Origin of the sequence: Bifidobacterium sp. W8104 (assembly GCF_016100735.1) — a bacterium.
Taxonomy (GTDB): domain Bacteria; phylum Actinomycetota; class Actinomycetes; order Actinomycetales; family Bifidobacteriaceae; genus Bombiscardovia; species Bombiscardovia choladohabitans.
In genome coordinates this window covers 865073-980415 of sequence record NZ_JACFRW010000001.1, presented here as the reverse complement: position 1 = coordinate 980415, position 115343 = coordinate 865073, and the positions used below count along the sequence as shown (strand labels likewise).

At 59.4% G+C, this 115343-nt stretch carries 74 protein-coding genes, 2 tRNA genes and 3 rRNA genes (2 of these 79 running past the window's edge); 38 read left to right on the top strand and 41 right to left on the bottom strand.

The annotated features are described in order from the left end of the window. On the bottom strand, positions 1-560 hold the beginning of the coding sequence (locus H3U89_RS03665) for a CCA tRNA nucleotidyltransferase (RefSeq protein WP_198178456.1). It extends 865 nt beyond the left edge of the window; 560 of the gene's 1425 nt are visible here — the first part of the coding sequence; the start codon lies at positions 558-560; its stop codon lies beyond the left edge, outside the window. 108 nt (positions 561-668) lie between these two features. On the opposite strand from H3U89_RS03665, the gene H3U89_RS03660 reads away from it, so the two are divergent. From H3U89_RS03660 to H3U89_RS03640, 5 genes are all read left to right on the top strand, one after another. Further along, a complete protein-coding gene (locus tag H3U89_RS03660; protein WP_415873541.1) occupies positions 669-1310 on the top strand; it encodes an NUDIX hydrolase in 642 nt (213 codons plus the stop codon). Further along, a complete protein-coding gene (locus H3U89_RS03655) occupies positions 1307-3520 on the top strand; it encodes a DUF6049 family protein (protein ID WP_198178458.1) in 2214 nt (737 codons plus the stop codon). Before H3U89_RS03660 ends, H3U89_RS03655 begins: the two co-directional genes overlap by 4 nt. Then, positions 3517-7764, top strand: a complete 4248-nt coding sequence (locus H3U89_RS03650; protein WP_198178459.1) for a murein biosynthesis integral membrane protein MurJ — start codon at positions 3517-3519, stop codon at positions 7762-7764. The genes H3U89_RS03655 and H3U89_RS03650 overlap by 4 nt, the downstream gene beginning before the upstream one ends. A gap of 243 nt (positions 7765-8007) precedes the next feature. Continuing rightward, on the top strand, positions 8008-9291 hold the full coding sequence (locus H3U89_RS03645; protein ID WP_198177090.1) for an aminotransferase-like domain-containing protein: 1284 nt from the start codon (positions 8008-8010) through the stop codon (positions 9289-9291). Between the two features lie 3 nt (positions 9292-9294). After that, the gene (locus H3U89_RS03640; protein ID WP_198178460.1) at positions 9295-10497 is read left to right on the top strand and encodes a D-alanine--D-alanine ligase family protein; all 1203 of its coding nucleotides are present in this window, start codon (positions 9295-9297) and stop codon (positions 10495-10497) included. A 1335-nt stretch (positions 10498-11832) separates the two neighbouring features. On the opposite strand, the gene H3U89_RS03635 is transcribed toward H3U89_RS03640, so the two are convergent. Beyond that, positions 11833-12183, bottom strand: a complete 351-nt coding sequence (locus tag H3U89_RS03635; protein WP_198178461.1) for a hypothetical protein — start codon at positions 12181-12183, stop codon at positions 11833-11835. Positions 12184-12291: 108 nt separating this feature from the next. Between H3U89_RS03635 and trxB the strand changes: the two genes are divergently transcribed. Next, positions 12292-13236 carry a thioredoxin-disulfide reductase gene (gene trxB / locus H3U89_RS03630; protein ID WP_198178462.1) on the top strand — a complete coding sequence of 315 codons (945 nt, stop codon included), beginning with the start codon at positions 12292-12294 and terminating at the stop codon, positions 13234-13236. 804 nt (positions 13237-14040) lie between these two features. Here trxB and H3U89_RS03625 read toward each other — a convergent pair. From H3U89_RS03625 to rpmH, 8 genes are all read right to left on the bottom strand, one after another. After that, the gene (locus H3U89_RS03625; protein ID WP_198178463.1) at positions 14041-15633 is read right to left on the bottom strand and encodes a ParB/RepB/Spo0J family partition protein; all 1593 of its coding nucleotides are present in this window, start codon (positions 15631-15633) and stop codon (positions 14041-14043) included. Between the two features lie 4 nt (positions 15634-15637). Next, the gene (locus H3U89_RS03620) at positions 15638-16585 is read right to left on the bottom strand and encodes a ParA family protein (RefSeq protein WP_198179403.1); all 948 of its coding nucleotides are present in this window, start codon (positions 16583-16585) and stop codon (positions 15638-15640) included. Between the two features lie 2031 nt (positions 16586-18616). After that, a complete protein-coding gene (locus H3U89_RS03615) occupies positions 18617-19501 on the bottom strand; it encodes a 16S rRNA (guanine(527)-N(7))-methyltransferase RsmG (protein ID WP_198178464.1) in 885 nt (294 codons plus the stop codon). 447 nt (positions 19502-19948) lie between these two features. After that, positions 19949-20590, bottom strand: a complete 642-nt coding sequence (locus H3U89_RS03610) for a Jag family protein (RefSeq protein WP_045935958.1) — start codon at positions 20588-20590, stop codon at positions 19949-19951. 190 nt (positions 20591-20780) lie between these two features. After that, entirely contained in the window at positions 20781-21803 is a 1023-nt protein-coding gene (gene yidC / locus H3U89_RS03605) for a membrane protein insertase YidC (protein ID WP_045935959.1), read from the bottom strand. Positions 21804-21805: 2 nt separating this feature from the next. After that, complete coding sequence (gene yidD, locus H3U89_RS03600) at positions 21806-22117, bottom strand: membrane protein insertion efficiency factor YidD (protein WP_198178465.1); 312 nt, start codon at positions 22115-22117, stop codon at positions 21806-21808. Continuing rightward, the gene (gene rnpA, locus H3U89_RS03595) at positions 22114-22620 is read right to left on the bottom strand and encodes a ribonuclease P protein component (RefSeq protein ID WP_198178466.1); all 507 of its coding nucleotides are present in this window, start codon (positions 22618-22620) and stop codon (positions 22114-22116) included. The genes yidD and rnpA overlap by 4 nt, the downstream gene beginning before the upstream one ends. A 26-nt stretch (positions 22621-22646) precedes the next feature. Continuing rightward, complete coding sequence (gene rpmH / locus H3U89_RS03590; protein WP_015022700.1) at positions 22647-22781, bottom strand: 50S ribosomal protein L34; 135 nt, start codon at positions 22779-22781, stop codon at positions 22647-22649. A 330-nt stretch (positions 22782-23111) separates the two neighbouring features. On the opposite strand from rpmH, the gene dnaA reads away from it, so the two are divergent. From dnaA to H3U89_RS03550, 8 genes are all read left to right on the top strand, one after another. Further along, positions 23112-24839 carry a chromosomal replication initiator protein DnaA gene (gene dnaA / locus H3U89_RS03585; protein WP_198178467.1) on the top strand — a complete coding sequence of 576 codons (1728 nt, stop codon included), beginning with the start codon at positions 23112-23114 and terminating at the stop codon, positions 24837-24839. A 414-nt stretch (positions 24840-25253) separates the two neighbouring features. After that, positions 25254-26378 carry a DNA polymerase III subunit beta gene (gene dnaN / locus H3U89_RS03580; RefSeq protein WP_045934804.1) on the top strand — a complete coding sequence of 375 codons (1125 nt, stop codon included), beginning with the start codon at positions 25254-25256 and terminating at the stop codon, positions 26376-26378. A 29-nt stretch (positions 26379-26407) separates the two neighbouring features. Next, positions 26408-27670 (top strand): DNA replication/repair protein RecF, encoded by a 1263-nt coding sequence (gene recF / locus H3U89_RS03575; protein ID WP_198178468.1) that lies wholly within the window; start codon positions 26408-26410, stop codon positions 27668-27670. Between the two features lie 8 nt (positions 27671-27678). Beyond that, complete coding sequence (locus H3U89_RS03570) at positions 27679-28164, top strand: DUF721 domain-containing protein (RefSeq protein WP_232345485.1); 486 nt, start codon at positions 27679-27681, stop codon at positions 28162-28164. Between the two features lie 292 nt (positions 28165-28456). Beyond that, positions 28457-30496 (top strand): DNA topoisomerase (ATP-hydrolyzing) subunit B, encoded by a 2040-nt coding sequence (gene gyrB, locus H3U89_RS03565; protein WP_232345729.1) that lies wholly within the window; start codon positions 28457-28459, stop codon positions 30494-30496. A 44-nt stretch (positions 30497-30540) separates the two neighbouring features. Further along, positions 30541-33258 carry a DNA gyrase subunit A gene (gene gyrA / locus H3U89_RS03560; RefSeq protein ID WP_198178470.1) on the top strand — a complete coding sequence of 906 codons (2718 nt, stop codon included), beginning with the start codon at positions 30541-30543 and terminating at the stop codon, positions 33256-33258. A gap of 104 nt (positions 33259-33362) precedes the next feature. Next, positions 33363-33989, top strand: a complete 627-nt coding sequence (locus tag H3U89_RS03555) for a DUF3566 domain-containing protein (RefSeq protein WP_198178471.1) — start codon at positions 33363-33365, stop codon at positions 33987-33989. Positions 33990-34047: 58 nt separating this feature from the next. After that, the gene (locus tag H3U89_RS03550; RefSeq protein WP_198178472.1) at positions 34048-35163 is read left to right on the top strand and encodes a VanZ family protein; all 1116 of its coding nucleotides are present in this window, start codon (positions 34048-34050) and stop codon (positions 35161-35163) included. Here H3U89_RS03550 and H3U89_RS03545 read toward each other — a convergent pair. Continuing rightward, positions 35109-36062, bottom strand: a complete 954-nt coding sequence (locus H3U89_RS03545) for a DMT family transporter (RefSeq protein ID WP_198178473.1) — start codon at positions 36060-36062, stop codon at positions 35109-35111. The two genes, H3U89_RS03550 and H3U89_RS03545, sit on opposite strands and share 55 nt — an antisense overlap. Before the next feature lie 173 nt (positions 36063-36235). Here H3U89_RS03545 and H3U89_RS03540 point away from each other — a divergent pair, with 173 nt between their 5' ends. Both H3U89_RS03540 and H3U89_RS03535 read left to right on the top strand, forming a co-directional pair. Further along, positions 36236-36946, top strand: a complete 711-nt coding sequence (locus H3U89_RS03540) for a LytR/AlgR family response regulator transcription factor (RefSeq protein ID WP_198178474.1) — start codon at positions 36236-36238, stop codon at positions 36944-36946. Continuing rightward, a complete protein-coding gene (locus tag H3U89_RS03535) occupies positions 36943-38310 on the top strand; it encodes a sensor histidine kinase (RefSeq protein WP_198178475.1) in 1368 nt (455 codons plus the stop codon). Before H3U89_RS03540 ends, H3U89_RS03535 begins: the two co-directional genes overlap by 4 nt. Here the strand turns inward: H3U89_RS03535 and H3U89_RS03530 are convergent. The 3 genes from H3U89_RS03530 to H3U89_RS03520 form a co-directional block, all read right to left on the bottom strand. Beyond that, a complete protein-coding gene (locus tag H3U89_RS03530) occupies positions 38274-39323 on the bottom strand; it encodes a glycosyltransferase family 2 protein (protein ID WP_198178476.1) in 1050 nt (349 codons plus the stop codon). The two genes, H3U89_RS03535 and H3U89_RS03530, sit on opposite strands and share 37 nt — an antisense overlap. 152 nt (positions 39324-39475) lie before the next feature. Further along, on the bottom strand, positions 39476-40147 hold the full coding sequence (locus tag H3U89_RS03525; protein ID WP_198178477.1) for a hypothetical protein: 672 nt from the start codon (positions 40145-40147) through the stop codon (positions 39476-39478). Further along, positions 40140-42569, bottom strand: coding sequence for a glycoside hydrolase family 3 C-terminal domain-containing protein (locus H3U89_RS03520; RefSeq protein ID WP_198178478.1), 2430 nt, complete (start codon positions 42567-42569; stop codon positions 40140-40142). The genes H3U89_RS03525 and H3U89_RS03520 overlap by 8 nt, the downstream gene beginning before the upstream one ends. A gap of 753 nt (positions 42570-43322) precedes the next feature. On the opposite strand from H3U89_RS03520, the gene H3U89_RS03515 reads away from it, so the two are divergent. The 7 genes from H3U89_RS03515 (at position 43323) to H3U89_RS03485 (ending at position 56272) form a co-directional block, all read left to right on the top strand. After that, positions 43323-46445, top strand: coding sequence for a glycoside hydrolase family 3 C-terminal domain-containing protein (locus H3U89_RS03515; RefSeq protein WP_198178479.1), 3123 nt, complete (start codon positions 43323-43325; stop codon positions 46443-46445). Between the two features lie 412 nt (positions 46446-46857). Next, the gene (locus H3U89_RS03510; protein WP_198178480.1) at positions 46858-47793 is read left to right on the top strand and encodes an alpha/beta fold hydrolase; all 936 of its coding nucleotides are present in this window, start codon (positions 46858-46860) and stop codon (positions 47791-47793) included. A 527-nt stretch (positions 47794-48320) separates the two neighbouring features. Continuing rightward, positions 48321-49845 (top strand): 16S ribosomal RNA (locus H3U89_RS03505). 403 nt (positions 49846-50248) lie between these two features. Further along, positions 50249-53318, top strand: a 23S ribosomal RNA gene (locus H3U89_RS03500). A 172-nt stretch (positions 53319-53490) separates the two neighbouring features. Continuing rightward, positions 53491-53607: ribosomal RNA gene (gene rrf / locus H3U89_RS03495) — 5S ribosomal RNA — on the top strand. Together the 16S, 23S and 5S rRNA genes form the textbook arrangement of a ribosomal RNA operon. Before the next feature lie 521 nt (positions 53608-54128). Next, complete coding sequence (gene uhpT, locus H3U89_RS03490) at positions 54129-55523, top strand: hexose-6-phosphate:phosphate antiporter (RefSeq protein WP_198178481.1); 1395 nt, start codon at positions 54129-54131, stop codon at positions 55521-55523. After that, a complete protein-coding gene (locus tag H3U89_RS03485) occupies positions 55520-56272 on the top strand; it encodes a tyrosine-protein phosphatase (protein WP_198178482.1) in 753 nt (250 codons plus the stop codon). The genes uhpT and H3U89_RS03485 overlap by 4 nt, the downstream gene beginning before the upstream one ends. Positions 56273-56839: 567 nt before the next feature. On the opposite strand, the gene H3U89_RS03480 is transcribed toward H3U89_RS03485, so the two are convergent. The 7 genes from H3U89_RS03480 to H3U89_RS03450 all read right to left on the bottom strand — a co-directional run bounded on the left by H3U89_RS03480 (position 56840) and on the right by H3U89_RS03450 (position 67783). Further along, a complete protein-coding gene (locus H3U89_RS03480; RefSeq protein ID WP_232339282.1) occupies positions 56840-57682 on the bottom strand; it encodes a formate/nitrite transporter family protein in 843 nt (280 codons plus the stop codon). 121 nt (positions 57683-57803) lie between these two features. After that, positions 57804-60629, bottom strand: coding sequence for an ABC transporter ATP-binding protein/permease (locus H3U89_RS03475; protein ID WP_198178484.1), 2826 nt, complete (start codon positions 60627-60629; stop codon positions 57804-57806). Between the two features lie 95 nt (positions 60630-60724). Then, entirely contained in the window at positions 60725-64183 is a 3459-nt protein-coding gene (locus tag H3U89_RS03470) for an FtsX-like permease family protein (RefSeq protein WP_198178485.1), read from the bottom strand. A gap of 2 nt (positions 64184-64185) precedes the next feature. Next, complete coding sequence (locus H3U89_RS03465; RefSeq protein WP_045923831.1) at positions 64186-64887, bottom strand: ABC transporter ATP-binding protein; 702 nt, start codon at positions 64885-64887, stop codon at positions 64186-64188. A 163-nt stretch (positions 64888-65050) separates the two neighbouring features. Continuing rightward, a complete protein-coding gene (locus H3U89_RS03460; RefSeq protein ID WP_198178486.1) occupies positions 65051-66502 on the bottom strand; it encodes an ABC transporter ATP-binding protein in 1452 nt (483 codons plus the stop codon). Then, entirely contained in the window at positions 66480-67178 is a 699-nt protein-coding gene (locus H3U89_RS03455; protein WP_044097939.1) for an energy-coupling factor transporter transmembrane component T, read from the bottom strand. The genes H3U89_RS03460 and H3U89_RS03455 overlap by 23 nt, the downstream gene beginning before the upstream one ends. After that, a complete protein-coding gene (locus H3U89_RS03450) occupies positions 67175-67783 on the bottom strand; it encodes an MptD family putative ECF transporter S component (protein ID WP_198178487.1) in 609 nt (202 codons plus the stop codon). The genes H3U89_RS03455 and H3U89_RS03450 overlap by 4 nt, the downstream gene beginning before the upstream one ends. Before the next feature lie 219 nt (positions 67784-68002). On the opposite strand from H3U89_RS03450, the gene H3U89_RS03445 reads away from it, so the two are divergent. Both H3U89_RS03445 and H3U89_RS03440 read left to right on the top strand, forming a co-directional pair. Further along, on the top strand, positions 68003-69883 hold the full coding sequence (locus H3U89_RS03445) for an ABC transporter ATP-binding protein/permease (protein ID WP_198178488.1): 1881 nt from the start codon (positions 68003-68005) through the stop codon (positions 69881-69883). Next, a complete protein-coding gene (locus H3U89_RS03440) occupies positions 69867-71615 on the top strand; it encodes an amino acid ABC transporter ATP-binding/permease protein (RefSeq protein ID WP_198178489.1) in 1749 nt (582 codons plus the stop codon). Before H3U89_RS03445 ends, H3U89_RS03440 begins: the two co-directional genes overlap by 17 nt. 664 nt (positions 71616-72279) lie before the next feature. On the opposite strand, the gene H3U89_RS03435 is transcribed toward H3U89_RS03440, so the two are convergent. Next, on the bottom strand, positions 72280-74754 hold the full coding sequence (locus tag H3U89_RS03435; RefSeq protein WP_198178490.1) for a DUF262 domain-containing protein: 2475 nt from the start codon (positions 74752-74754) through the stop codon (positions 72280-72282). Positions 74755-76322: 1568 nt separating this feature from the next. Between H3U89_RS03435 and H3U89_RS03430 the strand changes: the two genes are divergently transcribed. Then, positions 76323-77489, top strand: a complete 1167-nt coding sequence (locus H3U89_RS03430) for an MrcB family domain-containing protein (RefSeq protein ID WP_198178491.1) — start codon at positions 76323-76325, stop codon at positions 77487-77489. A gap of 660 nt (positions 77490-78149) precedes the next feature. On the opposite strand, the gene H3U89_RS03425 is transcribed toward H3U89_RS03430, so the two are convergent. Next, a tRNA-Ala gene (locus H3U89_RS03425) sits at positions 78150-78222 on the bottom strand. A gap of 38 nt (positions 78223-78260) precedes the next feature. Beyond that, a tRNA-Ile gene (locus H3U89_RS03420) sits at positions 78261-78334 on the bottom strand. A 104-nt stretch (positions 78335-78438) separates the two neighbouring features. On the opposite strand from H3U89_RS03420, the gene H3U89_RS03415 reads away from it, so the two are divergent. Together H3U89_RS03415 and H3U89_RS03410 are read left to right on the top strand one after the other, a co-directional pair. Beyond that, positions 78439-79047, top strand: a complete 609-nt coding sequence (locus H3U89_RS03415; RefSeq protein WP_198178492.1) for a M48 family metallopeptidase — start codon at positions 78439-78441, stop codon at positions 79045-79047. A 497-nt stretch (positions 79048-79544) separates the two neighbouring features. Continuing rightward, positions 79545-80312 carry an SDR family oxidoreductase gene (locus tag H3U89_RS03410; protein ID WP_198178493.1) on the top strand — a complete coding sequence of 256 codons (768 nt, stop codon included), beginning with the start codon at positions 79545-79547 and terminating at the stop codon, positions 80310-80312. A gap of 109 nt (positions 80313-80421) precedes the next feature. Here H3U89_RS03410 and H3U89_RS03405 read toward each other — a convergent pair whose 3' ends face one another. The 3 genes from H3U89_RS03405 to H3U89_RS03395 all read right to left on the bottom strand — a co-directional run bounded on the left by H3U89_RS03405 (position 80422) and on the right by H3U89_RS03395 (position 84415). After that, positions 80422-81798 carry a Na+/H+ antiporter NhaA gene (locus H3U89_RS03405; RefSeq protein ID WP_198178494.1) on the bottom strand — a complete coding sequence of 459 codons (1377 nt, stop codon included), beginning with the start codon at positions 81796-81798 and terminating at the stop codon, positions 80422-80424. 490 nt (positions 81799-82288) lie between these two features. Further along, entirely contained in the window at positions 82289-82768 is a 480-nt protein-coding gene (locus H3U89_RS03400) for a Dps family protein (protein ID WP_015021094.1), read from the bottom strand. Positions 82769-83029: 261 nt separating this feature from the next. Beyond that, complete coding sequence (locus H3U89_RS03395) at positions 83030-84415, bottom strand: hemolysin family protein (protein WP_232345477.1); 1386 nt, start codon at positions 84413-84415, stop codon at positions 83030-83032. 156 nt (positions 84416-84571) lie between these two features. Here H3U89_RS03395 and H3U89_RS03390 point away from each other — a divergent pair, with 156 nt between their 5' ends. From H3U89_RS03390 to H3U89_RS03375, 4 genes are all read left to right on the top strand, one after another. Then, on the top strand, positions 84572-85135 hold the full coding sequence (locus H3U89_RS03390; RefSeq protein ID WP_015021096.1) for a peroxiredoxin: 564 nt from the start codon (positions 84572-84574) through the stop codon (positions 85133-85135). 121 nt (positions 85136-85256) lie between these two features. Continuing rightward, entirely contained in the window at positions 85257-87008 is a 1752-nt protein-coding gene (locus H3U89_RS03385) for an FAD-dependent oxidoreductase (protein WP_198178496.1), read from the top strand. Between the two features lie 278 nt (positions 87009-87286). Further along, positions 87287-87568 (top strand): GH36 C-terminal domain-containing protein, encoded by a 282-nt coding sequence (locus H3U89_RS03380; protein ID WP_332460506.1) that lies wholly within the window; start codon positions 87287-87289, stop codon positions 87566-87568. 227 nt (positions 87569-87795) lie between these two features. Next, positions 87796-87972 (top strand): hypothetical protein, encoded by a 177-nt coding sequence (locus H3U89_RS03375; protein ID WP_198178497.1) that lies wholly within the window; start codon positions 87796-87798, stop codon positions 87970-87972. 379 nt (positions 87973-88351) lie between these two features. Here the strand turns inward: H3U89_RS03375 and H3U89_RS03370 are convergent, their stop codons facing one another. Next, a complete protein-coding gene (locus H3U89_RS03370) occupies positions 88352-91834 on the bottom strand; it encodes an RCC1 domain-containing protein (RefSeq protein WP_198178498.1) in 3483 nt (1160 codons plus the stop codon). Positions 91835-92142: 308 nt separating this feature from the next. After that, positions 92143-94902, bottom strand: a complete 2760-nt coding sequence (locus H3U89_RS03365; RefSeq protein WP_198178499.1) for a phosphoenolpyruvate carboxylase — start codon at positions 94900-94902, stop codon at positions 92143-92145. 306 nt (positions 94903-95208) lie between these two features. Here H3U89_RS03365 and H3U89_RS03360 point away from each other — a divergent pair, with 306 nt between their 5' ends. Continuing rightward, a complete protein-coding gene (locus tag H3U89_RS03360; protein WP_232345725.1) occupies positions 95209-96990 on the top strand; it encodes a threonine/serine ThrE exporter family protein in 1782 nt (593 codons plus the stop codon). Here H3U89_RS03360 and trpS read toward each other — a convergent pair. Further along, positions 96987-98072 (bottom strand): tryptophan--tRNA ligase, encoded by a 1086-nt coding sequence (trpS, locus tag H3U89_RS03355; RefSeq protein ID WP_198178501.1) that lies wholly within the window; start codon positions 98070-98072, stop codon positions 96987-96989. The genes H3U89_RS03360 and trpS overlap by 4 nt on opposite strands. A 153-nt stretch (positions 98073-98225) precedes the next feature. On the opposite strand from trpS, the gene H3U89_RS03350 reads away from it, so the two are divergent. After that, entirely contained in the window at positions 98226-98609 is a 384-nt protein-coding gene (locus H3U89_RS03350) for a DUF3073 domain-containing protein (protein WP_198178502.1), read from the top strand. Between the two features lie 6 nt (positions 98610-98615). On the opposite strand, the gene H3U89_RS03345 is transcribed toward H3U89_RS03350, so the two are convergent. Then, entirely contained in the window at positions 98616-99035 is a 420-nt protein-coding gene (locus H3U89_RS03345; RefSeq protein WP_198178503.1) for a sterol carrier family protein, read from the bottom strand. A gap of 133 nt (positions 99036-99168) precedes the next feature. Further along, the gene (locus H3U89_RS03340; RefSeq protein ID WP_015021110.1) at positions 99169-99399 is read right to left on the bottom strand and encodes a hypothetical protein; all 231 of its coding nucleotides are present in this window, start codon (positions 99397-99399) and stop codon (positions 99169-99171) included. Between the two features lie 153 nt (positions 99400-99552). Between H3U89_RS03340 and H3U89_RS03335 the strand changes: the two genes are divergently transcribed. Continuing rightward, positions 99553-100314: a rhomboid family intramembrane serine protease gene (locus H3U89_RS03335; RefSeq protein ID WP_198178504.1), complete on the top strand. Its 762-nt coding sequence runs from the start codon at positions 99553-99555 to the stop codon at positions 100312-100314. 340 nt (positions 100315-100654) lie between these two features. Here the strand turns inward: H3U89_RS03335 and crgA are convergent, their stop codons facing one another. Next, positions 100655-101074 (bottom strand): cell division protein CrgA, encoded by a 420-nt coding sequence (crgA, locus tag H3U89_RS03330; RefSeq protein WP_198177043.1) that lies wholly within the window; start codon positions 101072-101074, stop codon positions 100655-100657. Positions 101075-101164: 90 nt separating this feature from the next. On the opposite strand from crgA, the gene H3U89_RS03325 reads away from it, so the two are divergent. Both H3U89_RS03325 and H3U89_RS03320 read left to right on the top strand, forming a co-directional pair. After that, positions 101165-101920, top strand: a complete 756-nt coding sequence (locus H3U89_RS03325; RefSeq protein WP_198179407.1) for a DUF881 domain-containing protein — start codon at positions 101165-101167, stop codon at positions 101918-101920. After that, positions 101921-103036 carry a class E sortase gene (locus H3U89_RS03320; RefSeq protein WP_198178505.1) on the top strand — a complete coding sequence of 372 codons (1116 nt, stop codon included), beginning with the start codon at positions 101921-101923 and terminating at the stop codon, positions 103034-103036. A gap of 470 nt (positions 103037-103506) precedes the next feature. Here H3U89_RS03320 and pknB read toward each other — a convergent pair whose 3' ends face one another. The 8 genes from pknB to H3U89_RS03280 all read right to left on the bottom strand — a co-directional run bounded on the left by pknB (position 103507) and on the right by H3U89_RS03280 (position 113570). Further along, positions 103507-105669 (bottom strand): Stk1 family PASTA domain-containing Ser/Thr kinase, encoded by a 2163-nt coding sequence (gene pknB, locus H3U89_RS03315; RefSeq protein ID WP_198178506.1) that lies wholly within the window; start codon positions 105667-105669, stop codon positions 103507-103509. Beyond that, positions 105666-106658, bottom strand: coding sequence for a serine/threonine-protein kinase (locus H3U89_RS03310; RefSeq protein WP_045934838.1), 993 nt, complete (start codon positions 106656-106658; stop codon positions 105666-105668). Before H3U89_RS03310 ends, pknB begins: the two co-directional genes overlap by 4 nt. Continuing rightward, a complete protein-coding gene (locus tag H3U89_RS03305; protein WP_198178507.1) occupies positions 106655-108118 on the bottom strand; it encodes a peptidoglycan D,D-transpeptidase FtsI family protein in 1464 nt (487 codons plus the stop codon). The genes H3U89_RS03310 and H3U89_RS03305 overlap by 4 nt, the downstream gene beginning before the upstream one ends. Beyond that, positions 108115-109656 (bottom strand): FtsW/RodA/SpoVE family cell cycle protein, encoded by a 1542-nt coding sequence (locus tag H3U89_RS03300; protein ID WP_198178508.1) that lies wholly within the window; start codon positions 109654-109656, stop codon positions 108115-108117. Before H3U89_RS03300 ends, H3U89_RS03305 begins: the two co-directional genes overlap by 4 nt. Positions 109657-109658: 2 nt before the next feature. Then, positions 109659-111227 carry a BofC C-terminal domain-containing protein gene (locus tag H3U89_RS03295; RefSeq protein ID WP_198178509.1) on the bottom strand — a complete coding sequence of 523 codons (1569 nt, stop codon included), beginning with the start codon at positions 111225-111227 and terminating at the stop codon, positions 109659-109661. Positions 111228-111233: 6 nt separating this feature from the next. Then, positions 111234-111749: an FHA domain-containing protein FhaB/FipA gene (locus tag H3U89_RS03290; protein ID WP_373564724.1), complete on the bottom strand. Its 516-nt coding sequence runs from the start codon at positions 111747-111749 to the stop codon at positions 111234-111236. Between the two features lie 36 nt (positions 111750-111785). Beyond that, positions 111786-112490, bottom strand: a complete 705-nt coding sequence (locus H3U89_RS03285; RefSeq protein WP_015021121.1) for an FhaA domain-containing protein — start codon at positions 112488-112490, stop codon at positions 111786-111788. Positions 112491-112688: 198 nt separating this feature from the next. Beyond that, positions 112689-113570 (bottom strand): InlB B-repeat-containing protein, encoded by an 882-nt coding sequence (locus H3U89_RS03280; protein ID WP_198178510.1) that lies wholly within the window; start codon positions 113568-113570, stop codon positions 112689-112691. 348 nt (positions 113571-113918) lie between these two features. Here H3U89_RS03280 and H3U89_RS03275 point away from each other — a divergent pair, with 348 nt between their 5' ends. Then, positions 113919-115343: the 5' portion of a S9 family peptidase gene (locus tag H3U89_RS03275; RefSeq protein ID WP_198178511.1), read on the top strand. The gene runs 984 nt beyond the window's last position; only the first 1425 of its 2409 coding nucleotides appear in the window; its start codon is at positions 113919-113921; the stop codon falls past the right edge of the window.

The following is a 115343-nucleotide window of genomic DNA, read 5'->3' as shown; positions in this document are numbered from 1 at the left end:
GCGGTCTCCGGGGCGATGGTGAATCCCAGCTGGGCCACGAATCGCACGGCCCGCATCATCCGCAGGGGGTCGTCGTCGAAGGACTGGCGGGGATCCACCGGGGTCCGCAGCACCTGCTTGGCCAGGTCATTGGCCCCCCGGTAGGGGTCTACGAACACCAGGTCGGGCACCCGCAGGGCCATGGCATTGACAGTGAAGTCGCGCCGTGAAAGGTCGCCCTCAAGATTGTCCCCATAGTCCACCTCGGGCTTGCGGGAGTCCGGATCATAGGTGTCTCGCCGGTAGGTGGTCACCTCCACCTTGACCTCGGTGCCGTCAGGACGCCGCCGCAGCGCGCCCAGGGTGCCGAATTTGCGCCCCATGTCCCAGAAGCCCGACCCCCAGTGACGCAGGATGGGCTCGAACTGCTCGGGCCTGGCCGAGGTGCAGAAGTCCAGGTCGTGGGAGGGCCGGTGCAGGAGCAGATCGCGTACAGGACCCCCTACCAACGCCAGTTCAAATCCCTGCTCGGCGAAGAGGCGCCCGAGCTCGATGGCCTCCGGCCAGACTTGGAAATCCACGCTCACCCTTTCCTACGGAGTTGATGCGCCTACTAGCATACCGTTACCCCACCTGCACATTACCTTACGTAAAGTTGGAGTATGATTACGCCCGCGGACATGGCGCGCATGCTTGCACATAGCGCCGATTCTGCGGATACCCATGCCCGCGACCAGCAGAGTCGGGGCCACCTGGTGGAGACTGTAAGCGAACGTCTGGATCCGCAGATCCGCGAGCGCATACAGACCGAGGATGACGCTCCCACACCTGCCCTCATGCCCCGGCACAAGCATGCCTCGGGACCTTCGACCTTTGCCTCCCTGGATGCCCAGGAGCTGCCGGTGGTGCGCGAATATTCGGCGGGTGGGCTGATTTTTGACCGGTATGACCGGGTGGCCATCATCGCCCGGCACTCCCGCTCTGGCCACCTGGAATGGTGCCTGCCCAAGGGGCATATCGAGAAGGGGGAAACACCCGAGCAGACTGCGGTGCGCGAGGTCCACGAGGAGACGGGGATACTGGGTAGGGTGACCGACTCCATCGCCACCATCGACTACTGGTTCACCGGGACCAATCAGCGGGTCCACAAGCTGGTCCATCATTTCGTCCTGCGGATGATCGGCGGATCCCTGAGCGTGGAGGGCGACCCCGATCATGAGGCCGAAGATGCCATCTGGGTGGACTTCTCAGACCTGACCTCAGTGCTCAGTTACCCCAATGAACGTAAAATAGCCTGGCTCTACGCAAGGAAGTACAAAAAACAGCCATGATCCAGACCTCCCTGCGCCCGAGCGGGCGCACCAGCCAGCACATTCATGCCTTCAATCGGTGGACCCGGTGGACCCGAGTCCTGCTGGCGACCATCCTTCTGCTGGCCCTGGTGATGACTCCCTGGCATCCGACACCAGCCCTGGCTGCCACCAGTCATCAGAGCTCAGCCGAGGTAGCCCTGCGCTGGTCGACGCCAGTGGTGACCGACCAGTCCGGCTACGCCCTGCGCGCTGCGGTGACCAACACCGCGAACCAACCCATGGAGAATGCCCATCTGAGCGTGTCCACCAGCGCCCTCTACTCCTTCAGTTCACGGGCCGACATGCAGACCTGGTCCGAAGGCCACGCCCGCATTCCCACCCCGGATGTGCTGGGTACGCAGACAGTACCGACGATTCCGGCCGGGCAGAGCACCGAGGTCGCAGTCAACGTACCGGCTGATCAAGACGCGATCAAGAAGATGACCAGCTGGGGGCCCAAGCCCGTCCGGCTCTCCCTAAGCGACGATCAGGGCCGGATCCTGGGCGACGTATTCACCTTTCTTACGCGGACCTGGGATGGCCTGCCCACTGCAGGCACCCCCGCCCTGTCCCTGACCATGGTCCTGCCGCTGACCTCCTCGGACTGGAACATTGACGACAAGGCCATGACGGCGCTAATGACCCAGTCCAATGCCGAATCCGCGTCAGGCCCGGGCAACGATAAAAACCGGAGCGTGACACTGACCCGCCAGGGGACCCGCCGCCAGGAGGACCAGAGCCAGCTGCTGTCCAAACACGGGTCCCTGCAAGCCCTGGGCGACCCGGTCTACCTGTCCGCCTTCGCCAACCGTCCCCAGATACAAGGGCTGATTCAGCCGGCCGACTTCGACATCACCGGGTATGCATCCCAGAACCAGGACCGTTACGCCCAGGCTGGAGTCACCCCCGACTCCTGGAGCGCCCAGACCGCGGCCAAGCTCTATGCTGACACAGCGCCTGGCGCGTACGCCTGGCAGGGCCGACAGGAGTGGACCATGGAGTCCATCGCTGCGGCCCGCCGTGCCGGATATCAGACGGTCATCGCCCCCCAGGGCTTCGAGGTCGGCGCCGGCACCTCCGCCCACACCGGCAAGTACACCATCGAGACCAAGGCCGGAAAGGTAACCGTCCTGTCGGCCCAGCGCGAACTCAGCAACCTGGCCAGAGGTCACCCAAGCTCCACACGTGCCACCGGTGAGCAGACCCAGGCCGGGCAGACGGCCCGGTTCATAGCCCAGAGCGCCTTCTATCAGATGGAACAACCCTACGCCGAACGCTCCCTCCTGGTCTGCTTCGACGCCGATCAGGACACCCAACAGGCGGACCGGATCATGACCGAACTGGAGCATGCCCCATGGATCAACCTGGTCTCCATGGACAACCTGATGCAGGCGCCCGACTTCACCGGCGGATCTTCGGGTCTGCTCAAGGCCCTGGAGCTCGGCAACGCCAAGGGCAGCGCCAAACACGGCGATGGCCCGACAGGCACCCTGGACTCCCTGATCGCCAGCCGTGCTGACATCGACCGATTCGCCACCTCCATCCTGGCTGACGACAAGCAGGATTCCCAACCCACCGACAGCGCCTCAGCAGGCAAGACCGACAGCCAGGCCCTGGCCCGCCAGGATGCCGACACCACCGCCCGCCAGCCCAAGAATCCGCATCAGTGGCTGAACCAGCTGACCGCCGCCCACGACGATCTGGCTCTGAAATCCCTGGGCGGAACCGCAGCCGCCTCTGGTCTGGCCGATCAGGCCGAGGCCATATCCCACCGGCTCTTGGACGGCATCAGCATCACACCCAGCGAGTCTTTGAACGTCGTCAGCGAGACGGCCTCCATGCCCGTCACCGTCAGCAACAGCCACCCCTATCCCGTCCACGCCCGCATCAGCGCCCGAACCGATTCCATGGAGATCGTCACCTCCCGTATGGCGGAGGCGGTCATTCCCGCCCGGTCCGAGGCCCAGGTGACCTTCAAGGTCAGAGTGGCCGCAGCCGGCAGAGCCAACGTGGACATCGGCCTGCTGGACAGCCAGGGTCGTCCCTTCGGCCAGGTGCGCCGGGCTCAGATCACCAGCAATCTGCGATTGAGTGACATGAGCGGCCTGATCATCATTGTCATCGCCGTGCTCCTGGGACTCCTGGGGCTCTGGCGGCAGTTCCACCGTACGAAGGACCCGGACGAATGAGCTCCGTAGGGCGCAATTCCGCCATCATGGCCACGGGCACCGCGGCCTCCCGCGTGACCGGGCAGATCCGCACCATCCTGCTGGCAGCCGCCATAGGGACCACCGGAATCGCGGCCGACGCCTACCAGACCGGCGCCATGATTCCTCAGGTCATGTTCACCCTGATCTCGGGCGGCATCTTCAACGCCGTCCTGGTCCCGCAGATCGTGCGCACCCTCAAGGAGCGGGACGCAGCAGACCGGCTGAACAAGCTGATCACGGTCGCCATGGTCCTCCTGGCCCTGCTGACCCTGCTGCTGATGCTGGGCACTCCGGTGCTGACCACCATCTATCTGAACTCCAAGTGGAACCCGGCACAGCGGGCCCTGGCCAACTCCTTCACGCTCTGGTGCATGCCCCAGGTCTTCTTCTACGGGCTCTACACGGTCCTGGGGCAGATCCTGGCCGCCAAGGGCCGGTTCACCGCATACGCCTGGAGCTCGGTGGGTGCCAACGTTATCAGCTGCCTGGGCTTCCTGGCCTTCATCTTCCTGTTCGGCAACGCCCGCAATCAGCCGGTCGGCTTCTGGGACAACGGCAAGGTGGCCCTGACCGCCGGAGCCTGGACCCTGGGGGTGGCCTTCCAGGCGCTGGTCCTCTTTATCCCCTTGATCATGAGCGGCTTCCGCTATCGTCCTCGCTGGGGCCTGCGCGGAATCGGCCTGCGATCCATGGGCTCGGTGGCGGCCTGGAGCATGTGCGTGGTCGTCATCAACCAGCTGGCCAACGTAGTCAATGCCCGCGTCAACAACGGCGCCCCCCTGGAGGGCAACCCGTTTGACATCGCCGGCAACGGCTCCTATCAGAACGCCTACACCATCTTCATCCTGCCCTACTCGCTGGTGGCCGTCTCGGTCAGCACGGCCCTCTTCCCCAAGCTGTCCAAGGCGGTTTCCGACGGCCGCATCGGGGATGCCCGCAATGATCTGAGCCAGGCCCTGCGCAACGTCGGACTGGTCATGTTCTTCTTCGCCGCAGTCCTGTTGGCCATTCCAGTGCCCATCACCCGAGCCCTGCTGCCCTCGGTAAGCGTCCACGAGTCTGTCCTTATCTCAGGACCGCTGATAACGCTTTCCCTGGGGCTGGTTCCCACGAGCGCCTTCCTGCTCATTCAGCGCACCTTCTACGCCTTCGAGGATGGCCGGCATCCTTTCATCTTCGCGGCCGTCTCCAACACCATCCAGGTGGCAGTGCTTCTGGTATCCATACGCCTGTTGCCTCCCCGTTACTGGGCGGCGATGGTAGGACTGAGCCTGTCCCTGAGCAGCCTCCTCAGCTTCCCTGTCCTGGCTCACATGCTGCGCAGCCCCTTCCAGGGAAATCTGGACGAGCGGCGGATTCTTATCACCTACGCCAAGGCTTTCCTGGCTGCGGGATTGGCCCTGGCGGCCGCCCTGACGGTCAAAACCCCGGTGACCCATCTGGTCGGAGCCTGGATTCAGGGTCGGCAGGGTCACATGAGCTGGGTGCAGGCGCTCTTCATCTGCGTGGTCATCACCCTGTTGACGGCGGTCATCTATGTTGTGACCCTGGTAGCCCTGCGCACGGAGGAATTCATCCAGCTCCTGGTTGATCTGGCCCGCCGGCTGGGCAGGACAGCCCGGCACCCCGTCCGCAGCCTGGACGCACTGCAGGAGCGACCCTCCCGGCTGGCCGACCGCTCGGTCAGGGTGGTGCACTCCTCCTCCCCCGACTCCGCTCTGCCCGGCATGGACGCAGCGCTGGAGAACTTCGAAGAGGCCCGCGAGTCCGACGCTGATGGAGAATCCGCGATAGCCGGACCTCCACCGGCTCCCCCGACCCCGCAACCCGTTAGGATTGTACCTAGGAACAGCAAGGTCCACCACGGTGTCGCCGACTACAGGCGGCGCCCCACTTCTGATGAGAGCTCGGCAACTATGAACGCGCATATCGGAGACACCATCCTCGGCAGATACACCCTGGTCACCCTGCTCCGCCGCGCGAACGGTCTGAGCGCCTGGCGGGCCAAGGACAAGGTCCTGGACAGGGATTGCCAGCTCTTCATCGCGGGGGATTCCACCTGCATGGACCGGATCAACATCAACGCCTCAAGCCTGGCGCTGAGCAAGGATCGCCGTTTCACCCCGGTCTATCAGCTGCACACTCGTGACAAGGTCTCCCTAATCGTCACCGCTCCCGATGCCGGCATGTCCCTGAAGGACTACATGCACGGACCCGCCGGGGAAACGCTCAGCGACCGGGCCATCGGCACCATCATGGGAGAGGTCACGGAGGCCATGCGGACCCTGCATGCCGCAGGCATGGTCGACTATGCGGTCTCCACGAGCACCATCAGACTGGCCCCGGCCTCGATCACCCTGGCAGATGCACCCATATCGCCTATGCTCGAGCACCCGTCAGTCTCAACTGAGACGGGGTTGACGAACGAGGAGTATGCCATACGGGAGCTGGCCGGTGTGCTCTATGCCATGCTGACGCGCCGACCCGACCAGGACGGACGGCAGCCCAGTCTGCAGGAGCTGCCCAAGCAGGCCCCGGAAGAGTTCAAAATCATCTGCATGCGCGGGCTGGGCCTGGCGAATGAGCAGGGAACCGTGCCGGTTCCGCTGGTCACCCTGGCGGAGCTCTCGGCCCTGCTCAGCCCCTGGGTCCCGCCCGAGGAGCTGACCGACAGCGATCTGATCTGGCCCGGACTGGACGGCCGTGCCTCCATCGAGTCCGTCGCCCTGCGTCCAGTGGACCCCAAGAACGTACTCCCGCTTCCCGAGGGGCTGACCTCCTCGGCCCTGCCTGCCAGGCAGACCGTATCCCACCATGAGCCGCACTGGAAGACCAACCAACTGCTCTTCCCCGGCCGCAGCGAGATCGAAATGCTCAATCCGGAGGATACGGATACCGACCTCTTCTCGCTCTTTGACGAGCGCCAGCGGCTGCGTTCGCTGAACAGCTCCTCCCGCAAGACCGCAGCCATGGATGTGAGCGCACTCAGAGCTACGGCGGCCAGACCCGCAGCCGTGAATGAGGAAGAGTCCAAGGCTGTGACCGGACGGATGCCGACCGTCAAAGACGATCAGCGCAAACCGTCCGAGGCTCTCAGCGGCAACGGCGTGACTGCCAACAACCCCGTGGAGCGAGGCTTCTCCCAGTGGGACTTCCACAAGTCCAGCGGCCAGGAGAATGGTGCGGCGAACGGCAGCAGCCAGGCCGCCAAGGCAACATCCAACCTGAGCGCTCCACAAGGCAACATCGATTCGCGTGCGCGCCAAACAGGAGCTGAGGCCGCCGAACCTCTTGTCGGAGGCAGTGGAGAACCTGCAGCCCGGAATGAACACTCCTCTTCCGCCGCTGCTTCGGACAAGACCAAGGCGCCCGGCAAGGCACCTGACCAGACAGCCCGATCCTCCAAGAGCCCTGATTTCGACGAGGAGGAGCAGCAGACCACAGTCATGGAGCCGCTGCCCCCCAGCTTCACGCCTGAAATCCACTCCATGCCTGTGCCGGTGACTTACTCGGTACTTCCCGACGATGAGCAGGATAAGGATCTGGACGACGAGGCCGATATGGCTGACACCCGTCTGTTCGGCCGCTTCACGACTCGCTCGGTGGTCATCGCCATAGCGGCTGTAATCGTTGTGGTGGCCCTGGTCTGGGCCCTCTCGACCATTACCGGATCCCGATCCAAGGTCGGCAAAAGTGAGGGTGGCTGGCCGGTCATGTCCAACGTGCCCTTCCCCGGCAAGACCAATGGGGACGAGGAGGCATCCCCCTCCAGCAATGGCAATGGCGATGACAACGATCAGGCTCAGGCTGGCGCGGATGCTGATGCAGACAAGGTCAGCCACGCTGACAAGGAGGCCGGCAAGGTTCCCGATCCGCCCAAGCCCAAGAACACTACGGCCTACAAGACCAGCCGCCAGCTCTTCCTCAACAAGCCTGCCGGCCTGCAGGGCTATGGATGGTATATGCACCTGACCCAACCGGAAGAGGTCTCCCGCCTGACCATCGTCGCGCCTCAGAGCGGCGGTCATGCCCAGATCTATGCGAATTCCACGGCGGCTCAGCCCAACCAGGGGCAGCCTCTGGCCGACTTCAGCTTCGATGCCTCGGGCACCACCCAGGTCACCCTGCGCGAGGCGGTGACGACTCAGGACCTGGTCGTCTGGGTGCCCATGGACGGCATGCCGGGAAACAGCCTGCGCTTCACTTCAGTTCAGGCTTTCTGAGCATGACTGTGGGTCGACGGCAACAAAGGCGAATCATCCTGACATCGACCCATAGACCATCTGTCGGCCGCAAATTGCCTGCAAGCCCCATGGACCCCATCAGCAGACATGACCGCCCACCCATCCACATGCCGATACTATGGGTGTACCGAAATGGTAATGTGTTGGATTTTTCCTCCTATATAGCGCCTACAGGTAATACAGTTTCCTTAGACAACGGCGGCAGGAAGGCGGAAGTCAGTTATGGCGGATGATCCCAATATCGCGTCCAAGGTCATCAAGAACGATCCTTGGTACAGCTCCTATGCAACTCGAGCCGAGCAGATGCGCGCCTCCGAGATCCGTGCCCTCTTCGCCGTGGCCAACCGGCCCGAGGTGGTCTCCCTGGCGGGTGGCATGCCCTACCTGGGGCGGATGCCCTTCGACAAGTTGGCCGACCAGCTTGGCGACATGCTGCGGAGCAAGGGCCAGGTGGCCTGGCAGTATGGATCGGCACAGGGCGATCCCCACCTGCGCGAAGACGTGCTGCCCATTATGGAGCTGGAAGGCATCAAGGACGTCCAGCCGGATGATGTGGTCATCGTCAACGGTTCCCAATCGGGACTGGACCTGATTACCAGAATCATGTGCGACCCCGGCGATGTAGTGCTGGCTGAGGCGCCCAACTATGTAGGTGCCCTGGGCGTCTTCCAATCCTTCCAGGTCGATGTGGTCAACGTGGCCATGGACGGCGACGGGCTGATCCCCGAGGCTCTGGAGGAGACCATTCTGGAGCAGCGCCGCCAGGGCAAGGCGGTCAAGTTCCTCTACACCGTGCCTAACTTCCACAATCCTGCCGGCGCCACCATGAGCGTCGAGCGGAGGCCGCGAATCATCGAAATCGCCCGAAAGTACCATGTGCTCATTGTGGAGGACAATCCTTATGGACTGCTGGCCTTCGACGGCCAGACCTATCCGGCCCTGCGCTCTTACGACTCCGAGGGCATTGTCTACCTGAGTAGCTTCTCCAAGATCATCGCTCCGGGTATGCGCGTGGCCTGGATGGTTGCACCTCCTGGCATCCGACAGAAGCTGGTTCTGGCCAACGAGTCAGCCATCCTTTGTCCTTCCAACATGAGCCAGATGACTATCACCACCTATCTGGACAACTTCGACTGGAAGTCACAGATCAACGACTACCGGGGGATGTACAAGGAACGCTGCGATGCCATGGACGAGGCTTTGAAGGAATACCTGCCCTACTGTTCATGGCTCAAGCCCAAGGGTGGCTTCTATATCTGGCTGCAGATACCCCAGGGGCTCAACGCCAAGGACATGCTGCCCAGGGCGATCACCGCCAAGGTGGCTTACGTGTCAGGCACAGCCTTCTACGATAACGGGGAGGGTGCGGACCATATGCGCCTGTCCTTCTGTTACCCCACTCCCGATCGGATCCGAGAGGGAATACGCAGACTGTCCACGGTCATCGAGAACGAACTCGCCACCGTCCGGCTGTTCGAGCCCGACAGCGGCAAGGAAAGGGGCTGAATCATGGCGGCCAAGCACAGCAAGACACCACGGCAGCAGACCGGCGGCAAAACCCCGGCAACCGGCAAGGCCAAGACAACCGCGAGTGCGACGGCGACCACAGTCGCCGGCCCGGATACCACTGCGGCCGCAGCTGCTGGCGAAGTGGCCAAAAGAGCCAGGCGGACCTCGCATCGCTCCACTCGTGAGGCCACGCCGTTCACCATGGACGATATCATCTCCCTGGCGAGCAAGGCCACCAAGCGTGCCGATAAATCCCTCCTGGTTATCTGCGGTGGCCTCAGCCATGAGCGTGATGTCTCCATCAGCTCAGGGCATCGAGTCCAGGGATTCCTGGAGGAGGCCGGATGGACGGTCCATGTCCACGACATGGATGGCTCGCTCCTGCCCTACCTGACCGATGAGAAGACCCGCCCTGATCTGGTCTGGCCCCTGCTGCACGGTGCCAACGGCGAAGATGGTTCGATTCGTGATGTCTTGGAGATGGCGGAACTGCCTTACATCGGATCCCGGGCCAAGGCCTCCCGGACCGCCTGGAGCAAGCCCATCGCCAAGAACGTCGTCCGCATGGCCGGATTGCGCACTCCGCATTCCGTGACCTTGCCCGAGTCCATGTTCCGCGAGCTGGGAGTCGAACCCGTCATTGATATGCTCCTAGGTTCGCTGGGACTCCCGCTCTTCATCAAGCCCACCATGGGCGGCTCAGCCATGGGTTGCACCATGGTGACGGAACAGAGTCAGCTCACTCAGGCCTTGATTAACTGCTTCGCCTACGGTGATGTGGCCCTGATTGAACAGGCCGTCACAGGCACCGAGGTCTCCGTGTCCATCCTCGAATTTGACGGACACCCCCTGGTTCTGCCTCCGCTGGAGATCTGGACCCCCTCAGGCACCTACGACTTCGAGGCTCGCTCCACACCCGGCCCGACGGAGTTCTACGTTCCAGCCCGACTGGATGCCAAGGCCACACAGGCTGTGAGCGATGCCGCGCTGACTGCCCACCGGGCTCTGGGGCTCCGCGACATCTCACGCACCGACTTCATCGTTGATGCCCAAGGACAGCCACAATTCCTGGAGTCCAACGTGGCGCCCGGCATGACGGACACCTCGCTTCTGCCACAATCAGCCTTGGCTGCCGGCTACAACCTACCGGAGCTATACACTGCATTGGTTCAATCTGTTTTGAATCAAAAGCGGACCAACTGAAGCTTCAAGGCCCGTCTGGTTCTGCCTGTCATTCGGTTTTCATAAGGCAAGATCCGCCCGATGTATGGTGTGCAATTTGCGCGATATACATCGTGCGGACCTGCAATAGCCGTAGCCTGCAAATACAGGCAGAGCATATAATACGCATGGCGGGTACCCTACACACAGTACGGATAAACAGTTTGGCACAGTAAGGTTTAACAGTTCGTATTCATTAAACCCGATGCTCTATTCTGCGTTTATTATTCTGCGTTTATTATTCTTAATTCTCATCATCATTCTTCTCCGGCAATCAAATGCCAGTTGTTCACCATCCACCACCCCTCGTCGGTTATTTCCGTCCTCCCTCCATGCGTCAAGCTCGGCTCTCCGCTCCCCCTTTATGCTCCGTTTCCACTTACTCCCCTCCTTTACTCCCTCCTTCACTACCTTCCTTTACTAACTCGCTTCTCCTTTACTACCCCACCTCATCTTTACTGCTCAGCCAAAGCCATGATTGATCCAAAGGGATGTTCAGTGTCGGTTTTTGTATTGTTGACAAGGCTAACGTGCAGAAGCAACGCAGGCGAATAAATTACCAATGCCGGAATGGCTGGTCACTCTCCAGGACTCAGCTCACAATAGACAGCTGTATCGCTTCATACCCTTGCATGCAATCGTGGCCGGCATCAAATGTTTCACGTGAAACATCCCGGGAATAGCAACTTACTTCATCAACTCCAGCGAAGGTCCCACTGATACAGCGCCTGTGATTGACAGCGATTCCCGCTCGTCAACAGTGCGAGTCGAATAAAGATATGGGACGGATGAAAATGAACACAACCTTCATGGAATCGCAACCACCATGAGTTCTGCGTCATTCAGCACAGGATGTTTTACCTTGTTATTGGTCAAGCGGACGTGACTACATATATCGATATATAGGCATCGCCGCTTTAGTGTCTTCAAGAATCGACGCCTCTTTACTTGCCGCCAAGACTTCGAATGAGATCTGAGTCCGCATCAGTAAATTGCTATTCTGTCACCAGTATTGATGCACCAATTCATTCGTCGAATCGCTCATCCTCATCGTTGAGAGTGCGATCTTCATATCAGGATTCATCCATCGGGTCATATTGCTTACGCGGTTTGCTCCTACGCGCCCGCTGCAAAGCCTATCAATAAAAGTCCATAGATCAAGACAATCAATCCCCTGCAAATCAGAGGGTACATATACACATATCCAGGCGCATCCGTGCTTATCGAAAGACCGTACTTTCGCAGGATCGAACTATCAGTTGAAACTGTGCCCCACCGTGTTTGAACCGTCTATGTTACTGCCTGGCTATATATGTCTTACTTGTCCCTGCTGCTTCCCTCGCCCTTGTCCGATGCGTGCGAAGAATTTTCACCAGGTCTGTCCTGAGCTGAGGGTACATACTGGTCGGCAGTCCTAGCAGTCACATCTTCATCAGCATCAAGGCTTTTGTCTGTTATCGGAGAATCAGCAACCAAGTCGTCGTCATTTTCATCGGGACTCGGAGGATTCCAAAAACGCCAGCTATGCCAGCTGTCATCCTCACTCTTGTCCTCTATTTGGTGGCTGGGGTGCTCCCGCAGCAACCGATTAACTCGGAGCATAAACCAAATCAGCACCAGAATCGTCCCAATATTGGTTACAATGGCTACTATCACGGTTTTCTCCATGGTTCAAGGATAGCCTGCTCCTGTCTGAACCCGAGTGACCTTGAGATACAAGCGCCCTTTTCGCCCACCGCGTGTGACCCAGTCATCCTAAATGGATACAGTAGCGTTATGAAGCAAACTGTTCATGATGCCATTGTTATAGGGTCCGGACCCGCAGGATACACCGCCGCCATTTATCTTGGCAGAGCTGGATATGCTCCACTCGTTATTGCTGGAGCTCTAACGCCCGGCGGTCAGCTTATGAACACGACGGAAGTTGAGAACTTCCCAGGATTCCCTAAAGCAGTGCTCGGTCCCGATCTGATGGATCAGATGCGCGATCAGGCCGAACATTTTGGTGCTCAGATCGAATACGATGATGTCGTCTCAGTCGACTTGCACGGAGACATCAAGCGGATCACCACCGATGGCGGCCAAGAATACCAAGCTCGATCCGTCGTCATCACCACAGGTTCGCAGTATCGTAAATTGGACATTCCCGGCGAGCGCGAGTTCTCAGGACGAGGGGTATCCTACTGCGCCACATGCGACGGCTTCTTCTTCAAAGACAAGCCGATCGTAGTTGTTGGCGGCGGTGACTCTGCTATGGGTGACGCGGACTTCCTGACCCGTTTCGGCTCTTCTGTCACACTGATCCATCGCCGCCAAGGCTTCCGCGCTTCAAAAATCATGGTGGACCGTGCCAAGGCCAATGACAAGATCAACTTCCTTCTCGACTCGGTCGTCACGCGGATCAACGGCGACGATAGTGGCGTTATCTCTTTGGACGTACGCAATACAGCCACAGGCCGACAATCCACCATTCCAGTTAACGGAGTCTTCGTCGCTATTGGATTCACCCCTCAGACCGCTTTCCTTAATGGCCAAGTTGACCTGGATCAGGACGGCTATATCCTGGTCGAGGGTGGGTCAACGAAGACTTCTGTACCTGGAGTCTTTGCCGCTGGTGATGTCACCGACAAGATTTATCGTCAGGCCATTTCCGCTGCTGGCATGGGTTGCCGTGCTGCACTAGATGCTCAGGAATATCTTACGAGTTTGGATAACCGATAAGGCTTGATACGCCTTCACAAACAAGAATTTACGTGCCTGGCAGTTTGTAAATGCCGGGCACTTTGTTTATTGATTACGCACAGCTGCCTATCAAGTTTCCTTTAGTTATTCATTGACCACAACCGGACCCTCTACCCAACAGGAAAACTCAAATCCTAAAGCTGCTCCAATCGTTCCCCGCTGACATATAAGACCCTCTCCGCCGAGACAGCACCCCACGACCAGCCCTCCCCCATCGACACATCGCAAACCCTACAAACCTCGCCTGTCGAGGTTTGCTAACTCCCTTTTGGGCCAGAGCTATCCTCACTCAAAAGCCGCATACAAGCTATAAGGACTTTTATGGCTATCTGACACATGCCTAAGCAACTATCCTATAATGCCCAACCAGCCAATTAGTCAACCTGTCAACGACTCACTGCATATCTTTTTCTTGAACATACTCATCCGTTTATCGACAGCTATGCATTTGAGATACCAAGGATTGGAGATAACAATCCACTCAGGAGTAGTTACCTGCCAAAATGACCAGGCTTGTTCGTCAGCAGGTTGTCACAATCTACAGTCTGCCAGCAATATGTGTATTGCACACTATCTTTCAGTACAAACACAGAGTTCTTTGAGTGGCACATGCTGATAACTGCCGAATCATTCCGACACTAAGACAAATAAAAGAAAGACAGCGATTGCTTATCAGCTCAGACAAAACCAGACTAAGCTACGAAGCAATCGCTTGCATGAGCAGCGGGGTTTGGTTGAGCAACCCCCACAGTCGCTTTTTAAGAATCGTATCAAACTACGGGATCAAATCCAGCCTTTATCGCCCGAATGACCGTCATTGCTGGCGGTTTGATTCTTCTCCAAGAGAATGGCGACGATGCGGTCCATGTCTTCAGGTGAAGAAAATACGATTTCTATCTTCCCGTGCTTTTTCGTGCCCTTAATAGCCACCTTGGTATCAAAGTGACTTTCCAAATCCTGGCGCACAGGACTATCCGCCCAGGCATTTACTCTGGGCTTTTTTGCTTTCTTCTTCGCCGACCCTGTCTGCAACGCGACAAGTTCTTCGGTAGATCTTACCGACAAACCTTCAGCAATGATCTTGTCTGCCAGGGCAGCCATTGACTTTTCATCCGGCAAAGTTAGCAGGGCACGGGCATGTCCGGCTGACAGCACGCCTGAGCTAACCTTTTTCTGCACACTCGGGGGCAACTTCAACAATCGAAGTGTGTTGGTGATCTGTGGTCTGGACTTAGAGATTGACTTGGACAAACCGTCCTGAGTCAAGCCAAACTCATCAATCATCTGCTGATAAGCGGCTGCTTCTTCCAAGGGGTTAAGAGCCACTCTATGAAGATTCTCGAGCAAGGCATCGCGCAGCATGGTGTCATCGCTCGTAGTTTTCACAATTGCAGGTATGGTATCCAGGCCAGCCAATCGAGTAGCTCGCCAACGACGCTCACCCATTATGATTTCATAATGAGTTGTTTGCCGCAGATTCGCCTCTTTCTGATTTGGAAGCTGACTCGATCGTTCTTCACCGGTCTCAGCATCAATTGCTTTGGATTTACTTCTCCCATCGCCAACCGAGGTGGTCTTATCCTCGATTGTCCGTGGGCCGTCAGCAAGAGTCGACCTACGCACTACTATAGGCTGCAATACACCGACTTCCTTGATGGAGCGGGATAGCTCCAACAGCTCGTCTTCATCGAAGATATGCCGTGGTTGCTGGGCGTTAGGCCTGATATCATCCACACGCACTTCGGCCAAGTACCCACCCTGGACAGGTTTCAACTGCTCTTGGCTGTTGCCCTCCGTCTTATTCGGCTCGCTATCATTGCGAACAGCACCTGCACGGTTGGTGCTTTGCCGAGTCTCGTTTGCCTGACGGTCGACACTCTCGCCCGATTCCATCATGGATGATGTTTCACGTGAAACATTTGTCGTCGTAGGTCCAAAGAACAGATCACTTGGGTGTTCCAGGCTGCTGATAGATGGAACAGACCGACGCTTAGTAGTCCTCTTCAAAGTGGATGTTTCACGTGAAACATCCTCGCCGAGAGACTCAGAAATGCTGACACGTCTTTGTCCCGTCTTGGAACGTTTGCGGCCGCTCTCGGAAGAAGTTGTCGTTGCAGCAAGTTGAGAGCTTGCACGACCTGAATGCATTGTCTTGCGTTCTCTTTTGGCTCCTTCTTTTTCTGAGGCATCCGTCAGTGGGCCCTGTTGTCCGGCCGATTGCTTAGACAAGCCTTGAAGGGTAGGCTGCTCGTTACCTGAATTCGGTACTTTGTCATCTTGTTGTCGACTTTTTTCAACATTGGTTTCGTCATCTTCACCTGGCAGGGCGGGGAATAGAGCCCCCAAGCCCTTGCCCAACCGTGAACGGCTTGTCATGTCCTCACTCCCCCTGTCTTCTATTGGCTATGTGTTCTAGCACTTGCTCGGACCTCTGGGCGATTTCTAACGCTGCCTCTTCATATGCGATAGCACCTGCTCCCTTAGGGTCGTAGGTGACAACGCTTTGTCGGAAGCTGGGAGCTTCAGAGATTTTGACTGAACGCGGGATGGTCGTATTAAGCACTATCTCTGGATAATGTTCCTTGACCTGATCAAACACTTCTTTGCTGAGCAGTGTCCGTCTGTCATACATAGTCAACAACATGGTCGAGATTACGAGATAAGGATTATAGCTCTGCTGAACAAGCCCTATGGTATGCAGCAACTGTTGCAGTCCTTCGAGAGCATAGTATTCAGCTTGCACTGGAATCAATACCTCATTGACTGAACACATAGCATTCAGAACCAGCAATCCAAGACTGGGCGGGCAATCAACAAGAACATAGTCATAATGCTGATGGCAAACTTTGAGATAGTCGGCAACTGCTTTTTTCATGAGTTGATTGCGGTTGGGCATATCCGCAACTTCGAGCTCAGCACCACTTAAATCAATCGAAGATGGGACGACCTCAAGGTTGGGGAATTCAGGGGAACCCACCTTAACGTCGTCGATACCAAGACGACCCTCAAGCACATCGTAGGTTGACGGCGTCCCGGATTCGTGAGCCACACCCAGTGCAGTGGAAGCGTTGCCTTGGGGATCCATATCGATGACCAACACACGTTGATCAAATTCAGCAAACGAACATGCCAAATTAACGGTGGTCGTGGTTTTCCCTACCCCGCCTTTTTGGTTTGCAATGGCAATGAAGCGAGTTTTTGCTGGGTGAGGGAACTCAGCCTTACGCAAGGCCTGATATCGCGCAGATAGATCTGCCATCTCCGCACCGGACACCGAACCGGTCCCGTCAGCGAATATTCGATTCAGAATATCCGTTGCCGTTTCCATACCTGATGTGTTCGGCGTGGGTTGCTCACCGACTTTCGGGGTATTTCTCGAAACGGGTTTCACCTTCTTCGATGCGGTCACGAACCTTCCTCCTTTTGATAACCATTCAATTTTCCCGTCCTCGTTGGACATGTCAGAGCGGCCGCAAGTTATACACCGTCACTGTTCATAACTGTGGATAAGTGTGGATAGCTTCATCAACACCTATGGAATGGACCCTTACTCTAGATTATTAGTTTTGCCTTGCAATTATTGCCAATTCTGCCACCGCACAACTCCTGCTATGGTTCACGGACAATAATGTGGATAATTCAACCACCGGGTCTAAATTGTGCATAACTTGAGTGGGGCGAATCGATAAATTGCTTACGTCGTCAATTTTAGCAGCAAGATTCATGGTTATAATCAATGAACAATCCACATATTGGATGGCCGTCGTAAATACTGCAGTAATCCCCAGATTGAACTTTGGGCGACACGCCCAATACTAAAACAACAGAATATTGTTTCACGTGAAACATCTAGGCTTCCCCAGAAATGTAGTTGCTCCGCTGATTATCAGTTCTACACAGTCCAGCGACATTGGTTTGTCTGTTTTATTTTCACATCTTTTCATCCAAGAGCATTAACTACTTATGGTTTTAGCGAACACCACTAAACCTGTTATTCCGAGTGTGGATTTTTATATCGCCATGTAAAGGGAGGACATTTACCGATCAATGTTTCATTTGAGTTTGTGTGATTATGGTTAAATCATCACTACCAAAGAAAGGGCCATGAACTACTTTTCTTATTAATACTTAAAATAGCATTGCGATATTCTTTTCCCTATTCTCCAATAACCTTGATCTAGATTCTTGCTATTTGAAGTGATTGTTTCATGTGAAACATTCCAACCGATCTCTATCTAGAAACCATCGACAAGCAGTGGCACTCACTGTATGAAGTTCTGTGCGTTGACGCTACAAATCTAATAGGTTTGAATGGGGCTTCTCAAAAATATAATCATACTCTTATTTCTACCTTCAACGGTCCACTGAGCCATTTGGATCGACCAAGCCAGTAATCAATGGGGTACTGTTTACCTGAAACGGATCAAAGCAATATTTGTTTGATGATGTTTCACGTGAAACATCACTAAATGAACTAATCTGATACCGGTGAAGAGGATTCGTATTGCTCAATTCAGTTGTCCCGGTACTCCGACATCTCAGAAATATTACATGCCGAAGACTGATTCGAAGACTTCTCTGTGCTAATTGATCAATGGTTCATGTGATTTCCGCACGTACGCGAGAACTGCATAACTTTATGAAGGTTGATGAGGAAACACAAAGATCAACACACTGGTTAAGAGGCAATAGGCTCCCCTGATGTAAAGGAAACATGTATATAGGGACAGTAAGACGAGCATAGCAACAAAAGTCTAGTAATTGAAACAAGTCAATTGATGGATCACTAAACAGCTAAAGGACGACGTCTCCAGAGAATTTAAATACAACGTCAGAATGATAGCGGTACGTCCAAGTCCGAGATAAAACATCATACTACTTGAACAATAATGTGTGGAATACTAGATCCGGATGGAATGATACTGACAGGCTAAAGCCAAAGAGTCGCAGCCCGATTCGAAATAACCAAGAGATAGAACATCTATATTTCAAATAATATAGCAATGATAAATCGCGTGGACTGTGGTTTGTGATGCTGAGGTCAATCTATAACATCAAAAAAACCTAGTAAGTTTCAGACTGAAAGGACATCCGTGGCAGACAGTAAAGATGACCCGCCTATTTACATTCCCTTATAATCCATCAATCCATCCATCATGATTAAGCATCAGTCAAGCTGATGCGCGGAAAAGGCCGACTAAATCTGATCTGACATAATCAGTCAATCTCCGATCAATGACTCTATATGGTTTTATGTTGAATTGAGATAATGTTTTATCTTGTATAGTCGATTCTTACGTGCCATCAAGCCGAGTTTCTGACACCGCAGTCATTCATTAATGCATATCGGTGTCGTGCTTTAGCGCTTGTCCACAAGAACCACATGAGTATCCTCAAGACCAGGAGCGACTGGAGCTTGGCAAACCCGTGGATTCTCTCCATGACATTTTTTTATCTCTTTAGCAGCCTTATCAAGCTCAGCTTGTGCCGAGCGGCCCTTAAGAGCAATAAGCTGACCTCCCGATCTCAAAAGAGGTAAAGTCCATCCGGCGAGCTTAGTCATGGGAGCTACAGCTCTGCACGTCACGACATCGAAAGTATGAGGTACTGAGGGATTGGAGTCGGCGTTTGCTAGACCTTCTCTCCCCATTACCCCCGAGGAGTCATGGCCATTTACATCTTGTTGACTGTCATCATTTCTGACTGCAGCCAAGGTTGAAGAATCTCGACGACCGTAGACCGAAACGGGCTGTTCCTCGCTTCTACGACGACCGTGGCGGCGACTTTGTGAACCTTTTTTGTTATGCCGCGTCGACGCGTGAGGTGATTTTGGGGCCAGATCCTCTGCACGCTTACGAAGCACAGCCGCATTAGCCAGGTGCAACTCATCAACAACTTCCTGCAGCCAAGTTACACGCCGCTCCATTGGCTCGACTAGGACAACCTTGCACTGTGGAAGGCAAGCTGCCAGTACAATGCCTGGGAAGCCCCCACCGGAACCAATATCTGCCACTGTCGCCGTCTGACTGTCAGTGGTCAATCGCTCTCGCACGAAAGGGACAATAGCAGCTGAATTGAGTATGTGCCGCTCCCAAATAATATCCTCGTCGCGAGGGCCAATGATGCCCCTCTCCACACCCTCACGCAAGATCTTGTCGTGGAAACGCTGCATGGGTACCAGAGCATCGCCGAGCACCTGGCTTAAGAGGGGACCATCGTTCAGCTCATCATCCACAACAGCCATTTCAACTCCTCACATTCACATTTGACGCCCAGTCAATTACAGCCACAGACCACGACAGCCTCATGCTGTCTCGTATACAGCGAGGTTTCACTCTGCCAGAACCGAAAACCGTTGGATTCCTAAAACTATGTACCAACGTGAGGTTTTCAACCGCAAAAGAACATCGAGAGCCAAATATCAGTATCCCATCGGAAACAGCATAGGCGCAGTCTCTGATAGAGGATCACCAACCGAGGGCATCGGAATCGAACCAGCATGGCAAATCAACCATCATGAGCCTGACAGCACTATACAGCTGACTGATGGCACAATACACCTGCCAAATAGCACAGTCTTGGTAAACAACACAAGAACCTTAGGCAGTACGATTGCGCCAAACAGTGAACCAATCTAAAAGGCCGACATCATAAGTACTTCATCGGCCCGTAGTCCTACATGGCTCGGCAATCACTGCCTATCGGCATCCGCAGGATCGTCATCAGCCGGGTAGTCAGCCGAATCATCGACCTGGTCTGTCTCATCCGCGTCCAGCGGGGCATCATACCCGACTGGCTCATCCTCAACATCGTCAGGCAGGTCCTCGTCTTCGCTCTTGGCCTTCAGGTAGACGGTGACGTAACGGTGGGGTTCCTCGCCGTGGGAGCGTGACTTCAGCCCCTCCTCGCGGACCATATCATGGACGATCTTGCGCTCGAAGGAATTCATAGGCTTCATATTGACAGGTTCGCCGGACTCACGGACCTCGTCAATCACGTCCAGGGCCTGCTCGCGAAGATGTTCGCGCTTGCGCCGCAGGAAACCGTCCACATCCACAATCAGATGGGAGCGCTCCCCTATCTTCTGCTGCACGGCCAGCCGCGTCAGCTGTTGAAGAGCGTCGACTACCTCGCCATCCTTGCCGATCAGATGCCTGATATCCGTGTCGTCGTCAGCCACAATCTGCACGGTCGGACGGTGGTTGCGCACCCCCATCTCGATATCGCCCTCGTAATCGACGATGTCCAGCAACCCCTCCAGATAGTCGGCGGCGACATCCGCCTCCTCATTGAGTTGCTCGATGGTCTTTCCCTGGTCCAGAGACTGAGACATCTATGCTCTCCTTACACGCGTTTACATCCGATTCATAACCTCAGGTCCACTGGATTCCTGGTCGGATTCCTGGTCACCAATCGAGTGTCCAGTATTGAGGATACACGGACGTGATGATTGCAGACTACTCCAGTATCCGCCCGACCGAAAGCCGGGTCATCACGCCAGCCACCAACTGCCATTAGCCGCCTCAACGGCCGCGACGCTTGCGGTGGGGCTGAGAACGTTGGTGGGAGACGTTCTTGTTGTTGCGGGCCTCCTCCTCAAGCCGCTTGGCCTCCATCAACTGCTCCTCCTCCAAAGAGGGCAGCCCCTGACGCTTGCGGCGAGCATTCTCACGGTGGTGGTCCCGCTCCTCCTTGCTCTCTGCGGCCGGCGAGCCCGGCGTGGGCATATGGCGAACCTGGAAGAGGGTTCGGCCCAGATTCCAAAGGTTGTTGGTCAGCCAGTAAATCAGTACGGCGAAGGGGAAGTAGATGCCTGAGAAGATGTACATGACCGGGAAGATGAAGGCCATCATCTGCTGCATCTTGTACTGCTGTCCCTGCATGGCCGACCTGGGCATGTTCCGCCGGACGTTGTGGAACTGCGAGTAGAACATGGCCAGGCACATGAGCACAATGAAGACCACAATGACTATGCGGCCCGCACCCTGTGCGGACATGAAGTTGTCAGAAATCCGCAGCCCGAAGAAGGTGGTCTCCTCAAATTCTCGCGCCACCTGTCGGTTGAAGGCCCCCAGGGGCGCCCGCTTGCCCCGGGCGATGAAGGGCACAGCCGAAAGCACGTAGAACATGGTCATGAAGACCGGGCCCTGAACCAGTGCAGGCAGACAGGACCCCATGGGGTTGGCATGGTTATCCTGATAGACCTTCATGGTCTCCCGGCTCATGGCCTCCCGGCTGGCCGGATCCTTCTTGTTACGGTACTTGTTCTGGATCTTCATCAGCTTGGGCTGCAGGGCCTGCATCTTTTGCATGGATCGCAGCTGCTTGATGAAGAGCGGCAGCACGCACAGGTTGACGACCAGCACCAGCATCACTACCGAGAGCGCCCAGGCCACACCGGGACCCTTATGGAACCCGATCAGGGTCAGGAACTTGTGGCAGTAGGTCATGATGTAGGTCATGAGCCACTCGATCGGGTACAGGATCTTGTAGAAGAAGCCGTATATGCCCGTATCGAAAGTGAAAGTGTCGTTGTTCTGGAACATTGTCAGGCCGTCTCCTTGTCTGGGGCCATGGGGGTCAGCCGGGCCTCCTCATGAGCCTTGGACCACGAGAACCGATAGAAGATGGAAAATCTTTGGGGCACATCATCGATTCCGCCGTTATTGAGGGGCGTGCAACGCAATAGCCGCAGAGCGGCCAGGATGGTTCCACGCAAGGCCCCGAACCGCCTCAGAGCGGTCAAAGCATACTGGGAACAGGTCGGGTAGTAACGGCACCTCGGCGGCGACAGGGGTGAGATGTGGCGTTGATACCAGCGGACTGCACCCTGCAGAGCCCGGGATGCCAGGCCGCTCATGCTCGGCATCCTTCACTGGCTTCAAGCTGTTGGACCAATTGATGCTTGGATCCGTCGGCAAACTGCAACCCCGGCTGTACCTGTGCATCAAGGCCTCCGGCGGTCTTTCCGGTCTTGTGCATAAGGTCACGGAAGAGCCTGTCCACTTGCTCCTCCAACTGCTTGTAAGTGGCCGTGGCAGCGCTGGGTTTGGCGCGCATGACCAGATCACAGGAGGATGGCAGCAGGTCCTCCTTGGATCCGGCAAGTTGCCTGAATCTGCGCTTGACCTTGTTCCTGGTCACAGCCTTACCCACATTTTTGGATACAGCGAGCCCCATGCGGCGTCTGCCTGCAGGCAGGATGTCATGCCGCCCTTCACGCACAGCCGATGTCACCGGCAGCGGGGTCGCCGTCCGGTCAGATCCGGGTATCAAGTAATGTATGACCAGATCCCTGCTGCTGACCCGATGGCGTCGCCTGAGCACCGCCGTGAACTCCCGGTGGCTCCTCAGCCGCTCCACCTTCTGAAAAGGGATTGGGATCCGATTCAGGCGGAGAGGGTCCGACGACCCTTGGCCCGGCGGCGGTTGATCAGTGCACGACCGGAGCGGGTGCGCATGCGAGCGCGGAATCCGTGCTTCATGTGACGACGGCGATTGTTGGGCTGGAATGTCCTCTTCATAATTCGTTGCTCCCGTGTGTAGACATACTCGAGTACGGCTCGTTATGAGTCAAGCTATATCACGGTACACATGAGCCGGGACGGAGTCAAACGAGCCCCGCCATCCAGCTGGCGAGAACCGCTCCATAACCTGTGCAAACCCTGTCATAGAGGGAGAAAGAGCATCTTTACTTATCCACAAATTACATCACTGTTATTCACATTCGGCGCAGATACAACACGCTATCCTGTGGATAACCACGCAAAGTCGGTGTAACAATGGGCTACTGTCTACTTTGAGAGAAGCAGGAAGACCGGGAAATCCGTCGTCGAGAAGAGAGGAGCACACTGATGGCGCAGGATCCGCTGGATGCCGCTGCCCAGGCCAAGAGAATCTGGGATTCGGTCCTGCAGGTGCTCCGCTACAGCAGCTCACTGACCTCCAGGGACAAGGGCTGGCTTGAGGACATCACCCCAGAGGCGGTCTTCGGCACCACCATCGTTCTGCGGGTCTCCTCCAAGGCCACCCAGGAGGCTGTGCAGGGACCGCTCAGCCAGCCGCTCCTCAATGCACTGCAGCTGGTCACCAACCAGGAAATGTTCCCGGCCATCAAAATCGTCTATCCGGAGCAGATGGCCAAGCAGAAGGCTGCCAATCAGCAGAACGACCAACGCGCCTCCGCCTCGGGCAGCGGCGAGTTCCGTCAGGTTCCCAGGCCTGCCGAGGATCCCTACGGCGACTACCGGCGTCAGAGCAGCACCGATCGAGCCCCCAGTTCGGAGACCCGCCCGGACTGGCGGACCGAGGCTGCTGAAACCTCCAAGTCCCCGATTGTTTCCGTCAACGACTTCCATGAAGGCACCTATGTGCCCATGACCTTGGATATGCAGGCCGAACTGTCCGAGCCCTCCCCCACTATGAGGCCAACGGCAGGCACTGATGCCGACCAGCCGAGTGAGACAGAGAGGACCGCATCCCGGCCCGCCTTCACCGTGCCTCGCTTCCCCATGAGCCAGAACCGGGTGGAGCGCGATCCACAGACCCACCTGAACAAAAACGCCACCTTCGACACCTTCGTCCCAGGCGACTCCAACCGCTTTGCGCGGACCGTGGCTCTGGCCGTGGCCGAAGGATCAGGTCAGGACTTCAACCCCTTGTGCATCTACGGCAGCTCGGGCCTGGGCAAGACCCACCTGCTCAACGCCATCGGCAACTATGCTCTGGTCAAGGATCCCTCGCTCAAGGTCCGATACGTCAACTCGGAGGAATTCACCAACGAATTCATCGACGCCCTGCAGAACTCGACCCAAGGATCGGGTCAGATCGCGGAATTCAACCGCCGCTACCGGCAGGTGGATGTGCTCCTTATCGATGATATTCAATTTCTTGGAGGTAAGGAAGCCACCCTGGACCAGTTCTTCCACACCTTTAATGCCCTCCATGACGCCAATAAGCGCATCGTCATCGCCTCGGATGTGGCTCCCAAGAATCTGAAAGGCTTCGAATCCCGACTGATCTCACGCTTCGATTCAGGTCTGACCGTGGATGTCAAGCCACCAGACCGGGAGACCCGGGTGGCCATCCTCAGAATGATGGCTTCCATGAACGGAGTCAGCATTCCCAACGAGGTTCTGGATCTGATTGCGGAACGCTTCACCGAGAACATCCGGGAGCTTGAGGGGGCCCTGACCCGTGTCACCGCCGTGGCCAGCCTCAACAATCAGCCGGTCACCACGGCCCTGGCCGAACAGACATTGCAGGACTTCTTCTCAACGGACGTGGAGATCAAGCCCACTGACATCATCTCCCAGGTGGCCAAGTACTTCCATCTGACCTTCGACGATATCGTCGGCCGCACGCGCACCAAGAACATCGCCCTGGCCCGGCAGATCGCCATGTATCTGGCCCGGGAAATGACCAGCATGTCCTTGGTCGACATCGGTGAGGTCTTCGGCGGCCGCGATCACACCACGGTCATGCACGCCTACACGCGCATCTCCAATGAGATGCAGGAAAAGCGGGAGATTTACAACTACGTCATGGAACTGACGGTCCGGCTTAAACAACCTCAGAATTGATGCGACACGCAGACACCAGTGTGTACCGACAGAAAAAGATATCCACCTACTTATCCCCGGATGTGGGCAAACCTTGGGAATAACCCACCGGTTTTCTGGGGATAAGTGGTGAATTTGTAGCGAATAAACACCGTGCTTTTGTGGATAACCTGACAAGAATTCGCCCCTGTGGATAACTTGCCTTTTTAGTCACATCGATTTCACCACTTATCCACACCTCTTAAACGAAGCCTATCCACCGCGTTGCAGGGATTTGAAAACTTATCCACACCATCCACCGAGCTTATTACGATGACTCTATGTATATTTATGCAATAACCGTCGTCACATTCAAGCACATCTGCTTGCTCCAACCACATCACCCGACCTATTCGATAGAATGAGTCCAGTTCATTCATCGACAAGAAGGCTCCCATGAAAGTAGAAGTGAATTCATCCGCACTCTCGGATGCAGTGGCCTGGACCACCCGCATCATTCCCTCCCGACCGGCTTCGCCGATTCTGGCGGGCATCAGGATGGAAGCCTCTGACGGAACTTTGAAGCTTTCTGCTTTCGATTACGAGGTTTCGGCAAGAAACCACATCGAGGCAGGGATCGATGAATCCGGAACGGCATTGGTGCTGGGCAAACTGCTGGCGGATATCACCAAATCCCTGCCATCGGAGAAGACCTACCTGTCAACCGAGGGATCCAAGATGACCATAACCTCGGGCAAATCGACTTTTTCCCTGCAGCTGATGCCTGACAGTGAATATCCCGACCTCCCTGCCGTTCCCGAGCCCATGGGCCAGGTGGATGCTGAGACCTTTATCCAGTCCATCTCCCAGTCCATCGTCGCTGTTTCCAGGGAAGAGAGCCGCCCGGTCCTGACCAGCGTCAAGACCGAGATCACCGGGGACAAGGTGGTCATGACCGCCACCGACCGTTTCAGGTTGTCCCGTTCGAGCTTCACCTGGACTCCTCGGGACGCCGACTTTTCCACCTCCATGCTGATCCGCGGCTCTCTGTTACGGGACATCGCCCGTTCCCTTGACGAGCACCAGAATGTGACCATGGATTACGAGGCCGACAACCCCACCATCATGGGCGTGGAAAACGCTGGCAAGATATCCACCACCCAGCTGATTGACGGGGAATTTCCGGCCGTGGATCGTCTCTTTTCAGACGAATACCCCATCCAGGCGGTCATCGCCCGGCAGGATCTGATTGATGCCATCAAGCGTGTGGCCCTGGTAGCCGAGCGCAACGCCCCCATCCGTATGGTCTTCTCCGGCAACGAGGTGACCCTGAGCGCAGGCACGGCCGACGAGGCACAGGCCCATGAGGTTCTGCAGGCGGATCTGGACGGTGAGGACATCACGGTGGCCTTCAACCCCAGCTATCTGATCGACGGGTTGGGCGCCATCGCCGAGCCCTTTGTCCGCATCAAGATGACCTCGGCGGTCAAGGCCGTGGAGTTCAACGGTCAGCAGGAGCAGGATTCCGAGGAGTCCATGGACTACCGTTACCTGCTGGTGCCCATGCGCTTCAACAACTGACGCCCGGGCAGGTTCGAGGAACAATCGCCGTGCACATCTCCCGTCTGGTTCTGGATCACTTCCGTTCCTGGGAGCACTGTGTCCTCGATCTGGAGCCCGGGGTGACCATTCTGGAGGGGCGCAATGGCCTGGGCAAGACCAACCTGGTCGAGGCCGTCGAGGTCCTGTCCACCGGCGGCAGCCATAGGACCTCGTCCTCTCTGCCCCTGGTGGAGCGTGGGCAGTCCAAGGCCACCATCAGGGCCAGGCTGGAGCAGGACGGGACCGCCACCGACTATGAGCTGACCATTGCCGCCAAGGGAGCCAACCGCGGAAGAATCAACGGCGGGCCGTCCCTCTATCAGCGTGACCTGGTAGGTCGGGTGCCCTGCGTGACCTTCAGCCCCGAGGATCAATTGATGGTCTCCGGAGAGCCGGCAGCCAGGCGGGCCGTGCTGGATCAGGCCGGCAGTCAGCTCGATGCCGACTACTTCCAGGTTCGGCAGGATTTTCGCCATGTGGCCAGGCAACGCGCCGCCCTGCTCAAGCAGCTCTCCCAGGCGGGCCATGACCCCTCAGGTGATGGGCGTGAAGCCGCCCTGTCAGGCCTTGAGGTATGGACCGGGCAGTTCATCCGCACCGGGCTGGATCTGAGCCGACGACGAGCGGCTCTGGTAGAGGCCCTGGACCAGCCCTTCAGCGATCTGTATGGCCGGCTGGCAGGCCCCGATCAGGATGCCCGATTGACCTACCGGCCATCCCTGGAGGAGATCGGGCCCGATAGGCAGACCGGTCCCGAGGTCGCCGAGGCCGTCAGTCGTCACTTTCAACGGATATACCCGGGGGAAGTGGCCCGGGGCACCAATCTGATCGGCCCCCAGCGCGACGATCTGGCTTTCACCCTTAACGGTATGCCTGCCAGGGAGTTCGCCTCCAACGGTGAGATGTGGACCCTGGCCCTGGCTCTGAGGCTGGCTCTGCTGCAGGTGGTCAAGGATCGTCGCTCTCTGGAGCCCATCGTCATTCTGGATGATGTCTTCGCCCAGTTGGATCGGGGCCGCAGGGACCAGATTCTGGACTTTGCTCGCCAACAGGACCAGGTGCTGATCACCGTGGCCGCCGACAGCGATATTCCCTCCCTACAGGGAGCCAGGCTGGTGGATGTGTCCGGGCTGAAGCCTGTGCAGCCATCCGATCCGGCCGCCCAGGATCCGGCCATCGCCAGTGCCATGCAGGACCTGCGTCGAACCAGGGGGACGGCCAATGGCGACTCGGATATGTCGGATGAGGCGGAGGGGAACGACCCGTTATGAAGGCGCCCATGGTTGAAACACTGCACCTGGATCAGCGGCGGCTGCCGGCCCTGGTCTTCGAGGGTTGCACCCGACGGGCCGCCACTCGTCGGCAGCGGGAGGACAATTCCCGCAAGGCCTGGTACGCATTCGGCGAGCCCGGCCGCGACCCAACCAAACTTGGAGGCGTGGTGACCAGCCTGGCTGCCGGAAACGGGTGGACCAGCCATCTGAAGGTGGCCCGGCTGCGCAACCAGTGGGACAGTGTGGTGGGACCCGGCATCGCCGCCCATTCGAGGGTGGTTTCCTACCGGGATGGCGTGCTGATCATCCAGGCGCAGACCACGGTCTGGGCCACCCAGCTGACCTACCTGGTCCCCCAGCTCAAGGCGACCATTGTCAAGCGGCTGGGCATGCCGGTCAAGCAGATTCGGGTGACCGGCCCCCACAACTACAGCTTCCGCCGTTCACGGTTCGATCCGCCGGGCCGAGGCGTACGCGACACCTACGGGTGAACCCTTAATCTGCGAATACCGTTTTGCCAGCTTTCTGTAAGCCTAAAGTCCCCTAGCGCTGGTAATCTATAGGTTATAGGGTCAAACGCTTCCAAGGCCCCTTTATGGACGATTTGGAACCTGGTGACCATGACTCGATCCCCCGCTCGACTACGAACGGAAGCCGCTTTGTCGTCAGTGGCCGACGATGGGGGTGCAGAAAGGACTATCCGTGGCAGAACTCAACACTGACCCGTCCCGGACCCCGCAAGAGGGTCGGGAGCATGAGGAGGACAAGCCTCAGGATGACGGTATGACGGGCCAGGATCAGCTGGACGACGCGCAGCTGGATGACTCGCTTTCCCCAGAGCATTATGACGCCAGCGATCTGAAGGTGCTGGAGGGGCTGGAGGCGGTCCGCGTCCGTCCCGGCATGTACATCGGCTCGACGGGCCCCAGGGGCCTGCATCACCTGGTCTACGAAATCGTCGACAACTCGGTCGACGAGGCCCTGGCCGGGTACGCCGACCATATTGAAGTCACCATCCTGCCCGACAACGGCATCCGCGTGGACGACAACGGCCGCGGCATCCCTGTGGACGAGGTGCCAGGCGAGGGCAAGAGCGGCGTCGAGGTGGTGATGACCAAGCTGCATGCCGGCGGAAAGTTCGGTGGCGGCGGCTACGCGGTCTCGGGCGGCCTGCACGGCGTGGGCATCTCCGTGGTCAACGCCCTGTCCACCCGGATCGATGTCCAGGTGCGTCGACAGGGTTACCATTGGCATCAGAACTTCCACAACCAGAAGCCCACCGCTCCCCTGTCCAGGGACCAGGCCATGGGGCCGGACGAGAGCACCGGCACCTCGGTGACCTTCTGGGCCGATCCCAAAATCTTCGAGACCACGGTCTATGACTTCGAGACCCTGCGCAGCCGCTTCCAGCAGATGGCCTTCCTCAACAAGGGCCTGCGGATCATCCTGACCGACCTGCGTCCCAATGACCAGGCCGGCGACGAGGTGGCGGGCGAGGAGCAGACCCCGGAGCAGAAGGGCCAGTCCGTCAGCTACCAGTATGCCAACGGCATCAAGGACTATGTGGACTACCTGGTCAAGGTCAGGAAGGCCACGCCTGTGGAGGCCGAGGTCATCGACTTCGAGGCAGAGGACCTGAAGCTGGGCATCTCCGCCGAGGTGGCCATGCAGTGGACCACTGCCTACTCGGAGTCGGTGCACACCTTCGCCAACACCATCGCGACCACCGAGGGCGGTACCCATGAAGAGGGGTTCCGAGCGGCCCTGACCAGCATGATCAACCGTTACGCCAGGGACAAGAACATCCTCAAGGACAAGGATGACAACCTCTCTGGCGATGACGTGCGCGAGGGATTGACCGCCGTGGTCTCCGTCAAGCTGACCAATCCCCAGTTCGAGGGCCAGACCAAGACCAAGCTGGGCAACTCCGAGGCCAAGACCTTCGTCCAGAGGGTCATGACCGAGAGGCTGAGCGACTGGTTCGACGCCCACCCAGGCGAGGCCAAGTCCATCATCCAGAAGGCCATGGAGGCCTCCCGGGCCCGGATCGCAGCCAAGAAGGCCCGCGAGAACACCCGTCGCAAGTCCATCTTCGAGACCGCCGGCATGCCCGACAAGCTCAAGGACTGCCAGTCCAGCGACCCCGAGGAGTGCGAACTGTTCATCGTGGAGGGCGACTCCGCAGGCGGCTCGGCCATCCAGGGGCGCAACCCCATGACCCAGGCCATCCTGCCCCTGCGCGGCAAGATTCTCAACACGGAGCGGGCCAGCCTGGACCGCATGATGAAGTCCGACACCATCGAATCCCTGATCACGGCCGTGGGCGGCGGATACGGCGAGGACTTCAACATCGACAAGGTGCGCTACCACAAGGTCATCATCATGGCCGACGCCGATGTGGACGGCGCCCACATCGCCACCCTGAACCTGACCCTCTTCTTCCGCTACATGCGGCCCATGATCGAGGCCGGCTACGTCTACGTGGCCATGCCGCCGCTCTACCGGCTCAAGTGGACCAAGGGGCCCCACAGCTTCGTCTACACCGATGCCGAGCGCGACAGGGTCCTGGCCGAGGGCAAAGCCTCCGGCCGGCAGCTGCCCAAGGGCGAAGGAATCCAGCGCTACAAGGGTCTGGGCGAGATGAGCTATCAGGAGCTCTGGGAGACCACCATGGATCCGGAGCACCGCATCCTCAAGAAGATCCGCATCGATGACGCCGAGCAGGCCGACGAGACCTTCACCATGCTCATGGGCGACGAGGTCGAACCCCGGCGTCTGTTCATCCAGCGCAACGCCCACGACGCCCGTTTCATCGACGCCTGAGACGGACGCCCTCCCCTTTTCACCATTTGAGCTAAGGATCGATTTTGGCAGACGATAACAACAACGACAACAGTCCGGACCAGGACGGCCTCAACCTGCCCGACGGGTCTCGCGAGCCGCTCAGCCCCCAGGAGATGGACAACACCGATTACGGCCTCCTCAAGGGCGAACGGATTCAGCCCATTGACCTCCAGCAGGAGATGCGGGAATCCTACCTGTCCTATGCCCTGTCCGTGATCGTGGAGCGGGCCCTGCCCGATGTCCGCGACGGCATGAAGCCGGTCCACCGCAGGGTCATCTACGCCATGTACGACGGTGGATACCGGCCCGATCGCGGCTACAACAAGTGCTCGCGCGTGGTGGGCGACGTCATGGGCAAGTACCACCCCCACGGCGATTCGGCCATCTACGACACCATCGTGCGTCTGGCCCAGTCCTGGTCCATGCGTTATCCGCTGGTGGACGGCCAGGGCAACTTCGGCTCACCCGGCGACGACCCGGCGGCCGCCATGAGGTACACCGAGTGCCGCATGGCCCCCCTGGCCATGGAGATGGTGCGCGACATCGACAAGGACACAGTCGATTTCATCCCCAACTACGACGGCAAGACCCAGGAGCCCACGGTTCTGCCCTCCCGCTTCCCCAACCTGCTGGTCAACGGATCAGCCGGCATAGCCGTGGGCATGGCCACCAACATTCCTCCGCACAACCTGCGCGAGGTGGCCAAGGGCGTGCACTGGGCCCTGGAGCATCCCGAGGCATCCAAGGAGGATCTGCTCAACGCCCTGATCGCCATCATCAAGGGGCCTGACTTCCCCACTGGCGCCACCATTCTGGGTCACAAGGGCATCGAGCAGGCCTACCGGACCGGACGCGGGCTCATCACCATGCGGGCAGTGGTTAACACCGAGGAGATCCGTGGGAGGATGTGCCTGGTGGTCACCGAGCTGCCCTACCAGGTCAACCCCGACCGGCTGGCCTCCTCCATCCGCGAGGCCGTGCGCGACGGCAAGATCCAGGGCATCGCCGATATGCGCGACGAGACCTCGGGCCGCACCGGCCAGCGCCTGGTCCTGGTGCTCAAGCGCGATGCCGTGCCCAAGGTGGTCCTCAACAACCTCTACAAGCACACCCAGCTTCAGCAGACCTTCGGGGCCAACATGCTGGCTCTGGTGGACGGGGTCCCCAGGACCCTGAGCCTGGACGCCTTCATCCGCCACTGGGTTGACCACCAGCTGGACGTGGTCGAGCGGCGCACCCGCTATCTGAAGCGTGAGGCCGAGGATCGAGACCACATCCTGCAGGGTTATCTGAAGGCTTTGGACATGATCGACCAGGTCATCGCCCTGATCCGCGCCTCCAAGGATGTGGAGACGGCCCGTACCGGTCTGATGGAGCTGCTGGACGTGGACGAGGTCCAGGCCGATGCCATCCTGGCCATGCAGCTGCGTCGTCTGGCAGCCCTGGAACGGCAGAAGATCCTGGACGAGCACGAGGATCTCATGCGCAAGATCGCCGACTACAACGACATCCTGGCCCATCCCGAGCGCCAGCGCACCATCGTGGGCGACGAGCTGGACGAGATCGTCGACAAGTACGGCGATGAGCGTCGTACCCGGATCGTCCCCTACTCGGGCGAGATGAACGTGGAGGACCTGATTGCCGACGAGCAGGTGGTGGTCACCGTCACCCACTCCGGCTTCGTCAAGCGGACCAAGGCCGACGAGTACCGGGCCCAACACCGCGGCGGCAAGGGCATCCGCGGGGCCAGGCTGCGCGAGGACGACGTGGTGGACCACTTCTTCCTGACCAGCACCCACAACTGGCTGCTCTTCTTCACCAACAAGGGCCGGGTGTACCGGCTCAAGGCCTATGAACTGCCTGAGGGTTCCCGCGACTCCAAGGGGCAGCATGTAGCCAATCTGCTCCAGCTGGGCCCGGGCGAGCGGATCGAACAGGTCCTTTCCCTGCACGGCTATGACGATGCCGACTATTTGGTTCTGGCCACTCGGACCGGACGGGTCAAGAAGACTCGCCTTGCTGAGTATGATTCGCCCCGCCAGGGTGGTCTGATCGCCGTGCGGCTGATGGAGCTGGGTACCGTTACCGACGAGGAGGGACAGGAGGTGCCCCAGAGCGACGAGCTGGTGGGTGCCGCCCTCTGCAATGCCGATGACGAGATCATCCTGGTTTCCCGCAAAGGTATGAGTGTGCGCTTCCCGGCCGATGACTCCACTCTGAGGCCCATGGGTCGGCAGACCGCCGGTGTCCAAGGCATGCGGTTCCGCCCCGGTGACGAGTTGCTGAGCATGGACGTGATCGCCAGTGAGTCCGAGGATGACCTGCTGGTGGTCACCGACGAGGGCTTTGCCAAGCGAACCGCCCTGAGCGAGTATCGCCTGCAGGGCCGCAACGGCTACGGCGTCAAGGCCATCGCCATGGTGGAGGGCCGGGGATCCTTGGTCGGCGCCCTGGTCGTGAACGAGGACGACCAGATCATGGCCATCATGAAGTCCGGCAAGGTCATCCGCTCCGATGTGGCCGAAGTCAAGCGGACCGGTCGCAACACCCAGGGGGTCACCCTGGCCAAGCCCGACAAGGGCGACGAGATTCTTTCCATCGCCCGTAATGCCGAACGTGACGACCAGGAAGGGAACGCCGGTCAGAGTGACCTGGCTCCCGCCGATCCCCTGGCAGCCAAGGATCAGCCCATCGCCACCACCGGAACCGGAGACGGCCAGAGCCTGACCCAGGAGGACTGAGTTGGTCCGCTACCAGTCTGACAAGACTGGTAGCCTCATAAGAAGTCATGCAGGCCCAGCGGCGGTATGCGCGGGCCATTGAACGCAAGGATCAAGGAGTGCCGATGAGCCAGGATGATCAGGAGCAGGTCAAGGCCGGCAAGCAGGGTGCTGGTAAGTCCCAAAAGGGGAAGACCAAGGCTGATGAATCCGCACAGGGCGAGTCCCGTCGGTCATCATCGGTCACTCCCCCGGCTCCTGCAGCCGGCAGGACGGCATCGGGACGTTCAGCAAGAACCACAGCCTCGGCTGCCGGTCCGGTCAAGGTATCCTCATCCCGTCCTGTCCGGCCTGTGGCTTCGGCTTCGGCGGCGCGTCCCCACGTGCCTCGGGCCCGGCGCATGCAGCTGTCCCTGACCCGGTTGGAGCCCTGGTCGGTGGCCAAGGTCACCTTCCTGCTGGCCATCGCCGGGGGCATCATACAAGTGGTGGCCGCTGCCCTGCTCTGGTTCCTGCTCAACGCCATGGGGCTCTTCGACAACCTGACCCAGGTCATTTCCAAGACAGGTCTGGACGCGGGTGGTTTCGATCTGGGCCAGGTGCTGAGTCTGGGGACGGTCCTGAGTTCGGTGACCATCTTCTCCATTTTCGAGATTGTCATAGTAGTGGTTCTGGTCACCATTTTCGCCTTCCTGTACAACCTGGTCAGCTCCCTGGTGGGCGGCATCCACGTGACCTTGGGCGACGACTGAACACCTGCTCGGAGCAGTCAATCGGCCGATAGACCCGGGAGCGTTTTAGACTGGAATTATGCTCTCGACGTACTTGGACTATTTCAGCGGCTCCTTCGGCATATCTCTGGTCTTTTGGCCCCTTGCCTCGCTGATTCTGACCCTGCCCATCCTTGCCCTGATTTACAACCGCTACCACCGGCTGCGGCTGACCGCAGCCATGGCGGCCTACCTGACCGTCTTATACCTGCTGGCCTTGGTCTTCTTCACCCTCTGGCCCATGCCCGACGATCGTGCCGCCTTCTGTGCCAGCCATCATCTGACTCCCCAGCTCAACCCCCTGCAGTTCCTGACCGACCTGAGCACAGGCGGACGGATGGCCATGCTGCAGATCCTCCTCAATGTGGCTTTCTTCCTGCCCCTGGGCTTCATTATGGGGCGGGTCTTCCGCTGGCGCTTCATCCTGGCCCTGCCGGTCGCCATCCTGGTCTCCCTCTTCATTGAGACGGCCCAGCTGACCGGGGTCTTCGGCATCGTGGGCTGCGCCTATCGCCTCTTCGACGTAGACGACCTGATCTGGAATACCTCAGGCGCCATAATCGGCTACCTGGTGGCCATGGCGGCCAACAAACTCGTTCCCACCCGTCAGGCTGACGCCGCCCAGTTGGTCACCAACCCCGGGTTCATACACCGTGCCGTCTCCCTGGCTTTGGATCTGCTCCTGGCCACCATCCTGTCCATGTCTCTGGGAATGGGCATGACCTATGCGGTCCATCGCCTGGGCACCTATCAGCTGGACGGCCACTACCGCTTTGGCGGGCTGCTGATCGCCACATCCGCTCTGGATGTGTTCGGGACCGTGGTGGATCTGGCCATGCTGCTGATTTTCGAACTGCTTATCCCCCTGCCCCGCCGGGGACGGACGCTGGGTGCCACCTTCACCCACATGACTATCGAGACCAAGCAACGGCATGGCTGGTCCCGCTTCTTCTTCTATCTGTTCCGGACCGCAATCATCCTGGCCGTTTTCGGCCCCTGGACCGGCAACGTTCAGATTGCAACGCGTATCCTGGCCCTGCTCCTGCTGGTCTTCTATCTGATCAAGCGGCAGATGCCCTACGACCTCCTGCCCGGGACAGCCTACCGGGAGGAGGACACAGGTGCGGAGGAATCCCCCGACGACCGGCGGGGGTGAAGCCTGACCTCGGACAGGATGATGGCGGCGAAGATGATGGCGAAGCCCAGCAGATGGGTGGCCGTCAGCTCCTCGTGCAGGACCAGGACCGAGACCATCATGCCGAACAGGCTCTCTGAGCACAGGATCAGCGAACCCTGGGCGGCGGGGACCCTGGAGAAGGCGATGTTCTGGAAGTTCTGGGCCATCAGGGTCGAGATCAGCGTCAGATAAATCATGGAGCCCAGGGTTGAGGGCGTGAAGTCGGCCGCAGTGGGGAAGGAATCGAAGATCAGCGCACAGACCAGGAAGAGGATGCCGCCGAAGAGCAGCTCCAGGTAGGTCAGCGTGGGGGGATCGAACTTCTTGGTCAGGAAGCCGGTGATGACCAGGTTGACCCCGTAGAGTAGGGCACCGGCCAGGGTCAGTAGGTCGCCGGTGCTCAAGGACAGCCCCTGTCCCCCGCCTTGGGCCGGCAGCGAGATCAGAGCCACGCCCAGGATGCAGATGGCAGCAGCGACAAAGTGGCGCAGGGCCGGCCGTCGACGGGCCATGATCCAGACCAGGAAGGGCACAAAGATACAGTAGGTGGCCGTCAGGAAGGAGTTGCGGCCCGGAGCGATGGTGGTCAGTCCCATCATCTGCAGGCTGAAGGCCGCCCAGTAGCTGACCCCTAGGATCAGCCCCGGTACCAGGGTGTGTATGGCCCCGGTTCGGCGCAGCCGAGGCAACAGAAAAGGCGTCATGATGACGATGGCGCACAGGATTCGAATGCCCATCAGCCAGCGCACGGTCAGGGTCTCCATGGCAACCTTTTCGAAGGTGTATCCGGCTCCCCAGGCGGCCGCGGCCATCAGCAGCATCAGGCGGGCCAGCCAGGTGGAGGGTTTCCAGGACGAAGAGGGTGCGGAGGTAGACATGTTTCGACTCTAACCGTTCCCGTCCACAAGTGAGAATTGATTCGCACCATGTTTGCCCGAGTTCGGCTTCGGGCAAGCGGGGTCCGCCATGCGGACATCTCCGATATCATGGAAGAACGGTGATAACGGCGGCCATGGGTCCTCGGCCGCCGGGGTAAGGAGTGTGCGCCAGGATGATCAGAATCGCAGTGGTGGATGACGATTCCATCAGCTGCCGGACCATGGTCAATTACCTGAGCCGCTACCGCAAGGAACGCCAGGAAGAGCTGTCGGTCAGCGTCTTCACCGATGGCAAGGCCTTTGCGGACGGCTATCGGCCCGTGTATGACATCCTTCTTCTGGACATTCAGATGACCCCCATGGACGGAATCGAGGTGGCCCGCAGGGTCCGTGCCCGTGACGAGTCAGTGGTCATCGTCTTCATCACCTCCGCCCCCCAGTACGCCATAAACGGCTATGAGGTGGGCGCACTCTCCTACCTGCTCAAGCCCCTGCCCTGGTTCGCCTTCTCCCAGGAGTTGGACCGGTCCATCGCCCAGGTGCGCGGCCGCGTGGACCTGTCCATCCTGATTACCGAGGGTGCACGATCCACCCGGATTCCCCTCAAGGACATCGTCTTCATCGAATCCGTCCGCCACAGCAGCGTCATCCACACCTTGGGCTCCTCGCTGACCACGAACAGCACCTTGAAGAGTCTGGAGGGCCAGCTGGACCAGCGGGGATTCTTCCGATCCAACTCCTGCTACCTGGTCAATCTGGCCCATGTGACGGGCATGGAGGACCAGGACTGCATTATGTCCACCGGTCAGCGGCTGCGGGTCAGCCGACCCCGCAAGAAATCCTTTATGACGGCTCTAACCGCCTACGTGGCAGGTCGGCCATGACCACCACCCACATCCTCAACGCCCTGCCCGACATACCCCGGCTCTATACGGCCATCAGCGAATGGCTGGGTTGCCTGGTCTACCTGTTGGCCATCGGGCCGAGAATCTCCCGCCTGCGGATGGCGGCGGTCCTTCTGCCTGGTCTGGCCGTGCTGGTTGTCGTTCAATACTGGGCCGGCACCCTGCCTATCGCCTTCTGGATCATCAGCATGTGCCTGGCCGTGGCCTGCATGTACGCCATCATCATGCTGGCTTCAGGGTTGGGGGCGTTGGATGGGGCCTATCTGCTGGCCCGTGCCTTCGTCCTGGCTGAACTGGTTGCCTCCCTGCACTGGCAGCTGGACTCCTTCATGCGGCCTGCCGGCCACGGCCTGTACGACCCGGCCTCGTTGATCCTGCTGGTGCTGATCTACGGTGGTGTAGGGCTGCTGGCCTGGGTGGCGGAGCGGCGCAACTTCGCCGATGCCCAGCCTTCCGTGCCTGGACGCAGCGTCTTCATGGCTGCGGTCATTGCGGTGGTCACCTTCGCCATGTCCAACCTGAGCTTCGTCTCCACCAACACCCCATTCTCCGGTCGGGTCGGTCTGGAGATCTTCTACATCCGCACCCTGGTGGACCTGTGCGGGTTCGCCATGCTCTACGCCCAGCAGGAGCAGCTGCGGGAGAGCCATACCAGCGCCGAGCTGGCCTCCATCAACGCCCGGGCTTACAGCCAGCATCGGGAGTACATGCGCTCCAAGGAGAATCTGGAGGCCATGGGAAGGCTTGCCCACGACCTCAAGCATCAGATTGCGGCCCTGCGCTCGCAGATGGATCCTGAGCGCAAGTCCCAGGACTTCGAGGAGCTGGAGGCTGCGGTCGGACGGTATGGAGCGCAGCAGCACACCGGCAATCCCATCCTTGACGTGGTCATGTCGACCAAGGAGCGCATTTGTTCCGAAGAGGGGATCACCCTGACCATGGTGGCTGACGGTTCGCTCTTGGAGGGGATGGCGCCCATGGATGTCTCCACCCTCTTCGGCAACGCCTTGGACAATGCCATTGAGGCCTTGAGGAAGGTCAAGGAACCCGACCGCCGTCTAATCAAGGTGGCCCTGTACGCCCGGGGACAATTCGTGGTGATTCGCATTGAAAATTATTTCGCCTCGCCTCTGAATTGGAAGGGCAACGGCGAATTGGCCACCACCAAGACCAGGACCGACGGTGGCCTGCATGGGTACGGGGTCAAGTCCATCCGGCACATAGCCCATCGCTACCAGGGCGAGATAACCCTACGTACCGAGCATCACTGGTTCAGCCTCTGTGTACTCCTGCCGAGGGAGGGCGATCAGTTGAAGCCCATGGCGGCATCGGCGACCTTATAGCCCAGACGGATGGCCAGGCGGCCCGGCCGGCCCGGCATGTTGATTATCCGACAGAGCAGGGTGGAGCGCACGTCGGAGGCGATGACGGGGGAGCGGTGCTCCAGCCTTCGCCAGAGCATGTCCTTGTTCCGGTAGTTGCTGGGTTTGCGAGAGAGGATCAGGAAGACCGAGGTCACTACGCAGTTGATGGACAAATAGTGGATCATATAACGATAGAGTCCACGGGGAACCGTCCCCGGGTCAGGAGTTGAATCCGCCATGAGCCCGTTGACCAGCAGCAGTTGTGAAACACGGGCGATCATGATCGAGGTCTGCACCGACTGGCCCTGTCGACCGGTGTGATAGCGGTAGAAATTCGTGTCCAGGTAGAGCAGGGTGTGTACCCAGGGCAGGGGCTGATAGGAGTAGATGAAGTCCACGTAGTAGGTGTGCTCGGGCAGACGGGTATGGGCCTGACGGAGCACCTCGGTGCGCAGGATCAGGGCGTGCATGATCATGTACTGGGCCAGCCCGAACCGCCGCAGGTGGTTCCAGTCCAGCATCCGTCCCGGGTCCATGACGCTGCGGAAGTTGATGACCCGCTTATGCTTGCGGCCTTCCTTTTCGTAGACATAGTTGGTGACCACCATGTCCACCGGATCCGTACGTCGCGACTGGTCGCGCAGCTGATCCAGAACCAGGCCCAGGGAGGTCGGGTCCACCCAGTCGTCGGCATCGACCACCTTGACATAGCGGCCCCTGGCAGCTGCCAGACCCGTGTTGACCGCGCCGCCGTGGCCCTTGTTGGTCTGGCTGATCAGGCGGACAATGTGCGGGTGACGTTCCCGGTATGACCGCACCACCTGTGCTGTGTCATCGGTGGAACCGTCATCGACCACGATGACCTCCAGATCGTCCCCCTCCCGGCTCAGAAGCGAATCCAGACAGGTCGGCAGATGCCGGGCCATGTTATAGGCAGGGACGATGAAGGTGAGAACGAGCGGGCTCGTGGGGGCCGGACGGTCAGCTGTCATGAACGATCACTTCGCAAAAGAATGGGTCGGCGGGTATATCGGCGGCCGTTGTATGCGACCACTGTACATGATGGGTTTGAGGAAAAGGCCCCGCCCCTCTGGATGCCGATGCATGCCGGTTCATTGACAGCCGGGGGAGTGGGGCCGGAATTTTACTGGGCGCTCGTCTCGGATTCGGTGGGCTCCTGACGGAAGATGACCTTGAAGATGGGGAAGAAGACCCAGAAGGAGATGGCCGAGTTGATGATCATGGTGACCAGATCAGCAATGGTGGTCCCCAGGCCGCCCCAGTTCAGGGTGTGCTGGAAGAAGCCGTAGATGGGGTCCTTGTACCAGCCCTGCAGTGCCGCCGCGATGATGGTGATGATTACGTAGGCCACCAGGTACCAGAAGGCCGCCTTCCAGACCGAGGAGTTGGACTTGAAGGTGATGTTGCGCTGGAGGAAGAAGTTGATGACCTGGGCGATCAGCAGGGTGATCTCCACCGCGAGGAAGTAGGCCAGGCCGCCCCCGCCGCCGTGGCCGATGGATCCGGCCGCGTAGTCGAACAGGTAGTAGGGCTTGCCGCCGACGGTCCCCATGCGCCAGATCTGGAAGTTGGTGCCGACCAGGGAGGTGCCGTTGAAGATGGCCTTGAGCACGGGCATGAGCACCAGCTGCAGGACGGTGACCCCGTTGGACAGGATGAAGAAGACGATGAACTGGGCCAGGGTGGTGTGCCGGTCGCTGAACCGCCGCCACCAGCGGACAATCGCCCACTGCGAGGCCGTCGCCGCCTTCCCCTGGGCCGGCTGTCCGGCCTGCTGGCTGTGCTGATCACTCATGATCGAGCTCCTTTCCGGTCTTGCGGTTGGCGGACATGTTCCTGAAGAATCCGGCGATGAATCCGCCCAGCCCCCGCCATAGGTGGCCATTGGGGATGCGCACGATGGCCTCGACCATGGCCGTGTCGATCAGCCCGTTGGTCATCTTGGCCATGGCCCTGGGGGGCATGTTGAGCAGGAAGAGGGTGTTCAGGTCGGGGTTGCCGGTCTTGGCCTCGTGGCGGCTCTCGCTCTTGGCCAGGAAGTTGGCCACGAACCTGGCCAGGGCGCTTCTGGAGTCCTTCCAGGATGAGAGCGGATCGTTGACGCCGAAGGTGCTGACGGCGCCCTGTCGGACCACCGGGTGGCCGAAGAGTGCTGTCACAGCGGCATCGTCGACCTCCTTGACCCGGCCGGTCAGATAGGCGCCGAGGGCAGGGTCGGGACCCTGCGGGTCGACGGTGCCCTGGACTCTCAGATGCCCGCTCAGCTCCATCTTGCGCGCGTCGGACCCGATCATGATGGTCCAGTCGCCGGACTCGACCTGCCAGGAGTTGCTGACCGTATCAAAGTGTCGGAAGGTCATCTGGTCGAAGTCGATGCGGACCTGGGTTGACTGGCCGGCCTCCAGGCTGACCTTCTTGAAGCCCTTCAGTTCGCGGACTGGTCTGAGTACGCCTCCCCTGGGCGCCTGGACGTAGAGCTGGGGAACGGTGGCCCCCTGCCTGTCCGAGTCGTTGGTCAGGGTGAAGGTGACTCCCTTGTCGTCCACGGTCAGATCGGCGTAGGCGAAGTGTGCATAAGACAGGCCATAGCCGAAGGGGAAGCGTTCCTCCACGTCGGCGGTCAGGTAGTAGCGGTAGCCGACGAAGGGCCCCTCCCGGTAGATGGATTCGTGCGCGGGGTCGGGGTACCAGTCGGCGCTGGGGCAGTCGGCATAGGACTTGGGCCAGGTTTCGGCCAGGTGGCCGGAGGGGTTGATCCGGCCGGTCAGGATGTTCAGGGTGGCTGAGGCCCCAGCCTGCCCGGACAGTCCTATGTAGAGGACGGCATCGCACTGGTCGATCCAGTCGGTGGTGACGGGGGAGCCCGCCACCAGGACGACCACCAGGGGCTTGTCCGTCGCACCAAGGGCCTTGATCAGGTCGACCTGGTTGCTGGGAATGTCCATGTGGGAGCGGTCCAGGCCCTCGGATTCGCTGCGTTCATCCAGGCCCACGCAGGCGACGATCACGTCGGCCTGGCCAGCCGCAGCCACGGCCTGGTCGATTAAAGACTGGTTCTTCTCGCCATGGCGTTCGTATCCCTGGCTGTAGGAGGCCAGCTCCAGGCCGTCGCCGTTGCCCTGCCTGAGCAGGTCCAGCATGCTCTCCTGCTTGGCTGCGTTGACCTTTGAGGATCCGGATCCTTGGAACCTGGCGGTTTTGGCCATATCCCCGACCAGGGCGATCCTGGTGCCGGCAGCCAGTGGCAGGCGTCCCTCCCGGTTGACCAGAAGGACGGCGGATCCCTCGGCGATGCTCCGTGCCACCTGATGGTGGTCCCGTATCTGATCCGCGGTCAGGTTCCCATCAGGATCCATGTCAGAGTGGTAGGTCAGCTTGGCCAGCCGTGCCACCTCTTCGGCCCGGGCATTCAGGTCGGCTTCCGCCAGGCGGCCCTCCTGCACGGCCTTGGCAACCTGTCGCACGGAGTCATAACCGGCCTGGGGCATCTCCAGGGAGGAACCATTGGCGGCTGCTGCAACTGCACTGTTGGAGCCGCCCCAATCCGAGACCACCATGCCGTCGAACCCCCACTCCCTGCGCAGGATGTCCTTGAGCAGGTGGGGATTCTCGTTGGCATAGGTGCCGTTGACCATGTTGTATGAGGTCATGATGGCCCAGGGGTGGGCCTGGCGCACGGCGATCTCGAATCCGGTCAGATAGAGCTCGCGCATGGTGCGCTCGTCCACCACGGAGTCGGATGCCTGACGGCGCAGCTCCTGGCTGTTCATGGCGAAGTGCTTGGGGGTGGCGGCCACGCCCTGGGACTGGATGCCTTCAATCAGGCCTGCAGCCATACGACCGGCCACCTGGGGGTCTTCGGAATAGTATTCAAAGTTTCTGCCGCACAGGGGGTTGCGCTTGATGTTCATGCCAGGACCCAGAACCATGTTGACGCCCAGACTTCTGGCTTCGCTGCCCAGCGCTTGGCCCATGGTCTTGGCCAGCTCCGGGTCCCATGAGCAGGCCACGGTGCCGGCTGTGGGGAAGCAGGTGGCGGGCTTGGATTTGCCCATGCCTAGGTTGTCCCCTGATCCGGTCTGGCGGCGTAGGCCGTGCGGGCCGTCGCTTAGGACCATGCTCGGGATGCCCGCCCTCTTCAAGGCTCGGGTCGCCCAGGTGGATTTTCCGGAGAGCAGCGATGCCCGTTCCAGAACTGTCAGATCCTTGACTTCCATGGTGTTCCCTCTCCACGACTCCTTCGGTGGTTAACCGGCCAGTCTCCCAGAGAGGTCAAGACCCGTGTCGAAATTCTCTTCAGGTTCAGAAAACACCGAAGTTTTCTGGTAAAGGCTCGGTTCTGCTTCGTTTGTATTATCGGTGTTTACACCTCCATGTGCAGCACTTTGAGACCAACCTGTTCGATTGGGCGCATAAATGGTTGTTGGCAGCGCCTTCTCTTGACATGAAATGCTGTTCTCTTGGAAGAATTCCTTCAGCTACTTTTACTAGTCCGAGAAGGGCGTGTGCATGCGAACCTGCACACTGTTTGAGTAGCGGAGTTTCGGGCTTGAGTAAACCATTTGCATGCAACTATTGACTAGGGTTAAGTAAGAATGCGAGTCGTCCATATCATCCGGGAATGCTTCGCTTTTGGAGTCTATCCCTATACGAGTCTTGATTGTCTACGGTGTGGCTCATTACAAGCTCTAAGAACGAAATATTCGTTTCGGTCCCTAACTATAAGAGCTTGCTGCGAGAAACTACTAAACCAGCAGAATCGTTATGTGAATCCTCTATAGGTGCCAGCAGATTAGGGTGTCAAAGCGACAGGTTGTGCTTTTCCCGAAGATTGCTGGAAAAGTGATGGATATTCTGACCGTGTTCGAAACAACTGAGATGTTAGGGAACGTACAGGGCGATTCCTCATCGCTGATGACCGTCGTCGGTGCTTTCCCCAAGTGTCAATGAAGAGACTGCAAGGAGAAATCGTGGAATCGGAAAAACCGAAGAAACTAAAGATGAGCGGACGGACGTTCAAGCGGATATGGATCACCGTTATCGTGGTCATCCTGGCTCTGGCTGTGGCTTTGACCGTGGCTGGCAATTCTTTTGCCAGTGTGCTTGACAGTTACCTGGGTGGGGGCCACGTGGTCGTTAAGAAAGCCCCGGGAACTTCAGCCTGGAACACCACTTACAACGCCAAGGCCACCAATTCTATGCAGGAGGCCAAGACGAAAAGCGATTCCGTCTCCCAGAGGGTAACCGATGAGGGCATCGTCATGTTGAAGAATGACGGTGTACTACCTTTAAAGGAGCAAAGTATAGTTTCGCCCTTCGGAGCGGGATATATGGACCCAGCCTATTCCGGTAGTGGAGCAGCGGCTACGACGGACAAGGAGATGATTACCTCCGAGCAGGGGCTCAAGCATTATTTCAAAGTAAATGATGCAACAGTCCAAGCCATGAAGGGAGCTAAGACTTCGTCGCCAGGTGCTGCGCCAGGCACCAAGGCACTGAATGCGGACAAGAACTCGGTCCAAGCCATCATGGACAAGGGGAAGTCAGCTCATATCGATGAGTATGATCCCAGCATCTATACGCCACTTGCTGACAAGGTCAAGGACACAACGGGCATAGTTTTTATCAAGCGTTCAGGTTCCGAAGGAATCGACAAGCGCACGCAGGGGTATGACGATGGAACTCCACATTATCTGGCTTTGACTGCAGCGGAGAAGAACACAATCAAGTTTGCCAAGGATCACTGCGCATCGGTGATTGTGGTGCTCAACAGTGCGAATCCTATGGAGCTGACCCCAATTATGGGTGGAGAATTTGAGGCTGATGCCATTGTATGGACCGGCACCACTGGCTCTCGCGGGTTTGAATCACTTGGCAGGATACTGAGCGGAAAGGTTAATCCTTCCGGTCGCTTGACAGATACCTATCCGACCGATTTCACCAAGGACCCAACTTTTGCCAATTTTGGTGAATACCACTACACCAACACCAAGGTCAAAGATCAATCAGTCTTGGGCGATTTCATGCCTGGAGCTAACCGCGGCACCATCGATCGTCCTTATGTCGAATATGAAGAAGGTATATACGTTGGCTATCGCTATTATGAGACGGCCAGTGTCGAAGATCCTGATTTCATCTATGGCAGGCTGAATAAGAACGGCGGCATCGTCCAACCTGGCGCTGTGGCCTATCCTTTCGGCTACGGAATGAGCTACACCTCTTTTGACCGGAAACTCAAGGATGTTCAGGTGTCCGGCGGGAAGGTGGAAGCCACCGTCGAAGTAAAGAATACCGGCAAGGTCGCTGGCAAGGATACCGTCCAGCTGTACTACACAGCTCCCTACACCGACTATGACAGGAGCAATCATGTGGAGAAGTCTGCCACCGAACTGGGCGCCTTCGCCAAAACCAAGCTTCTACAGCCTGGTGCTGGGCAGGAGATCAAACTGAAGTTCTCCGAGGACGATATGGCTTCCTACGACTACCACCATAGGAATCATGACGGTTCCACCGGTGCCTATCTTCTGGAGGCCGGGAATTACATGCTGCAACTCAAGAACAATTCCCATGATGTCCTGGACACCTACCAGTTCACTGTTGCCAATACCCAGTTCTATGAAGGCAACAATCCACGGCAGTCTGACAAGGATGCACAATCCAAGCTCAACGACAAGGGTGAACCGACAGGCAAACCTGAACAGAAGGCCGGTTTCAAGGCGCCCAGCAACCATTTCCAGACCATGAACGCCTATATGGATGAACAGGGTGTCACCCAGCTTTCACGTAGCAACTGGAAGGGAACCTTCCCAACAGCCCCAGAGGGACGTAAGGGTGTGGCTCCACAGGTTGCTCTGGATGAATTCTCTTGGTTTGACAAGTTCGACCCTGATACCGATAAGGTTCTAGGCAATGACAAGGCCAGCAAGGTCTACCAAGACAAGGAGCCTAAATCCAAAGCCAAGCATGATCTGGCTCTGATCGACCTGCGTGGCGAGGATTACAACAGCAAGAAGTGGGACCAGTTGCTGGATCAGATTGATTGGCAGGGTGATAAGAAGAGCATCACTGAGGTTCTTTTCAAGGCCGCCTACCAAACCGCTGCGATTCCGTCCATCGACAAGCCTGCAACTGTGGATAAGGACGGTGCCATGGGATGGAGTATCAAGGGCGCCTCATCCTGGGCAGGCGCCAATGTCATAGCCTCCACTTGGAACGTAAATCTTCTGAAGGAGATGGGTGAGGCCCTGGGTGAGGAGGGTCTGCAATCTGGTCTGAACGCTTGGTATGCTCCTGGAGTCAATACTCACCGGTCTCCTTTCAGCGGTCGTGTCTACGAGTACTACTCTGAAGATGGCCTCCTGTCCGGGAAGCTGGCTGCGGCCTCGATAAGCGGTGCTGGAAATAAGGGCATCTTCAGCTATTTGAAGCATTTTGCGCTCAACGAGCAGGAGACCTTCCGCGATATGTACCTGGCTACTTGGGCTAATGAACAAGCAGTGCGCGAGATCTACTTGAAGCCTTTTGAAATTGCCGTCAAGGAGGCTAGGAGCACTGAAAAGTACATTGGTGACAGCAAAGGGACGATGACAACCAAGGTCATTCGTTCGGCTACGGGCATCATGTCTTCCCAGAACAGCATTGGAGGTGTGATCGGGTTTGCGCATCGTGGTCTGCTAACCGATGTACTCCGCGGCGAGTGGGGCTTCCAAGGCGCAGTAATCACGGATCTTTATCCAACTAAGCAGCATCAGCTGCGCGATATGACTCTTCGCGCAGGCAACGATCTCTTCATGAACCAGATGGAGAACGCGGCGAAGGATTACGACAGCCCGACCGCTCGTATGGCTATGAGGAAAGCCCTGCACAACATTGGCTACGCCACAGTGAATTCGAACGCCATGAATGGCATCACTCCAAGGTCACGGCTGGGATATTCCATGAGTCCTTGGAAGAAACTGCTCTACGGAATTGATGTGGCTATCGTAGTTGTGGCAGCTCTCATCGTTTTCTGGATTGTGCGGCGAGGACTTGACGAAAAGGCCAACCCGGACCGTTACAAGAAGCCAAAGAGCCGTAAAAAGGTCAAGGCGTAATGGTGTAAGGGCTCAGGATCCAAGGATCCGCATCTGATCAATCATTGGATCCAAGCCCAATTGGGGCAACCGTGATTCAACGGTTGCCCCAGTTTTATGTTTGGCGGCCCATGATGCTGACCGTAAAGTCAGGGGGAGGGGGGATGTACTTTCCAAGAATCATGCGGTTTCAATAGGTGAGGCCTGTCAAATGTTGGAAGGTTCGTGGAGATCTTCTTGATGCCGTCGACACCCGGCACGTTCCAAAGAAAAGAGTGTTTAAAGCGGACTTGGTGGGCGGCATAAAACTGTTATTTTGGCGCTGCGATCGGTTCCCTGACGGGTGTTATGGGACTAACCAGGATTACTCTCTTGCTCGTTTTGTTGTTCGAATGAGAGATTCTTGAGGTCCGTTTCCCGATAGAATTCTGTTATGGCCCAAGGCAAATTCTGTGTTCAGCCTCAGTGTTCTACTCATTCACGTTTGTATTGGATGTGGATTAGAGGGACGCGTCTGGTTTTCTCGATGAATCCGGCCCCTCGCCGTGCCCCTATTATCCTTTACCTCCATGGTGGTCCAGGCGATGCCTGCATTCCGCTGACCATGCGCTACAACGCGGCCTTGGAGCGCGATTTCCGCTTCATCAACCTGGACCAGCGGGGCAGCGGGCTGTCCTACCATCCCTTTGCCCCTGGCGAGGTGGTGACCATCGATTCGATGGTCGAAGATGTTCACCAGTTCGTGCTGAAGCTGCTTCGAGCCTACGGACAGGATTCCCTGATTCTTATCGGTCATTCCTGGGGCAGCGTCCTAGGGCTGGAGATGGTGAAGCGCTATCCGTCGCTTGTCCGCTGCTACATCGGCCTTGGACAGGTTGTCAGCATGCGCGCCGCCCTTCAGCTAAGACGGCATTGGGGGCAACAGAATCTGGGTCCTCGGCTTGCTTCGATCGTCAGCAGGGAGAGTGGCGCTGCTGATATGGTGCTGCTGATCAATGAGCTGCTGTCTCGTGGCGGGGTTGCCATGCTGTTCAGATCCTGGAAACGGATCATGACCTATCTACGCTCGCCCTACTACAACTGGTCGCGTCTGCTCAACCATGCCAAGGGGGTGGCTCAATCCCGCGCTCGCTTGAATGCAGAGCTGGAGCAGGTCGATTTCAGCGGGCAGACTTCTTTCGGGGCGCCGGTATATTTCATCAGCGGCAGGTACGACCGTCATCTGCCAGGTATCCTGGTTGAGCGGTTTGCAGATGGGCTGAAGATGAAGAGCCCACATCGGTTCATCCGCTTTGATCGTTCTGGACACTGCCCACAGTGGGATGAGCCAGAACGGTTCGCGGCGACGGTTAAAGCCCTCTGCCTGTAGCGCTCTATTGATAAGCCAAGGCTGCTTTGCCGATCGTACCCATTCGCATGGTGTAAATACATGCTGCACACGACGAAATCTACTAATATGAGTCATTGAAGATATTGGTTTGAGCCTCGCTGAAGAGTGTGCGGGGTTCCTGGATTAACGAAGGTCGATGAAACGGGGACTATGTCGATGAAAATCGACACGCCGTAGAATCCCCGGAATCATTGGGTTCCTTCGATATTCTTCTATGCCAATTTGCGGGACAACCCAACTTCGTGTAGGTTTACATCTTGCTGCCCGGCAGTGATGAGAACTCTTCGGAGGGCTTGGAGCTGTTGGTGTGGTGGTGGTTTGAGAACTCAAGAGCGTGTTTGTGCTACTTATAGCTTTTTGATTGCCAGTCCGATGCCCGCCCGGCTGTTGTCGGGTACGTGGGAGCGTTGTGAGGGGTGTCGGGGTTTTTCGTGGGTTGGTTTCCTCCTTATGGAAGCCGGCCCGTCAATTATTGATGTGAGTCGTTTCGGCTTCTTCATGGTTTTTTTGTGGAGGGTTTGATTCTGGCTCAGGATGAACGCTGGCGGCGTGCTTAACACATGCAAGTCGAACGGGATCCGCCAAGCTTGCTTGGTGGTGAGAGTGGCGAACGGGTGAGTAATGCGTGACCAACCTGCCCCATGCTTCGGAATAGCTCCTGGAAACGGGTGGTAATGCCGGATGCTCCGCACTGTCGCATGATGGTGTGGGAAAGGGTTTACCGGCATGGGATGGGGTCGCGTCCTATCAGCTTGTTGGCGGGGTGATGGCCTGCCAAGGCTTCGACGGGTAGCCGGCCTGAGAGGGCGACCGGCCACATTGGGACTGAGATACGGCCCAGACTCCTACGGGAGGCAGCAGTGGGGAATATTGCACAATGGGCGAAAGCCTGATGCAGCGACGCCGCGTGCGGGATGACGGCCTTCGGGTTGTAAACCGCTTTTGATTGGGAGCAAGCGAGAGTGAGTGTACCTTTCGAATAAGCACCGGCTAACTACGTGCCAGCAGCCGCGGTAATACGTAGGGTGCAAGCGTTATCCGGATTTATTGGGCGTAAAGAGCTCGTAGGCGGTTCGTCGCGTCTGGTGTGAAAGTCCATCGCTTAACGGTGGATCGGCGCCGGGTACGGGCGGACTGGAGTGCGGTAGGGGAGACTGGAATTCCCGGTGTAACGGTGGAATGTGTAGATATCGGGAAGAACACCGATGGCGAAGGCAGGTCTCTGGGCCGTCACTGACGCTGAGGAGCGAAAGCGTGGGGAGCGAACAGGATTAGATACCCTGGTAGTCCACGCCGTAAACGGTGGATGCTGGATGTGGGGCCCGTTCCACGGGTTCCGTGTCGGAGCTAACGCGTTAAGCATCCCGCCTGGGGAGTACGGCCGCAAGGCTAAAACTCAAAGAAATTGACGGGGGCCCGCACAAGCGGCGGAGCATGCGGATTAATTCGATGCAACGCGAAGAACCTTACCTGGGCTTGACATGTGCCGGACGGCCGCGGAGACGCGGCTTCCCTTCGGGGCCGGTTCACAGGTGGTGCATGGTCGTCGTCAGCTCGTGTCGTGAGATGTTGGGTCAAGTCCCGCAACGAGCGCAACCCTCGCCTCGTGTTGCCAGCACGTCATGGTGGGAACTCACGGGGGACCGCCGGGGTTAACCCGGAGGAAGGTGGGGATGACGTCAGATCATCATGCCCCTTACGTCCAGGGCTTCACGCATGCTACAATGGCCGGTACAACGGGATGCGACATGGTGACATGGAGCGGATCCCTGAAAACCGGTCTCAGTTCGGATCGGAGCCTGCAACCCGGCTCCGTGAAGGCGGAGTCGCTAGTAATCGCGGATCAGCAACGCCGCGGTGAATGCGTTCCCGGGCCTTGTACACACCGCCCGTCAAGTCATGAAAGTGGGCAGCACCCGAAGCCGGTGGCCCAACCCGCAAGGGGGGGAGCCGTCTAAGGTGAGGTCCGCGATTGGGACTAAGTCGTAACAAGGTAGCCGTACCGGAAGGTGCGGCTGGATCACCTCCTTTCTACGGAGATTATGGAAATCCCCTGCGTGTGATGCGTGGGGGTCGTGCCTGCGGGTCCGGCCGGATGGCCGGATGGTGTGGGCGTGCTGGCGTGGAACGGTCTTGAGGCTGTGGCATGGATGCGCTGTTGGGTTCCCGGACCGCCACCCTTGTGGGTGGTGTTCCCGTCGCCCGTCGGGTTCCTCATGGGGTGTTGCCCTGTGGCGGGTCCCGTCGGTGTGCTGGTGGTTTGAGAACTGGATAGTGGACGCGAGCGGATGGCCGGCTTTCGGGCTGGCTGTCTGCTGTATTGTTTCGTCCGAGCCCACATGGTGGGTTCGGGTCGATCGTTTTGTGATCGTTTAGTGTGATGATTTGTCGTCTGGCAGTTCGCAGTTGTTGTTGTCGTGGCATGGCCTGTGGTCGTGTTGTCGGCAAGGGCGCATGGTGGATGCCTTGGCAGACAGGACCGATGAAGGACGCGTGGGGCCGCGATAGGCCTCGGGGAGCCGCCGACAGGGCTTTGATCCGAGGGTGTCCGAATGGGGTAACCCGCCGGCCGTGATGGGCCGGCACCGCATTCGTGCGGGGGGTACGCAGGGAAGTGAAACATCTCAGTACCTGCAGGAAAGGATATTCCGTGAGTAGTGGCGAGCGAAAGCGGATGATGGCCAAACCGGTGCCGTGTGAGACCCGTCGGGGGTTGCGGCATGGGTGTTGTGGGACTTGGCGTCCGGGCTCCGACGGGCCCGGCGGCAGTGATAAAGCGGCGTGTGAGGCGAACGGGATTGAATTCCCGGCCGTAGAGGGTGATGGCCCCGTAGCCGAAGGCGCGCCGCCTGCCGGTTCTTGTTCCCAAGTAGCGCGGGACTCGTGGAATCCCGTGTGAATCGGCCCCGACCGTGGGGTAAGCCTGAATATTCCTGTCTGACCGATAGCGTACGAGTACCGTGAGGGAAAGGTGAAAAGCACCCCGGGAGGGGAGTGAAAGAGTTTCTGAAACCGTGTGCCTACAATCCGTCGGAGCCCTTCGGGGTGACGGCGTGCCTATCGAAAAATGAGTCTGCGAGTCAGTGGTGCGTGGCGAGGCTAACCCGTGTGGGGCAGCCGTAGCGAAAGCGAGTCCGATAAGGGCGTTCCAGTCGCGTGTCCTGGACCCGAAGCGGGATGATCTAGCCCTGGGCAGGTTGAAGCGCGGGTAAGACCGCGTGGAGGACCGAACGGACCTGGGTTGAAAACCGGGCCGATGACCTGGGGCTAGGGGTGAAAGGCCAATCAAATTCCGTGATAGCTGGTTCTCTCCGAAATGCATTTCGGTGCAGCGTCGCGTGAGTGCCTCCATGGGGTAGAGCTACTGGATGCTTGAGGGCCCGTATCGGGTACCGACAGCAGCCAAACTCCGAATACGTGTGAGGTGTATCGCGGCAGTGAGTCGGCGGGGGATAAGCTCCGTCGTCGAGAGGGAGACAGCCCAGATCGTCGTCTAAGGTCCCCAAGCGCGTGCTAAGTGGGAAAGGATGTGGAGTCGCATAGACAGCCAGGAGGTTGGCTCAGAAGCAGCCATCCTTGAAAGAGTGCGTAACAGCTCACTGGTCTAGTGGTTCCGCGCCGATAATGTAGCGGGGCTCAAGCACGCCACCGAAGACGCGGCAGCGCAGTTCGCTGTGCTGGGTAGGAGAGCGTTCCGCGTGGGGTGAAGCGGCGGCGTGAGCCGGCCGTGGACCGCGTGGAAGTGAGAATGCAGACATGAGTAGCGAGAGGCGGGTGAGAATCCCGTCCGCTGGATGACCAAGGGTTCCGGGGCCACGTTCGTCGTCCCCGGGTGAGTCGGGTCCTAAGGCGAGGCCGACAGGCGTAGTCGAATGGATGAAGGAGTCGATATTCTCCTACCGGCGTCGAGCCGTCCAATCCAAGACGTGGAAGCATGCCCTTACCTGTGTCGGGTGGTGGTCTTCGGACCGTCCGATGGCATGGGACCGGCGTGTGGATGCGTGGCGGGTAGCGCAGGAGTGACACGGAACGGGAGCCGGGCCGCGGTGGTGGTTATCCGTGGTCAAGCATGCGGCGCGTCGGGCAGGCAAATCCGCCCGGCATGAGCGCGAGGTGTGATGATGGGGGGTCTTGTGCCCCGAATCCGGTGTGCCGTTCCGTCGAGAAAAGCTTCGGCGTGAGGATTGGCGCCGCCCGTACCCCAAACCGACACTGGTGGTCAGGTAGAGTATACCAAAGCGATCGAGCGAATCCTGGTCAAGGAACTCGGCAAATCACTCCCGTGCCTTCGGTATAAGGGAGGCCCCGGCCGGTGAGGCGCTTCGCGCGCGGAGCCGGCTGGGGCGGCACAGACCAGGGGGTAGCGACTGTTTACCAAAAACACAGGTGCATGCGAAGACGTAAGTCGCTGTATATGCACTGACGCCTGCCCGGTGCCGGAAGGTTAAGAGGATCCGTCATCCCTCTTCGGAGGGGGCAGCGGTGAATTCAAGCCCCGGTAAACGGCGGTGGTAACTATAACCATCCTAAGGTAGCGAAATTCCTTGTCGGGTAAGTTCCGACCTGCACGAATGGCGTAACGACTTCCCCACTGTCTCGACCAGGAGCTCGGCGAAATTGCAGTACGAGTAAAGATGCTCGTTAAGCGCAGAAGGACGAAAAGACCCCGGGACCTTTACTATACCTTGGTATTGGCGTTAGGTGCGGACTGTGTAGCATAGGCGGGAGGCTTCGAAGCGGGTGCGCCAGCATCCGTGGAGCCGTAATGTGAAATACCGCTCTGTCCTCATCTGGCCTCTAACCTCGGCCGGTCATCCCGGCCAGGGACAGTGCCTGGCGGGTAGTTTAACTGGGGCGGTTGCCTCCCAAAGAGTAACGGAGGCGCCCAAGGGTTCCCTCAGCCCGGTTGGCAATCGGGTGTCGAGTGCAATCGCACAAGGGAGCTTGACTGCGAGACCGACGGGTCGAGCAGGGACGAAAGTCGGAGATAGTGATCCGGTGCCGGCGTACGGACGCGGCATCGCTCAACGGATAAAAGGTACCCCGGGGATAACAGGCTGATCATCCCCAAGAGTCCATATCGACGGGATGGTTTGGCACCTCGATGTCGGCTCGTCGCATCCTGGGGCTGGAGCAGGTCCCAAGGGTTCGGCCGTTCGCCGATTAAAGCGGCACGCGAGCTGGGTTCAGAACGTCGTGAGACAGTTTGGTCTCTATCCTCTGCGCTCGTTGGAATCTTGAGGAGCCCTGCCCATAGTACGAGAGGACCTGGGTGGACGAACCTCTGGTATGCCGGTTGTCGCGCCAGCGGCACGGCCGGTTGGCTACGTTCGGATGGGATAACCGCTGAAAGCATCTAAGCGGGAAGCCCCCTCCAAGATAAGGATTCCATGAAGCCTTAAAGCTTCTGAAGACCCCATGCAGAACACATGGTCGATAGACCGGACGTGGACACCCCGCAAGGGGCGGAGCCGACCGGCACTAATGGTCGAGGACAACACAACACCCACCCCTGGAGGGGTGGCGGCATCAACCCCTACTGCGGATACGACCTGCGGCAATATGCACGGAAGGCCACAGGCGATCGAACACGGAACACGCGTCCACCATCCGGTCCCCGAACCACCAGAAGACCCCATGCCCTTCGCCTGAAGGGGATGGATGAAATTGAAGATTCGCGGCGGTCATGGCCTGGGGGAGACGCCCGGTCCCATTCCGAACCCGGAAGCTAAGACCCAGCACGGCAATGGTACTGCACCCGGAAGAGTGTGGGAGAGTAGCACACCGCCGCCACAACACGTTGAAAGGCCTCTGATGACATAAGTCACCAGAGGCCTTTACTTGTATATACGGGCGTACACCCCTACAAAACACATGCTGTCTGCAAGCCGGACCTCTAGCCCTTGGAGCATTTCAGCTTTATCGAGGCGCTTTATGCTGCGGTACAGCCAAGAGGCGGATACTGGCCCGCCTTATCAGATCTCAGCCAGTGTTCCTGCGATGCAATAGATAAGAAAAGTGAAACTAACGTCGAGCAACTTATGATATTCCAGCTCATACGATACTTTAAAGAGCCATCAATAGCCGCTTACACCGCTGATCGGGATCAACACAGTAGCCAATAGACTGTCCAATAATCTTCAGGTCGTGTCTTATCGGTGAGGCGCCCGGTGCAGTCAATGAAACCTCTCCGGGAACTGTGGTTTTCACATGAATTTGGCAGTGTCTCAAAACCCTTGTGTGTCAATACATAAAACGTTAAAGCAAATAAGTAAAATGTCAGCTGTTGCCCACCATATACAGGGAGGTATTAGATGGCTGGCAGGATATTCGATATCCATTTGGACAAACATGTGCCGAAGGCGACCATACCGGTAACCGAACAACGACATCTCTGGTTCCGTGAGTTCATGAAACCATATCTGATGGTCATCATTCTGTACATTACCATGTACCTTGTTCGGAATAATTTTAAAGCGGCACAGCCTTTGATGAAGCAGCAGTTGGGCATTACAACCCAGCAGTTGGGCGTAATTGGTTTTGTTTTCTCCGTTGTCTATGGAATCGGAAAAATCGTTGTGGGATATCTGGTCACAGGCAAAGACAACAAGAAGATTGCATCAATCATGCTTTTCTGCTCGTCTATCGTGGTCATTTGCATCGGCTTCCTCTTCACCTTAAGTCATGTGCCTATTGGTTGGTTGATCGTTCTATGGGCCTTGAACGGGGTCTTTCAGTGCGCCGGCGGCCCAAGCTGCGCGACGGTGATCTCCAACTGGACGACGAAGACGACCTACGGCCGATATTTGGGTGTTTGGAACGCTTCCCACAATATAGGCGGTGGCTTGGCTGGGGTATTCGCCATCTGGTGTGCCCAAACCTTCTTCGGAGGCAAGGTGGCCGGTATGTTTATCGTCCCGGGTGTAGTGGCACTTCTGGTGGCGATTATGTGCTTCCTGGTCGGCAAGAACCGTCCCGAGGATCTGGGATGGGAACCCTCAGAGACGATCTTCAATGAGCCTGTCAAGCAGGAAGACGAGGAGTCGCATGATGATACGACTTGGCAGATTTTCCGCCGGTACCTGCTTTCCAACCCTTGGGTTTGGGTGCTTTGCGTCAGCAACGTTTTCGTCTATCTGATCCGCATCGGCATTGACAACTGGGCGCCTCTGCGTGTGACTGAGCAGCTGCATTTCAGCAATCAGGTAGGCGCGCGGACCATCTTCTATTTCGAGATGGGTGCTCTGATTGGATGCCTTCTCTGGGGAGTGGTGTCTGACTTCCTGGGTGGCAGGCCCGCCCTCGTGTCCACGCTTTGCGCCATCTGCCTGCCGCTCGGAATGGCAGGCTACCAGCTGGGCCGCACCCCTGTGGTCATTTACATCTCGCTCTTCTTCTTGGGCATGTTCATTTTCGGACCCCAGATGCTGATCAATATTTCCATGCTCAATCAAATTCCCAAGCGGGCAAATGTGCTGTCCGGCGGCATGGTCGGCGCATTCGCCTACCTGTTCGGTGATTCCACCGCCAAGGTCCTGCTGGCCAAGATCGCGGATTCCTCGTCCGATGGGCTGACCGTGTTGGGGCATGTGCTGCATGGTTGGAATGACACTTTTATCGTGCTGTATATCGCCATTGTCTGTGCGGTCGTGCTTTTGGGCCTGGTGGCCTTGATGGAAGAGAAACGTATTAGAGGAGGTCGTCGATGAACATCACCAATTTCCGGGATCTGGGTGGCATGCGGACCATCCACGGCCGCCGGGTCCGCCCCCACGGGTTCATCCGGTCCGGGCAGCTGGTCGGCCTGGACGAGGAGACCAGAAGGGATCTGGTCGAACGCTACCAGGTGACGCAGGTCGTGGACTTCCGCCGACCCTTCGAGATACAGGAGAGTCCTGACGACTCAATCGAAGGCATCACTTTTACCAACATCGATCTACTGGGTATGATCGGTGCCCGCAATACCAGCTTGGACGACTTCGCCTCGATAGGTTCGGTCGATCGGGTCAACGACCATATGTTGGGTACCTACCACGACATGGTCCTGAATCCAGGCGCTCAGAAAGGTTTCGGGCGCTTCCTGCGCATCGTCGTGGGCAACACCCAGGGGGCTACGCTCTTCCACTGCTTTGCCGGCAAGGACCGGACCGGGTTCGCCGCGGCCCTGGTGCTCTGGCTGCTGGAGGTGGACGACGACCGGATATTCGCGGACTACCTGAAGACCAACCAGGAGAGGGTCGCGGCCAACAATCAGCTGCTGGACCAATTCCGCGCCAAGGGCTTCGACCAGGATTCACTGGACGCACTGGCGGTTGCACTTTATGTCAAGCAGGAATATCTGATCTACGCCCGCCAGCTCATGATCGACGCCTATGGTGATGTCTTCGCCTATGCACATCAGGCTCTGGGGTTCGGACCGGACCAGGTGGAGGCCCTGCGCAGCAACCTGCTTGAGTAATCGGACAAGACCGAATAGGTGCGGGCAGGTGATCGGGCTTGAGTGCCAATTGTAAGGGGGCATCGTGCATACATAAGTCTGGGACGGTAATGATTCCGGGGCTCCCGTGCGGCCCTGGTCGGTCAATGTTGATCGCCAGACGACCGGGAGGCCCGGGCCATTGGGAGACGGCCATGAATGCGGGCGCGGGTTTCTTTCGCACAGACGGATTGCCGAGCAGACCGCGATTATATGGTCAGCAAAACGACATGGGAACAGCCGAATCCATCTTGACTGACCATATCGACGCTGCAGGTGACTGGATGATCAAGGAGGATTTTGGACTCAGTTTGAAAGAGACATCCCTGTCCTGGAGCGGCTGCTGGTATCTCCCTGGCTGAAGACCTGGTCGTAGAACTCCTGCACCAGGGACTTGTTGGCTGCCGTCTCACTCATGCTCATCATGAACCCTCGTCTTCCGCCAGTACCCGGGCTTTCGAGTTTCTTCATGATGGGTGTCTTCGCTCAGGCTCGTAAGTGTGCATGAGACCAAGGTGAGCAGGTGGATGGTGGCTTACGGAAAGGCTATCAGGCCTTGAAGTGGCGCTCGTCGTTCATGGTGGCGAAGTTCAGACCGATCAGGATGCCGCCGCCTATGTAGTTGCCCAGCATGGCCACCAGGACCACCAGGATCGCCTTCCAGGCGTTGACCCGCCCGAAGACCCCCAGGATGAGGAAGAGGGCCGAATCCGCTATCGAGTGCTCGAACCCGCAGAAGGCGAAGACGAAAACGGCCACGACCATGATGATGCACTTGGTGAAGTCGTTGGAAAGCTTGCCGTTGTAGACCATGAGCATGGCGATGTTGATGCAGAAGTTGCACAGGATACCGCGCACGAACAGGTCGGCAAAGCCCATGGGGCCGCCGGAGACGTAGCCGGTCTTGGTGGCCGAGGCCGCCAGCATCTGGTCCAGGGTCGGACCGCTGACGATGGATGAGAAGCGCAGGATGACGGCCACGATCAGGGCTCCGGCCAGGTTGCCCAGAAGGCAGAGGACCAGGATCCGCAGGGAGGCCAGCCAGCCCAGGCGCTTGTGATAGGCGCCTATGGTGACCACCATCATGTTGGAGGTCAGCAGTTCGGAGTTGGTGTAGTAGATCAGGACCAGGGCCCAGCCGAAGGTAGTCGCCGCCAGGACCCGGCCTGCCAGGATCAGACCGTGGTCGGCGGGGTTCTGGCCGGCCTGGCCCATGATGACGAAGAAGGCCGTGAAGAAGATACCCACAAAGAGGCCGGCCATGGTGGCCCGTTGCATGTACTTGCCGGTCAGGGCGCCACTCATGGTCTTCTTGCTTTCGACCACGTCCAGGACGGTGCTGATGAAGGCCCGTCCGGGGAAGAGGGGTTGTCTGTTCTGTCGATCTGTCATCTGATTGGGTTGCTCATTCACGGGGTTCATTATGGCATTCCCGAGTAAAGAGGGACCGCCCTTAGGGCCCGACTGTGCGGGAATTCACTTCTTTGCCAGTGCCACCCGGTGTCGTTCAGCCTCACTCCGTGCGCAGGGCGGTGGCGGGATCCTGCTTGGCCGCCTTCCGCGAGGGGATCAGGCCGCCGATCAGGGTCAGGATCACGCTCAGGATGACCAGAGCCACGCCACCCGAGGCAGGCAGGGCCGCATTCACCTCGGTGGTGCCCATGAAGTGGTGCATGATGCTGTTGGCCGGAACGATCAGCAGCAGAGTGATGCCCACCCCCAGCAGGCCCGCCAGAAGTCCGATGAGGCCGGTCTCGGCGTTGAATACGTTGGAGACGTTCCGCTTGGAGGCGCCCATGGCGCGCAGGATGCCGATCTCCTTGGTCCGCTCCAGAACCGATATGTAGGTGATGATGCCGATCATGATGGAGGAGACCACCAGCGAGACCCCGACGAAGGCTATCAGCACGTAGGTGATGACGTTGATGATGGTGGTGACCGAATTCATCATCAGGCCCACGTAGTCGGTATAGACGATCCTGTTCTTCTCCGCAGCCTTGTCGTTGTAGTGCTTGATGGAGTCACCCACGGAATTCTTGTTCTCGAAGCTGTCCGTGTAGATGCTGATGCGGGAGGGGGCATCCCGGGAGATCAGGCCGAAGTCGCTCAGGTTGTCGGCGTAGGTGCCGGTGGAGACGTACTGGTTGTAGATGGCGACCAGGGCGTTCTGCGGGGCGGTGGCGATGTACTGGTCGAAGGCCTGGGCCGTCTGCTGCTCGGCGGAGGCCCCCGTGGGGATGCCCGCAGAACCTTGGGCTCTTGCAGCGGCCCCTGCCCGGCCCTGGGCCTCCTGGCCGGCCATGGCTGCCGAGCCTTTCATGATCTCCTGGGCCATGCTGGCCTTCTGGCTGACGCCCAAGGATGCGATGTAGGCCTTGGCATCGTTGGCCTTGGCGGCATCGTCGGCAGGGGCGAAGGCCATCCCGTTGAGGACGCTGTGGCCCTGGTCGGCCTCCTGGTCGGTGACGATGGGGCTGGTCTTGGCCTGGTCGATCAGGTAGTCGGTCAGCTGGCGGGTATACCCGACGCCTACCTTGAGGGGTGTGGCCTTGGCTCCCTGGTGGGGGCGTACTATGCCTACGATGTGCAGCTGCAGGCCCTGATCGGCGGCCTTGGTCATCTGGTCGGTGCTGTCGCCGATGTAGTGGTAGTGGCCGTCGGTCCCCTTGGCATACTGGTCCGCAGCGGGCACCAGGGAGAGTTTCTGGTCCATGGCCTTGGCGTATTCGATGGGCTTGGTGTCGACCTTGACCTCCTGCCCGCTGTTGAGTTTGTTCATCATGTCGGTGTATTGGCTGGAGGGGAGGATGCCCAGCTTGTAGAGGCTGGTGACGGGCATCTGGTTGTTCTTGTCCAGCACCAGGACCACCTGATCCTTGGCCTTGGGCCAGGTGCCGTTCACCACCTGGTAGTTGTCGGTCACCACCTTGCTGATGGTGGTCTTGGCATCGGCCCCCGGCATGATTTCGCCGAAGATCTCCGGAGCCTTGTTCTTCTCGGTCTTGCCGGTCAGGTAGGACATCTGCATGGACTGGATGTCGCCCATGTCGCTGTCGGTGTTGGCCGTGGCCATCTGGCTGGCGGTGGAGCTGGCGTCGTCCTGCCCGCTCATGGTCACCTTGTCCGCAGAGACCAGCTTACCGTCCGGGTCGTGTCCGAAGACCGCGAACTTGGTGGCGTAGGAGTACTGGATGCCCACGGACCCCACATACTGGTGGATCTCGCTCTTGGGATTATCCAAGTATTTTTTGAAGTCTGTCAGATTGTTCTGGGTGATGCTGCTGGTCAGGCTGGAGGCCCCCTTGATGCTGGAGTCGTCCGGCTGGATGGCCTTGAGATCCTTGTGGGCCTTGGCCTCCTTCTGCGATTCCTGGGCGGAGTCCACTATCTTGTTCAGGTCGAAGGACTGCTCCTGAATGGTGATGGGGTAGGAGGTCATGGTCTCCCGCTGCACCCTGTCGATGTAGCGGTTGACCCCGGTGGATACCGACAGGATCAGGGCGATGCCGATGATGCCGATGGACCCGGCGAAGGAGGTCAGGGCTGTCCGGGCCTTCTTGGTCCGAAGATTGTTGAAGCTCAGCGACAGTGAAGTCAGCAGTCCCATGGAGGCCTTGCCGAAGGTGCGGTGGCGGGCCCGGCGGATGGGCACCTGGTCGTCGGGCAGGGGGTCGGAGTCGCTGATGACCGATCCGTCGTGCAGCTCCACAATCCTGGTGGCGTACTGGTGGGCCAGCTCCGGGTTGTGGGTGACCATGACCACCAGCCGGTCCTGGGCCACCTCCTTGAGCAGGTCCATGATCTGGATGGAGGTCTCGGAATCCAGTGCTCCGGTGGGCTCGTCGGCCAGGAGGATGCGGGGGTTGTTGACCAGTGCCCTGGCGATGGCCACCCGCTGCATCTGCCCGCCCGAGAGCTGGTTGGGCCGCTTGTTCACGTGCTGACCCAGTCCCACCTGCTCCAGGGCCTGCCTGGCACGCTCCCGCCGCTCCTGCCGGTGCACGCCCGAGATGGTCAGAGCCAGCTCCACGTTGGACAGGATGCTCTGGTGGGGAATCAGGTTGTAGCTCTGGAAGACGAAGCCCACGGTGTGGTTGCGGTAGGAGTCCCAGTCCCTGTCCTTGTACTTTTTGGTGGAGGTGCCGTTGATGATCAGGTCGCCCTGGTCATAGCGGTCCAACCCGCCGATGATGTTGAGCAGGGTGGTCTTGCCGGACCCGGAGGGGCCCAGGATGGCCACGAACTCGTTGTCGCGCAGGTTGACGCTGACATCATTCAAGGCCTGCTGGACGAAGTCCCCTGTTTTGTATTGTTTGGAGATGTGTTCGATCTGCAGCACCGTCGTCCTCAGCTTTCTGGATTCTCAATGGCATGGACTTATGGACTCTTGGAGTGCCAGCTTACGCCATCGGAATGGGTAAATGCCGATATGGCCTAGTCCACCGACTTGAGGGCCTCCAGCATGTCCACATGCTTGAGCTTGTTGTTGACCATCCAGCCCAGGCCGGCCGTGATGACCGTGATCATGACCAGGGGCACGATGAAGGCCACCCAGCTGATGGAGGGGTCAAAGAGGACGTTGTCCGGTGGAACGGTGGTGATGATGTAGTGGTGCAGCCAGGCCCCGAACCCATACCCGGCCAGGACGCCGATGGCCGATAGGAGGATGGTCTCCCGGTAGATGTACATGGTCACCTCGCGGTCGTAGAAGCCCAGCACCTTGATGGTGCTCAGTTCACGGATGCGCTCCTCAACGTTCAGGTTGGTCAGGTTGTAGAGGATGACCAAGGCCAGCAGGGTGGCCACGATGATCAGCACCTGCATGATCATGTTCAAGGATTTGACCACGGTGTCGATCTGGCTCATCAGGGTCGTGTTCTGCACCACCCCCTGGATCCCGTCGATACGTATGAAGGAGGCGGCCTGCTTTCTGGTGTTCGCCGCGCTGGAGTCCTTGAAGGTGACCAGATGGGCGTTGGGCGAGAAGTCCTGGCGGAAGACGGTCCTGTAGGCCGATGGGCTCATGAAGACGAAGTGCCCCAGGTACATCTCGCAGATGCCGTCCACCCGCATGGTCCTGTCCCTGCCGCCTGAATCCTGCAGGGTGATCCTGTCGCCGACCTTGGTTCCCGTCAGCTGGGCGATCCTTTCGGAGAGGATCACGCCGTCGCCCTTGAGGCTCAGGGGCTTGTGCCCGGACCGGGTGTCCATGCGGATGAAGTCGTCCAGATGCTCGGCGCTGGCCGGCGCGATCATGGTGATGGACTGTTTGTCGGCGTTGTGGCCGGCTGTCTTGGTCATCTCCTCGTAACGCACGTTCAGGGAACGGCTCACATCGGGCTTTTCCAGCCGTTTTTTGATGGATTGGCGTTGGTCGGATGTGGCCTGGCTGTTCTCGGCGGCGATCAGGTCGTAGCGGATCACCTGACCGAACTGGTGCTCGTTGATGGCGGAGATGGACCCCTGCACGCCGAAACCGGCCATCAGCAGAGCCACCGATCCGCAGACCCCGAAGATGGTCATCAGCATCCGCTGCTTGTAACGGAAGATGTTCCGGGCGGTGACCTTGTGGGTGAAGCTGAGTCGGTTCCAGATCAGGGGGATGCGCTCCAGGAAGATCTTCGAACCGGCGCTGGGCGGCTTGGGCAGGAGCAGGGCCGACGGCTTTTCGCGCAGCTCCCGCCAGGCGCTCAGGAAGGCCGGAACAACGGCGCTCAGGAAGGCCAGCAGGCAGGCCAGGAGGGTGATGGGCAGGTGGAAGCCGTAGTGAATGGGCGGCATGTCGAAGGCGTGGACATAGGCCTGGTAGACGATCCAGGGCAGGAGGGTGTGGCCGGCGATGATGCCCAGAAGCGCGCCCAGGGCCGAGGCTGCTCCGCCGTAGACCAGGAACTTGGCCATGACATCCTGGTCCCTGTAGCCCAGGGCTTTGAGTGTTCCTGCGTTGATCCGCTCCTCATCCACAAAGCGCGTCATGGTGGTGAAGGTGACCAGGGCGGCCACCAGATACATGAAGTAGGGGAAGACCTTGGCCAGCGAGTCCACGATGAACGAGACGGAGGCGTAGACCTTGTAGCCCTCCGAGCCGGGTGCTTCACGGCGCGAGTCCAGGGCGTAGACAGGCTTTTCCAGTCGGCTCAGCTGGTCAGCCGCCTTGTTCAGCTTCTTCTGGGAGTCGTCGATCCTCTTCTGGGCGTCCGGGCTCTCCCTCTTGAACTTGTCCAGTTTGGTCTGGTATTCCGCGGTTTTCTGGTCCAGGGTGGCCTGGGCCTGGTCGATCTGCCCCTGGGCCGAGGCCCGGCTGTCGGCCAGCTGCCGCCGGGCCTCGGCCAGTTTGGTCCTGCCCTGGGCCAGCTGTGCGGAGGCCTGGTCAAGCTGGGTCTTGCCCTGGGCCAGTTGGCGCTCGCCTTCCTCCACCTTGGCTCTTGCCTGGGTCAGCTCCCGACGCTTTGCATCCAGGGTCTGCTGGTTGGCCGCAACCTGGGCCATGCCGGGGGCATACTGGTTGGTCATGAAGGCATCGCGGCCCGTCTTGGCCTTGGTCACCAGGGCATCGATCTGCGGTGATTGCCGATTGAGTTCGGTCAGCTGTGCCTGGAGCCCGGCCTTCTTGCGGTTGAGGTCCTCCTGCTGCTGAGGGGCCAGCCCGGGTGTGGCCAGTTGGGCGTCGATGGTCTGAATGAGGCCGGTGACCTGTGCGATGCCCTGTCTGCATTGTGTCTGAGCCGCTTGGGCCTGGGCTACAGCCTGATCGGCCTGGGCCTTGCCGCCTTCCAGCTGCTGGCGGGAACCATCAAGCTTGGCCTGTCCCTGGTCGATGGCCTGCTGCCCCTGGTCGGCCTGATGCCTGCCCTGGGCCACCTGGCTGGCGGAGGACTGGTATTGCTTCTGCTTTCGAGCCAGTTCGGCCGAACTCAGATCCACCTCCTGCTGCCCTTGGTCGATGGCCGCCTGGGCCTGCACCGTCTTGGCAGCCAGTTGGTTCTTGGCGGACTGGATGCTTTGGGCACCCTGGTCCAGATCCTTCCTGGCCTGGTCCAGCTGCTGCCGGTTCCCCTCGAGTTCGTTTCTGGACTGGTCCACCTGGTCCTGTCCCTGGTCCAGCTGCTTCTGCAGTGGAGCCTTGATGGCGTTCAGCCTAGCTGTGGGGCGCCCCGACAGGATCCTGTTCAGATCGTCCTTGTGGGTCTGCAGGGCCTGGATGTACTGGTCGGAATAGTGGTCCTGAATCCGGTCCAGGTCCGTGAAGGTCAGGCGGGCGATCATGTACTCGTCCGAGTCGAAGGCTTTGGGCGTGGTTACGGCGTAGGAGTCCAGCGACCCCGAGCCGGCTGTGGAGGGGCCCATGTTGACCTTGCTCAGGATCTCGGTCGACCTGACCGTGCCCACCACGCGCAGCTTGTGGTGCCTCAAGACCTTCCTGCCCAGCTGGTCGGCCTTCTCATCCACCTGGATGCTGCTGCCGATGGGGTGACTCTCGGCCAGGGCCGTGTCGACCGCTATCTGGTCGGGCCTGGTCGGCATGGTCCCGTCGACCAGCTCATAGGTGGAGATCCGGTCGGGGGCGGAGTAGATGCGCAGGCTCTTGTCGGTGCCCTTGAGCACCACATCCTTCAGATATCCGTATTCGATTCCCGAGTTGCCGGGGGCGGTGTCGATGGCATCCCGATCCTCCTGGTCCAGGCCGTAGCTACTGATGACCATCAGGTCGGCCAGATGGTGGTCGGACAGGTAGGCGTTGCCGGCCTGCCGCATGTCCGGCCCGGTCACGCTCAGCCCGACCAGGGCAAAGGAGCCCAGCGCCACCAGGCAGACTATAGAGATGAACCGTCCCAGGGATTTGCGCAGGGAGACCCGGATGTCGTGCCAGAGCACCTTCCTGACGGGCTGCATCCTCACCACTCCACGTTTTCGATGTCTTCGGGGCTGTCATTGGTCTGCACGGCCTGGACCCGGGCGTCGTGCATGCGGATGACCCTGTCGGCGATGGGGGCGATGGCCGCGTTGTGGGTGACGATGACCACGGTGGCGCCCTTCTTGCGGCACTGGTCCTGGAGGATGCGCAGCACCTGTTTGCCGGTCCGGTAGTCCAAGGCCCCGGTGGGTTCGTCACAGAGCAGAATCTTGGGGTTCTTGGCCACGGCCCGGGCGATGGCCACACGCTGCTGCTCGCCGCCGGAAAGCTGGGCGGGGAAGTTATCGATCCGGTCGCCCAGACCTACGTCGACCAGGGTCTGGACCGGGTCAGCAGCGTCGTCCACGATCTCCGAGGCCAGCTCCACGTTCTCCCTGGCGGTCAGGTTGGCCACCAGATTGTAGAACTGGAAGACGAAGCCCACGTCATAGCGGCGGTAGGTGGTCAGCTGCCGGGCGTCATAGCCGGCGATGTCCTTCCCGTCCACGATCACCTGGCCCTCGTTGCAGGTGTCCATGCCGCCCAGAATGTTCAGCACGGTCGATTTGCCCGCTCCCGAGGCGCCGAGGATGACCACCAGCTCGCCCTTCTCGATGGAGAAGGTGACCTCATTGTTGGCCACGATGGTCGTCTCGCCGGTCACATACCGTTTCGTCTCTCCGATGACGTCGATATAGCCCATCATGCCCTCTCGTAACCCTGGCTGTGCGGCGGGGCCGTCCGACGCGAGGGACGCCCCCTGATGCTCTTTTCCCCACTACTGTATACGTTCGCGGGGTCCGGAGCACAGGGGAACCGCCTGCCGGGAGGCGTCATGTTCACCGACCCTGCAAGGGCTCGGAGGTTCAGAGGGCTTGCAGGAGGTTGCCGAGTTTGCGGCTGTCCCTGACCGGTCTGCCCTGGCGGAAGGTGATGAACCGCTGGCAGGTCTGGGCCAGGAACTCCTGGTCGTGCGAGATGACGATCACCATGACCCCCAGGGAGCGCATGTAGCGAATCATCCCGGTCACCTGGTTCATGTGGAGCAGGTCCAGGCCACTGGTGGGTTCGTCCAGAACCACCAGGCGCTTGCCCGACAGTATGGCGGCCGCGATGGCCACCCGTTGCTTTTCCCCGCCGGAGAGGGTGTTGGGGTGTCGGCCCAGGAGCCGCTCCAGGTCCAGCTTTCTCGCCACCTCCTCAAAGAGGTCGGTCCGCCTGGCCCCAAGGAGCATCTCGCCCTCCACGGTCTCGCTGAAGAGCTGGTAGTTGACATCCTGAAAGACCATGTAGGAGTCCTCGACACGCTCCCTGGCGGTCTGCTTGGTCCCATTCAGGCTGATTTCCGACCTGTCGCCGGGTTTGAGCAGTCCGGTCAGGACCGAGGCGAAGGTGCTCTTGCCGGCACCGTTGCGGCCGATGATGCCGGTGATGTCATCGCTGGACAGGGTCAGGTCGTCCACATCCAAGGCAGGAGGCTGGTCGTGATGGTAGGCATAGGTCAGGTTCCGGACCCGGAGCAGGTCGGGGGTCTTCTCGGTAGTGACCCTGGCTGGGGCACACGCATTCTCGGTCGCGTCCAGGTCCAGGGCCCGCAGGCCCATGGCCTGGCGACTCGGAGCATCCAGTCCCCTCATGGCGGCCGGGGTCAGGTGCTCCGCCAGCCTGCCGTCCTTCATGACCAGGAAGTCGTCGGCCAGGCCGTCCAGGTAGTAGAGGCGGTGTTCGATCAGGACCATGGTCAGGCCCCGGTCCTTCAAGCGGCCCAGAATCTGCGCCAGGCTGGCCACCGCTTCCACGTCCAGATTGCCGGAGGGCTCGTCCAGGACCAGGATCTCCGGGTCCATCATGCAGGAGGAGGCGATGGCGATCATCTGCTTCTCGCCCCCGGACAGGGAGAAGATGTCCCGGTCCATGAGCGGAGCTATGCCGAAGAGGTCGGCCACCTGGTCTATACGCTCCCGGATGGCCTCCGGCTGGACCCCGGTGTTCTCCAGGGGGAAGGCCAGCTCGCTGCGGACGTCGGTGGTGAAGAACTGGGTCTTGGGATTCTGGAAGACCGACCCCACCTGCTCCGAAAGCCGGTAGATGGGCCGGGCCGTGGTGGGTTCGCCCCCGATCAGGCACTCCCCCTCCAGCTTGCCCTCGTAGAGTTCGGGAATCAGGCCGTTGATGACCCTGGACAGGGTGGTCTTGCCGCAACCGCTCGGCCCGGTGATCACGGTCAGCCGTCCCTGGCCCATCCGGCAGGAGACCTCCTGGAGGGAAGGCTGGCTGGCACCCTCGTAGGTGAAGCTAAGCCTGGAACATTGCAACATAGGCTCCACATCCCATAAGGACCAGACCCAGGGCGCACATGAGCGCATCCAGTCCGGTGAAGGCAATCCGTTGGATGGAGGTCTTGGGCCCGGGGTCGCCGATTCCCCTGGTCAGGGCGGCCGAGGTCAGGTCGGAGGCCACATTGGTGGCGTTATTGAGCAGGGGGACGTAGATGTATTCCATGGTTCGCATCGGATGCCGGACCATGTCGCCGGTGGTGACCGCGATCCCCCTGAATTTCATGGCCCGTCTGATCTGGGCATAGTCGTGCCTGACGGTCGGGAAGAAGCGGAAGAGGACGCTGACGGGGATGACCAGCCACTGGGGGGCGTGGATCTTGCGCAGCAGGTAGACCAGCTCCGAGACCTTGGTGGTGCCCATCATGAAGGCCGCAACCAGCACCAGGGGGAGGACCCTGCCCACGCCGACGAAGAGGAAGAGCAGGTAATGCCCCGGCAGGTTCTCGGGAAAGACCATGGCCAGGGAGGCGCCCAGGGCGAAGACCAGACAGACCAGAAGCCAGGCCTGGCCCTTCCTGACCCTGCCCACGATGACCTGGAAGCTGCAGAAGTAGATGTTGATGGCCAGGACCAGCGGAGTGGGGAGGGTGACGAAGATCAGGGCGTTGGCGAAGATGACCAGCAGGAATCTGGTGTAGATGGAGATGGGCCTCATTGCTTGGCGGGTATCCGGTTGAAATGCCGGTCGACGATCCGGGCGCCTATCCATGCACCGAGCAGGGCGCCGACCAGGGTGGCCAGAATGCAGACCAGGAAGGTGGCTCCGGTGATGGGCGCGAAGACCCCGTCGATGTACTCCTGGCTCTTGCCGCGGCGGACCAGGCTGGCCACATAGGCGTCCTTCATGAACCAAAGAGGCAGGACGGGGCCGGTGCAGCCGAAGGTGAGGATGACATAGCTCAGGTAGCGGGCCAGGTTGGGACGGCTCTCCCAGAGCGATGACTGAACCAGGTCAGCCAGCAGGCCGCAGAAGGCGTAGGGGATGAAGGAGAGGGCGAAGTGGCCGAAAACCAGCAGGAAGAGGCCCATGATGACGCCGACGATGGTGATGGCCCCGAACCTGGGCACCCGGCGGATCATCAGCATGTAGACCGGGCCGGAGACCAGCCCCACCACAGCGGGGATGAAGAGGGAGGACAGACCGGGCATGACCAGGCCAGCAAGGAAGACGGTGATGAAGTTGCCCACCGCCATGCTGACGAAGTAGAGGGCCGTGAAAATGCCGACGTTGACCAGGTCTTTTGTCTTCAGTGCTTTCATAAAGGATCGCTCCCATCTGGGTGGCGGTCGCTCGGCCCTAGGCCATATCCGCCGATTTCATGTTGTGCCGTCAAGTCTAGGAGGGCCGGGAGGGAAAGTAAATGATATTTTTTTATGTCTCTTGCCAGTGCTTCACAATCAGGGTATTGCCTGGCGCGCGAGGATTTTGTTAGTGTCCACTGAGAGGGGCGTATCAGAAAGGCGGCACGGAGAACAGGCATGATCAGCAAGCGACTACTTCATCTACCGGGAGCCAGGATGGGCGCCAGCCTCCTGCTGGCCCTCCTGCAGACGATCGGCGCGTTGGCGGAGGTCCTCCTCCTGCCGGTGGCCATCGCGGCCGTGGGCCGTTCCCTTGGCCTGCCTGTCCCTCATGCCCTTGCCTGGGTGCCTGGTCGGCCCGGACCCTTGGCGGCGCTGATAGGCGGGCTGATCCTGGTTCGGCTCCTGGCCCAGGCGGTCGCCAGGTCCGTCAGCGCCCGGCTGGCTGATGGGATGGGCAAGGCGCTCTCCCAGGCCCTCTACCTGTCCGTGTTTGACCCCAATAGGCAGGAGGACGACCTGGGCGTTCCGGCGCAGACCCTGGCCAGGCTTTCGACCGAGGGGGTCAAGTCGGTCGTCTCCTACTTCACGGCCTACATTCCGGCCCTGGTCCAGACCGCCCTGATGCTGGTCGTGGCGCTGGCTGTCCTCCTGCCTGTCAGTCCGCTGGCTGCGGTGATCGTCGTGATCGGCATGGTGGCCCTGCCCCTGGCCTCCAAGCCCACCATGGGCGAGAACATCAAGGTGCAGCTGGGCCAGTTGCGCAAGTACGACAAGGTCGGCGTCCACTTCGAGCATGCCCTGAGGGGGCTCAACACTTTGAAGATCTTCGGGGCAGACCAGCGGCAGGCTGATGACCTGGCCGAGGAGTCCGAGGGGTTTCGCCGGATAACCATGGGGGTCCTGGGCGGGCAGCTGCGCTCGCTGATCAAGGCCGACGTGGTCATCTACACCAGCCTTATTCTGGCGGTTGCAGCGACGGTCCTGATCGGGCAGGGCGGGCCCGCTCGAGTGCTGTCCTGCCTGGTTGTTGCCCTGGCTGGGGTCCGGCTCTTCGCCCCTGAGCGGCAGCTGGTCTACATGATGCATTCTGGCATGGTCGCCATCAAGCAGGGCAAGGCCATCGACGATATTCTCCAAGCTCGGCAGGGGAGCGACGGGGAGTCAGCGGCTCCGGGTACGACTCCTGAGTCACGCAAGAGTACGGGTTCGGAGACGGCTCCGGAAGCGAGTCTCGAAACTTCTGAGGTAGCAGTTCGGGAGTCTGACTCGGAATCCGCTTCGAAGCAAGCAGATCAGGCGGATATGTCTGGCGACGATTCGTTGGGCATTCGCGCTCGCGATTTGACCTACACCTATCCTGACGGCTTCCAGGCTCTGACCGATCTGAACTTCGACCTGCCGGACAAGGGGCATGTGGGCTTAGTCGGTGCCTCGGGCTCCGGCAAGAGCACCCTGGCGGGTCTGCTGTCCGGGCGCCTTCAGGGGTATACCGGAGAGCTGACCATTGGCGGGCGCCAGATCAGCGACCTGTCTCGCGAGGATCTGGTCGGCCTACAGACCGTGGTTCGGGGAACCGATCACCTCTTCACCGGAACCATCAGGTCGAATCTCGATCCGGCCGGACTGGGCTACTCGGATTGGGAGCTGCAGGATGCGCTGGACCAGGTCGGCCTGACCGGTCTTGTCCAGAGCAAGGGCGGGCTGGACGCTCCTATTGATCCTGAGGGAGGCAACCTATCTGGAGGGCAGCGCCAGCGCCTGTCCATTGCCCGCGGACTCCTGCGGCGTTCCCCCGTCTACATCTTCGACGAGGCTACCAGCGCCGTGGACCGTGAACATGACGCCACTCTGGCTGCTCTGATGGATGCGCTGGGCAAGGAGACCCTGGTCCTGACCATCACCCACCGCCTAGCCGGGGTTCGCAATGCCGATTCCATTCTCTTCTTGCAAGGGGGCCGTCTGGTGGAAAGCGGCGGTTTCCGTGATCTGATGGATGCCGGGGGCGGATTTGCGGCCCAGTGGAAGGAGCAGGCCCAGTATGAGGACGGGGAGTGACGACATGCAGCAGACAACGAGCAACCTGACGATGATGCGCCGCATGGCCCGGCTGATGAAACCTCTCGCTGGCACGGAGGGCAAGGCCATCCTTTGCGGCAGCCTGGGCCACCTCTTCGCGGTCTGGAGCGTGATGGCTGCCGCTGCGGCCCTGATCGGTCTGGTCACGGACTGGCCCCCGTTGAATGGCCAGTGGGTCGTCTGGGCCCTGGTGGCGGTTCTGACTGCTCTCAGCCGTGGGGTCATGGCCTATGGGGAGCAGTACTACAACCACGAGATGGCCTTCAGCATGCTCCGCGACATCCGCACGACGGTCTTCGACAAGATGCGGTCCCTGGCCCCGGCCGGCCTGCGGGACCAGGCGCGCGGAGACATGGTGACGGTGATCACCAACGACATCGAGCTGCTGGAGATTTTCTACGCCCACACCCTTTCACCCATCGCCATCGCCCTGGTGACCTCTCTGGCCAATTTGGCCCTGCTCACCTGGCTCTCACCTTGGATGGGTCTAGTCGCCCTGGTCTCCTACCTGATTGTCGGCCTGCTCATCCCCATCCTGAGCGCCAGGCCCACCTTCAAGGTGGCCATGCAGGAGCGAACGGCCCAAGCCAATTTGCACTCTCTACTTCTGGAGACCCTGCAGGGTCGCACCGAACTGGCGGGGCTGGGCGCCCTCGGTAACACCCGTCGCCGGGTGGGAGCTGCCACGGATCAGATGCTGGATGTCCGGGGGCGCACCTCTGGGCGGACCATCACCAACGACATGGTCACCAACGTGGTCACTCTGATCTGCGCTGGAGTCTTCACTCTGATGGCCTGCTATCTAGGTTCGGCGGGGTTGGTGGATCCTGCCCGGGGAATGCTCGGACTGGTCGGCTTCCTCTCCTCCTTTGCCCCCTTGATACCTGTGGCCCGGCTAGGCGCTGGCCTGCAGCCCACATTGGCCGCGGCCCGACGGGTTTTCTCGCTTTTGGACAAGGAGCCGCCTGTACGTGAGGTGGAATCCGATCATGGGAATCCCCTGACTGAGTTCACCGGAGAGGAGGCCAGGGCAGTTTCCTTCTCCTATGCCGGCAAGACTGACACGGGCAAGACTCACTCGGGTGAACATGGTGGTCGAATTACGGTTTTGGATAATCTGGATCTTTCCATCAAGCCTGGCGAGCTGATCGGCATTCAAGGCGCCAACGGGGTCGGCAAGTCCACTCTGATCGACCTGCTAATGCGGTTCCAGGAGCGCAGTGGCGGGGATCTGACGGTTTCCGGCCTGCCTATCGAGACCATTCGCACCGCCGACCTGCGCGCCCAGCAGACTCTGGTGAGCCAGGACACCTACATATTCAGTCTCACGCTGGCAGATAACATCACCTTGGCTCGGCCCGATGCCAGCAGAGCGGACATTGAGCAGGCAGCTCATGACGCCTGCCTGGATGATCTGATTGACCAGCTGCCCGACGGCTTGGATCATCTGCTTACTGACAACGGCTCGGATCTGTCCGAGGGGCAGCGGCAACGAGTGGCCCTGGCTCGCGCCTTTTTGAGCTCGGCGCCCTTCATGCTCCTGGATGAGCCCACCAGCAACATGGACGCCCTCTTAGAGGGCCGTGTTCTGACCAAGCTGATTGAGCGAAAGGGTGACCGTACCTGTCTGATCGTCTCCCATCGCCCCTCGGTCCTTGCCAGGGTTGACCGTCTGCTAACACTGCAGGATGGCAGACTAGTCTCTGTCTGAATCTTAAATATGCGGCGTGCTGGCTCAGCATTGACTTATACGCTTAATGTTCTCATGCGGCTGCGGATACTGGTTCATGTCCTTGCCAGTTAATCGGAGGAACAACGAGTCCACTCATGGACCTTCTGTCTTCAATTGAGCGTCGAGGCACGGGAAGATTTCTATGCCGATGGACTCGAATGATGCGTGCGCTAAGCGTAGTGGTCTGTGTTTGGTATCAATTAAAATTTAGACCTTGATCATCTATCCTGTGACCTTTGGCACTTACCTGAGGACAATAAAACTCAGTCTGCATTAACACTTGGTAAGTTGCAGTTATTCTGATTGGCGCAACTAGTATCTTTTTTAACTGTTGCTGATCTGAGTAGATTGCGCACATCGAAAGCTCTGGTAAGACGATTAGTTGATGATGAGTTTTAATCATATTTTGCGCTCATGGTGTGGCAGTGCAGACCTGTCTATTGTGGGAAAAGAGGACTGCGGCCAGTAAACAATAAGTGCCGATGCGACTTAACCTTGTCAATGATGTGAATAGACACCGGCTACATTTTAGAGCCTAAATTTTGAAAGGCCGCACTAAATTCAGGAATTGGTATTTAATGCGGCCTTTTCTAGTCTGCCATCGAAGTATCGGAAGCAATTAGAAGCTATGTTATTTTGCTAATTAGTTCTCGTCTAAAAGCAGGTAGCTTTTGTATGTTTCTAGCATTTTAATTATGTACGCACCAAGGTTCTTCTGTGACTGACTTTGTTTACCTATGCGTCGGAAAGTACAATTGTTATTTAATTGGGTATTCACATACTTTATTAGATCATCAATTTTGTTTATCCCTGATTTTCTAGTCAACCTGATTAGTGGGAGAGTAAATGGTTTAGTGTTTGGGAGCGGTATGATGTGTCGTTCGTCATCCTCGCTCTCCGATTCACAAACGAATTCAGAAGCGAAAGTATGGAACCAGTGGTTTTTTGCTATATCAAATTGATATCTTTTACCTTTAGCATTAATGAAGTGATCAAGGCGGTCTTTATAATAAGGATTTGCTCGTTGCTTCGGAATTTCTCTCCCCGAGGAGTCCCTAGTCGACGATTTTTTCACAACCTCTGAATACAATTCATACAAGATCCTTCTTGATCTTTTTTCGATTGCATTTTTTTGCTGTTCTTCATCACCGCATAAATCGCGGAAAAAGTCAGTCATCTCAGCAATTTCTGGATTTGCTGCTTTTTCCTGGTATATCTTGATTTTATCAATGACCTTTTTGTCTTTGCACTCGTCATTGGTGGCTTTATCTAGCCATATAAGATTACCTAACTGGTGGGTAATTGAATGTTGCTCTTTACTGTCTGGCAAAATGTGTTCGACATTCCAAGAGAAACTCGACTCAGTACCTGCACCTTTATCTTTTTGATTCAGTATCTTTCGGTAACAACGTATACGGAGTAAATATCTAACTTTTGCACGAGACGTGTTATCTTCGTCTTTATTGCTGTACTCAAAACCTCCGTCAGCATGTATCATTTCCTCTATATCTTCATCTGAAATTTTCCCAATAATATCGGAGATCTCATCTTCGAGGTTTCGGATATACCATGCTGTCATTTCGTTCCGTAGGCTCTCATCTAGATAGCCTTTTCGGGCGCAATTAGCTAAGCAGTGAGCCGTGTCCTGCAATATGCCGGTATACTTACTCCCCCTTATATTTCTAAAGGTTAAGAATAAGAAAGCTACAGCGAGGTAATCTATCAGTTCTATCAGCACTGCGGGTTTCAGTGCCTTTTTCCGGCATGCGTGTAATGCACTCGCAAGAAGAGGAAAGCTTTGTTTGGCAACTTGTATTTTTACCAGATAATGTATCCCTTCTTTAGCGTGCTCAAGATAGTCGCGTGGAATTTCACCTCTCTGTAGAAGGTCCGTATTGTACAGCGCAGATACATCAGGTGCGAAATCGACTGCACGTTCCAAAATTTCTTTTAATTCTGTTTTGCTTGCCTGGTCATATGTATCCTTATAATCATCGTATAATTTATTGCGACCCACCTTAGGGTCTTCAACAGCAATCCAAAAAAGATAAAAGAACTGTTCGAGATTGACCCATGTGTCTGCTATCGATCCGGACTTCGGGTCGTATGCTGATAGGCATTGTTTGATACTGCCCCAGAGTTCATAAGCTTCATAGGGTGGATTTTTCGTAATACGCTCGAAAATATTATTCTTTATGAGATCAACAGGCTCAAGTTCTTTTCCTTTAGAATTGAGAGATTCGAAGATCTCATTACTTTGTTTTTCAGAACGTGTACTCAAAATTGCTACGGCAGGTGTACAAAGCTGTTCTCTAATACCATAGAGGATTGTTGAGTAATTGCTGTACTTCTGATACAGATTTTCGACACCAATATGACCATCCTCGTCATCAGGGAAGGAGAGAAGTTCGTTAAATGTAGGATTGTTAGCAAGCGATTCAATGCCGAGATTAGTGTATATGTATTTGTATGCCTCGATTAGATTCTTCTCGGCTTCGCATTTTGGCTTTAGGCACTTTGCCGCTGCCTGGTCCTTAAATATAAGCGTGTTCATAACGTCTTCGCCAGTTTCGATTTTTAATCGACAGTCGGTATGATTTTTATATGGTGTCTTTGGCGTTCTCAGGCGATCATCTCTAATTGCCTTACCATAGTTACGATACTGTGAAATTAGATCTTCCCACTTTTGTGAGGGATTGTCGGAACCTAGTATTGCTGCAATTTGATTCTGAATGTCATTCGCTGTGTCGGCAAAACGATTACTAAGAGCTCCGAGGAATAAATATGTTGTTGTCAATCTCTGCTGTCCATCAATAACTTCTAATGAGCCTGAGTTTATATTCCAGATGCCCTTAAAAATCATGGTGCCGACAAAGTAAGATTGACAGATAGGGCGTATAGAGCCGTTGTCGTTACGAAATTGAAGTCGGTCCACTATATCCGTAAAGAATTGCTCAACCTGGTGATTTTTATTTTTGTTGTTCCAGCTATAGTCGCGCTGGTACTGAGGTATTATGAAGCATTTATCAATCCCAGGTACAAATAGATTACCGAGAGTTTCCATTGAAGGTTCAATCTGATCTTCTGCGCTATCTGTTGGAGCATCTAATGTATTCATGTCAGTCCCCGTCGTCATTGAATTTCTTATTGCTTACCTCACAATAAATATAGCTCTTTGCAGGAAATTCATCCTAATATGCATGTCTATGGATTAGCTCTTCTGAATGTGCACCGTTTCTTGTCTGATTTGTTGTGTTCTATTCGCGTCATGCTCAACGACTATTCCGTTTTTCTTTTGATGATTTGGTGGTTGAAGTCGAGTTTAAGGCTGTCGTCCTTATAGTGTTTCCCAGTGCTGTCGTTCCGTTCAATACGAACCGTTTGCTCTGGCTGGTTTACTGCTGCGCGCAGCTCCGTAAAGAATAGTTTTTGCTATTGAACGCGTATGCCTTTGTTTGTGGTTCGAGCATTGGTATCCGCGTAGCGAGGTCAACAGGTTCGTTTGTATTTTTGAGTCCGGATGTCAGCTCAGCCTTGATGTCTGGTTTGAATCTGATGCTGATGGCTGCGGCTGTTTCCCCACTGACATTAGTGAGCGTGATGGCGCTGTTGTTTTCGTTCGATTGCTCCGATTTTAGCTTCTGCAGTCTATTTCCCACCGTCTGTGGTGAATTGCTCGCAAGCGGGTCTCTTCTATAGCAAAGTCCGAAGATAGACATCAATAAATTGTCCATATACGTGAGTTTCCCGCAATCACTCTAGATCGCCAGGGAGCGAATCATACATAGACAGGCTATTGAGCTTAAACATCACCAAGGTATTTGACAATCGTCAAAAAGATAAGAATTAGTGGGAATTGAGATGATTATATAAGGATCTAGACGATAGATTTCTATGGATGACGAACACACTGCACAGTTTGTAATCCAGGAACGGTGGTTGTCTGCTTTCAGTAAAGATGAAACAGACTATGGCTTTAGAATAATAGAAATCAGTGCTAGAAAGCTTAAAATTCACTGTTGCTCAGCAAATTAAGAGCATCAGACATCGATCTAGCCTTGATGTTCACGAGAGTAAAAGTCGGATACCGAATGCAAAGCATGAGAGTTTGTCCATTGCTTAGGAGCAGTAAGGAGCTGTGCTCGGACTGAGCGAATGCCATGATAGTATTCGTTTTCAATGTCGGACAAGGTACCCAAAAAATGGGTATAGTGAGCGGTAACCTTATTTTCCTTTCATTCCAACCCGCTAAGATGCTTTAGCGGTTAAGATGTCGGCCTAAGTGCGTGGTCGCGAAACATATATTTGTATATATCCCTCAGCTTTTTCTAGATCTATAAAATTGTGAGCCTTTTGTGCCTCGTTAGCAACAGCTATAGAATGCTAAATTTTATCGAACACCTGAATAACTGTGGTAGCGGATGGGAAGCACTACCTGCATGATTTCCTATAAAAAAGACAATCTATATAATATATCAAAAAAATTGATTTGTATTGAATAATTTTCGATGGGACGAAAGAGACTTACCTGATGCAGATTATTTGATTATCTATTTTGACCTAGTACCAAAACAAATTGCTTTCTAAAAAGCTCGGTTTTGTCGATCAATATTTGTGTCGTCACTGTATGATGATTTATTAAATATGGTCCCATCATATCAATAGCGATAAGGGGTGTTGAAGCATATGGGAATAAGGAATGTCCTCTCCGAAGTGATGGATCGGTATCTCTCTACAAAGGATTTTAAGGAGGTGGCTTATGATATGAGAGTAAAATATAAAGAAGAAATATCCGCTAGTCTTCCTTCCGCTTATGAGCAGCGTAAGGTAAAAGGTTCGGCAGGTTCCGGCGGAAAAGCGCAGGTGCCATGGTTCTGCATATTTGATGAAAGAGTAACCAATAAAGCGAGCAAGGGATATTATCTGGTCTACCTGTTCAAGACTGATATGAGTGGGGTATATCTGTCGCTGAATCAGGCGTGGCAGCCATTCAGCAAACAAGGCGTGATAGGTAGAGAGAATATACGCAGGGTGTCCGAAAGGATATGGGACACGTTGAAGCGGAGAAGGGATGTTCCTGTCGGTTTGCGTACATCTATTGATTTAGCATGTTCTGGTCATAATGATGACCTGGCTAGGGGGTACGAGCAGGGACACATCTGTGGACTGTATTACGCGGCCGGATCGTTACCAGGTGAAGACCAGCTGGAAAAGGATCTCGAATGCATGTTGAAGGTTTATACCAGTTTGGTGGATATGTTCATAGGCGAGAACAATGCTAATCCGTTCGATCAATATCAGGCCCTGATTCCAGAAGTTTGCGAGACGAGCGACAGCGTGTCCAGCATTTTGCATGATTTTTCTGAGCTAGTGCCGGTTGATGAGTTTAGAGAGGTCCCTTTCCCCGGTTCTGCCCCACGGGCACCATCTGCTCGGCCTAGGAGAAGCGCCCCCTATAAGCCTGATTATGAGCTTATGCAGAAACAGAGAAAGCGTTCGGGAGAAAAAGGCGAGCAGATGGCGATGAGACTGTTGAAGCACTTGTATCCGTCGTGCGAAATATTGCATGTGTCCGCTACAGATGACGGAGCGGGATTTGATATTCGAGTTTCTGGGTCCGCTGTTGGTGAGGAGCTGCATGTCGAGGTAAAGGCTACAGAGAAAAAAAGTGAACATACCTCTTTTCATATATCAGCCAATGAACTTAGACATGCCAGAGAAGACGGTGAGCAATTTATGCTTCTCCGACTATTCGATATCGATGGCAGGCATCCCGGTTATTACAAGATCACAGGAGCTGAAGTGCAACATCTTGTTCTTACCCCGAATAGTTATAATGCGGAAATAAGTTGATGTAGCAGCTCGGGACGGGGATCATAAGATGGGTGTATTCCATTATCTGCAGGTTTTAATTTGGCGCGTTGGGCACCGATTCTATTTTCTTCAAAATTAGTCTTTCATTATGAGAGTTGATGCTACGTCTAGCAACTTGAGCCTCGCCTAGGTGGTCGATTTCGACTTCTAATATATTTTTTCGGATGGTTCAGCGGGATTTCCTGGGTTCTCTTGGAGAACTCAGCTGTTATGGCACGCGGCGCTAGCGATTAGCCTTATTTTGCATCATTCGGTACCAATTGAGGTTAATTGCAAAAGGCTAGTAATTCGAGGGGAATCCTGTCTAAATTTTCTTTGTGAGTTGTCATGATGCAGATGATGACGTAGCTGTGTTGAACCAATTACGGCATTATGAAAGCGGGTATAGAAGTTGATGGTTAGCGATCATATATCTACTCGTAAACCAGCAGACAATAATCCATACCGCAACTGCTATGCACGATTATGACTCCCCAGCGTACGAGTAAGTGGCACGGAGGAGAGCGGAATGAGTCTCTCGCATTGGTGGCAAGTAATGTGTATGAGTCTAGACCTCTGGTAATCATGAACCGTCGTATCAATCAATAACACCAGTCAGATATGAGGTTTTAAAAATTCAATAATCTCACATCTTTCAAGTGGAGCTAGCCGGATTCGAACCGGCGACCCTCTGCTTGCAAAGCAGATGCGCTACCAGCTGCGCCATAGCCCCGTAAATGTGTAAAGAACTTCAACCACGCAAGAAATGCGTGGGCCTGGGAGGACTTGAACCTCCGACCTCATCCTTATCAGGGATGCGCTCTAACCAGCTGAGCTACAGGCCCATGCCGTGTGACCGAAGAATCACACAAATGGATAGCTTACCATAGTGTCCCCTCAAGTCAATCTCGGCGGCGTCGCGTCGCGTCTTGGCGGAAGAATGGGAGTTATGAGGCGGAAACGGCGTGCGGAACCAGTCAGGTCGGAGCAGCTGGAGGTCGGGGGCGAGACGGTTCTGGTCATCAGGAAGCGGATCACCAATGTCTATCTGCGGGTCAAGCCGCCTGACGGCCATCTGGAAGTGACGGCACCTCTAAAGCTGAGCGATGACCAGATCCGCGCCTTTATTGACGGTAAGCGCCGCTGGATCGCAACCACTAGAGAACGTCTGGCCCGCTCACGCGATGTCTACGCCCAACCCGGAGCCGATGGTCAGCTGTCGCCGGACCGGTCTGAGGCCGAAGCCAAGAGAATTCTCCAGGATAGGCTGCCGACTCTGCTGGATCGGTGGGTCCCTGTGGTAGGTCGCCGGCCTGAGCGCGTCAGTCTGCGGAAGATGAAAACCCGCTGGGGTTCCTGCACCCCTGCCACTGCCAGCATCCGGCTCAACACCGACTTGGCCTGGCTGGATCCTGACCTGCTGGAGTATGTGTTGGTTCATGAGCTGACCCACCTCTACGAGCACGGTCACGGCTCGGGCTTCCGTGCGCGGATGAATCACTATATGCCTGACTGGACCGAGCGCCGTCGTCGTCTTAACCGCTATCTGGCTTTGTGACCCGCAAAGCTTAGACGTCTGAAGTTATGACTTCGAGATCCATGACTTCTAGATTCATGACTCTTGGAGTCATACACTCCTCATGAGTCCTGAACTTGTGGACGGGGAGCTTGTAAATTACGAACCTGTGGCATCATCCGTGCTGATGATTTCGCGCCCGAACCCCTCCTGGGCCATCTGGTGCGAAGTTGGATTGATTTTTGATTGTCCTGTCTATCATGATCTAACCTGACTATGCGGTCTGATTCAGCCCGATTTGGCTTTGATCTATTCAGATTCAACTAATCTGCCATTGATTCGTTCTGATCCTACTTACTCAAGTCTGGTGTAATGCACCACATTTGTCATCGAAGACCGACGGGAGACTGCCGCAGCCCCTGCTGGTGCGCTAGCGTTAAAGAAGAGGGGCGATCCTGCAGCAGTTAGGCAGGCTCCCTGCGACTCGGAGGCGCGTGTGGAGCCGATCCGGGGCAATAGATCATGAAGGAGCAGTTGAAATGACGGAATCCAAGAAGACAATCAAGCGCGCCGTGGTGACCGGCGCCTCCAGCGGCATCGGCCAGGCCAGTGCGCGTGCCTTGGTGGACAAGGGCTGGAAGGTGGTCGGCCTGGCCCGACGCGAAGACAATCTCAAGGCTTTGGCCGACCAGCTGGGTCAAAACTTTACCTATGAGGTCTGCGACGTGACCGACGAGGACTCCACCCAGGCTGCCGTCGATGCTGTGCTCAAGGGCGGTCCGGTCAAAGCTCTGGTCAACTGCGCCGGCGCGGCCTTCGGCAAGGATCCGGTGGCTACCTCCAGCCTGGACGATTGGCGCGGCATGTACGAGCTGAACGTCATCGGCACCCTGCGGGTCATCCAGAAGCTGCTCCCGGCCCTGAAAGAGTCGGAGGGCACGGTCCTGGTCATCTCCTCCACGGCAGGCATCGAGCCCTACGAGGGCGGCGGCGGATACTGCGCTTCCAAAGCGGCGGAACGGGTCATGGCCCGCATTCTGCGGCTGGAGCTGATCGGCGAGCCAGTGCGCGTGGTCGACATTGCCCCTGGTCTGGTCCACACCGACGAGTTCTCCCTGAAGCGGTTTGGCGGCGATAGCGACCGGGCCGATGCGGTCTACGCAGGGGTGCCCGACCCGCTGACCGCCGACGACATCGCCGGATGCGTCACCTGGGCCCTGGAGCAGCCCGACACTGTGGACATTGACCAAATCGTGGTCCGTCCCCGGGCCGAAGGCTCCTACACCAAGCTTTACCGTCGTAACTGAGCCTGGTAAGGGACCGATGCTGTCAAAACTGATTCTGTCAGAAACCGAGCTTGGCAGGTTGCTTCTGGCAGGAACCGGGTCGGCGGAGGTTGAGTCTTGGCAGCTAAGCCTATGTGTGCCTGGCGGAACGCAGTCGACCGGGAATGGTGCCGACGGCCACGATGAGTACGGACAGGATCGACCCTGCCAGCACGCCCAGCAGGGCTGATTCCAGGTGCGGGGATCCGGCGAAAGCCAGGTTGGCGATCAGGAAGGACATGGTGAAGCCGATTCCGCAGAGCTGGCAGAGGCCGATCAAGTTCCCGGTCGTGGCGCCGGCCGGTGTCCGCAGCCCCAGATGACCTGCCAGGATCAGCATGGTTATGATCCCCAGGGGCTTGCCCAAGGCCAGTCCCACCGTGGCGCCCCAAAAGACCCGGTCCGTCAGCAGTCCGGGTCCCAGCTGATCCAGGGAGATGGACAGCGAGAAAAAGGCGAACACGGGCAGGACTACCAGGGCGCTCAAAGGGGTCAGGAAGTGGTCCAGCCGTTCAGCCGGTGATGACGTCGGGTTGCGGCTTGGCTCAATCACAGTTGGTTCGAACCCAGCTGGTTCGGTATTAGCTTGACTGGTCCCTGGTGGATTGGTCTCGGTCGGTTCTGTCTCGGATGGTTCTGTCTCGGTTGGCCGGTGCTCGCTTGGCTCAGTTATGTCCGGCGCGGTATTGGCCGAAGGCTCTTCCGCTTCTGTTGCTTCCGCTTTGGCCGCATTCGGCCTGGCAACAGGGGTCAATAGGCCCATCGCCACTCCCGCCAGCACCGGGTGGATTCCAGTCTTGAAGAGGCTGTACCAGGCCAGCAGACCGCCCCCAAGGGCGCCCAACAAGCAGAGAAATACCAAGGGTCGCCAGAGCCGGGCGGAACGGCTCACCGCTCGGACCAGCAGGGCCCAGACCACTAGGCCGGCCAGGCAGGCAAGCAACCAGCTCGGTTGCCCCAAGCTGGAGTAGCCCAAGGCGATCAGCAGGACGCCGATCAGGTCGTCGAAGATGGCCAGGGTCATCAAAAAGGCCTGCAGGGCGGGCCCGGCCTTGGGCAGGAGCAGTTGCAGAGCCGCCAGGGAGAAGGCCACATCGGTGGCCGTTGGGACAGCCCAGCCACGCAAACCAGCGGGGGAGCCCAGGTTGAACAGGCAGTAGATCAGGATGGGTACGGCCACACCGCCCAGAGCGGCCAGCATGGGCAGCAGGACCTGCCTGTGGTCGCGCAGAGTGCCCGTGGCAGCCTCCTGGCGCAGATCAAGACCCATGGTCAGGAAGAATATGGTCAGCAGCCCGTCCTGTATCCAGTCCTTGAGAGACAGGTTCAGTCCACCGGGCAGGTCCAGAGGAATCCAAGCGGCAAGAGCGTTCAGCCCCGGCCCGGTCTCTGGCAGATTGGCCAGGATCAGCCCGGCCAGGGCGCAGACCATCATGAATAGCCCGGTGATCCGATCATTTTCAGCCAAGGATGACAGAGCTGCGAAGAAGTTTGAAGGATGAAGTCGGTTGTGTCGGTCCCTGTCAGATCCACCCTGCCCACGCTGTGGATTTGATGGTTGGGCATTCGATGACTTGGAATCCGACGGTCCGGAATTCGGTTGGGTGTCTGATGACCGGGAATCCGACTGCCCGGGATTGAAAGGTTTGAGATTCTGTTGTGGATTCGAATCGTCGTAATCCTGACGACGTGGATTGACAGAGAATGTTGGGAATGTAGGCGTGGGCGGCATGATGCTCCTGGTCGGGCGGGTAGGGTTCGGTCTTCCGTGGCCGACCAGTCTTCCCGGCATGAGGCAGCGCCCGGCCGTCTCCCAAATGTCAATTCTATCCTGAAGTCCGGTGTCTATCTCAATCAGAGAAAATGCCAGCGGCCCCGCACCTTTCGCGATGCAGGGCCGCTGGCATACCGCCTATCGGAGGCAGCGATGAGTTCTCAGAACTCAGTAACTCAGTAACTCAGAACAGGTGGCTGCGCATGAACCACTGGAAGTGCTCCAGCTCCTGCACGTGGTCCTGCAGAATGTTGGAGCTGACGATGTCCAGGTCGTCCAGCTCCTTGATGGCCTCGCGGTCGCGCTTGATGAAGGTGGTGTAGTAGGTGTCCAGGGCCTTCAGGTAGTCCAGAGCATCCTGGCGCCCGGTCATGGTGATGCCATCCCAGTCGCGGTTCTTCATGATGTCGTCGGGCCGTCCGGCGGGGGAGCCGCCCAGGGTGGCGATACGCTCGGCGGTCTCGTCGGCCATGTTCAGCACCGAATCAACCTCGGGGTCCATCATCTCATGAATGCCGATGAATTCCTTGCCCTTCATGTTCCAATGGGCGTGCTTGAGGATCAGGGCAGTCTCCTGTTCCTGGCTCAGACGGCTCTGCAGGATGGCGATGACCTTCTCGCTGGTCGCTTCGTCGAGTCCCGGTACGGTAAAGTTCAATGCCATAATCGCTCCTTAAATATGAAATTATGCCTGCGGTCGGGTCAGCCCGACCTTGTATCTCCAGACTAGAGGAAAAAGCAAGGAAACGCTTGGATTTTGCGGGAATCAACCAGTGAAATCATTCACGGACCATCTGCTACGCTGACAGTCATTTTTTCTTGACTGGCGTGGGACGGTCCCCGGCTGACTGCCAGCTGGGATTCGGTTGGACCATAGCTAGGCTCCGGTCGTAGCGTCGACTCGGTCAGATTGGACCCGGTCCGGTTATCTTCGGTCTGCTCCCGCTTTGGAATTCGACCTGTCTTCATCTTTCCTGTCTTCGCCGCCTTCGTCATCATCGCCAGCCTGGTCCTCGGCCTCCTGGCGCCGCCTGACCTCGATGGTCTCGATGCGCCGCCCGTCCACCTTGGTCACCACCATGTCATACCCGTCGTCGGAGTGGATCACGTCGCCCACCTGCCCCATCCGCCCGGTCTGGGCCAGGAAGTAGCCGGCCAGGGTCTCGTAGGGGCCGTCCTCCAGCTCGATCCCGGTCAGGTCGGCGAAGTCCTCGATGGTCATGCCGCCGTCGACCGTGGCAACCCCGTTGACGAAGGCGGTCGCCTGGGGATGGGCCGGGTTCTGCTCCTCGGGCAGGTCGTACTCGTCGCGGATGTCGCCCACCAGCTCCTCGGTCATGTCCTCCAGGGTGACGATGCCGTCGGTGCCCCCGTACTCGTCGATGACCACGGCCAGGTGGATGCCCTTCTTGCGCAGCTTCTCCAGGCTGGGTAGGAGCTTGGAGGTGCCGGGCAAGGCGATGCCGGGCCTGGTCACGTCGGCCACGGTCTTGGCATGGGGATTGCGCACGTCCATCAGGTCGCGCACGTGGACGAAGCCCAACACGTCGTCGAAGTCGCGTCCGGTCACCGGGTAGCGCGAGTAGGGCTCGTCGTGCACGAATTCGACCGCCTCCTGCAGTGGCATGTCCCCGGCGATGAAGACTACGTCGGCCCTGGGACGCATGACCTCGGCCACGCTGGTCTCAGAGGCGTCGAAGACATCGCCCAGGATCATCCGCTCGTCCTTGCTCAGGTTGGTGTTGGATGAGACCAGCATCCGCAGCTCGTCGTCGCTGACCTCGGTGTCGGTCTGCTGGGGGTCGAAGCCCAGGATGCGCACGATGAGGTCGGTGTTCTTGCCGATCAGCCAGATCAGCGGCCTGCACAGGGTGGTGAAGACGTCGATGGCCGGAACGACGGCCCTGGCGATGGCCTCGGTGCGTTGCATGGCGATCCGCTTGGGCACCAGCTCGGAGATGACGATGGAGCAGTAGGAGATGATCAGGGTCAGAATCACCGTGGTCAGAGTGCCGGCCAGACCCTCGTGCACGCCCCACCCGGTCAGGACGGGCACCACGTAGGGGGCGATGGATGATGCGCCGAAGGAGGCCGAGAGGAAGCCCGTCAGCGTCACGCCGATCTGCACTGCGGAAAGAAAGGTGTTGGGGTCGCGGGCGATGCGGGCCACCCGGGCGCCGCGCGCGTCCTGCTGCTCCATCTGCTCCAGCTGCGAGCCTCGCAGGGAGACCAGCGCCAGTTCAGTCCCCGAGAAGACGGAACCGAGCAGAAGGAAGAAGAGAATGAGCAGGATGTTCAGCCATAATGCCATGCCTTCAATGCTAGGGTATGGACGCCCCATGTGCCCTATGTCACACCCCAGCGGTGAACCTCCGTCTTCCCCATATAGCGCTACCTGACTAGCATGAAACACGGAAGCAGGTTCGGCTTCAAGCCGACATTCCCAACGCTCCCGAAAGGATTTTTCATGTCACAGCTTCAGCACGAATTGACTGAGTTCACCACGCAGGCCTACCAGGATAACAAGACCTTCCCGGTCTCCAAGAAGGATCTGCTGGGCCACTGGTCCCTGCTCTTCTTCTACCCTGCGGACTTCAGCTTCGTCTGCCCCACCGAGCTGGAGGATCTGGCCAGCAAGTACGAGGACTTCAAGAAGATCGGCTGCGAGATCTACTCCGTCTCCTGCGACACCGAGTTCGTCCACAAGGCCTGGCACGAGGCCAACGAGAAGATCGCCAAGGTCCAGTACCCCATGCTGGCCGATCCGACCGCAACCCTGGCCAAGGACCTGCAGACCTACAACGAGGCCGAGGGCAAGGCCGAGCGCGGCGACTTCATTCTGACCCCTGAGGGCAAGGTCGTGGCCTACGAGGTCATCTCCTCCAACGTGGGCCGCAACGCCGACGAGCTGCTGCGCCGCGTCCAGGCCTCCCAGTTCGTCTACGAGCACGGCGATCAGGTCTGCCCTGCCAAGTGGGAGCCCGGCGAGGACACCATCGAGCCCAGCCTGGATCTGGTCGGCCAGCTCTGATCCGCAGCTGCCAACATCGGGAACTCGCCGATCGGAAGCGACCAGGGCGGGTTCCCTTTTCTGTATTCACGACCAGCATCCAACACCAGCACATCCGTGCATTCCTTCGGAAGAGGCATTCATGACGGAAGACAAGAATCTTTATGACGTGGTCGTCATCGGCGGCGGCCCTGCAGGCCTGAGCGCAGGGCTCTACCTGGCTCGGGCGCGGTATCGCACCCTGATCCTGGAGAAGGATGACTTCGGCGGCCAGATCACCATCACGGCCGACGTGGTCAACTACCCGGGCGTGGCCAGCACCGACGGCCGCAAGTTGACCGAGACCATGCGCCAGCAGGCCCAGAACTTCGGAGCCGAGTTCATGAGCGCCGAGGCCACCGGCATCGAAGCCCAGGGCGACATCAAGGTGGTCCACACCTCCCGGGGCGACCTGCGCACCTTCGGCATCCTGATCGCCACCGGCGCCAGCCCCCGCAAGATAGGCTTCCAGGGCGAGCAGGAGTACGCGGGCCGCGGTGTGGCCTACTGCGCCACCTGCGATGGCGAGTTCTTCACCGGGCGTGAGGTCCTGGTGGTCGGCGGCGGGTTCGCGGCCGCTGAGGAGTCGGTCTTCCTGACCAAGTACGCCACCAAGGTGACCCTGCTGGTGCGCGAGGAGGACTTCACCTGTGATGCCGCCGTGGCTGACGAGGCCCGGGACAACGACAAGATCGAGATTCACTACTCCACCGAGCTCAAGGGGGTCTCCGCTGGACCCGGCGGGCTGGTCGAGGCTACCATCCTGGACCGCAAGAGCGGGCAGACCACCACCTGGAAGCCCCAGGACGGCGGCACCTTCGGCGTGTTCGTCTTTGCTGGCTACGTGCCCCAGACCGGCATGCTCAAGGGCGTGGTGGATCTGGACGACCATGGCTACGTGCTGACCCACGACTACCTGGAGACCTCGGTGCCGGGCATCTACGCCGCCGGCGATCTGCGGGTCAAGAACCTGCGGCAGGTCATTACCGCCACCTCCGATGGGGCTGTGGCCGCCGTGGAGCTGGAGCGCTACGCCTCCAATATGTCGGACAAGACCGGCCTGGTGCCGCCGCGTCCCGAGGATTCCCCCTACGCCCGCTCCGAGCGTCAGGCCGAGAACTCCGCCCTGGCCTCGGGCACCTCGCCCGCGCCTGTGGCCCAGGAGCACGACCAGGCCCCGGCCAAGACCTCCGGCTTCTTCGGGCCGGACATCCGCAAGCAGCTGGACATGGTCTTCGGCAAGATGACCGGAAAGCTGGAGCTGGCCCTGGATCTGGACGGCAGCCAGGTCTCCAAGGAGTTGGAAGCCTTCGTGGGAGAGCTGGTCGGGCTCTCCGATGGCAAGCTGACCTCCAGGGTGGATTCCCGCACGGACGAAGACGGCAAGGACTACGATCCCGCCGGCGACCTGCCCGATGCCCGCCCCAGCGTGCGCATCTGCCGCGTGGATGACCAGGGTGTCTCCCAGCCGACTGGGTTGGCCTTCCATGGCGTGCCCAGCGGCCACGAGTTCAACTCCTTCGTCCTGGCCCTCTACAATGCGGCGGGCCCCGGCCAGCAAGTGGATCAGCCCACCTCGGACCGTATCGATGCCATCAAGGACCAGGTGGACGTGATGATGCTGGTCTCCCTGACCTGCACCATGTGTCCGACCACGGTCCTGTCCGCCCAGCGGGTGGCGGCCCAGAACGGCAAGGTGCGCGCCGAGGCCTACGACCTGGCCCACTTCCCCGAGCTCAAGGACCAGTACCAGGTCATGAGCGTCCCCTGCATCGTGATTCGTAAGGATGGCCAGGAGACCGTGGAGTTCGGCAAGAAGTCCGTTCCTGAAATGCTGGATCTGATCGGGGCTTGACCTCGGGTCCGAGCCTGAACAGAGTCTGAAAGGGCGCTGGTGTCAATGCCTTTGTGGCGATGATGCCAGCGCCTTTTTTGGTGTAAGCCTCTGAATTACGTTGATGGAAAATTGCTGATGCTATCCACGGTCTACACGGTCCGCCGCCTTCATAGCGCAAGCGGTGACCGTTGTCATCATGATCGGCTCGACATTATGGGATGATTACGCTTTATCCTGCTACATCCTGACCAATCCTCCGACCCAGACCACTCCTTTCGGTCCTGGCTCATGGCGTGGTGGCCCCCGACCGCAGCCGCGCCATCCTGGCCCACGTCCAGTTGGACGAATCCCTGCATAATCGTGGTGTTTATCTACATATTCCCGGCCTGGACCCCAAGGCCCGGTATCGGCTGGCCTGGACCGGACCCGCCAAGCCCAGGGCTTCGCTGGAACCTCTGGATCCGACGGGTCCGCTGGGCACCGCCGAGGTCACCGGCACCTATCTGGAGCGCGTGGGCATCCGCATACCTCGCTGCCAGCCCGAGACCATCCGCCTGATCGACCTGGTCCGGGTCTGACCCGCTGCCATCTGCCACACCACAGGGATGAAGGAGCACTGAATCATGAACCCAACCAGCCTTAGCCTGGGAGAGCCGGACTGGATTACGCTGACCATTGATACCGGCAGGGAGACGGCGCTCGCAGGACCTGGAATACATCCGCCAGGACATCGCCTAGCCCGGACGGCTGGCACTTCTACAACCGGAGCCTGACCTCCGACCAGGAAAACCAGTTCAGGCAGGCCTTGGCCCTGGCCTCAACCGGCGGTTCCCATGCTACTCCGTCGGACTGGCTGGTCAACGACTGCCCTGAGATCTGGACTGACGACAGCGGCATCCGCCGATACTCCTGGTATCAGCCGGCTGGCCTGGAGTTCGCGGACATGCCCGAGCGCTACGACGGGTATCTTTCCACCGTTTAAAAGTAGATGGCGACCGTGCTCGGTTGGGATGGGCACAGCCGCCAGTTCGCCGGATTGCAGTGATGGGAACCCGGCCTTACTCGTGCGAAGTACAGTGGGGAATATCCGATAATGACATTTACAGAGCCTCCCAAGAGCTCTGCCGACTGTCTCCCCAACAGACGGTGCGTGTCATTCGCTTCTGCATCTTTGTACAGTGATACAACCCTATCATCGCGCAATGACTATGACAGCCGGATCCAGTGTCGGCGGAACTCATGGCTGACGGAATGAGTAAACAGCGGCCGGGCTGGCTGTGGTTGTATGCCCGTGGCCGTTCCGGCCGTGTTTCCGCCTCCTCCAGGCGCGGGCGGGGGGATTGATCCGTCCCAGGCCTGTCTTATTCGTGCGAAGCGTGCAACAGTTGGTGTGCTTCCCTCCTGTGGCGGCGTGAAGCCAGAACCCCGCCCATGCCGGTCATGCCCGTAGCGAAGGCGAGGAGGATGCCTTCCCCTCCAGCCCGGGGAAGCACGCCTGCAGGCAGGTACGTGTAGGTGAGGGACTTGTTAATCAGGGTGCTTCCCTCGCCGCCCAGCGTGTAGCCCACGCTGACCGTGACCGGGCCCGGCAGGTGTTCAGGTGTCAAGACCGTGACACTGCTGTCGTTTATATAGTTCAGATTCGTGGCAGGGCTGGTGTCGAACGTAACGCTGCTGATCACCGGGGACAGGTTGAACGCCACTGGAGTGGGAATCGATGAGTTGCTGATAGTGCCGTTGCCGAGCTGACCAAACTGGTTGTATCCCCATGTCCAGGTTTTTCCCTCTTTATCGATTCCCAGCGAGTGATAGCCGCCAGCGCTCACTTGTACGGTTGTCACCGCGCCTGCATTCTTGGGGTACTGTACCAGCGCGGGAATCTCCGATTTGCTAGTAGTGCCGATACCAAGCTCACCGCTATCGTTGCCTCCCCACGCCCAGGCGTTACCGTTCTTGTCGATCGCCAGCGAGTGATAGCCGCCGGCACTCACCTGCATGGCTGTCACTGTGCCCGCGTTCTCGGGATATTTCACCATTCCTGGAACAGGATTCGCGTCAGCGCTGCTGGAACCGTTGCCGAGCTCACCCAGTTGGTTCCATCCCCATGCCCAGGTGTTTCCTTTTGTGTCTATTATCAACGAATGATCGGCTCCGGCACTCACCTGTATGGCTGTCACTGTGCCTGCATCCCTGGGGTATTGCACTGGCACAGGGATTGCTGAGTCGATGTTGTTGCCGTTGCCGAGCTGGCCGAACCAGTTCCATCCCCATGACCAGGTGTTCCCCTTCGTGTCTATTGCCGCCGTATGGTGAAATCCTCCGCTGACTTGTATGGCTGTCACTGTGCCTGCATCCCTGGGGTATTGCGCTAGCGTGGGGATTGCTGAGTTGATGTTGTTGCCGTTGCCGAGCTCGCCAAACTGGTTGAATCCCCATGCCCAGATGTTCCCTCTCGCATCAAGCGCCAAGGAATGATAGTATCCGGCGCTCACCTGTACAGCTGTCAGCCCACTGCGGGGATCGTTAGGGTCAATCACGCGCAAGGGAACGGTCGAATAGCCGCCGCTACTGCCGTTGCCGAGCTGACCCGATTCGTTATTCCCCCATGCGTACACGTATCCGTCGCTGCCCACTGCCAACGACTGCTCATCCCCAGCGCTGACCTGCACGTAGGTGAAATCCGCCGACGCGCCTGCAGGCTTTTTCACTATGACGGGTTTGTTTCGCTGTGTGAGTGTCCCGTCGCCGAGCTGGCCGTAGTTGTTTCTTCCCCATGCGTAAGCGTTTCCGTCACTGCCGACCGCCAAAGTAAACCCTCTGTCTCCGAAATCTCTTGAGCCGCTGATCTGGTTGAATTTGATGCCTTGGCCAGGGGGTGGGGTGATGGTGGTGGTTTCGTTGCCGAACTGGCTGCCTTTGTCGGGGTTGATGGTCCATGTGCTTGGTGTCCATTTGGCGGTGAGGGTGAGGTTGTCGGTGACGGGCTTGCTGAAGTCGTAGGCGATGTCGCTAATGAACCATCCGTCGAACTGGTGGCCTTCGCGCACTGGGTCGGGGGTGGGCCGTTGCACTCGCCCGTACGGGTAGGGGACCTGTTGGGGTTGGGGCGCCTGGCTTCCTCCGTTTGTGTCGAAGCTGACCGTGTGGATGGAGCCTTGTCGGATGTCTCTGGTCAGCGGCTGGTCGACGGTGTAGTTGAGGCTTCTGGTGAAGGGCTGGCCGTCCTGACTGCCGGTGATGGTGATGGTGGCTGGTCCTGGCGTGTGGGCTGGTATGTCCGTCTGCCAGGCGTCGTTGCTCTTGTCGGGTGTCAGTGGCTGGCCGTCCATGCTGGCTGTTTCCAGGGTGGGCGTTGTGGTGGTGTCGGGTCTTGCCGGCTGGCCGGGCCGGCCCTGCCCGTCCAGGCTCCACTGGTGGAGGCCGTCCTGCCTGCTGATGGCGGTGATCCTGCCGTCTGCAAGGACGGCCTGCGTGTATGGCTGGTTCCCGTTGTCGGCGCGCATGGGTGTTTCGCCGGGCTTCCATGCCCAGACGTGGCCCTCCCAGTCGGTGATGATGGCCTGGTTCTTGTCTGCCGTGATCCTGCTTGCTTTCATGCCCTCCGGCGGGCTGACGGCTGTCGGGTTGGTTGTGCTGTCGGCCAGGTACCAGGCCTGCCCGTCCGCGTCCAGGAGGAGGAACCCCTGGTTGAGGGCCTGCGCCTGGACGGTGCGCGTGCCCGGGTCCTGCCTGACGGGTTCGGGCTTGACATCGCCGGGGCTGCTCGTCTCCCAGGTCCAGGCCTGCCCGTCAGAGTCCACGATGAGGGTCCGGCTGGCGGAGGCGGCGGCGGTGACGGCCTGCGCCTTCCCGGGCAGGATGGTCGTGGCCTGCTCCAGGAGTTTCGGATTCGGGTCCCGGCTGTCTTTCTGGCTGTCTTGGAAGGCGTGGACCTGTCCTTTACGGTCCACGGCCAGGAGCCGGTCTCCGTTCAGGCTGATGCTGGTGAACCGGGTGTCCTGTCCGGTGTCGAGGATGGTGGGCGTTGATTGTTGGCTGTCCCAGGTGTAGATGTGCTGGTCGGATCCGAGTGCCGCCTGCCATTGGTCGCCTGCCGCGGCCTGCAGGTAGTGGAACCCGTCGGATGCCTGCGTGGGGGAAGGCACCTGCACGGGTGTGTGGTCCTGTGTCCAGGTGTGGATGCGGCCGTCCCCGGTCAGGCCCACAATCTGGTCTCCTGCGGCTTGGATGCTCGTGTAGTAGGGTTCCTGCCTGTCGGGCGGGCTGATGGTCAGCCGGGTGCCGGTGGCGGGCCCGTGCTCCGGGCTCAGCGTCCAGTCCGTGATCCTCGACCATTGGGCTTTCAGGGTGGTGTCCTTCAGGACGGGGGTCCGGAAGTCATAGGGCCGGCCGTCGAGCGTCCACCCGTCGAACCGGAATCCGGGACGTTGCGGGTTTTCTTGCGGGGGAGTGGCGAGGGTGCCGGTCTTCACGCTCGCCTGTGTTGGCTTGCTGCCGTCGGCCGGGTCGAAGCGCACCGTGTGCGCGGCCTGCTCGTCCGTCTTGTCGGATGGCTTGGCCGGAGAGGGGTCTGCGCCGTTGGTGGTGTCCTTCGGCGTTAACGGGGTGCCGGGGTTTGATGCCTGGGGGTTCAGGGGCGGGGCGGTTTCCAGCGGCGAGGGCGAGGGCAGCGGTGTGCCGGCTGCGCTGCCGGGGGTGTGCTCAGCTGTGTGGGGGGTCCGGCGGCCCCCCTCGATGGATGGGGGAGCGTCCGCCTGGGCGGACGCGGCGCCCAGGCCTGCCAGCAGGCCCAGCAGGAGGATCGTCGCCGGTAAGACACGACGCAGACGGGTACCCAGATACATAAGCCGACAACCTTTCGCCCATACCGGACACAGCCGCTTCCACCATCCCTCCAAGCGTGCTGATGAATCCCTGCTTACAACGTTCCATCCGTCAGGAAGCCGTCCAGTTCCCCAGTCCTCAAGCCGCCCCAGCGCCAGCCGTACAAGCCATATCGAAACCCAGCCAACTCCCCAACACCACTACACTCAACATTTTACTCGAAAAAAACGCAAAACTCGTGTCAAGAGACGACTGGATGTAATGAGGCCCCGCCTCCTGCTATCTGCACAAGAGAACGGGGCCTCATCTTTAAACCGTCAAGCAGCAATCAGCCGGTGTTCTGCAGGCCGGCGGCGACTCCCGAAACGGTGCAGAGGATCAGGTAGATGAAGTCGGCCTGCTGGCTCTTGCTGAGCTCCTCCTTGTCGTTGCGACGACGCAGGGCCCGCAGGGCGCGCACCTGGGTCACCGACAGGGCGTCCACATATGGGGAGCGGATCCGGATGGCCTGGCCCAGCACGTGGCGGTGCTGCAGGGGCCACTCGTCGCCCACGATCTGCAGAACCCACTTGCGGGTCAGCTCCATCTCCGAGAGGACCTTCTGGCTCAGGTCGTCCCGGTCGCCCAGGGAGAGGTACATCTTGGCGATGCGCTCGTCGGTCTTGGCCAGGCTCATCTCGATGTTGTCGATGAAGGTGCTGAAGAGCGGCCACTCCTCGTAGGCCTGGCGCAGGGTCTCCAGGTCGCCGAACTTCTCGCAGGCGGTGCCCAGGCCGTACCAGGCGGCCAGGTTGATTCGGGCCTGCGCCCAGGAGAAGACCCAGGGTATGGTCCGCAGATCGTCCAGGGATTTGGCGCCCAGTCCGCGCTTGGCCGGCCGGGAGCCTATGGGCAGCAGGCCGATTTCGTTCAGAGGCGTCACGATGGAGAACCAGGGGGCGAAGTCCGGCGTGTGCAGCAGGTCCAGGAAGCGCTCGTGGGCGGCCTGGTCCAGCTTGTCGGCCATGTCCGCGTACTTCTCGGTCATGGTGGTGTTGCGCTCCTCCACGCTGGGCGCGGACTGGAGCAGGGTGGCCGCAGCCACGGACTCGATGTGGCGGATGGCCAGGACCGGGTTGCCGTAGCGGGCGAAGATGACCTCGCCCTGTTCGGTCAGCTTGAACCGGCAGTTGACCGAGCCCACAGGCTGGGCCAGCACGGCGCGGTTGGCGGGGCCGCCTCCACGGCCTACGGCGCCGCCGCGTCCGTGGAAGAGGGTCAGGTCGATGTCATGGCTCTCGGCCCACTTGGCGATGCGCTCCTGGGCGGAGTGCAGGGCCAGGGTCGCCGAGACGGGGCCGGCATCCTTGGAGGAGTCGGAGTAGCCCAGCATGACCTCCATCTTGTTGCCGGTCTCCTTGAGCCGGGCCTGGACCTCGGGGATCTTGATGATCTCCTCCAGCACGTCCACCGAGTTCTGCAGGTCCTCCAGCTGCTCGAACAGGGGGATCACGTCGATGACCGGCACGTCCTCGGCATGCTCGAAGGCCAGCCGGTTGAGCTCGTAGACGTCCTTGACGTTCTGCGCCGACTTGGTGAAGGAGATGATGTAGCGGCGGGCGGCCTTCTGGCCGTTGCGCTTCTGGATGGCTCCCAGGGCCCGGAAGGTGTCGAGCACCTCGTGGGTCATGGGCTGCAGCTCGCCACGCTCGCCATGCAGGCCGTGCTCGCGGATGTCCTCCAGGGCGCGGGCGTGGACCAGGGAGTGCTGGCGGAACTCCATCTCAACCATGTGGAAGCCGAAGGTCTGGGCCTGCCAGATCAGATCCTGCAGGGGGCCGTAGGCCTGACGGACCGCGCCCGCCTTGGCCAGGGAGTCCTGGACCACGCGCAGGTCGGCGATGAAGTCGTCGCAGTCGGCATACATGAGGTCGGCATCACGCTGGATGGTGGCCTGCAGACGGTCAGCGATGACCAGGACCACGGCCCGGTGCAGTTCGTTGTGCGAGATGGTGGCGGCCCTATCGGTCAGGCGCTCGCTCATCTCCTTCTGGTGGCTCCACAGGCTCCTCAGCTCGGGGCTGGGCGGCGTGGTGGTCACCTCCATGGTCATGTTGCGGCCCACGGTGGTGGTGGCCTTGACCAGGGCCTCAAGCATGTGGTCGGAGAACTTGCGCGCCACCTTGCGCGAAACCTTGGCGGTCACATTGGGGTTGCCGTCGCGGTCGGAGCCGATCCAGCTGCCCGGGTGGAAGAAAGCGGGGCAGACGGGCTTGACCATGCCGGCCTTCTTGCCCAGCATCCAGTCGTCGAAGCGGCGGTAGACCTTGGGAATGGTCTCGAAGAGCGTGGCGTCGAAGATGTCCAGAATGGTGTTGGCTTCCTCGACGGGCGTCGGCTTCTTGGCTGCGATGGGCGAGGTGCGGAAGAGGGCGTCGATCTCGTTGTGCAGCAGACGCTCGTTCTCCTCCAGCTCGGAACCGCCCAGGCCGCGGCGAACGGCCAGCAGGTTGGCGATGCGCCGGATCTTGCCCTCCACGGCCTTGCGCCGCGCCTCGGTGGGGTGGGCGGTGAAGACGGGGTGGAACTCCAGCTTCTCCAGCAGCTCCGAGGCCTTGGCCGGGCCCATCTCCTGAAGGAGCTGGCTGTAGGCGCTGGTCATCTCGTTGATGGGGTCGGTGCCCTTGACCTTCAGGTCCACCTTGCCCTCGCGCTCATGCAGGACCTTCACCCGGTAGTTCTCCTCGCAGAGGTTGGCCAGGTGGAAGTAGGTGGTCAGGGCGCGGGCCAGCAGCTGGGAATCCTTGATTGAGGTGTCGTCAATCAGGGCCACGGCCTTGGACAGGCCGTCCTCGTCGGGCACGGGGTCCGAGGGGTGGCGGTTGAAGTGCTCGGCGCTGGCCGTCATCACGTCCTCGCGCAGGGAGTCGAAGCGCTTGAGCAGCTGTTGATCGAATTCCCCCAACACATCCCTGAGCAGCCGCAGGCACAAGGCCATGTCCTCATCCAACGATTGAGGCAGCTTGCGTTCCTCCGGCCCCTTGGTCCCGGTGCCGGATGTGACCAGGGTCGCATCGGCAGCCGTGATTTGCTGATTACTATCTGTCATCAGTCCTCCTTGTCGAATCGCAGGTTGCCCGGTCTTCGACCATTCCACGGCTCCTCCGCGGTTATTGGTGGTCGGCGTTGCAGGCCCACAGCCTTCGGTTCGATGGCTCGCGGCCCATTCTAGGACGCTTTCGGGTCGAATACGTTTCATGGTCCCGTGCGCCGGTGCAAGGGCACGTGACCCGGGTGGAGTATGAATGTGGGTGTGAAATTCAAGAGCAGGAGTTCCAAGGACGGCTATCGCGGCAGGACCGCAGCCGAGGTCAGACGGGTCAGCAAGTACCACACCCACTCCATTCCGCTGGACATGGAGGACATTGAACGCGATTACGACAAGCCCATCGTCCAGGCCTGCATCGCGGCCAAGACCAGCCTGATTGTGCGGGTGGGCATGCTGGAGCTGGGGGCCGGCACGGGAAGCTTCCGCGTGCGCGAGATGATGCACAGGATTGCCTACCCCATGGGCGTGCATGTGCGGGCCGACGTGAACCTGACCGACATCGAAGCCACCTGCACGGATGGCGTGTCCCGCATCACCGAGGTGGTGGACCTGCCCACCACCGGGGTCAACACCGAGAGGATCTGGCTGCTGGAGCACTTCGCGGACTGGCTCAGCGTCAAGTGCGGGCAGGCGGGGACCTACCACGCCATGTCGGTGGTCTCGCGGGAATTGGTGGATAACCTGGACGAGCCGAACGTCTACGCGGCGGCCCGCAAGGCGGTCAAGGAGGTGCTGGCCCAGGACCAGGATGCGGCCAAGGCGCTCAAGGACGCAGTGGCCACCGCCGTGCACAACGAGGACGAGATCAGCCAGAACCGGATCGATGCAGCGGCCATAGACACCAGGACGGCCGCCGGCCTGGGCACCGTAGGCTCCACGCCTCGGCCGGAGGCCATGCCGACCACCACGGCCTCGGATGGTTCCGAAGATTCCAGGTCTGCTTCCGTTTCTGTTGCCGATGCGGTTGAGAATTCAGATTCGAGTGCCGCCGGTTCTGCAGCCACTGAATCTTCTGCAACCAGCCGGGGGCGCGATTCTGCGGCTGGGCGGCCTGCCTCCTCTGACAAGCCCGCGTCCCCAAAGCCACAGGCTAGGGGTGGCATCACGGTCCGGCAGGCGCATGAACGCCTGGACCTGATCGAGCGACGCAAGCCCCTCTATTCGCCCCTCTTCTCGGGCTTCGCCTCGGCCGTGGCCTGCGCAGCCTTCGTCTTCCTGCTGGGCGGCGGCCCCTACGACATGGCCGGAGCCTTCGTCGGCGCTGGCATAGGCCAGTGGGTGCGCCGTCAGATGCTGGGCAGGCGGATCAACCAGTTCTTCGCCACCGGGGTGGCGGTCATCATCGCAGCCCTGGCCTGCGTTGGCACGCTGAGGCTGGTGGGCACCTTCGATCCGGTGGCCCTTAGGCACGACACGGCTTACATCGGGGCCATCCTCTTCGTCATTCCCGGCTTCCCCCTGGTCACCGGCGGCCTGGACATCGCCAAGCTGGACTTCCCATCCGGGGTGCAGCGCATCACCTACGCCTTCTCGATCATCCTGGTGGCCACACTGGGCGGATGGGCCGTGGCGCGGATGGTCATGCTCAACCCGCAGGGTTTTGAACCAATGAACCTGAGCCCCTGGCTGATGGCCGGACTGCGCATGATTGCAGCATTCTGCGGGGTCTGGGGCTTCTCGGTCCTCTTCAACTCGCCCCAGCGCATGGCCCTGGTGGCCGCCGTCATCGGCGCTCTGACCGACACCATGCGCCTGGAGATGCAGGACCTGCTCCATGTCCCTCCGGAGATGGCCGCCTTCCTGGGTGCCTTCCTGGCCGGCATGCTGGCCACGGTCTGGCGCTCCTCGGTCCGCCACGGCCTGCTGCCGCCCGACCTGGGCTATCCAAGAATCAGCCTGACCGTGCCCTCAATCGTCATCATGGTGCCCGGCCTGTATATGTACCGGGCCATGTTCTACCTGGGGCAGTTCAATACGCTCAACGCCCTGGACTGGGCCTTCCGGGCCTTCATGGTCATCATCTGCCTGCCCATCGGTCTGGTCACGGCCCGTGTGCTGACCGACCGCTCATGGCGGTACGACGTCTAGTAGCGCATGCCCATGGCCGAACGGACCTGATCGAGGGTCTCCTCGGCTATCTGGTTGGCGCGCTTGTTGCCCTCGACCAGGATGTCGCGCACGGTGTCCATGTCCTTGGCCAGCTCGGCACGGCGCTCGCGGTGGGGTGCCAGGAACTCATTGACCGACTTGGTCACATAGGCCTTGAGGGCGCCCGAGCCGGCATCGCCGATCTCCTCGGCGATCTCCTCGGGCTTCCGGTCGGTCACCAGGCCGGCTGTGGTCAGCAGGGCCGAGACCTGGGGGCGGTTGACGGGGTCGAAGGTGATCCTGCGCTCGGAGTCGGTGGGGGACTTGCGGATCAGTTTGGCCGTCTCCTCGGCGGTGGCGCCCAGCATGATGGAGTTGCCGTAGGACTTGCTCATCTTGCGGCCGTCCAGACCTGGGATCTCAGGGGTGTCGGACAGGATGGCATCAGGCTCGGGGAAGACCGGGGCCTGGCCTGGGTAACGCTCGTCGAAGCGGCGGGCGATGGTCCGGGTCAGCTCCACGTGCGGCAGGTTGTCCTTGCCGATGGGCACGACATTGGCCTTGCAGAAGAGTATGTCACAGGCCTGGTGGACCGGGTAGGTCAGCAGCAGACCGGTCAGGGCGTGGCCGCTGGCCTCCATCTCGGCCTTGACGGTGGGATTGCGGTGAAGCTCGGCCTCGGTCACCAGGGAGAGGAAGGGCAGCAGCAGCTGGTTCTCTGCCGGGGTGGACGAGTGGGTGAAGATCATGGTCTTCTTGGGGTCGATGCCCGCAGCCAGATAGTCCAGCACCAGGTTGAGCACGTTGTCGCGGATGTGCTCGGTGGTGTCCCGGTCGGTGATGACCTGGTAGTCGGCGATGACGATGTTGGTGTGCACGCCGCGATTCTGCATCTGGACGCGTTCGCGGATGGAACCGAAGTAATGGCCCAGATGGAGCCTGCCGGTCGGGCGGTCGCCGGTCAGCATGGTGTAGCGGCTCGGATTCTTGTCCAGCTCGGCCAGCACCTGGTCGGACCGATGCTTGGCGGCTCTGAAGCTGTCGCTGATCTCGTTGCCTGCCGCTGTGACTTCTTCCTGCATGGTCCCACCCTTGCCGTTGTGCCGAATGTCGTTCTGGGAATTGCTTTTATGGTAAAAGTCCGAGCCGACAAGATGCTCAGGTGGTACTCTCATAAATGATGCAAATTCACATTCAAGTTGCCTAAGTGCACGTTACCTGGCGAAGGGGGTCGGATGGGCCGCGGACGTCAGAAGGCTAAGCAGACGAAAATAGCCCGGAAGCTCAAATATCTGACAACGGACACGGATTACGACGAGCTGGCCAAAGAGCTCAGCAGCAAGGAACCCGGAACCAGGGGCAAAGATCCCTTCAAAATGGTTGAAGAGGAATACTCCAAGCCGGATTCTCGCAAATCGGGGGGCCAGGACCCCGAGGATTCCGCGGACGATGATCTGGACGATTACGCCCGGTGGGCCGCCGAGGCTGCTGCCAAGGCCACCTCCGGGGAGATGCCAGCCACGCCCAAGCCCCACAAGCGCATTCCCATTCCCGTGCCCAGCGCGCTCAAACTCCGCAAGGATCAGAAGACCGCAGCCAAGGGGTCGTCGAGCAAGTAGCCGGCCTCATACCAGGGGCAGCAGTTCGTGCAGATCGTCGCGCTCGCCTACGGCGCTGATATGCCCTGCAGCGGTTTCTTCGCTCCAGCTGGTGATGCCGGCGGCCAGCCGCAGCCAGACATCAGGGTCCAGCTCGATTACGTCGGGCGGGGTCAGGTTATGCGGGTCGGATGCCGGTCCGTCCAGAATCTTGACTGCTCCCCAGGGGGCCACCCTGACCTCTACGCCGGGGCCGGGGGCCTTGATCTCCAGCATGTGCAGGGAATAGCGGACAGCCATGGCCTTGCTGCGTCTATCTGTCTGCGGGGCTACTGACAGGCGGTCGCCCCCCGGACCCAGATTGTTCGCGGCCTCCTTGGCTGCATCCCGCCAGGCCAGAAAATCCCGGCGGCCTTCTTCCATGTCTGCTTCCCGTATGGCGCTCATGGCTCCATTGTGGCGCGCCACCCCAACAGGCGTGTCCAGCAGGTTGCAGCCGGGCCGAATTCAGGCATGAAAAAAGGAATCCGTTGCCCTCACGTCCGTGACGCTGGGTCGGATTCCTTCCCGACCGGAACGGTCAGGCCTGTGCGCCCGCTTGCAGAGGGGTCTCGGGATCCTCGGATCCCTTGTCCTCCTCATCCTTGGCCAGGCCCAGGTCGACTGGCGATGAGCTGTTCTCCCAGGGCTCCTCCCAGGGATCGTAATCCGGGTTCTGCTGCTTGTATACGAACAGAGCGACAACGCCGGCCAGCAGCGTGCCGAAGAGCAGTGCAAAGAACTTCCAGCCGTTTGAAGATGAATTCTCCATGTTTGGCTCCTTTCGACGACTTTCGTCGGTCCTGCCCACTTCGACCGACCTAGTCATCATCCTAGTAGAAAGCGGCGAACTATGGGGCGCATCGGTGCCATTGCGGCACGGAAACCGCACACCCCGGCCGGACGGTCAGGTAAGGTAAGGTTCATGGTCAATGGCACGGGCACCGGTTTCACAGGCGGAGGAAACGGTCGGGGGCCGCTGGGATGGATCCGGCGGTACTGGGGTGACCATGCTCCGGTGGTAACCATAGCCATCACCCTGATCTGCATAGTGGCCTGGGTCATACAGATGGCCCTGTACCTGCTGGCTCCGCTTCGCTACCAGCGGCTTTTGCTGGGATACTGGGCCTTCGTGCCGATTACGGCCATTCATGAGCCCTGGATGTTTGTGACCAATATATTTCTGCACGCCACCAATGTCTCACACATCCTCTTCAACATGATCACCCTCTGGGTTGTGGGGCCGGTGCTGGAAAATCTGATAGGACACGGGCGTTTCCTGGCCCTTTACATGATCAGCGGGCTGGGCGGAGACCTGGGTCTGATGGTCTATGCTGTCCTGGCGCCCAATGGATGGGGTACGTCGGCCATCGGGGCCTCGGGCGCGCTCTTCGGACTCTTCGCCGCCATCCTGGTGGTCTACCGCCGTCTGGGGATTGACATCCTTTCCTTGGTGGTCTGGATGGGCATCAACTTCTGCATGCCCCTGTTCGTGCCCGGCATCGCCTGGCAGGACCATGTTGGCGGGTTCATCGTCGGCGGCCTCTTCATGCTGGCCCTGCTGCACATGGGCCGGCCCGGCTCGCGGGTGCATGGTCTGCTCTCCTGGCTGCTGCCCACGCTGATCTTCCTGGCGGCCCTGGTCCTGCTGGCTCTGGGCTGCAACATGTTCAATCCCATGCGCTGAAAATCAGTACCCGCCTCCTCTGGTAAATGACATGGATGTCATCTATCCACATTTGTTGACAATCGTGTGGATAACCTGGGAATAAGTATTCAGAACTGGTGCATATATGCCTGTAAAAAGTGGATAAGTGAAGACAGAACCCAATCAGCAGTAGGGTTGTGGACGAGTGTCTCAGACTGTCCACGAGGAATTCGGGCGATTGTGGATAACTTTGGTTCCGGTCTCGAAACGATGGATTTAAATCCACACATGCCTGACGCTCAGGTGTGGATGGGCATACGAAGAACCCCACAGCCGTGCCTGGACGGTTGCGGGGTTCCTGAAGAACAATGCGGCTGGATCAGTGCCACCACATGGTCATGAGGAAGCCGACCAGCAGAATGCCAAAGCCCACGGCAAGGTTCCAGTTGCCGATGCCGGGGATGGGGAAGACGCTGCCTCTGGCGGAGGAGATGTAGTAGACCACGATCCAGATCAGGCCCACCACCATCAGCGTGACGAAGAGGGGCACGAACCAGCGCGGATTGGCCTTGGTGCTCTTGATGGTGTCCTCCACGCGGCGGGTGTTCTCCTCCTGACGCTCCACGATGCGGCGCATCTGCGGAGTCATGTGCTTTTTGTCAACGCTCTGGTTGAGCACGGCCTCCACCTTGTCCATGGACAGGCCGTACTCCTCGTCCTCGGCATCCTCGCCAGTGTCGGCGGTCTTGGCCTTGTCCACCGCCTGGTCTTCGTCATCATGGAGTTGATGCTCTGCCATGAGGTTATTCTCCTTCAGTAGATCTACTAAGCCATAGTAGCGGTTAGACTCGAACGTAATACTATCGCAGACGAGGATGAGGGTATGCCTATGACCAGACGGACGGGACGGCACGGTGCGCGCAGGTCCCTGGTCGGCACAGTGTCCGTGGCTGTGGTGCTGGCACTGGTCGGGTTCATGCTGACCACCAACATCCGCGTCAATAAGACGGTCACGGTCACCTCGGACACGGCCGGGCTGGTGGAGGAGCGCGAGAACAAGGCTGCCGAGCTGCGCAAGGACATCAATGACATGAGCTCACAGATCAATGCGCTGAAGACCCTGACCGACGACGACAAGGGCAGCTCTGACCAGGCCCGCGAGGACCCCGGTTCGGGCACGGTGCTCAAGGCCGTCCAGGGGCCGGGGCTGACGGTGACCCTTAATGATTCCCCGCTCTGGCAGCAGAAGGTGGGCTCCGACGGGTCGACGGCCAACATCAACGATTACGTCATCCACCAGCAGGATGTGGAGAGCGTGGTCAACGCGCTCTGGGCCGGAGGAGCCGAGTCCATGCGGATCCAGGATCAGCGGGTTCTGCCTACCACGGCTGTGCGATGCGTGGGTAATGTGTTGCTGCTGCACGGCCGAAAGTACTCGCCGCCATATAAGATTTCAGCCATAGGACCAGTCGACCGGATGACCAAGTCCCTGAATGCTTCGCCATCCATCCGGATTTACAAGGAGTACGTGAATACGGTAGGTCTGGGTTGGAATGTCGAATCTTCGGACAATCTGAGATTCCCTGAGACGACGGCTGTCCTACAGCCACTCCAGTACGCATCGGTAGATGAGAAGGCACGGTAAATGACGACAGAGGACTCGGAGAACGACAGGACGTCGGTCGATGAACCGGCGGATAAGCGGCGAACCTGGCTGGTGGGCATTGCAGAAATCATAGGGGAGCTGCTGATTACGCTGGCCGTCATCTGCGCACTCTACGTGGTCTGGCAGCTCTGGTGGACCGGCGTGCAGTCCGAGCATCAGCAGTTGGAGGCCCGGGCCTCGACCTCCTGGAGCAACCCGGGATCGGGCGACACCCGCAAGGTGGCCAAGCCTCAGAAGGGGGATCCACCGGTGCAGCCCAAGCAGGCCTCCGAGGGTGAACTGATGGCCCAGGCCTACATTCCTCGTTTTGGACAGCATTGGGAGCGCAACGTGGTTCAGGGCACGTCGCCCCGCGAGCTGGCCTACGCAGGGCTGGGACATTACCCCAATACGCAGATGCCGGGCCAGATGGGCAACGTGGCCATTGCCGGACACCGCGCCGGTTATGGTGAGCCGTTGGGCCATGTGGACGAGCTGCGGGTGGGCGATGCCATCGTCCTGCGCACCAAGGATTACTGGTACGTCTACCACTACACCCGCTATAAGATCGTCGCAGCCAATGAGGTCAGCGTCATCGCCCCCAACCCTTATTCACCCAACCAGGCTCCCGATCGGCGCATGATCACGCTGACCACCTGCGAGCCCAAGTACACCACGGCCACCCACCGCTGGATCAGCTGGGGCGAATTCGACTACTGGGCCAAGGTGTCCGACGGAGTGCCCAAGGAACTCCTGGGTGACCGCGGCAGCGATGTGGCCTTTGCCGACGACAAGGGCTCGGTCATGGCCAGACTGGGTTCTCTGCAGCCGGTCTTCCTGGTTTTGGCAGCAGCCTATCTGATCATCTACCTGGCGGCCTTGGCTGCCTGGCGTTATCCCTTGCTGCGGCAGATTCGCAAGGGCGAGAAGCCTCAGCCCATGATCAGCCTCTATGGCTGGCTGCTGCGGCACCAGTCCGGCATAGCTCCGATTCGCTGGCTTCTGCTGATTCTGCTCCTGCTGGCTCTGGCCTGCGCCCTGATGGAATGGGGCTTCCCGTGGCTGGCCAGCAACGTGCCCATGCTCAGACAGATGTCCAACTACTCCACCTTCTGACCTGGGTGGCATGGAAGAGCGGCGGGGCCGCAGGATCCAACGTGATTCTGCGGCCCCGCCGCTTATTGATGCCACATTGCCTGCTGCCAGAAGTAACTGCCCAAGGTTTATCTAAGACACTCCGGTAGCCATGGTCCGGTGGCCATGTCCTGTAGCCACAGTCCATGTGACGCCAGCCTGGCGGTCGAGGCGGGTTCGTTGCGACGTGGCGATGCGACTTGGCAGGATCCAGCCTGGCTGTTGTGTGATAGCCGTTATGGACCGGTCGTGGACCCCGGCGGTTAGGGGTTACGATTTGGAGCTTTGGCTTCTTGGCCGAGGGTATGACCGGGATTTGCGGACGCAAAGTCGCGGTTCGTAGCCTAACGGTATGGCCTGATAGCCATCACCCTGTCTCAGACTGTATTGCTTTGCCCGGCATGACTAACGATATGGCCCGGCGGCAAGACTGTGGCCGCCGGGCCATAGGGTCAGTTGGTGGAACTGACGGTGGTCACCGTGATGGGGGTGCTGTCGTCCACCCTGCTGCCGGCTCCGGGGCTGACTGCGGTCACCTTGTCCGTGTCCTTGCCGACGGAAGTGATCCTGTCGGCGCTGACGCCGCTGTTGGTCAGCTTCTGCCGGTAGCTGCCCAAGGTCTCGCCCTGGGAGAAGGGCGGGATGCTGATGGCCGTGGTCAGGGTGATGGTGTCCTTGGACTTGTCGAAGGAGGAACCTGAGGTCGGGTCCTGGCCGGTGACCACGGCGTTGTCGTTGTTGGGGCCGTTGACCGTGATGTTGACCCCCTGGCCCAGGTTGCGTTTGGCCTCGCCCAGGGTCATGCCGACGTAGTTGCCCAGTTGCATGCCATTGCTGACGGTGACCGTGATCATGGCTCCCTGCTGGATGGAGGACCCAGCAGCAGGATCTGTGCTGATGACCATGTCCTTGGCCACAGTGTTGGAGGCCTGCTCGCGGATGGTGATGTTGAAGTGCAGGCTCTGTAGGGTCTTGGTTGCGTCGTCCTTGGTCTTGCCAGACAAATCGGGCACCTTGGTCATGCCCGAGGAGATGTAGATCAGGATGCTGGTCCCCTTGGCCACGCTCTGGCCGGCGGCGGGATCCGTGCGGGTCACATGGTCCTTGGGCACGTCCTGGCTGTCTTCCACGGAGGCGGCGGGGGAGACCTTGAATCCGGCCTTCTCCAGGGCACTGCGGGCCTCCTGCTGGGTCATGCCCTTGACGTCGGGGATGGCCGTGTCCTTTGGCCCGGAGGAGAACCAGACGGTCACTGTGGAGCCCTTGGGAGCCATGCTTCCGCCCTTGGGGCTCTGCTTGGTGAAGGTCCCCTTGGGCTCGGCCGAGTCGTTGTCTTCCTTCTCCTGGTAGTGGAAGCCTGCGGCGGTGATCTTCTCACGGGCCAGAATCCGTGACATCTGCGCGTTGATGGTAGGCACCTCGGCCATCGGATGACGATTTCGGCCTAGGACATTCCACGCGCCCAGTCCGACGAGCAATAGGACCAAAGCCGCCACGATGGCGCTGATGATGATCTTCTTGCGCCGTTTGGACTTCTTCTGGGCCGCCTTGGTGGCCGTGCGCTCAGCTGTGGCGACATCGGTGGCTGCGGCCGGATTGAGCGGGTCCTGAACAGGGTTGAAGGCCTGGGTGGCGGCCGTCTCCTCTTCGGTCAGCGGCATGGTGGCTGTTTCTGTGCCCTGCTCGGCATCCTTGCGGGCCTTGACGTTGGCCAGGTCGGTCAGCGGGTTGAAGGCGGCGGCCACCGGGGTCCCGCCGTTCATGAAGGCCAGGATGTCGCTCTTGAAGGCAGCCGCCGTGGCGTACCTGTTCTGGCGGTCCTTGGCCATGGCCTTGGCGCAGATGGAATCCCACATCTTCGGCAGGCCGGGCACGATGGTGCTGGGCGGGGTTGCCACCTCGGTGACGTGCTGGTAGGCGATGGCCACGGCCGAATCCCCGTTGAAGGGCGGCCGTCCGGTCAGCATCTCGTAGAGGACGCAGCCGGCCGAGTAGAGGTCGGAGCGCATGTCCACGCTCTCGCCGCGGGCCTGCTCAGGGCTCAGGTACTGGGCGGTGCCCACCACGCCCTGGGACTGGGTCATCGTGGCGGCCGAATCGTCCATGGCCCGGGCAATGCCGAAGTCCATGACCTTGACGATGCCCTGTTCCGAGATCATGATGTTGCCGGGCTTGATGTCCCGGTGGATGACGCCCATGTGGTGGGAGTAGTCCAGGGCGCTCAGCATGCCCAGCATGACCTGCTCGCTGTCGCGTTGGCTCAGGGCCCCGTTCTCCTTGAGGATGGACCGCAGGGTCTGGCCCTTGACGTACTCCATGACCAGATAGGGCACCCGTTCATGGTTGCCCTGGTCGTCGGTCAGTATCTCCTCGCCCGAGTCGTAGATGGAGACGATGTTGGGATTGTTGAGCAGCGCGACCGAGTGGGCCTCCCGCCGGAACCGCGACAGGAAGACCTCGTCGTTGGCCAGATCGGACCGCATGATCTTGACCGCGACTGTCCTTCCCAGACGCGTGTCCACAGCCTTGTGGACCTCGGCCATGCCACCGCGTCCAATCAGCTGTCCCAGACGGTAGCGTCCGTCCGCTAGGGACGGCGGCAGTGTGATGCTCATAGGGTATCCCCTCCGTTCGTCGCTTCAAGGCCGCGCTGTGCGCTTCCTTCTCCATAGTGCCCCCAGAAGGGCCTGAAGATGTCTTTTGCCGCGTGTGGCCTGCTCACTATGCGTCGAGGCATGGGTGCGCGCGGGTCGATGACCTCCGTCTCGCCCAGCTGCTGGTCCAGCAGCCGCTGCTCGATCCTGGCCAGCGTGTGCGATACCACCAGGGCATTTGCCGGGCGGTCTCGCGGGTCCTTGGCCAGCATGGACATGACGAAGTTCATGAGTTGGTTGTCCACCGAGTCGGGCAGTGGCGGCACAGGGTCGTTGACGTGTGCTGCGGCGATGTCCACCGGGGTGGCGCCGGTGAAGGGTCGGTGCCCACAGAGCCCCTCGTAGGCCACCACGCCCAGGGAATAAATGTCTGACTGGGGCGTGGCCTGGAGACCCTGGGCCTGTTCGGGCGAGATGTACTGGGCCGTGCCCACCACCATGCCGTCCTGGGTGATCTGCCCCTGGTTGGTGGAGTATGAGACGCCGAAATCCGTGATCTTGACCTCACCGGTGTCGGAGACCATGATGTTGGCCGGCTTGACGTCCCGGTGGATGACCCCGTGCGAGTGTGCCACGTAGAGCCCCCGGGCCGTCTGTATCAGGATGGGCAGCAGCTCGATGGGGTCCAGGGCACCCCGGTCCCGGTAGATGTCTGCCAGGGATTGGCTGGGGACGTACTCCATGATCAGGAAGCCGATGCCGTCGTGCTCGTAGTACTCGAAGAGGGCGGCGATGTTGGGGTGGGCCAGGTTGGCGGAATTGTGCGCCTCGGCCCGCAGCCGCAGCAGCTTGGACTCCTCGTTGGTCAGGTCCTCGCGCAGGGCCTTGATGGCCACCACGCGGCCCAGTTCTATGTCGTAGCCCTTCCAGACTTCGCCCATGCCCCCCTGGGCCAGGCGGCGGTCCAGACGGTACCGTCGATGGATGAGCTGTCCTTGTATCAGTTTCACTTGGCAGCCTCCTGCATGACGCGTTTCATGATCGGCCCGGCGGCATCTATGCCGTAGGAGGAGATTCCATGCACCACAACGGCTACGGCTACCTTGGGTTTGTCGGCCGGAGCGAATCCTATCATCCACCCGTCATTTGCCGTATTGCCCGCACCGATCTGAGCCGTGCCGGACTTGGCGGCCACCTGCATGCCGGGGATGGCCAGATTCGGATAGCTCTTGGTGGTCACTGCCTCCATCATGGTGGTCAGGGCCTTGGCGGTGTCCGATGAGAAGGCCTGTGAGTAGACCGAGGGCGTTGTCTCGCTGATGACGCTCAGGTCGCTGGAGCGTACCCGGTCCACCAGGGTCGGCTGCATGAGCTTGCCGCCGTTGGCCACGGCAGCGGCCGTCATGGCAGCCTGTAGCGGTGTGGACAGGGTGTCCCCCTGGCCGATGGAGGCCAGGGCCAGCCGGTCCTGGGACTGGTCCTCGGGGAACTTGGAGGCCACGGCCTTCATGGGCCGTCCTGTGGAGTTGGTCCCGTCCAGGATGATGGTGGAGCCGTAGCCGAACTTGCGGGCCTGTGCTGCCAGCGTCTTGTCGCCCAGGGCGACCCCCAGCTGGGAGAAGGCCGTGTTGGATGAGTAGGCCAGGGCGTTCTCCAGGCTGATCTTGCCGTTGGACCCGTTGGCAGCTGAAGTGGAGTTGGTCAGATTGTAGTTGGTGCCGGGCAGGGTGTATGAGGCCCCGGCCGGCAGTTGGCTGTCGGGGTGATACTGGCCGGACTCCAGGGCGGCGGCGGCCACAACCACCTTGAAGGTGGACCCGGGCGGATACAGCTGCGAGGTGGCCCGGTTGAGCATGGGGTTGTCGGAACGGGAGGCCAGCTTCTGGTAGGCCTGGGAGGCGTCGCCGCTGTCGTGGGCGGTCAGGTCTTCGGGGTTGTAGCTCGGCGTGCTGACCATGGTCAGGATGCGGCCTGTAGAGGGCTCGATGGCCACCACCGAACCGGACAAGTTGCCCAGCATGGCGTAGGCGGCCTCCTGCATCCTGGGATTGATGGAGGTCTCGATGGAGGCGCCCTTGTTCTGGGTGCCGGTGAAGAGGGACTTGAGCCGGTCCATCCACAGGCTGTCCGATTGGCCGCTCAGCAGGCGGTCGCGCGAGGCCTCGATTCCCCGGTCCGCCGGGCTGGTGATGGAGTAGTAGCCGGTGATGGGCGAGTAGATGGCACCCTTGTGGTAGTGCCGCTGGTACTGGAAGGAGTCGTTGATGGGGTCGGACTGGGCCATGACGGCGCCGTCCGAGGTCAGGATGGCCCCTCTGGGTGCCGCGTACTCGTGGTAGAGGGCACGCAGATTGCGGGGGTCCGAGTTAAGGCTGCCCGCCCGGATCACCATGATGATGGAGCTGGAAAGCCCCAGGATGACGAAGAGGACGATGACGGCATTGAAGAGTTGACGCAGGGCCTTGTTCACTGTCCACCTCCTCGTACCTGGCGGACGGGGATGCGGCCGGTGGCTGGCATGTCGGTCTCCTCATCCTGGTCGGTCGGCTCGGTCGGCCCGGCATGACGACCGTGGGATTCTTGGTCGTCAGAGCCTGAGCCGGAGTCCGAATCGTCCTGTCCGCTGCGCTTGCTGGTCTCCTGCTGGCGCAGCACGGCCAGGGCTTCGTACTTGAAGGTGTCCGAGCTGACCTCCGGTGCTGGCTTGTTGGCCGCGTTGGAGATGATGATGAGCAGGACGGCCAGGATGCAGTTGGCCACCAGGCTGGAGCCGCCCGCCGCCATGTAGGGCATGGTCAGGCCGGTCAGGGGGATGACCAGGGTGATGCCGCCCACCACGGTGAAGACCTGGAAGGCCATGGTGAAGACCAGACCGGAGGCCAGGAGCTTGCCGAAACCGTCCTTGATCTTCATGGCCGTGATCATGCCCGAGGCCACGATGACCAGGTAGAGGGCCAGAACCACCAGCAGACCGCTCAGCCCCAGCTCCTCACCCACCGACGTGTAGATGAAGTCGGAGTTGGCCAGGGGGGTGATCCAGGGGCGTCCCTGGCCCAGGCCGGTGCCTGTCAGCCCGCCGGCGGCCAGGCCGAAGATGCCGCGCACCAGCTGGCCGGACCCGCCGAAGGCCTTGCCGAACTCAGCGTCGCTGAAGGGGTGCAGCCAGGCGTCCACACGGGCGCCCACATGGGCGAAGATCATGGATGCGGCCACGGCTCCGATGACGAAGAAGACCGAACCTATGGCGATCCAGCTGGTGCGGCCGGTGGCCACATAGAGCATGGAGACGAACATGGCGAAGTACATCAGCGAGGTGCCCAGATCGTGCTGGATGACCAGGACGGCCAGCGAAATAAGCCAGACGATGATAATGGGGCCAAAGTCCTTGATCCGGGGCATCCGCATGCCCAGGAACTTCTTGCCGCCCACAGCCAGCTGGTCCCGGTGGTCGAACAGATAGGCGGCGAAGAAGAAGGCCAGGAAGAGCTTGGCGAATTCGCCGGGCTGCAGGGTGTGCGACCCCACGCCTATCCAGATGCGGGCGCCGCCGATTTCGCGGCCGATGCCGGGCAGCATGGGCGACAGGAGCAGGACCAGACCCACCACCATGCTGACATAGGAGAAGCGACGCAGCAGCCTGTAGTCCCGGAGCAGCACCACCAGCAGTCCGCACAGGACCAGGGCCAGACACAGCCAGATCAGCTGGGTGAAGCCCACCCGTGTGGGCTGGCCGATCCGGGCGTTGCGCAGATCTATGCGGGTGATCAGGGTGATGCCCAGGGAACTCAGGATGACGATGCTGGGCAGGATGGCCTGGCTGCCATAGGGCTGGAAAATCTCCAACAGGACCCAGAGGGCGATGAAGAGGGCGGCGGTGACTACCAGCAGGGCGGCGTAATCCCCGGGGAAGCGGCCCGCCGCACGGGCGAACATCTGGAAGAAGCCGATGAATCCCACCAGCAGGGAGAAGAGCAGAAGGCCTATGCGGCGCAGACGGGTGATGATCATGACTATTGCCGCCCGCTCTGGTCGGTTTCCGACGGTGAGGGCGAGGCTGAAGGAGAAGTCGACGCCTGGTCGGACTCGTCCTTGGTCTCCTTGGCCTGCTCGCGTTTGAGGTCGCCGGCCTCCTTGCGGATCAGACGGGCGTGCTCCTTGGCGTCGTCCATGCTGGAGACGGTGATGCCCTCTTCCAACTGGTCACGCCAGGACTGGGGCAGTCCCTTGACGGCGATGTCCGTGGTCTGCACCGGGTGGGACAGCGAGAGGGCGAAGGCCTTGGTGGGCACGCCCTGGTAGATGGCCACTCGGCCCTGGTCCGTGCCCAGGTAGTACTGTTCCTGGCTCCAGTGGTAGGCAGCCGCCGTGCCTCCGGCCAGGGCAAGGATCACCAGGGTGATGATGCCGGCCAGGATCAGCCGAATCCGCCGGTGCCGTGAGCGCTGGCGCTTGCGCTGCTCCAGGTGCTCCTTGTGGATGGCGTCGGCCACGTCCGGGTCGTAGGGGTCGGCTGAGTCCGAGCCGTCCTTCTTGTGGACGATGGGGATCTCGCTGGTGTCGGGCACATTCCGTTCGCCGCTCTCCTCGCGGGCAGCCGAGGGTTGGGCGGTGCGGCCTTCGTCGTCCTCGTCCCCCTGCTTGTCGGCATCCCGGTCCTGGGTCAGGTCGGCGGCCCGTTTGGCGGGGGACTCCCGGGACTCGTCGCGCAGGCGCGGTGCGGCCGCTACAGGCTCATCCAGGATGTCGGCCAGGGCCTCCAGGTTGGAGCTGGCTGCCCCGCCGACCAGAGGGGTCTGATGGGGCAGGTCGAATGCATCGGCGTCCAGGGCCAGTGTGGCATCGGCGATGACCACGGTCACGTTGTCGGTGCTGCCGGCCTTCAGGGCGAAGGTGACCAGTTGCTGGGCGCACTCCGCCTGGTCCGAGACCGAGGACAGCACCTCGGCGATGGTCGAGTCCTCAAGAACGCCGCAGAGGCCGTCCGAGCAGATCATCCAACGGTCTGCGGGCAGGGCCTTGGAGATGGAGATGTCCGGGCGGGGGTCGATGTCGAAGTCCCCCAGGACCCGCATGACCACGTTGCGCTGAGGGTGGTTGCGGGCTTCGGCCGGGGAGATGCGGCCGGTGTCGATCAGATGCTGCACGTAGGAGTGGTCCTGGGTCATCCGGATCAGCTTGCCCTCCCGCAGCAGGTAGGCCCGGGAGTCGCCGATATGGGCCAATACCCAGGAGTCGTCGGCCAGAGCCAGGGCCGTGACCGTGGTGCCCATGCCTGACAGGCGATGTTCGCGCTTGGCCTTGCCCACGATGGCGTCGTGGGCCGCAATGACCGAGGTCTCCATCATCCGGGCCAGGGACTGCACGTCCTGCTCCCGGTCGTCGCGTTCGATGTGGGCCAGGGATCGGATGGCTATGGTCGAGGCCGTATCCCCGCCTGCGTGGCCGCCCATGCCGTCGCACATGGCCACAAGGCGCTCACCGGCGAAGGCGGAATCCTGGTTGTTGCTGCGCACGTACCCCACGTCTGAAACCGCCGTGGAATAGAGGAACAGCTTTTGGCTCGCATCGTTCCTGGTCATGGGCGGCTACCTCAACTCGAAGGTGGTGGCTCCGATGCGCACGGGAACCTCCGCCGGTAGGATTGTCGGCGCCGTGATTTTCTGTCCCGAGACGACGGTGCCGTTGGTGGACCCCAGATCCTCGATGGCCCATCGGCCCGATGCGGGATCCTGATAGACCCGCGCATGATGGCCGGAGACGAACTCGTCGTCCAGCACCAGGGTGTTCGAGGAGGAGCGGCCCAGGGTGATGGGTCGTCCGGACAGCGGCGTGGAGGAGCCGGCCAGGGGTCCGTCGATAACCACCAGCAGGGAGGGTTCATCGCTTGCAGGCTCTGTTTTGCTGACCGGGGCGATAGGCACGGATCTGGCGGCCGCCGGCAGCTTGCGCTGGGCTGCGCGTTCACTGCGTCGGCGGGTATGAGAAGTCTTGGGGCTGAAGGTTTCGATGTCTTTGCGGAGTGAACGGATGGCCAGCCATACGAATACCCATAACAGAGCCAGGAATCCGTATTTGAGGATGGCGAATGTCAGTTCAGTCAGCATAATGATTCGACCTTACTTCAAGGTCTGGGCGACTTACGAATCCTGTTCCTGCGACGATGCCCAGTAAAGGATGCGGGTACGGCCGATGGTGATGGTATTGCCGTCCAGCAGGGTGGCTGCGGGTACCTGATGCCCCTCTACATAGGTGCCGTTGGTGGACCCCAGATCGCGGGCTACCACGCCCTTGTCGGTGATCTCGATCTGCAGGTGTCGGCGGGAGATGCCTGCGTCGTCGATGACGATGTCGCAGGACGATCCACGGCCGATGGTGGTGATGGGGGCGGTCAGCAGGTACTGGCGGCCGTTGATTTCCAACACCGGGCAGTCCTTGGACTCTTCGGGTGTGGTCACGGGTGCCGCGTTGCCCTGGACCGACTCGGCAGACAGGTGGAAGTCGCCCTTGTTCAGGTTGAGGTCCTCCTCGAAGATGACCACGACCGGGCCGACGAAGGCATAGTGCTGGCTTTCGGCGTACTTGGTCAGGTTGTCTGCCAGCTCGTTGGCCAGAGCCTCCGAACCCCACTGCTCGATGCGGTCGAAGTCTGGGGTGGATAGTCTGAATCGATACTCGTTGGGCGCCACGGTACGGTCGCGACCGACGGGCATGGCCTGTGAGTCTATCTCACGCTCGAGGGCGCTCGACAGGTCGACGGGCTGTAGGTCCTTGGAGCCGAACTTCGAGAAGACACCGTTAACGGCGCCTTCCACGCTCTTCTCGAAACGATCGAGAACGCTCATAGTCATCCCTTTCCATATAACCCTTTCATAGTACGTGACCCTGCCGGAAGGGGGTAATGGGCGGTCGGATGCTTGCAATTTCTTCAATGAACAGGTTCGAACGACCGCGACTGCCGGGTATAGATAAGGCCCCATGGCCACAATGGACCAGGGGCCTTTGAACTTCAATCATCATAGGTCAGGCCGAAGCCTGCGGACTCACAGAGCCAGCTTGCGACGCAGACCCAGGGTGATGCCGGCAGCCAGGCAGAGGCCAGCGGCGATGGCCAGAGGAGCCGTGGCGTCGGCGCCGGTCTTGGCCAGATTGTTGTTGTTCTTGTTGTTCTTGGCGTCCTTCTTAGCCGGATCCTTGGCTGGAGCCTTGTTGTTGTCCTTGGCAGGCTGCTTGGTGTTGTTGTCAACCGGAGCGGTCTGACCAGGCTTGTTAGGCTCGTTGGGAGTGGTCTGACCAGGCTCGTCAGGTTGGTTGGGAGTGGTCACCTTGGTGTACCGGGCTGTGAAATTAGTGTCTTCAGAGAAGGTGGCCGTGGGGTCAAAAGCTTTGCCGTTTTCAGCAGAGAACCATCCATCGAAAGTGTACCCGGGGTAGCTGGGAGGGTTCTTGGGCAGCTCAGCCAGCTTGTGGCCCTCTTTTGTGGTCAGGGGCTGTTGAATGAGCTCACTCGAATCGTCACGCGGATCCTGACTGTTGAAATAGATTATGTTCGGCTGATCCCATTTCGCATAGACGGTGGTGTCGGCGGTGAAAGGTTGGCTGAAGTCCACTTTGTCGAAGCCCATAGCAGAATAGGTCCATCCGTCAGCCGTCCAAGGCTTCTCTTCGGTCTGCGAATCTTTCATGTAGTCAGGCAGCACAGCTTTGGGAAGTGACTCGGGATCCAGCTTGCCGGTTGAGTCGGTCTGTCGTGTCTCTCCTGTAGTCGAGGTCAAATCGCTGATGAATGTGATTGTGTAAGGAGCGGCTTTGGTCTGGACATTCTTGCTCTCCACAGCCTGGGCCACGGTGGGCAGCAGTGCTAAGCCGCCAGCCAGGGTGGCGCCGGCAGCGAGTACTGCGCATGCGCGTTTGAAACGAACCATGATATTCATTGGTTACCTCTATTTTCTCTATTGTCGGTTGCTCCCCAGATACGTTCACGGGGTGTCCTGCCTTGACACCCCTACCCCTGGGAAACAGGCATCATCGACCAGTCTTTGGCGATAACACGCTACAATTCTAGCGCAGGGAATGGTCATCGGCCGGTCGTAGTTCGAAAATATGTCTTATCTGACGATAAAAGTTTCTCGTGTAGAACGATTAACGTCTGCTGAAGGCAGGGTGGCGCTTCGCAGTTGAGCTATTGGAATTCCCCTTTGGCATCTGGGCGCTTATCATCGTGGCAGACGCATGGTCATAGGGATCATGTCAGAGATATTCGAGGAGCGAGCATGGCCGAAGAGGTGGATCGGGCGATGGAGGCATATCCGCGGGCCAAGGCCCGGACCCTGCGGTTTACGTTGGGTGCGCCACGGTCGGCCCTGGCGGTGGGGGACGGTTCGCGGGCCGTATTCCTGCGCTCCGACGGACCTGAAGACCTGGTGACCGGGCTCTGGCTGTCCGTCTTTGACCAGGAAGGCCGCCACCATGAGGTGCTCCTGGCCGACCCCAGGTCCCTGTTGGAGGATGCGGACCAGGAACAGGTGCCGGCCGCCGAGCTGGCCCGCAGGGAGCGCTTGCGAGAGGGCGGCGAGGGCATTGTCGATTACAGCGTGGATGCTGCCGGGGATCGGGTGGTCTTTGCCTTGGGCGGTCGGCTCTGGCTCTCGCTGATAGCCCCCGATGGTCTCACCGCCTCCACACGGCCCCTGAGCCTGGAAGACAGCGATTCGGCCGTGCTCAATCCCGCCATCAGTCCGGACGGCACCATGGTGGCCTATACCACTGGCGACCGGCTGATGGTGGTCACCATCGGGCAGGATGCCGGGCAGGATCGAGAAAGGGCTGTCCTGGCCCTGCGCCCAGGCACCGATGATCGAATGCGGCTGGGGCTGGCCGAGTTCGTGGCCGGCGAGGAGATGGACCGCTACCAGGGATTCTGGTGGTCGCCGGATTCCCGGTCCCTGCTGGTCGAGCAAACGGATTCCTCCGATGAGCCGATCTGGTACATCAGCGATCCGGCCAATCCCCAGGTCGGGCCGCGCGCCCGGCGGTATCCCCAGGCTCTGACCGCCAACGCCCGCGTCGGGCTGAGCCTGGTCCTCCTGGGCCAGGATGACGCCGACCCCTGGGTGGGCGAGGTGGACTGGGACCATCAGGCCTTCGAGTACCTGTCCGTGGTCCGTTGGCAGGACGGGCATCGGCCCCTGCTGCTGGTTCAGAACCGTCGGCAGACCGAGGACAGGATTCTGGATGTGCAGGTGCCGGATACCCGTCAGGGCTTGGAGCCGGGACAGAATATGACCCTGCTTGATCCCGAGGTGGCGCCCAAGGTGGCCACCAGGGTGCTGCAGGAGCATGGCAACGACCAGTGGATCGACCTGGTGCCCGGGTTGCCGGCCTACCGGCCCCAGGGTGGGTTGGTGGATGCCTTCATCGATACTGAAGCCGACACCACGCGTTTGCGCCTGGACGGAAGGATCTTCTCCCCGGCTGGCTGCCAGATTCGGCAGGTGCTGTCTGTGGAGGATCGCGATGTGCTGGCGGTGGTCTCCACTGACCCCCGTAGCTTCGACCTGATGCGTCTGAGCTATGACGGCTCCATCCATGTGCTCAACCGTCTGCCTGGAGTGTGGACCGCCTCGCGAGCCGGCCATGGCATCGTGGTCAGCGGCCGGACCATGGCCTCGGCGCAGGGACAGGTGCGCCACTGCTAC

Coding starts and splice junctions, on each gene's coding strand:
- H3U89_RS03395 (WP_232345477.1), bottom strand. CDS start 84,415: ATGGCATTATGGCTGAACATCCTGCTCATTCTCTTCTTCCTTCTGCTC.
- H3U89_RS03655 (WP_198178458.1), top strand. CDS start 1,307: ATGATCCAGACCTCCCTGCGCCCGAGCGGGCGCACCAGCCAGCACATT.
- H3U89_RS03570 (WP_232345485.1), top strand. CDS start 27,679: ATGGTTGAAACACTGCACCTGGATCAGCGGCGGCTGCCGGCCCTGGTC.
- yidC (WP_045935959.1), bottom strand. CDS start 21,803: ATGTTCCAGAACAACGACACTTTCACTTTCGATACGGGCATATACGGC.
- H3U89_RS03465 (WP_045923831.1), bottom strand. CDS start 64,887: ATGGGCTATATCGACGTCATCGGAGAGACGAAACGGTATGTGACCGGC.
- H3U89_RS03300 (WP_198178508.1), bottom strand. CDS start 109,656: ATGATCATCACCCGTCTGCGCCGCATAGGCCTTCTGCTCTTCTCCCTG.
- H3U89_RS03360 (WP_232345725.1), top strand. CDS start 95,209: ATGGAGGACATTGAACGCGATTACGACAAGCCCATCGTCCAGGCCTGC.
- H3U89_RS03485 (WP_198178482.1), top strand. CDS start 55,520: ATGAACATCACCAATTTCCGGGATCTGGGTGGCATGCGGACCATCCAC.
- uhpT (WP_198178481.1), top strand. CDS start 54,129: ATGGCTGGCAGGATATTCGATATCCATTTGGACAAACATGTGCCGAAG.
- H3U89_RS03660 (WP_415873541.1), top strand. CDS start 669: ATGCTTGCACATAGCGCCGATTCTGCGGATACCCATGCCCGCGACCAG.
- H3U89_RS03525 (WP_198178477.1), bottom strand. CDS start 40,147: ATGAGTGATCAGCACAGCCAGCAGGCCGGACAGCCGGCCCAGGGGAAG.
- H3U89_RS03365 (WP_198178499.1), bottom strand. CDS start 94,902: ATGACAGATAGTAATCAGCAAATCACGGCTGCCGATGCGACCCTGGTC.
- trxB (WP_198178462.1), top strand. CDS start 12,292: ATGAAGCAAACTGTTCATGATGCCATTGTTATAGGGTCCGGACCCGCA.
- H3U89_RS03550 (WP_198178472.1), top strand. CDS start 34,048: ATGCTCTCGACGTACTTGGACTATTTCAGCGGCTCCTTCGGCATATCT.
- pknB (WP_198178506.1), bottom strand. CDS start 105,669: ATGAGCATCACACTGCCGCCGTCCCTAGCGGACGGACGCTACCGTCTG.
- H3U89_RS03540 (WP_198178474.1), top strand. CDS start 36,236: ATGATCAGAATCGCAGTGGTGGATGACGATTCCATCAGCTGCCGGACC.
- H3U89_RS03615 (WP_198178464.1), bottom strand. CDS start 19,501: ATGGCTGTTGTGGATGATGAGCTGAACGATGGTCCCCTCTTAAGCCAG.
- H3U89_RS03530 (WP_198178476.1), bottom strand. CDS start 39,323: ATGACAGCTGACCGTCCGGCCCCCACGAGCCCGCTCGTTCTCACCTTC.
- H3U89_RS03440 (WP_198178489.1), top strand. CDS start 69,867: ATGAGGACGGGGAGTGACGACATGCAGCAGACAACGAGCAACCTGACG.
- crgA (WP_198177043.1), bottom strand. CDS start 101,074: ATGGCAGAGCATCAACTCCATGATGACGAAGACCAGGCGGTGGACAAG.
- H3U89_RS03335 (WP_198178504.1), top strand. CDS start 99,553: ATGGTCAATGGCACGGGCACCGGTTTCACAGGCGGAGGAAACGGTCGG.
- H3U89_RS03555 (WP_198178471.1), top strand. CDS start 33,363: ATGAGCCAGGATGATCAGGAGCAGGTCAAGGCCGGCAAGCAGGGTGCT.
- H3U89_RS03410 (WP_198178493.1), top strand. CDS start 79,545: ATGACGGAATCCAAGAAGACAATCAAGCGCGCCGTGGTGACCGGCGCC.
- dnaN (WP_045934804.1), top strand. CDS start 25,254: ATGAAAGTAGAAGTGAATTCATCCGCACTCTCGGATGCAGTGGCCTGG.
- H3U89_RS03340 (WP_015021110.1), bottom strand. CDS start 99,399: ATGGAGAATTCATCTTCAAACGGCTGGAAGTTCTTTGCACTGCTCTTC.
- H3U89_RS03400 (WP_015021094.1), bottom strand. CDS start 82,768: ATGGCATTGAACTTTACCGTACCGGGACTCGACGAAGCGACCAGCGAG.
- gyrB (WP_232345729.1), top strand. CDS start 28,457: ATGACGGGCCAGGATCAGCTGGACGACGCGCAGCTGGATGACTCGCTT.
- trpS (WP_198178501.1), bottom strand. CDS start 98,072: ATGCAGGAAGAAGTCACAGCGGCAGGCAACGAGATCAGCGACAGCTTC.
- H3U89_RS03635 (WP_198178461.1), bottom strand. CDS start 12,183: ATGGAGAAAACCGTGATAGTAGCCATTGTAACCAATATTGGGACGATT.
- H3U89_RS03625 (WP_198178463.1), bottom strand. CDS start 15,633: ATGACAAGCCGTTCACGGTTGGGCAAGGGCTTGGGGGCTCTATTCCCC.
- H3U89_RS03285 (WP_015021121.1), bottom strand. CDS start 112,490: ATGAGCGTTCTCGATCGTTTCGAGAAGAGCGTGGAAGGCGCCGTTAAC.
- H3U89_RS03480 (WP_232339282.1), bottom strand. CDS start 57,682: ATGACAGATCGACAGAACAGACAACCCCTCTTCCCCGGACGGGCCTTC.
- H3U89_RS03435 (WP_198178490.1), bottom strand. CDS start 74,754: ATGAATACATTAGATGCTCCAACAGATAGCGCAGAAGATCAGATTGAA.
- H3U89_RS03430 (WP_198178491.1), top strand. CDS start 76,323: ATGGGAATAAGGAATGTCCTCTCCGAAGTGATGGATCGGTATCTCTCT.
- H3U89_RS03320 (WP_198178505.1), top strand. CDS start 101,921: ATGACGACAGAGGACTCGGAGAACGACAGGACGTCGGTCGATGAACCG.
- H3U89_RS03350 (WP_198178502.1), top strand. CDS start 98,226: ATGGGCCGCGGACGTCAGAAGGCTAAGCAGACGAAAATAGCCCGGAAG.
- H3U89_RS03645 (WP_198177090.1), top strand. CDS start 8,008: ATGGCGGATGATCCCAATATCGCGTCCAAGGTCATCAAGAACGATCCT.
- H3U89_RS03385 (WP_198178496.1), top strand. CDS start 85,257: ATGACGGAAGACAAGAATCTTTATGACGTGGTCGTCATCGGCGGCGGC.
- H3U89_RS03370 (WP_198178498.1), bottom strand. CDS start 91,834: ATGTATCTGGGTACCCGTCTGCGTCGTGTCTTACCGGCGACGATCCTC.
- dnaA (WP_198178467.1), top strand. CDS start 23,112: ATGGCGCAGGATCCGCTGGATGCCGCTGCCCAGGCCAAGAGAATCTGG.
- H3U89_RS03510 (WP_198178480.1), top strand. CDS start 46,858: ATGGCCCAAGGCAAATTCTGTGTTCAGCCTCAGTGTTCTACTCATTCA.
- H3U89_RS03345 (WP_198178503.1), bottom strand. CDS start 99,035: ATGAGCGCCATACGGGAAGCAGACATGGAAGAAGGCCGCCGGGATTTT.
- H3U89_RS03415 (WP_198178492.1), top strand. CDS start 78,439: ATGAGGCGGAAACGGCGTGCGGAACCAGTCAGGTCGGAGCAGCTGGAG.
- H3U89_RS03610 (WP_045935958.1), bottom strand. CDS start 20,590: ATGTCTCAGTCTCTGGACCAGGGAAAGACCATCGAGCAACTCAATGAG.
- H3U89_RS03470 (WP_198178485.1), bottom strand. CDS start 64,183: ATGCAGCCCGTCAGGAAGGTGCTCTGGCACGACATCCGGGTCTCCCTG.
- H3U89_RS03450 (WP_198178487.1), bottom strand. CDS start 67,783: ATGAAAGCACTGAAGACAAAAGACCTGGTCAACGTCGGCATTTTCACG.
- yidD (WP_198178465.1), bottom strand. CDS start 22,117: ATGAGCGGCCTGGCATCCCGGGCTCTGCAGGGTGCAGTCCGCTGGTAT.
- H3U89_RS03445 (WP_198178488.1), top strand. CDS start 68,003: ATGATCAGCAAGCGACTACTTCATCTACCGGGAGCCAGGATGGGCGCC.
- H3U89_RS03650 (WP_198178459.1), top strand. CDS start 3,517: ATGAGCTCCGTAGGGCGCAATTCCGCCATCATGGCCACGGGCACCGCG.
- H3U89_RS03620 (WP_198179403.1), bottom strand. CDS start 16,585: ATGGAAACGGCAACGGATATTCTGAATCGAATATTCGCTGACGGGACC.
- H3U89_RS03460 (WP_198178486.1), bottom strand. CDS start 66,502: ATGTTGCAATGTTCCAGGCTTAGCTTCACCTACGAGGGTGCCAGCCAG.
- H3U89_RS03545 (WP_198178473.1), bottom strand. CDS start 36,062: ATGTCTACCTCCGCACCCTCTTCGTCCTGGAAACCCTCCACCTGGCTG.
- H3U89_RS03535 (WP_198178475.1), top strand. CDS start 36,943: ATGACCACCACCCACATCCTCAACGCCCTGCCCGACATACCCCGGCTC.
- H3U89_RS03455 (WP_044097939.1), bottom strand. CDS start 67,178: ATGAGGCCCATCTCCATCTACACCAGATTCCTGCTGGTCATCTTCGCC.
- rpmH (WP_015022700.1), bottom strand. CDS start 22,781: ATGAAGAGGACATTCCAGCCCAACAATCGCCGTCGTCACATGAAGCAC.
- H3U89_RS03520 (WP_198178478.1), bottom strand. CDS start 42,569: ATGGAAGTCAAGGATCTGACAGTTCTGGAACGGGCATCGCTGCTCTCC.
- H3U89_RS03325 (WP_198179407.1), top strand. CDS start 101,165: ATGACCAGACGGACGGGACGGCACGGTGCGCGCAGGTCCCTGGTCGGC.
- H3U89_RS03280 (WP_198178510.1), bottom strand. CDS start 113,570: ATGGTTCGTTTCAAACGCGCATGCGCAGTACTCGCTGCCGGCGCCACC.
- H3U89_RS03640 (WP_198178460.1), top strand. CDS start 9,295: ATGGCGGCCAAGCACAGCAAGACACCACGGCAGCAGACCGGCGGCAAA.
- H3U89_RS03390 (WP_015021096.1), top strand. CDS start 84,572: ATGTCACAGCTTCAGCACGAATTGACTGAGTTCACCACGCAGGCCTAC.
- H3U89_RS03295 (WP_198178509.1), bottom strand. CDS start 111,227: ATGACCAGGAACGATGCGAGCCAAAAGCTGTTCCTCTATTCCACGGCG.